The sequence below is a fragment of the Microbacterium schleiferi genome (genome assembly GCF_038150145.1).
In the GTDB taxonomy this organism is placed as follows: Bacteria; Actinomycetota; Actinomycetes; order Actinomycetales; family Microbacteriaceae; genus Microbacterium; species Microbacterium schleiferi_B.
Genome location: NZ_JBBWSA010000001.1, coordinates 287,331 through 402,673, shown reverse-complemented (window position 1 = coordinate 402,673; position 115,343 = coordinate 287,331). Strand labels below are relative to the sequence as shown.

The window sequence follows — 115,343 nt, the reverse complement described above, 5'->3', positions numbered from 1 at the left end:
GATCACCGGCTCGGGAAGCCCGTCGAGAGGAAGCGGCGCGGGAACGATCGTCGTGAACGCCTCGACGTTGGCGGCGTATCCCCCGGCGCTGCGGACGAACGTGTCTTCACCGACGGGTGTGGGGTGGAGGAACTCCTCACTGCGAGCGCCGCCCATCAGTCCGTTGTCGGCGTTGACGATCACGTACTCGAGCCCCAGCCGCTGGAAGATTCGCTCGTACGCGTCACGCTGGGCCTGGTAGGACGCGTCGAGCCCGGCATCCGTGTAATCGAAGGAGTAGGCATCCTTCATCGTGAACTCGCGGCCACGCAGCAGCCCCGCGCGGGGGCGCGCTTCGTCGCGGTACTTGTCCTGGATCTGGTAGATCGCCAGCGGCAGGTCCTTGTACGAGGAATAAAGGTCCTTCACCAGGAGCGTGAACATCTCCTCGTGGGTAGGCGCGAGAAGATAGTCGGCGCCCTTGCGGTCCTGGAGCCGGAAGATTCCGTCACCGTAGGACTCCCAGCGGCCTGACGCTTCGTACGGGTCACGGGGCAACAGCGCCGGGAAGTGCACTTCGTAGGCTCCCGCGGCCGCCATCTCGTCGCGGATGATCTGCTCGAGCTTCGCCTTCACGCGCAGGCCCAGCGGCAGCCAGGCGAAGATGCCGGGAGCCTGACGCCGAATGTAGCCGGCGCGCACCAGGAGCCTGTGGCTGGTGACCTCGGCATCGGCGGGGTCTTCGCGAAGCGTGCGGAGGAAGTAATGCGAGAGACGGGTGACCACGAGCGTCAAGTCTAGGCCGCGCTGCGACCCCGGCTCGGCGAACGGGGCGCCGAACCTGTCCGGGCCTCACACATCGGTGGGAGGGTTGTCGAGCAGGTCCGCGGTGGCGTGCTCGCGCCCGTCGGCGCGCGCCCAGCGCAGTTCGGCCTGGCCCCGGTCCAGCCGCGCCCGCAGCTCGGACCACCCGGATGCCGACTCCCATCGCGCCTGCAACCATCCGTCGTCGTCGAGCCGGGACTGGAACGTCCCGTCGAAACCGGGCGCGCTGGCTCGGAATCGGCACAGCTCCAACAGGGCCGAAACGACAGGACGCTGGAGGTCGCGCTCCAGGTCGGCGTCGCTGTAGATGTGACGATTGATGTCGCGTCCGACCCCGGTGCGCTCGAGCAGATCCATGTCATTGGTTCCGGCGAGGGCACCGACGTAGTAGATCTGATGGATGCCGGGCACGAACAGTTGCACCGCACGAGCTGCCAGGTACGCCCGATCGTCGCGCCGCATCGCGTCGTAGAACGTGCTGTTGACCTGGTAGATGTCGAGATTGGATGCCGCCGCACCCGTGGCTGCCCGGCTTTGCCCACCCGTAGCGTCATGGATCGCTTCGACCAATGCGTCGAGCTGGGCGGCATCCAGGAGCCCGGGCTCCCCCGTCGCGGGATCGGGCCCGACGTCTACGATGCCGATGCCATCGTGGGTGTCGAGCACGGTCACGGCGTTCTCGGGTCGCTCAGCGATCCAGCGCGCCAGCGGCGCGTGATCTCCCGTCGCGGCAGCGAACAGCACCAGGGGCGGGAGCGCGAAGTCGTACACACGGTCCACACGCAGGGCGATTTCGATCTGGCGCCGATAAAACGAGTGGACCTCGACGAGGACCTCGAGCCCGCGCTCGTGCGCCAGCGCAGTCAATTCATCGATGAAGGCGAAGGTTTCAGGAGTCATGAACGACGACGTTCCCGGCGTCTTCACTGCATAACCGACAGCGTCCAGGCGAATCATCCGTGTGCCGGCATCGCGCAGGGCATCAAGGATCGAGATGAGGTACGCCGATCCCGCGGTGCTGCGCACATCGATGTCGACCTGCGCGGCGGTGAAGGTGGTCCACACCAGCCGCGTGGACTCACCCCACGGGTACGGGGTGAAGGGGAGCCCGGGACGAGGTCGATAGATCCGCAGCAGATCGGCTTCTGTCGCGCCCCCCGGGAACACGGTGCCCATCGTCAGGAACATCTGGGCGTACGGCGACTGGTCACCGTTCTGGATGACGTCACGGAACTGCGGCGAGCGGGCAGACACGTGATTGACGATGACGTCCACCATCACATCGAGGTCACCAGAGAGGGCGCGCACGTCATCCCACGTGCCCAGCCGAGGGTCGACGGTCGTGTGATCGTCGGGATCGAACCCGGCGTCGGCGCCGTCGAAGGGCGTGAAGAAAGGCAGGATGTGGACGCCGCCGAAGGCTCCAGCGAATCGGTCACGCACGATCTCACCAAGAGCGGGAATCGTCCCTCCCAGGCGGTCGGCATAGGCGATGAGCTGGATCGGATGGGTCATGAGCAGCACTCCGGTTGCGTCTGCGGCTCGGTCCCGACGACCGTTTCCGCTTTGCTAAATCGTGTCAGCATATTCTACCGGCGTCGTCCCCGTAGCGTGAAGACATGACGACCGTGCTCCTGACCGGCTTCGAACCCTTCGCTGATGATCAGACGAACCCGTCAGGCGACGCGGTAGTTCGACTGGCCGCCGCGTGGACGGGGCCGGCTCGATTGGTCACGGCGATACTTCCCGTCGATTTCACGCGCGCGAGCGCGGAGCTGATCGAATTGGTGTCCACGCACCGACCGGATGTCGTCATTGCCACGGGCTTGGCCGGCGGTCGCGATGCCATCACGCCGGAGCGTTTCGCCGTGAATCTGCGCGACGCCCGCATTCCCGATAACGCGGGCTATCAACCCGTCGACACTGCCTGCGTCCCCGGGGCGCCCCTGGCGTACGTATCCTCGCTCCCCATCAAGGCGATCGCCCAGGAGATCGCGGCCAGCGGCATCCCCGCCTCCGTGTCCTTGTCAGCGGGTTCATTCGTCTGCAACGACGTCTTCTTCACGCTCGCACACCTGAGCGCGAGCACACCGGGGCTGCGAGCCGGCTTCATCCACGTGCCGTGGGATGCCGAGAGCGCGCCAGCAGGCGCGTCCTCGCTCCCCCAGGCCGACATCGCGCGCGCGCTCGAGATCGCCGTGAGGACGACGCTCACGCACACCAGCGACCTCGACATCCCGGGCGGCCACCTCGCCTGAGCCGCGCGGATCGAACTTGACAAGGAGTCCGCGATCCGTATGCAATATATTGCATGCCGGTTCCCTCGACAGCGGGCACTCACCGCCCCCTCCTGCGCGACGAGGTGCAGGCGCGGCTGCGAGCTGCCATCGTGGATGGCACTCTCGCGCCCGGCGAACAGGTCCGCGATGCTGATATCGCTCACTGGCTGGGGGTCAGCCGTACCCCCGTGCGTGAAGCGTTGCTCGACCTGGCGAACGCCGGGTTGGTGCATACGACCCCGGGGCGAGCGACGATCATCTCGCCGATCGAGCCTCGAGCGATCCGCGAGGCTCGCGATGTCGTGGCCGCCATGCACCGGTTAGCCGCGCTTGGCGCCGTGCCCCGCCTCGACCGGGACGCGATTGAACGGATGCGGGCAGCCAACCGCCTGTTCGGCGCCGCGGTCGACCGGGGGGACATCGATGGAGCAATCGCAGCGGATGAGCTGTTTCACGGCGTCCTCGTCGAGGTAGCCGACAGCGACGCGGTGCGAACAGTCCTGCGTCTCTACGAACCCGTCCTGCTCCGTGCCGAGCGGGCGCAGTTCTCGTCGGAGCACGCCGAACTCTCGACGCTGCGACATGAGCAGCTCATCGCCCGCTGTGCTCGCGGCGATGCTGCCGGAGCCGCCGAGATCGCCGAGTCGATCTGGACCCACCTCGTCACCGAGGTCGACACCGACCTGCCCGCCACCCACACCCCCGTGACGCACAGCCCCGCCACACACAGCCCCGCCACCGAGGAAAACGAGACCACCCCCGCATGAAGCTTCATGAGTTCCCCCGCCACCCGCTCACCTTCGGCCCGAGCCCGGTCCACCACCTCGCGCGCCTGAGCAGCCACCTCGGTGGCGCGCAGATCTGGGCCAAGCGGGAAGACGTCTCGAGCGGTCTCGCATACGGCGGCAACAAAGTCCGCAAGCTCGAGTACATCGTCCCGGACGTCATCGCATCCGGCGCCGACACTCTCGTTTCGATCGGCGGCTATCAGTCCAACCACACGCGACAGGTCGCCGCCGTTGCTGCCCATCTCGGACTGAAGGCCCGGCTCGTGCAGGAGAAGTGGGTGCCGTGGGAGGACCCGACCAACGACAAGGTCGGCAACATCCTCCTCTCCCGGATGATGGGAGCAGACTCCCGCCTCGACGACGCGGGGTTCGACATCGGCATCCGCGACTCGTGGAAGTCGGCGTTGCAGGAGGTCGAGGACGCCGGAGGTGTTCCGTACCCGATTCCGGCGGGCGCCTCGGAGCACCCCCTCGGCGGGCTGGGGTTCGCCAACTGGGCTTTCGAGGTTGCTGAGCAGGAGAAGCAGCTCGGGGTCTTCTTCGACACGATCATCGTCTGCACCGTGACCGGGTCGACCCACGCCGGGATGATCGCCGGTTTTGCAGCGCTTGAGGACCTGACCGGAGTGCGCCGCCGGGTCATCGGGATCGACGCGTCGGCGACGCTCGACAAGACCCGCGACCAGGTGGCCCGAATTGCCCGCAACACCGCGAGCCTCATCGAACTGGGTCGCGACCTGCGCGACGACGAGATCCAGGTGCTCGAAGGATGGGCTGGCGATCTGTACGGCATCCCGGTCGAATCGACGATGGCGGCCATGGCGTTGGGTGCACAGTTGGAGGCCATGATCACCGACCCGGTCTACGAAGGAAAGTCGCTGGCCGGACTCATCGACCTGGTACGCAGCCGCGACATTCCCCAGGACTCGACGGTGTTGTACGCCCATCTCGGCGGCCAGCCCGCGATCAACGCCTACTGGCGCCTATGGGACTGACCCGCCCGCGCGCAAGGGGATAGCGTCGTGCAGACACGTGTGGCAGGTTAGGCAGACGACCAGGCCACATACCCGCCGACATCCGGAACCACGGGAGGAACAGATGACCGCCGCGGAACCGACGACCAATACCGTTTCCATCCCGATCCTGACGCAGGAGCCGTTCCCCGATACTCCCGGAAGCGCGGAGCCTGAATGGTTCAAGACGGCGGTCTTCTACGAGGTCCTGGTTCGATCATTCAAGGACAGTGACGGCGATGGAACCGGCGACTTCCGGGGCCTCATCGACAAGCTCGACTACCTGGAATGGCTCGGCGTCGACTGCCTGTGGCTTCCCCCATTCTTCCCGTCGCCCCTGCGCGACGGGGGATACGACGTCGCCGACTACACCGGCATCCAGCCGGGCCTCGGAACCACCGAAGACTTCCAGGCGTTCCTGAACGCCGCGCACGAGCGGGGCATGAAGGTCATCATCGACTTCGTCATGAACCACACCAGCGACGAGCATCCGTGGTTCCAAGAGAGCCGCCGCGACCCGGCCGGACCCTACGGCGACTTCTACGTGTGGAGCGACACCGACGAGCTCTACGAGGATGCCCGCATCATCTTCGTCGACACGGAGCCGAGTAACTGGACCTGGGATCCGGTGCGGCAGCAGTACTTTTGGCACCGGTTCTTCTCACACCAGCCCGATCTGAACTTCGACAACCCGCGTGTCCACGACGCTGTCCTGGATGCGATGCGGTTCTGGCTTGACATGGGGCTCGATGGGTTCCGTCTGGATGCCGTCCCCTACCTCTACGAGCGCCCCGGTACCAACGGCGAGAACCTCCCCGAGACTCACGATTTCCTGAAGAAGGTGCGCCGCATCGTCGACCGCGAGTATCCGGGACGCGTGCTCCTCGCAGAAGCCAACCAGTGGCCTGCCGACGTCGTCGACTACTTCGGAGATCCGGATGTCGGCGGCGACGAGTGCCACATGTGCTTCCATTTCCCGGTCATGCCGCGCATCTTCATGGCAGTGCGTCGCGAGTCCCGGTACCCCATCAGCGACATCCTCGCCGAGACTCCCCCGATTCCAGCCGGATGCCAATGGGGAATCTTCCTGCGCAACCACGACGAGCTGACCCTCGAGATGGTCACCGACGAAGACCGCGACTACATGTGGAATGAGTACGCGCAAGATCCGCGCATGAAGGCGAACATCGGCATCCGTCGTCGCCTGGCGCCTCTGCTGGACAACGACATCGATCGCATCGAGCTGTTCACGGCGCTGCTTCTCTCCCTGCCTGGCGCACCGGTGCTGTACTACGGCGACGAGATCGGGATGGGCGACAACATCTGGCTCGGCGACCGCGACGGCGTGCGCACACCCATGCAGTGGACCTCGGACCGCAACGCCGGGTTCTCCACGGCGAACCCGGGCAAGCTCGCGCTGCCGATCGTGCAGGACCCGGTGCACGGATATCTCGCGGTGAACGTGGAAGCGCAGCAAGAGAATCGATCGTCACTGCTGCAGTGGACCCGGCAGATGATCCAGGCCCGAAAGCGCCATCCGGCGTTCGGGCTCGGCAGCTTCAACGACCTGGGCGGGTCGAATCCGTCGGTGCTGTCGTACACGCGTGAGCACACGAACGACGACGGAACCGTGGATGTCATCATCTGCGTCAACAATCTGTCGCAGTTCCCGCAGCCGGTCGAACTCGACCTTCGTCGCTTCGAGGGGCTCGTACCGGTCGAGCTCGTCGGCGGCGTTCCTTTCCCCCGGATCGGGGAGCTGCCCTACCTGCTGACACTGGGGGGCCATGGGTTCTTCTGGTTCCAGCTGCACGCACCGGCTGACGATGCCGAGGAGGTGGGGCTGCTGTGAGCGCGCCCGACGCCGCTCTCCTGGAGAGCTACCTGGTACGAACCCGCTGGTTCGGGGGCAAGGGGCGACCGTTCGACGTCGAACAGGTGCGCAGCGTCGCCGAGGTGCCGGCACAGCACGGCGGGCCGTCCCTGACCGTCTATCTCGTCACAGTGGTCTATCGAGATCAGGATGCCGGCAGCGAGGTGTATCAGGTTCCGCTAAGTGGATACGACGAAATGGAAGAGCGGATCGGCCACGCCTACGTCGGGGCGGTCGGCACGGAGTCCGGTCCGCTCCACCTCTACGACGCGGTGCACGACCGCGAGGCCATGCGCATCTGGCTGGACGGGTTCATCGCGGCAGAGGCCACGGGAACTGCGCAGGTCGATCGGCTCCGCTTCCACCGTGTCCCCGGCGGCGGACCTCTGGACAACTCGCTCGTCTCGGCGCCGATGACCGGCGAGCAGTCCAACTCGTCGGCACGGTTCGATGACACCGCGATCATGAAGCTCTTCCGCAAGCTGAGCCCGGGGATCAATCCCGATATCGAGATCCATGAGGAACTCACACGGGGCGGATCGGAGCACATCGCGCAGCTCTACGGCTGGGTAGAGATCGACGTCGACGGGCAGCTACTGCAGACGGCGATGTTGCAGGAGTTCTTGGCCACAGCCACCGACGGTTTCGAGCTCGCGGTGGCCAGCGTTCGCACGCTTCTCGCTGATCCGCAGCAGCGTGTCGAAGACTCCGGCGGCGACTTCGCCGGCGAGGCCGCGCGCCTCGGTGAAGCCCTTGCGAGTGTCCATGCACTGATGCGGTCGCGCTTTCCGGCCGGAACCCGTGGCGGCGACACAGCCGCCGACCTCGCACACGCCATGCGCGGTCGCCTCGAGGAGGCTCGCAGATCGGTGCCCGGACTTGAGACTCACGTACCGCAGCTGCTGCGTCTCTACGACGCGGTAGCGGCGTTGGAGGGTCTCGACGTCCAACGCGTGCACGGCGACCTGCACCTCGGCCAGACTCTGCGCACCTCGCACGGCTGGCGCATCGTCGACTTCGAGGGCGAGCCCGGCAGGCCCTTCGCGCAACGCTCTCTTCCCGACTCCCCCTGGCGGGATGTGGCCGGAATGCTGCGGTCGTTCGACTATGCCGCCGCGATGATCGAGATGTCGTGGGCGACGGATGCCGACACCGATGAAGGGCAGGCCCTGCGGGCAGAGCGGGCCCGCGAATGGTCTGCGCGCGCTCGCGAGTACTTCGTCGCGGCCTACGTCGCTGCCATTTCATCCGCGGACGGCAGCGAGGGCGACCCGGGCATCGACCTCACTGGGCCCGAGCGGGTACTGCTCGACGCCTATGTTGCCGACAAGGCGGTGTACGAGGTCATGTACGAGATTCGGAACCGGCCAACCTGGGTCTCGATCCCGCTCGAGGCCCTGGAACGGGTCGCGACGTCGTAGCGGGCGGATCAGCTTGTGACGACCTGCGCGGTTCCCAGGGGCGCGTCGGGCCCCATCTCGTCGGCGAGCCGGTTGGCTTCCTCGATGAGGGTGGCAACGATCTCTGACTCGGGAACGGTCTTGATGACCTCGCCCTTGACGAAGATCTGGCCCTTGCCGTTGCCCGACGCGACGCCGAGGTCGGCATCCCGGGCTTCACCGGGACCGTTGACGACACAGCCCATAACAGCCACGCGCAGCGGCACCGTCATGTCTTTGAGTCCCTCGGTGACGTTGTCTGCCAGTGAGTACACGTCGACCTGAGCTCGCCCGCATGAGGGGCACGACACGATCTCGAGCTTTCGCTCACGCAGATTCAGCGACTGCAGGATCTGGTGCCCGACCTTCACTTCTTCGGCGGGCGGAGCAGACAGCGAGACGCGGATGGTGTCGCCGATCCCCTCGCCGAGCAGGATGCCGAAGGCTGTGGCCGATTTGATCGTGCCCTGGAAGGCGGGGCCCGCCTCGGTCACGCCGAGGTGAAGCGGCCAGTCACCGCGCTCGGCGAGGAGCCGGTAAGCCTTCACCATCACGACAGGATCGTTGTGCTTGACCGAGATCTTGAAGTCGTGGAAGTCGTGTTCCTCGAACAGCGAGGCCTCCCAGACAGCACTCTCCATGAGCGCCTCGGGAGTGGCCTTGCCGTATTTCTCCAGCAGTCGTCGGTCAAGCGAACCCGCGTTGACGCCGATCCGGAGGGACACCCCAGCCGCCTGCGCGGCCTTCGCAATCGCTCCGACCTGGTCATCGAACTTGCGGATGTTGCCGGGATTGACGCGAACCGCCGCGCAACCCGCGTCGATCGCCTGGAAGACGTACTTCGGCTGGAAGTGGATGTCGGCAATGACCGGGATCTGACTCTTGGCCGCGATGATGTGCAGCACATCGGCGTCATCCTGGGACGGCACTGCCACCCGCACGATCTCGCATCCGGATGCCGTGAGCTCAGCGATCTGCTGCAGCGTCGCGTTGATGTTGGTCGTGGGCGTCGTCGTCATCGATTGGACGCTGACGGGCGCATCTCCGCCCACCAGAACCTTGCCCACCTTGATCTGACGGCTCTTGCGGCGCGGAGCGAGGGTTTCGGGGACCTTCGGCATTCCGATGTTCACAGCTGGCACGGGACCAGCCTACGCATTCCGGCTGGGTGGCAGGCCGAGGTCACCCAGGTGGGTCGGCGTTACTGCAGCCGACGCATCTCGTCTTGGATCTTGCTCTCGGTGAGGGCGCCGCGCGACGGTCCGTAGGCGCGGATGCCCGCGAAGGCCACACCGATAGCGATGCCGGCGATGGGCCACACGGGCCAGAAGCCACCCATTCCGGTGAGAGCCCAGATCAACACGAAGAACAGAGAGAGCACGACCCAAGTGGCCAAGCTGTACCAGAAACCTTGCTTAGCACGAAGGCTCGCAACAGCGCGCTGGCGCAGGTCGTCGGAGCTGGTGGGATCTTGAGAGTCCGTCATGTCCAGAATCTAGTGCCCGGGAGGTCACCACACTAGAGAGCGCCGCTGTCTGAAGCCCGCCTGTGGTAGTTTCGGCGCATGTTCGCGAGCACCGCATGGTGGCCCACCGTCTGAGGCGGTGTGCTCGTTGATCCTGAGACCGCCCCCGGGGCGGTCTTCTTTGTGAGGGTGGCCGCCCCACGACGAAAGACCGACCATGACCGGCACCGCCCTTCCCCCGCTCGCTGGGCTCGCAGCCAGCGACCTCCCGTTCGCCATTCTCGCCCGCGACGCTGACACCGTCGAGGTTCTCACCGGCGACGTGGTCGATGTCGAGCTGCTGCGCGACATCCCGCTCCTGTCAGCCGACGGGACCCCGCGGGAGGTACTCGCGCTCGTTCCCTTCCGGCAGGTGCGAGAGCGCGGATTCGCCTGCCACGATGACGACGCCCCGCTGCGGTGTCTGGTGATCACCGAGCGTGCCACGTATCCGCGCGACGAGGCGCTGGCCGTCCTTCCTCACGACGAGATTCCGCTCCGAAACGCCGGGTTCGACATCGACGACGAGGCGTATGCCGATATCGTGCGTCGGGTCATCGCCGATGAGATCGGGCGCGGCGAAGGGGCCAACTTCGTTATCCGTCGCGATTTCACGGCCGACGTCGACGCTGACCCACGGGTCGCGGCGCTCGCCTGGTTCCGCGCCCTGCTGGAGCACGAGCGCGGCGCCTACTGGACCTTCGCGGTGGTGACCGACGGCCACGTGGCGGTCGGAGCAAGTCCCGAGGCGCACGTCAGCGCCGAGGCTGGCGTCGTCACGATGAATCCGATCTCGGGAACCTTCCGCCACCCCGAGGGCGGAGCCACCGTCGACAACCTCAGCGAGTTCCTGCGCTCCACCAAGGAGACCGAGGAGCTGTTCATGGTCGTCGACGAAGAGCTCAAGATGATGAGCGCCGTGTGTACCGACGGCGGGCGCATCACCGGCCCTCACCTGAAAGAGATGTCGCGCCTCACGCACACCGAGTACATGCTGCGGGGGTCGAGCAAGCTGGACCCGCGCGACATCCTGCGCGAGACCATGTTCGCGCCTACGGTCACGGGCTCTCCCATGCAGAACGCGTGCACCGTGATCACCCGGCACGAGACGACTCCGCGCGGCTATTACTCCGGGGTCGCCGCCCTGTTCACGCCGCGCACGGATGCAGGAGTCGGCGCGATCGCAGAGACGGTCACCCACGACCTCGACGCCCCGATCCTCATCCGCACTGCCTACATCGAGAACGGACGCCTGCGAGTGCCCGTCGGCGCCACGCTCGTGCGCCACTCCGACCCGTACGGCGAAGTCAGCGAAACGCACGGCAAGGCGGCCGGTGTGCTGGGCGCGATCGGAGCGATCCCGCGCGAAGCCCAGCCCGCTGTCGTGACTCTCGACGAGGATGCCCCCACTGCTGCACCCAGGCGGCTGGCCGACGATCCGACGATCGCCGCGCTCCTGGAGTCCCGGAACGCCCGGCTCGCTCCGTTCTGGCTGAACCCTCAGGAGCCGCTGGGCTCGGGGCCGTTTGGGGGGCGCCGGGCGCTAGTCGTCGATGCCGAGGACCGTTTTACAACGATGCTCGCGCACCAGCTGAGCCACCTCGGCCTGGATGTCGCTATCGTCCCCTGGGATGCCGTGACCGATGACGAGGTAGACGCTGCAGAGCTGCTCGTCTCAGGCCCGGGTCCCGGTGATCCGCTGGATCCCTCGTCGCCACGGATGGCGAGACTGCGCGAGATCATCGCGCGGCGCCGCGCAGCATCCGCACCGCTTCTCGCGGTGTGCCTGAGCCATCAGATCCTCGCGAGCGAACTGGGCATCGAACTCGCTCCGCTGGCGCAGCCTCATCAGGGCTTGCAGCTGACCGTCGATGTCTTTGGCCAGCCCGCCTCGATCGGTTTCTACAACACGTTCACCGCGCGCTGCGCCCCGGGAACAACGATCGCCGGTCTCGAGATCGCGGCAGACCCTGCGACAGGCGATGTCTACGCCCTGCGCGGCACGGGATTCGCCTCCGTGCAGGGCCACCTGGAATCGATCCTCTCGCGCGACGGCATGTCGACCCTGCACCAGCTGATCGGATGGGCACTCGACCCGGAGTGACATCCGCGGCTGGCCCACGGCGCGACTCTCTTAGCCGAAGAGGGAGATCGGATTGACCAGGTCGGCGATGATCAGGATGCCGCCCATCACGATCAGGGCGATGACAACGACGAAGGTCAGCGGCACGAGTTTGGTCGCGTCAATCGGTGCGGGTTCGGCGCGACCGCGAACGCGCGCCCACCAGCTGCGGATGCCTCCCCACAGCGCGACGGCGATATGACCCCCGTCCAGCGGGAGCAACGGGATGAGGTTGAACACGAACAGCGCGATGTTCAGCGATGCCAGGAGCGAGAGGATCACCGCGACGCGGTTGACGACCGGCGCATCGGTTGCCGCAACCTCACCCGCGATCGCGCCAGCACCGACGATACTGAGTGGCCCATTCGGATCGCGCTCCGCGCCGGTCACCAGGGACGCAGCCGTTTCGTAGACCTTCACGGGAAGCTGCACGATGATCCCGGCGACTGCGCCGACGTTGTCGACCGCGGCGATGGGGCCGGACCAGATCGGCTGGCGCACGTAGTCGACAGTCCCGGTGACGCCGATGACTCCAACCTGGGTGTCGACGGTCTGACCGTCCTCATCGACCACCTGACGGGTCACGGTGTCGGGGGTCACCGTCAGGGACAGACGCTGGCCTCCGCGGTCGACCACGATCGGCACGCTCTGGCCGGGAGCGGCTTGGATGAGGGCAGCCGCCGCGGCGAAGTCAGAGACATCCTGTCCGCCGACCGACACGATGACATCGCCGGATTGGATGCCTGCCGCCGCCGCAGGTGAGGGCGGATCGCCGGCCTGGCACTCTTGGCCAGCCTCGGCGGGGACACACGTGCTCACCGTTGCGACGGTGTTCGTCACCGTCTGCACACCGATGCCGCTGAGCACGATGGTCATGAGGAAGATCGCGAACACGAGGTTCATGAGCGGACCACCGAGCATGATGATCACGCGCTTGTACACCGGCAGTCGATAGAAGACGCGGTCATCGTCTGCGCCGTTGAGCGTCTCGTCGTTCGCAGCGCGGGCATCCTGCACCATCGTCGCGAAGAAGCCGCCGCCGGCACGACCTTCGACTGCCGAACCCTCGGCTGCCGCAGCGCGGGCAGCCGGCGAGGGAGGGTACATACCGGCCATCGAGATGTAACCGCCGAGCGGAATCGCCTTCACTCCGTACTCGGTCTCACCTCGGCGACGGGACCACAGCGTGGGTCCGAAACCGACCATGTACTGACCGACCCGCACGCCGAATCGCTTTGCGGGAACGAGGTGACCGATCTCGTGCAGCGCGATCGAGATCGCCAGGCCCACCACGAGCACGACGACACCGACGATGAAGGCGACCACATCCACGCCGCCACGCTATCGGCTCTGCCTTTGAGTCAGCCCAGTGCGCGGGTGAGAAGATGGAGGCGCCATGACGACAGATCCCGCGAACCTGCCGCCCGTGCTCCGGCCGCAGAACCCGCCCGTGCACCGCCTCGCGGACCTCGCGGCATGCCTCGGAGCCTCGATCGAGCGCCGCAGAGGCGACGTCGGAGCTCCGGATGCGGCGGCCGACGCCTCGGCATCCGTCACCGGCCTCACCCTCGCGACAGCCGACCTCCGGCCCGGCGACCTGTTCGTCGCGGTCCAGGGCGGGACGCGCCACGGCGCGGAGTTCGCGGGCGACGCGGCAGCGCGAGGAGCTGTCGCTGTCGTCACGGATGCCGCCGGTCGCGAGCGTGCCCTGGGGAGCGGCCTGCCGACGATCGTCGTGCCCGACCCGCGCGGGATCCTCGGAGCCCTGTCGGCCTGGGTTTACGCGACCGGGGCTGACGACACACTTCCGATCCTGTTCGGCACGACCGGCACGAATGGCAAGACGAGCGTGTCGCATCTGCTGGAAGGCATCCTCACCCAGCTCGGCGTCACCTCGGGGCTTTCATCGACAGCCGAACGCCACATCGCCGGCGATGTCATCGTCTCCCGCCTCACGACTCCTGAGGCCTACGAGATGCATGCCCTCCTCGCCCTCATGCGCGAACGCGGCGTCGAGGCCGTCGCCATCGAAGTCAGTGCTCAGGCCCTCAGCCGGCAGCGGGTCGACGGCATCGTGTTCGACGTGGCCGGGTTCACCAACCTCTCGCATGACCACCTCGACGACTATGCCGACATGGCTGAGTACTTCCAGGCGAAGGTGCCGCTGTTTCGCCCCGACCGCTCGCGCCGCGCCGTGATCTGCCTCGACTCCGCGTTCGGTGCGGACGTCGTCGCAGCCTGCGAGGTACCGTACGTCACGATCGTCACCCCGGCGATCGCCGCCGATCCGGATGCCGCGACAGCCGCCGACTGGACGGTCGAGATCCTCGACGAGCTGCCCGACGGCACCCGATTCCGCCTCTCGGGGCCCGAGGGTCGTTCGCTCTCGACCACGGTCCCGGTGATCGGCCGCCACATGGCAGCCAACGCAGCCCAGGCGATCGTCATGATCTTCGAGGCAGGTTACGACTGGGCCCGCATAACCCAGACCCTCGACGACGGGGTCATCCGCGCCCACCTCCCCGGGCGAACTGAGCTCGTGTCGGGGCCGTCCGGGCCCGCCATCTACGTCGATTTCGGCCACTCTCCCGACGCCTTCGAGAAGACCCTCGCCGCTGTCCGCCGCGTCACGCCCGGCCGGGTCCTCATGCTCTTCGGCGCCGACGGCGATCGCGACAAGAGCAAACGCCACGACATGGGCCGCACCGCCGTCGAGGGCAGCGACATCCTGGTCATCACCGACCACCACCCGAGGTTCGAGGACCCCGATTCGATTCGGGCGACCTTGCTCGAGGGCGCGCGGCGAGCGCGACCGGATGCCGAGATCTACGAATACTCGCCCCCCGAGCGAGCGATCGTCGAGGCCGTGGCACTGGTCGGCGACGGCGACGCGATCCTGTGGGCAGGACCCGGCCACCAGGACTACCGCGACATCCGCGGCGTGCGAACCCCCTATTCGGCCCGGGAGCTGTCACGTCGGGCTCTCCGGGACGCCGGTTGGCCGGTTCCCGAGCCGCGCTGGCATGTCCCCTACCCCGACTGACCCCGACATCGCCCGATTCGAGAGGATCTCCCCGTGGGATTTTTCGCTTTCGCCATTCTCGGCATTCTGACGGGCATCATCGCCCGCATCATCCTTCCCGGAAAGCAGGTCGGCGGCTGGTTCGTCGCCATTCTGCTGGGCCTGCTCGGCGCCATGGTCGGCGGGTGGATCGCGGGGCTGTTCGGGCTGGACGTGTACACGACGTTCTGGAACTTTTCGGGCTGGGTCTTCGCACTGATCGGCTCGATCGTGGTGCTGCTGCTGTTCGGGCTGATCTTCGGTCGCAAGCGCAGCTGACCTCTTGTGGTCTGACCACAAACATCCGTGTGGTCAGACCACACAGATGTAGCGATTCGTGCATCTTTCGGACGGGTCTGCGACACAGGTCTAGCGTCGGTGTCAGAAGCACTCGCGCGGCGGCGTAACCCGTCGCCGAGACGAGTGACCCACACTTCGACACCCACGAAGGAGATGCGTCACCATGAGCACCGTCACCCCCACCCCCGTCGACCAGGCAGACGCGATCCCCGCAGCCTGGGACGGATTCGTCGCAGGCCCCTGGCAAGACGCCATTGACGTCCGCGACTTCATTCAGCGCAACTACACGCCCTACAGCGGCGACGCCTCGTTCCTGACGGGCGCGACCGAGCGGACGCAGCGAGTCTGGCAGACGCTGACCGCGATGTTCCCCGCCGAGCGCGAGCGCGGCGTATACGACGTCGACGCCACCACGCCCTCGACGATCACCGCGCACGCACCGGGCTACATCGCTCGTGACGACGAACTGATCGTGGGCCTGCAAACAGACGCCCCCCTCAAGCGCGCCATCATGCCCAATGGTGGATGGCGCATGGTCAAGGGAGCCCTGGAGACGTACGGCTACGACGTGCCGGCCGACCTCGAAAAGATCTTCACGACCTACCGCAAGACCCACAACGACGGCGTCTTCGACGTCTACCCGCCAGCTGTCCGGCGGGCACGCAGCAGCCACCTCATCACCGGACTCCCGGATGCCTATGGCCGCGGCCGCATCATCGGCGACTATCGCCGGGTCGCGCTCTACGGAACCGACGCCCTGATCGACGCCAAGAAGGCCGAGCACGCCGAGCTCGACATGCACTTCTCGACCGAGAGCATCATCCGTGATCGCGAAGAGAACGCCGAGCAGATTCGCGCCCTCCAGGAACTGACCCGGATGGCAGCAACGTACGGCTACGACATCGCGCGTCCCGCAGCGAATGCTCGCGAGGCCCTGCAGTGGCTCTACTTCGCCTACCTCGGTGCGGTGAAGGAGCAAAACGGCGCAGCGATGAGCTTCGGCCGTAACACCGGGTTCCTGGATGTCTACATTCAGCGCGACCTGGAGGCCGGCGTCCTCGACGAAACGGGAGCGCAGGAACTCATCGACGACCTCGTCATCAAGCTTCGGATCGTGCGGTTCCTGCGCACGCCCGAGTACGACGCCCTGTTCTCCGGCGACCCGACATGGGTGACCGAGTCGCTGGGGGGCACGGGCGTTGACGGGCGGACACTCGTCACCAAGACGGCGTTCCGCTTCCTGCAAACGCTCTACAACCTGGGCCCGGCGCCCGAGCCGAACCTGACGGTGCTGTGGTCGAACGACCTCCCCCGCGGGTTCAAGGAATTCTGCGCGAAGGTTTCGATCGACACGTCCTCCATCCAGTACGAATCGGATGCCCTCATCCGGGGCCTGTGCGGAGACGATGCGGCGATCGCTTGCTGCGTCTCGCCCATGAGCGTCGGCAAGCAGATGCAGTTCTTCGGCGCGCGGGTGAACCTCGCCAAGACCCTCCTCTACGCCATCAACGGCGGCCGCGACGAGGTCAGCGGCAAGCAGGTCGCTCCCGTGATGCCAGCCGTGGTCGGCGACGTGCTCGACTACGACGACGTGCGCGGCAAGTTCCGCACGCTCATGGAGTGGCTTGCCGCAACCTACGTCGACGCGCTGAACTGCATCCACTACATGCACGACAAGTACGCGTACGAGCGGCTCGAGATGGCGCTGCATGACCGGGAGGTCCTGCGCACGATGGCCTGCGGTATCGCGGGACTCTCGGTGGCGGCAGACTCCCTGTCGGCCATCAAGTTCGCTCGGGTGTCCCCCGTCCGCGACGAGACTGGCCTCGTGGTCGACTACGTCGTGGAGGGCGAGTTCCCCACCTACGGCAACGACGACGACCGTGTCGATGACATTGCGCGGGAGCTCGTGACCGAGTTCATGGAGATGCTGCGCTCGCACCCGACCTACCGAGACGCCGTCCATACCCAGTCCGTGCTGACGATCACCTCGAACGTCGTCTATGGCAAGGCCACCGGCAACACCCCCGACGGGCGCCGCGCCGGAGCCCCGTTTGCACCGGGTGCGAACCCGATGAACGGTCGCGACACGCACGGAATGCTGGCAGCTACCCTCTCGGTCGCCAAGATCCCCTTCGACCAGGCGCAGGACGGCATCTCGCTGACCACGACTGTGGTCCCCGCGGGCCTCGGCCGCACCGAGGATGAGCGCGTCGCGAACCTCGTCGGACTCCTGGATGCCCAGATGGCTGCAGGTGGTTACCACCTGAACGTCAACGTCCTCACGCGGGAAACGCTCGAAGACGCGATGGAGAACCCGGAGAACTACCCCCAGTTGACCATCCGGGTCTCGGGTTACGCCGTCAACTTCGTCCGGCTCACCCGCGAGCAGCAGCTCGACGTGATCAGCCGCACCTTCCACGCGGGGGTGTGACATGACCGCCGTCGCGCTTCCGCAGCCGACGGTCCACGCGGGCCGCCTTGAGACGCACCACGCGCGTCTTGAGGCGGCCCGCGCCGGCGAGGTGGGAAGCGTCCACTCCTGGGAGCTCGTCACCGCCGTCGACGGGCCGGGTACCCGAATGACGCTGTTCCTCTCCGGCTGCCCGCTGCGCTGCCAGTACTGCCAGAACCCCGACACGTGGCTCCAGAAGGATGGAACGCCCACGACGCTCGCCGAGATCGTCACCCGCATCCGCCGCTACGCCGGTGTCTTCCGGGCCACCGGCGGCGGATTGACGATCTCGGGCGGCGAACCACTGCAGCAGTCCGCGTTCGTTGCCCGCATCCTTCACGAAGCGGCTGCAGAAGGCATCCACACCGCCATCGACACCTCGGGCTACCTGGGCCGCAACGCGCCTGACGCGATGCTCGACGATGTCAGCCTCGTGCTGCTGGACGTGAAATCTGGCATCCCCGAGACCTACCGCACGGTCACCGGACGCGATCTGCAACCGACCATCGACTTCGGTGATCGGCTCGCCGCCCGGGGAATCCCCACGTGGATCCGCTTCGTTCTCGTGCCGGGACTCACGGATGCCGAAGACAACGTTGACGCCGTCGCTGAGATCGTCTCGCGGTGGTCGAACGTCGAGCGGGTCGAGGTTCTCCCGTTCCACCAGATGGGTGCCTCGAAGTGGGACCGCCTGGGGCGTGCATACAGCCTGGCTGAGACCCGCGCCCCGGAACCGGAGCTGATCGAACGCGTACGCCAGCAGTTCCGCTCGCGCGGCCTGACGACCTACTGACCTGAGCGCACGAGCTCGGCCGCCCTGCGCCAGGCCCACTGTTCGGCCTCCGCAAGGCTCTCGCGGGTGAGCGATGACGGCGCATCATGGGCATCGACGACCCGCTCGACGGTCACGAGGATGTCGAGGAATCCGATGTCCCCGTAGTGGAAGGCATCCACAGCTACCTCGTTTGCAGCATTGAACACCGCCGGGTATGTGCCTCCGGCGCGACCCACGCGCTTTGCCAATGCGACGGCAGGAAAGGCGGTCTCGTCCAGTGGCTCAAAACTCCAGGTCGTGGCGACGCTCCAGTCGATGGGCGCACCGACTCCGGCGATGCGATGCGGCCAGTCCAGGCCGAGCGAGATCGGGAGGCGCATATCGGGCGGGGATGCCTGGGCGATCGTGGAGCCATCAGTGAACTCCACCATCGAGTGGACAACCGACTGCGGGTGCACCACCACGTCGATGTGTGCGTAGGGCACGTCGAACAGCAGGTGCGCCTCGATCACCTCGAGGCCCTTGTTGACCAGGGTCGCCGAGTTCGTGGTGACGACCCGACCCATGTTCCAGGTCGGATGCGCGAGCGCTTCGGCGGGCGTCACCGACTCGAGCGCTTCGCGGGAGCGGCCACGGAACGGGCCGCCTGAGGCGGTCAGCACCAAGCGGCGGACCTCCGCCCGGTCGCCGGAGCGCAGCGCCTGCGCGATGGCCGAGTGCTCAGAGTCAACCGGCACGATCTGGCCCGGCTGCGCGAGCGCTGTCACCAGTTCGCCGCCGACGATGAGCGATTCCTTGTTCGCAAGCGCGAGCGTTCGACCCTCCTCGAGAGCCGCAATGGTCGGCCCGAGGCCGACCGATCCCGTGATGCCATTGAGAACGACGTCAGCCTCGACATCACGGACCAACTGCTCTGCCTCACGGATGCCGACAGCCGTGCTGTCAACACCGAACTCTCGGGCCTGCGCCTCGAGCACATCGCGCTGACTCCCGGTGGCAAGGCCCACGACCTCGAACCGGTCCCGGTTGCCCCGAATGACATCGAGCGCCTGTGTGCCGATCGACCCGCTGGAACCGAGAATGATGACGCGGCGCATGCGCTCAGCCTATCGAGGGCCTCGCGCTGCGCCGCGTCAGTGCAGTGCTCAGCCCGCAGCGGGCTCGGTCGAAATGATCTCCACGACGAAGACGAGAGTCTCGCCGGCCAGCGCGTTGGTGTTGGTCACTGACGCTTCGCCGTATCCGCACAGAGGCGACATCGACACGAGGACCGTCGAGCCGACCTTCTGTCCTTCAAGTGCTCGCTGGAAACCGGACACGACCTGCGTGGTCTGGAAGGTAGCGGGCGAGCCCTTCTCCCAACTGGAGTCGAAGACGGTGCCATCGCTCCACTTCACGCCGGTGTAGTTGACCGTGACGCTGTCACCGGGCTCGACGACGGCGCCGTCACCCTCGGTGAGGACGTCCACGACGACCCCGCTGGGCGGGTCGGATGCGGGGATCGCGATGGCGGGTGCACCGCTCTCGTCGAAAGCCACGGTGGGCATCGCGGCGTCTGCGTCCACAACCTGGCACCACTGATCAGCCGGCGTCACGTCAAGCACATCGAGAACGTAGACCTGCGCTGCAGTCTCGCCCTGGCCAGGAACTGCCAGAACGATCCGGGATCCATCCGTTGCACATCCGAAGAACTCATCGATACCCGTGCCGACCTCCACCGGAATCGGCGCGAGCGGCGCGGCCTCGTCATACCCCGCAGAATCCACCTGAGCTCCCGTGTCACCGTCGAAGACGGTGAGGGCGTACGAGACATACGCCCCGTCTGTCAAGGCAGTTCCATCGCCGGTGATGGCGACAGTCCGCTGCAGTGCATCAACAGCGATGGGGGTCGAGAACGAGGCGGTGGGGACCTGTCCGAACTCGCCCTCGACTGTCACGGACTCGGAAACGGGGCCCGACTCTGCAGCTGCCGCGCAGAGTCCACCGTTATTGACGGTTGTCGCCGTCGGGTCGCTTTCGGCAGCCGATGTACAACCAGCCAAAAGAAGTGCCGCGGTCGCGGCGACGGTCAGGGCAAGAAGGGAGCGTGAGCGCACAATGGTCCTCTGCTGTGGGCGGATCCCCCATCCTTTCGCACAATTCCTCTGTCTCTGCTGGGAATCACATTCTCCGCGCCATTCCGATCGGGGAATGAAAGCGGCGGTAGCCTCGACGGGTGACCGTCGACCCCATCGCCCCCGCAGCTGAGGAGCCCCCCAGCGACGGCACTCGGACCCGTCGTCGCATGGGTGTCGCTTATGTGCTCGGGCGTACGGTGATCACGCCGCTTGCCCGTCTGATCTATCGACCGCGAGTCGAAGGCAAGCATCTGGTACCCCGAAGCGGTCCCGTCATCTTCGCGAGCAACCATCTCTCTTTCATCGACTCGATCGCCATCCCGGTCGCTGCGCCGCGTCAGGTTCACTTCCTCGCGAAGTCCAGTTACTTCGAGGGTTCGGGGCTCTCAGGGTGGGCATCGCGACAGTTCTTCACGTCGATCGGGGCGATCCCTGTTCGCCGCGGTGCGGGCCAAGCCGCCCTCGATGCGCTCGACCAGCAACGTGCCCTCCTCGAGGCGGGGAGCGCCGTCGCGCTGTATCCGGAGGGCACACGCTCGGTCGACGGTCGCCTCTACAAGGGGCGCACGGGAGTCGCCTTCCTCGCGCTCCAGACCGGCGCACCCGTTGTTCCCGTAGGCCTCATCGGCACGGACAAGGTCATGCCGAAGGGTGCGACTCTGCCCTCCCCGAAGCACCGCATCACTGTCAAGTTCGGTGAGCCGCTGGATCTGTCCCACCATGGCCACGCCTCCTCGGGTCGCGCCCGCCGAGGCGCAACCGATGAGATCATGGCGGCGATCCATGCCCTGTCGGGTCAGGAACTCGCTGGCGCCTACAACGAGGTCCAGCCGCAGTCGCCCATCGAACGCATCAAGCAGGCACTCCCCCACGAGCGCCGCTGACCGGCGGGCTCAGGTGTCGACCCCTGCCACGAGTGTTGTGGGGCGATGGTGGACCGGAAAGTTCACCGAGTTCGCGATGAAGCACCACTGGGTGGCCTGGTGGTGGGCAGCCTCGGCGGCGGATCGCATGGACTCGTCAGCCACTGTCACGACGGGGTGTAGCGTCACCTCGCGGAAGCTGCCGCCGCCGCGACCGTCTTCCACCATGACTCCGGTCGCGGTATCGCGGTATGCGACGACCACGACCCCCGCTTGCACCGCGGCGTGCAAGTAAGACAGCAGGTGACACTCGCTCAGGGCCGCAACGAGGAGGTCCTCCGGGTTCCACCGCGAAGCATCCCCACGAAACGGCTTATCGCTCGAGGCCAGAAGCTCCGGCTTTCCCTCGATATGCAGCGTGACGTCCCGCGCATAGTCGCGGTAACCAGTGGTACCGACACCCCGGTTGCCGGTCCATTCGGCGCGAACGGCGTACTCGTGTTCACCCAGCATGGGCCCAGTCTGGCATCGCTGTGCGCACCGATGCCCCGGATAGGCTGTGGGAGTGCCTGAGACGTTCCGTGCTACCGCTGCCGTCGAGCTCGCGCGGGTGGAGCGAGGCGGATTCGTGGAGTCACGCCATGCCGGGGCGGCGATCGTCCTGAATCCCGATGGTCAGGTCATCGAGAGGCTTGGTGACACCGATGCGCCCATCCTTCCGCGGTCGTCCCTGAAGCCGATCCAGGCACTGGCATGTCTCGCGTCGGGGGCGCAGCTCGAAGGCGAGACGTTGGCGCTCGCGACTGCCAGCCACGCGGGAACCGACCGGCACGTCGCCGTCGTCCGCGACATCCTCGACGCCGCCCGGCTGGACGAGCGGAGCCTCCAGTGTCCGCCTGCCTGGCCGTCCGATACGACCACACGAGATGCCCTGGTCCGCGCCGGAGGAGAGCCCGAGAGGCTCCGCATGAATTGCTCGGGAAAGCACGCGGCAATGCTTGCGGCGTGCGTCGCCCAGGGGTGGGACCTTGCCACCTACCTCGACCCCGAGCATCCGCTGCAGGTTCAGATTCGCGAGCTCGTCGAGCGGCTGACCGGAGAGCGCGTGCAGGCATCCGTCGTCGATGGATGCGGCGCTCCCGTTTTCGCCCTCACCCTGTCGGGCCTTGCCAAGGCAGCGCACCGGATCGGCGGTTCCTCGGAGCGGTCGCCGTTCGCGCTCCATCGCAATGCGGCGGCGCTGGTCGCGGCAGTGCGCCGGCATCCCTGGACGATCGACGGCCCCGGCCGGGCCGACACGATCACGATCGAACAGACCGGGGTCTTCGCGAAGGGCGGTGCCGAAGGCGTGATGATCATGGTTGCGCCGGATGGGACCACCGCAGCCCTCAAGATGCTCGATGGCTCGGCCCGGGCCTCATCCATCGTCGCGCTGCGTCTTCTCGAGCGAGCTGGCGCGCTGAGCGCCGCCGAGGTTTCGCGCGCTCGGGACGAACTGCCACTGCGGGTCCGCGGCGGCGAGCGCGACGTCGGCGTCATCTCTCCTGCGTTCTGACCTCGATCATCCAAGGCGCACCCGCCTGACGTCGCGTCCGGGCTCGAGGAGCCATCCGCGCGGAGCCCCCGGCAGGCACAGCGGAGGAAGGTCTCGTCGTCCGGTGAGGATGCGGTACTCCCCCGAGCATGACGGATCGATCAAAAGCGGGCCTTGTGCGCGCAGGGTCGTGAGCGCGGCCCAGAATCGCTGCCACTGCTCGGGTTCAGCACGCACGACGAGCGAGCGTTCCGGCTCCATCGTCGGTGGGCTGCCCCCGGCGAGCGCGTCATCGGGGCTCATGACCACCACGTCACGAGCAAGCCATTGTTCCTGAGTGCGCTTAGCGCCGGAGGTGGCGCGCGTAACCCAACACGTCAGTCCAGCGGGCGGTAGCCAGGAGGGCGGATGCGGCGCTGCTCCGCTCCGCGCAGAAGTTTCAGCCCGGAACACCTGTACGAGCGTCCCGCCGAGCCGACCTCGACCCGGCGGAGCTGTGGGGTCGTGGTGGCTCGGCGCTCCGCCGGCGGCGAGGTAGTCGGTGCGTTGGGCGTGGCGAAGCAGGAGCCGGCGCGGCATCAGGTCGGCGATGCGAGCGAGCGGCGCCGTGAGGCGTTCCAGACCGAGTAGGAAGGGACGTCCCTCCCCAGAAGAGCGGACTATCGTTTCGAGGAGGCCGGCGGCTGCGTGGGCATAGTCCAGTGGAAGCGCCGCCAACAGGGCGTCGGCCTCATCCACCACGACGGCGCCGTGCCGTGAAACCGCAACGCGGTTCAGGGCGTCCCAGGCTGCTTCGAGATCACCCGCATCTATCCACGCATCCACCCGATCCAGCTGCGCCGCGAGGGTATGCAACGCCGTGGTCACTCCCGAGCCCGCGGTGCCGATGACGCACAGTCCCCTTTCGGACCGCGCCAGCCCAATAGGCTCCTGGCGCTGCAGGTGAGGTTCGTCAGCGATGCCGATAAGCAGCACCTCGTCGTCTCCATTGTGACGGGGAAGCGGGACTTCGGCCGGGAGGGGTTCGAGCCACGGCGCCTGCACCCGTGCACCGTGGGCGCGGGCAGCGAGCTCAGACACGAGCTCATCGTCTGCCAGCGCGACGCGAATCGGCACCGGACGCTCGTCTCCCGCCCGTCTCACGTGGGCTGTGCCTGCGCTACGCGCTCCTGCCGGCATCCGTTGGGTGGCGTCATCTCCGAGCATCAGACGGCAATCGGCGGTATCGGCGGCTCGCAGAACGACGCGCAGCAGACAGTTCGCCAGGAGTGCCTCTCGAAATACCCCGGTGGCGCGCTGCGTGCCGAGGATGACATGGATGCCCAGCGCCCGCCCCCGCGCCGTGAGGTCGATGAAGAGGTGGGCAAGCTCGCCGTGAGAGCTCAGCAGCGTGGCGAATTCGTCGACGACCACGACAAGTCGCGGCAGTTCGGTCGTCCCCTCGGCGATGTCACGGATGCCGGCTGCGGCGAGCACACCTTCACGGCGACGCACCTCCGCCCGCAGGCTTTCAAGACCGCGCGCTGCCGCAGTCGCATCGAGGTCGGTCAGCACACCGGTGACATGCGGGAGGCTCCGAAGGGACGAGAAGGCGGTGCCGCCCTTGAAATCGGCGAGGACGAACACGACATCCTCGGGCGTGTGATGCGCCGCAAGGGAGACGACCCAGGTTCGTAGCAGCTCGCTCTTGCCGCTGCCGGTGGTACCGACCACCAGCGCATGCGGCCCGTCGCTGACCAGATCGAGGCAGAACGGTCTCGCACCGGACGTGCCGATGACACCCGCGAGCGTTCGGGAGCCCGCGACAGGCGGTGCCACAGGGCGCGGGTCGAGCAGACCACCCAGCGCCAGCTGGCTATCATCCGGCGCCGTCGGCGCACTCTTCGCGCGCAGCGAGCGCGCCAGACGGCTCGCCTGGAACTCCGAGAGAACTTGCGGATAAACCTCGGTTGTGGCCCCGCCGGTGTCCAGGGTCGCGCGCGCTGCTCCGGTGGGCGTCTGCCCGACGAGCATCCGAACCGCGGCGCCACCCCCGTTCCCGACGAGGATCGCAGCGTCGGCAGCTCCCGCGGCGCCGTCCCATCCACTCGACAGCCCCAGCGCGACGCGGCACTGACCTGGGGTGACGCGGTGCGGAAGCTCCTCGACCCAGGCGAAGCCCTCCGGAACGTCGCCGACGATCTCGAGCCGACCCGGCGGATGGACCAGGCAGAGTTGTACGATCATCGCGCGCACGACACCGGCAACGAGCGGCTCCGGCCCGTCCACTCCGAGGCTGCCGTGCAGCGGCACCACGATCGGAGCATCCCGCATCGTCGGTCTTGCCGCGCCCAGCGCCGTCGTGGTGCTCTCGGGCGCGGACGCCTCGGCGCGGAGGCCCGTAACCTGCGCGGCAGTCAGTTCCATCGGCACGTCGCCGCTTCCGACCACCAGGTGCCCCTGGCGACCGAGGACTTCCCGCCAGACTTCTGCCGGTTCGTCAAGAAGACGGCGGATGTCGGGCGAGCTCCGCCACGCACGGTCGCGTTCATGAGACACCGCCTGCTCGATCGCCGCACGCAGCGAGGCCGAATCCGCCTCGGCTATAGCATCGTCCCGGCGCCCCGCACGCCGTGCCGCCCACATGCGGTCACCGAAGCCTGCTACTGCCATGAGTGGCGCAAGGGCGGCGAACCACAGACTCAGGACAGACCCGGTCACCGCCCACAGGGCCACTGCCCCAAGCACCGGCACCGCCGTCGCGAGAATCGGAAGGCCTGTCGCGCCGCGAGCGGGGCCGCGCGAGCGCTTCACGGATGACCGGCGAGGTGCGGTGCCAGACGATGAACGCATGACCCCAGCCCATCATTGGCTCCAGCGCGGCCACGGTACCGGGCCTGCCATCCTGCGCGACCGGAGAGAACGCCGTGTTGGGGAGGAGCGGAGCCTCAGGCGCCGGGGACGCGAGCGACGTTCACGACGACGATCGAGATGTTGTCTCGTCCGCCGTTCTCGAGCGCGGCATCAAGCATCGCTTCGACCGCCGCCGCCGGCTCGGGGTGCTCGACGAGGAAGTGCTGAATGCCGAAGTCGGTGAGCTCCTTGGTCAGTCCGTCGGAGCAGATGACGAATCTGTCACCGTCAACGACGTCGAGACGAACGTAATCGGGTGTGACGCTCTCGCTCGGCCCGAGAGCCCGAGTGATGACGTTGCCGTACGGGTGGTTCTCGGCCTCTTCCGGGCTCAACCGCCCCGAAGCGATGAGCTCCTGCACGACCGAGTGGTCTGTCGTGACCTGAACGATCGCGCCATCGCGCAGCAGGTAGACCCGCGAATCCCCGATGTTGAGGGCGACCCAGGATGCCTCAGCCCCCGACACATCCAGAAACAGCCCGGTCACTGTCGTGCCGGTAGCCTCGTCGGTTGCTTCCGGGCGAGCGGCGATGTCTTTCACCGCTCGAGCGAGGGCCTTCTCGATCGCTTTCGTGGAGACCGAGCCGGTGTCGGCAACCGCGTGAAGGCGTTCGACAGCGCTCGCGCTGGCGATCTCACCGCCGATGTGACCGCCCATTCCGTCGGCGACGACGAACAGCGGGTACTCCGCGAGGACGGCATCCTGATTGATCTCACGCCGACGGCCGGTATCTGTCACCGCGGCCCACGCGAGCTCGAGGCGATCGCGTGCCAGGTAAACGGTGCGGGAATGGGCGGAAACCTCGGCCACGCGACCCTTTCCTCGTCGTTGTCGGTATCGGTGCCAGGCACCGACCGTCACATCCTAATCGAACGTCACGTCCCGAGCGGGGACATACCCGACCGTGGATGCGTCATCACCCGTTCTCGGTGGTCTCGGCGCCCTCATCGGCGGGGGCCTCGAATTGTGCGTTGTAGAGCGCCCAGTAGGCCCCCCTCGCACGCAGCAGCTCCTCGTGCGTCCCCTGTTCGACGATCGCGCCGCTCTCCATCACCAGGATGAGGTCGGCATCCCGAATCGTGGACAGACGGTGTGCGATGACGAACGAGGTGCGGTCACGCCGCAGGCGAGACATCGCGCGCTGGATCAGCAGCTCGGTGCGGGTGTCGACCGACGAGGTCGCCTCATCGAGAATGAGGATGCGAGGATCCGCGAGAAACGCCCGCGCGATCGTGACGAGCTGGCGCTCCCCGACCGAGAGATTCGTCGCCTCGTCATCGAGCACCGTGTCGTACCCGTCCGGCAGGGCATGAACGAATCGGTCGACGTATGCCGCCGAGGCTGCCGCCACCAGCTCTTCCTCGGTCGCGTCCGGCCTCCCGTACGCGATGTTCTCTCGGATCGTGCCAGCGAACAGCCACGTGTCCTGCAGCACCATGCCGGTGCGCGCGCGGAGGTCATCACGCGTCATCCGTCGCGTATCGAGACCCCCGCCCGGAAGCCCCGCCGCAGTGTCGAGCAGAATGCCGCCCTCATCCACGTCGTAGAAGCGCATGACGAGGTTGACGAGAGTCGTCTTTCCCGCGCCCGTGGGTCCCACGATCGCGACAGTGCTTCCGGATGCCGCGCGCAGGCTCAGATCATCGATGAGCGGCGTGTCCGCGACATAGCGGAACGACACGTCGCGGAACTCGAGCGTGCTCGCGTCGGCCGGAACGGTCTCGGCGGGCTCCGGATCGTCGGTCTGCTCGGGCTCGTCCAGCAGCTCGAACACCCGCTCGGCGCTTGCCACCCCCGACTGCAGCAGGTTCGCCATCGATCCGAGTTGGCTCAGGGGCTGCGTGAACTGCCGCGAGTACTGGATGAAGGCCTGCACGTCTCCGATCGAGAGCATCCCCCCGGCAACCTGCAGCCCGCCGACCACCGCGATAGCGACGTAGACGAGGTTCCCGATGAACATCATCGCCGGCATGATGATCCCCGACAGGAACTGTGCCCCGAAGCTCGCGCGGTAGACCTCCTCGTTCTCGGCGGCGAAATCGGTTTCGGCCTCACGCTGGTGGCCGAAAACCTTCACCACCGAATGCCCCGAGAACGTCTCCTCGATGCGGGCGTTGAGAACGCCCGTCGCCCGCCACTGGGTGACGAACAGCGCTTGGGAGCGGCGTGCGACAAGAACCGTCACCACGATCGTGAGCGGAATCGTCACAAGTGCGATCACCGCCAGCAGCGGCGAGATCACGAACATCATGATCAAGACGCCGATCACGGTCAGGAGCGAAATGACGACCTGCGACAGAGTCTGCTGGAGGCTTTGACCGATGTTGTCGACGTCGTTGGTGACGCGGCTCAGCAGCTCCCCGCGCTGCACGCGGTCGAAATACGACAGCGGCAGGCGGTGGATCTTCTGCTCGACCTCGATGCGCAGCCGGTGCATCGCGCGCTGGACGACGCCGTTCAGGATGCGGGCCTGCAGCCATCCGAACAGGCTCGCGCCGACATACACGGCGAGCACGAGCAGCAGGAGTTGACCAAGGGCTGCGAAGTCGATACCCGCACCCGGGGTGAAGGTCATCGTCGAGAGCAGGTCAGCCTGCTCCTGTTGACCGTTCGCAATCAGCTGGTCCATGATCTGCTGTTGTGTGGTTCCCGGAGGAACATCCGAGAACTGGAGAGAGACGAACCCGGCGAAGACGAGGTTCGTCCCCTCCCCCAGGAGCTTCGGTCCGATCACCGACAGCGCGACCGAGAACACGCCCAACACGATGACCAGGATGAGGAGCGCGTTCTCTCGGCGCAGATGCGCGAGCAGTCGCTTCGCGCTCGCGCCGAAGTTCTGAGCTTTCTGGACGGGCATTCCCATCCCGCGCCCCATAGGGCCACCACCCATCGGACCGCGCGCGGGAGCCGCGCCTGCAGCGGGACGTGGCGCGCTCATGCTGCTGCCTCCGCCGAGAGCTGGGAATCAACGATCTCGCGGTAGGTCTCGCAGGTCTCCACGAGGTCCTCATGTGTCCCGATGCCGACGATCCGGCCGTGGTCGAGCACCACGATCTGGTCGGCGTGCTGAATCGTCGAGACTCGCTGGGCAACGACCAAGCGCGTAGCGTCGGGGAGCTCGGTGTCGAGCGCCCGGCGAAGCGCGGCATCCGTTCGCAGATCGAGGGCTGAGAACGAGTCGTCGAAGATGAAGATCGGCGGGTTCTTGACGAGGGCTCGCGCTATCGCGAGTCGCTGTCGCTGCCCGCCCGAGACATTCGTGCCTCCCTGCGCGATCGGCGCTTCGAGCCCGAGAGGGAAGGCCTCGACGAAGGAACGCGCCTGCGCAAGCTCGATGGCACGCCACAGGCTCGCGTCGTCGGCAGCGGCATCCCCGTACCGCAGGTTCGACGCGACAGTTCCCGAGAAAAGGAAAGCCCGCTGCGGAACCAGCCCGATCCGCGCCCAGAGGTCATCGGGATCATAGGCGCGCACGTCGACACCGTCGACGCGCACCTCCCCCGCCGTCACATCGAACAAGCGCGGCACGAGCCCGATGAGCGTCGACTTGCCCGACCCCGTCGATCCGATGATCGCTGTCGTCGTGCCTGGCTCGACGGTGAACGTGATGTCGTGAAGAACCGCATCCTGGGCGCCGGGGTACGCGAAGTCCACGTGCGAGAACTCGACCTTGCCGCGCGGCACCGGCGCGCTGGCGGCCTCTGCGGGAGGCTCGACCGAGGGCTCCGTGTCCAGGACCTCGCCGATCCGCTTCGCACAGACCGCGGCGCGCGGGATCATGACGAACATGAAGGTCGCCATCATGACACCCATGAGGATCTGCATGATGTAGGTGAGGAAGGCGAACAACGTTCCGATCTCGACACCGTCGTTTTGCACCTGGAAGGCGCCGAACCAGATCACCGCAACGCTCGAGATATTCAGCACGAGCATGACCACGGGAAACATCAGCGCCATGAGATTGCCCGCGCGAAGTCCCGTCGCCATGACGTCCCGGCTCGCGACGTCGAAGCGCTCGCGTTCGTGGTCTTCACGGACGAAGGCGCGGACGACACGGATGCCGGTGAGCTGCTCACGCATGATCTGATTGACGCGGTCGATCCGCTGCTGCATGACAGTGAACGCAGGAACCATCCGCACGACGATGAGTGAGACCAGGATCAGCAGCACCGGCACGGCTACGGCCATCAACCACGACAGACCCGGGTCTTGGCGGATCGCCATGATGACGCCGCCGATGGCGAGCATCGGAGCCGAGACCATCAGCGTCGCAGATACCTGCACCAGCATCTGCACCTGCTGCACATCGTTGGTGTTGCGGGTGATGAGCGAGGGGGCGCCGAAGTTCCCGACCTCGCGCTGCGAGAACGCGACCACACGGTGGAAGACATCGGCACGCAGGTTCTTGCCCATTCCCATGGCGAGCCGGGACCCGAAGTACACGGCGATGACTGCGCAGACGACCTGTACGAGTGAGATGACGAGCATGAGCCCGCCCGTCGACCAGATGTATCCGATGTCGCCGGTCACCACACCGTTATCGATGATGTCAGCGTTCAGGGTCGGTAGCAGGAGCGACGCGATCGACTGAGCGAGCTGAAAGACGATGACGGCGATGATCAGCGGCCATGCGGGTCGCAAGTATCGCACCAGGAGGGTCCAGAGCACGAGGAGTTCCTTCCACCGGAGAAGGACGGTCGGCTCCTCGCTGACACGTCCTCGCTGACGCTACGCCCGGCATCCCGCGACGGGCAAATGTCTCGGGTGCGCCGTCAGCGAACGCGAAGAACGCGGCCGCCGAACGCGTGAGAGGCCCCCACCGTGCGGTGGGGGCCTCTGGGTCAAGCCGGATTACGCCTTGGGCTCTTCCGGAGCCGCGGGCGGCTCGGGGCTTGCCGGCGGCTGCGCAGCGGGAGGAGCGTATCCCGTCGGCGGCGCCGGCGGTGCTGCATAGCCGGGAGCCGGGCTGGTCGCAGGGTTGGCCGGGTAGCCACCGGCAGGAACCTGCGAGGGGATGCCCTCCCAGTTCGTGCGGTCAGCCAGGAAACCGTTGCCTGCCCACGGGGCGGCGGGGATCGCCGTGTTCCAGCGCGACTTGTCAAAGGCGGCGATACCGAGCCACACGATCGAAAGGAAGAAGTAGAGGATGAGCCAGACGGCTTCCTTCTGCAGCTTCAGCCCCACGCGCCAAGCCGCCATCAGCGTCAGGATGAAGGTCGCCAGCATGATGATCTGGCCGATGACCGGGATCCAGCCGAGAAGAATCGACGCTCCGATGGCGTAGAGAAGCAGCCACGGGCTGAGGTCGCCGAGCTTCAGGAAGATCATGCCGTTGTAGATCGGCACCCACGCGCGCCATTTGCCCTGCACACCGGCCTTGTCGAACACCCGCATCAGGAAGAACGACGTGAGGACATACCCGGCAGCAGCGAAGATGATCCAGAAGAAGACGAGGAAGATCAGCAAGCCGATCCCCCCACCATCGTTGTAATAGACGACTGACGCGCCTACCTGTTCGAACATGAACGTTCCTCCCGAACGGTCAGGACCCGCACCTCGAGCTGGTGCGAGACGGGGCACTCGCCCGTTGCGTTCATGCTAGCGATCCTTGGGCGCCGCTGTCAGCAGATTCTCAGCATGAGGCACGATGAGCGTGACGACGTCGTCGACGCGGTGCGTCTCGAGTCCGGCGTCACTGGCCCACTCCACGAATTGCGCCGCATCCGACAGCGCGGCACCGGATTCCGCAAGAGCGCGGGTGAGTCGGCCCTTCGCATTCTTGTTGAAGTGATTGAGAGCCCGTGTCTCCCCGTTCGGGTCCCGCGTCAGGACTCGCACGTAGGCGCTCCGCTCGACGGGCGCAGCCCCGAGCGCAACGTATGCCTCGGACCTGAGATCGAGCACGAAACCGCGGGCGTGACGGTCGAGCGCTGCCCCGACGGACCCGGCCCAGAGGCTCCGCTGCGAGGTGAGGCCGGGAAGCCGGATGCCGGCGCCCAGCCGGTAGGACGGGATGAGGTCCAGAGCACCGACCGGGCCGAAGGGCGCGGAATGGATCATGACATGCTCGTCGAGCCACTGCCGCGCAGAGCCGTCCAGACTCGCGGCATCCAGAGCGTCGAACAGCACCCCCGTGTACCGGTCGATCGCTGGCATTGTCGGCGACGTACGCAGCGTCCGATTCACCTCGATCTCACCGCGCTGCTTCGGCCCGAGCTTCAAGACCTTGGTCGCGGCATCCGGATCCTCACTCAGCCGCACCAATGCATCGATGACCGATTCGCGGATCGGCGTGAGTTCAGAAAGTGCCAGGCGGGATGCATCCCACGGCGCACCGTCGCCGCGTGGTCGCTTCGTCTCCGACGGCGGCAGCAGAATCAGCACGGCGTCACCTCTCCGAGAAAGGCGAAATCGCCGAGGGAGGACGGATGACGATGCATTCGTCCTACCTCGGCGATTCTTCCTACCTCCGTGCGACGCGGCCGAGGCCGAGCGCTGGGGCGGATGCTGGTGTTAGGCGACGAGAGCGGCGTTGCCGGCGACGATCGTGACGACATCGCTCTCGATCGAGAGGAAGCCGTCCTGAGCGTTCGCGACGACCTTGCTGCCGTCATCCTTGGTGATGCGCACCTGGCCCTCGGCGAGGATCGCGAGCACCGGCTCGTGACCGGTCATGAAGCCGATCTCACCCTCGACGGTCTTGGCAACGACGAGGGATGCCTCCCCCGACCACACTTCGGCGTCGGCGGAGACGAGGCTGACGTGCAGCGGCATGATCAGCCGTTCTCCTTCTGGATCTGCGCCCAGCGCTCTTCGACGTCTGAGATGCCACCGACGTTGAAGAACGCCTGCTCGGCCACGTGGTCGAAGTCACCCTTGACGATCGCGTCGAACGACTCGATCGTCTCCTTGATCGGGACCGTGGAGCCCTCGACGCCGGTGAACTTCTTGGCCATGTAGGTGTTCTGCGAGAGGAACTGCTGGATGCGGCGCGCACGCGACACGACGACCTTGTCCTCTTCGGAGAGCTCGTCGACACCGAGGATCGCGATGATCTCCTGCAGTTCCTGGTTCTTCTGCAGGATCTGCTTCACGGCGGTCGCCACACGGTAGTGGTCTTCACCGACGTAACGCGGGTCAAGGATGCGGCTGGTCGAGGTCAACGGGTCGACCGCAGGGTACAGACCGCGCGAGGCGATCGCACGCGAAAGCTCGGTGGTCGCATCCAGATGGGCGAAGGTGGTGGCCGGCGCCGGGTCGGTGTAGTCATCGGCGGGCACGTAGATCGCCTGCAGCGAGGTGATCGAGTGACCACGCGTCGAGGTGATGCGCTCCTGGAGCACACCCATCTCGTCGGCGAGGTTCGGCTGGTAACCCACGGCGGAGGGCATGCGGCCGAGCAGCGTCGAGACCTCGGAACCGGCCTGCGTGAAGCGGAAGATGTTGTCGATGAACAGCAGCACGTCCTGCTTCTGCACGTCGCGGAAGTACTCGGCCATCGTCAGGGCCGACAGCGCGACGCGAAGACGGGTCCCCGGCGGCTCGTCCATCTGGCCGAACACGAGGGCGGTCTTGTCGAAGACTCCGGCATCTTCCATCTCGTGGATGAGGTCGTTGCCCTCACGGGTGCGCTCGCCGACACCGGCGAACACCGACACACCACCGTGGTCCTGAGCGACGCGCTGGATCATCTCCTGGATGAGGACGGTCTTGCCAACGCCTGCACCACCGAAGAGGCCGATCTTTCCACCCTGCACGTAAGGGGTCAGCAGGTCGATGACCTTGATGCCGGTCTCGAACATCGTCGTCTTGGACTCAAGCTGGTCGAAGGCCGGAGCCTTGCGGTGGATGCCCCACCGCTCGGTGATCTCGATCTTCTCGCCGGGCTCGGCGTTGAGGACCTCGCCGGTGACGTTGAACACGTGGCCCTTGGTCACGTCGCCCACGGGCACCGAGATCGGGCCGCCCGTGTCACGGACTTCCTGACCACGAACGACACCGTCGGTGGGCTTGAGCGCGATGGCGCGGATGAGGTCGTCACCCAGGTGCTGCGCGACCTCGAGGGTCAGTTCGCTGGACTCACCGTCGATCGTGATCGTGGTGGTCAGCGCGTTGTAGATGTCGGGGATCGAGTCATGCGGAAACTCGATGTCGACGACGGGGCCGGTGACGCGCGCGACGCGGCCGACGACCGCCGTCTTCTCGGCGGTTGCGGTGGGAGTCATGGTCATTCTCTTTCGTGTCAGGTCTACTTGCCCGACGCCAGAGCGTCGGCGCCGCCGACGATCTCGGCGATCTGCTGCGTGATCTCGGCCTGTCGCGCGTTGTTGCGCAGGCGGGTGTAGTCGGTGATGAGCTTGTCGGCGTTGTCGCTCGCGGACTTCATCGCCTTCTGCGTCGCGGCGTGCTTTGCGGCAGACGACTGCAGGAGTGCGTTGAAGACGCGGCTCTGGACGTACACCGGCAGCAGCTGGTTGAGCACCGTTTCGGCATCCGGCTCGAACTCGTACAACGGGTACACCTCAGCGGATGCCGACTCCTCGGCCTCGACGACCTCGAGCGGCAGCAGGCGGACCTGCTCCGGGCTCTGGGTCATCATGCTCACGAAGCGGTTGTAGACGAGGTGGATCTCATCGACACCGCCCTCGTTGCCGCCACGGTCGTACGCATCCAGCAGAGCTGCCGCGATCTCTTCCGCGGTGTGGAAGTGCGGCGTGTCGGTGTCGCCCGTCCACTGCCCGGCGCTTGCCATCTTGCGGAACTGGAAGTACCCGACAGCCTTGCGCCCGACGAGGTAGAACACCGGTTCCTTGCCCTGCTCACGCAGCAGCTGCGCGAGCTCGAGACCCTCACGGAGGATCTGCGAGTTGAACGCGCCGGCAAGTCCACGGTCGGAGGCGAAGATCACCACGGCCGAGCGCCGAATGACCTCACGCTCCGTCGTGAGCGGGTGATCAACGTTCGAGTGCGTGGCAACCGCCGACACCGCGCGGGTCACCGCGCGAGCAAACGGAGCTGACGCCCGCACGCGACCCATCGCCTTCTGAATGCGCGAAGCCGCGATGAGTTCCATCGCCTTCGTGATCTTCTTGGTCGTCTGGGCAGAAGAGATCTTCTGCTTGTAGACCCGGAGTTGTGCGCCCATGGTTTATCGCCCTCGCGCAGCCTTAGTGGCGGCCCTTGACGATCTTCTCCTGGTTGACGTCTTCAGCCTGTGCAGCGTCGACCTCTTCGTGGCCGGGCTTGGAGATCGCCTGACCCTTGCCAGAGCGGAACTCCAGCACAAAGTCATCGACGACCTTCTCGAGCTCGGCGACGGTGTCGTCATCCAGCACGTTGGTCTCGCGAAGACGGTCGAGGATCGTCGTGTTGCGGCGCAGGAAGTCCAGCAGCTCACGCTCGAACGGCAGCACGTCTTCGACCTCGATCGTGTCGAGCTTGCCGTTGGTGCCGGCCCAGATCGAGACGACCTGCTCCTCCACGGGATACGGCGAGTACTGCGGCTGCTTGAGCAGCTCGGTCAGGCGAGCACCGCGGGCGAGCTGGCGACGGGATGCCGCATCCAGGTCGCTCGCGAACATCGCGAAAGCCTCCAGCGAACGGTACTGGGCAAGCTCGAGCTTGAGGGTTCCCGAGACCTTCTTGATGGACTTCACCTGCGCGTCACCACCGACACGCGAAACCGAGATACCCACGTCGACCGCGGGACGCTGGTTGGCGTTGAAGAGGTCGGACTGCAGGAAGATCTGGCCGTCGGTGATCGAGATCACGTTGGTCGGGATGTACGCCGAGACGTCGTTGGCCTTGGTCTCGATGATGGGAAGACCCGTCATCGACCCTGCACCCAGCTCGTCGGAGAGCTTCGCGCAACGCTCAAGCAGACGCGAGTGCAGGTAGAAGACGTCGCCGGGGTACGCCTCACGGCCCGGCGGGCGGCGCAGCAGCAGCGACACGGCACGGTAGGCCTCGGCCTGCTTGGAGAGGTCGTCGAAGATGATCAGGACGTGCTTGCCGCCGTACATCCAGTGCTGACCGATGGCCGAGCCGGTGTAGGGGGCGAGGTACTTGAAGCCTGCGGGGTCGGATGCAGGAGCGGCGACGATTGTCGTGTACTCCATGGCGCCGGCGTCCTCGAGCGCACCCTTCACGGATGCGATCGTGGAACCCTTCTGACCGATGGCGACGTAGATGCAGCGGACCTGCTTGGTCGGGTCACCCGAAGCCCAGTTGTCCTTCTGGTTGATGATCGTGTCGATCGCAATCGCCGTCTTGCCGGTCTGGCGGTCGCCGATGATGAGCTGGCGCTGACCGCGGCCGACGGGGATCATCGCGTCGATAGCCTTGATGCCGGTCTGCATGGGCTCGTGCACGCTCTTACGCTGCATCACGCCCGGGGCCTGGAGCTCGAGAGCACGGCGGCCTTCCGTCGCGACCTCGCCGAGACCGTCGATCGGGTTGCCGAGCGGGTCGACAACGCGACCGAGGTAGCCGTCGCCAACGGGAACCGAGAGCACCTCGCCCGTGCGCGTGACCTGCTGACCTGCCTCAACGCCGGCGAAGTCGCCGAGGACGACGACACCGATCTCGTGCTCGTCGAGGTTCAGGGCCAAGCCCGCGGTGCCGTCAGCGAAGGTCACCAGCTCGTTGGCCATGACGCCGGGGAGACCCTCGACATGGGCGATGCCGTCGGCGGCGTCGATGACGGTGCCGACCTCGTTGGCCGCTGCCCCGGAGGGCTCGTAGGCCGCGACGAAGTCTTTCAGCGCGTCACGGATGACGTCGGGGCTGATGGAGAGTTCTGCCATGGTCTTCCTTCGTTAAGGTCCTTCTCGGGTTCCGTGCGTCGGGCCCGAAGTCTGCGCCTGTCGGCGGTGTCGTTAACCGGCCAGTCGCTGACGGAGGTCTGCGAGCCGGGAGGAAACGCTCATGTCGATGACGTCATCGGCGATCTGCACACGCAGGCCACCGACCATCGTCGGATCGATCACGGTGTTCAGAGAGATCGTGGTGCCGTAGCGGCGGCCGAGCAGCTCGGTCAGGCGGCTCGCCTGTTCCGCGCTGAGTGGGGCCGCTGCAGTGACCGTAGCGACGGCGCGGCCGCGTTCGTTGGCGACGATGCGGATCGCGCGCGACAACAGCTGTCGTACGCGGCGTTCGCGCGGCTGCTGCACGAGCGAGGATGCGACGAGCACCGTCGCCTCGCTCGCGCGTCCGGTCAGGAGCTTCGCAACCAGGTCGCCCTTCGCTGCAGCATCACCGAGCCGGCTTCCGAGCGCCAGCTCGAGCTCCGGGTTCGCCGCGACCGTGCGGGAGAACTCGAACAGCTCGGACTCGACGTCAGCATCCGACGCGATCGTGGCGGCGCGAACAGCGAGCTCTTCGATGCCATCGATGAGATCGGACGCCGACGACCACCGCTGCTGGACGGCGTTGGTGAGCAAGCCGACGGTCGCCGGCTCCATCGACGGGCCGAACACATCGGTGATCACCTTTGCGCGAGCCGCGGGGGCTGCTGCCGAGTCGGCCAGTGCACCGCTGAGCTGCGAGGTCTGGCCGAGCTCGCGCGCGGCCACGAACAGCTCGCGGGCGACGGTCAGGTCGACGCCACGTGCCGCAGCCAGCGCCGCGGTCGTTTCCGCGAGCGCCTGATTCGTCGCGCTACCCATTACTTCGCCGCCGTCTCGGATGCCTCGAGGTCGGCAAGGAACCGGTCGACCACGGCCTTGGCCTTGGCGTCGTCCGAGAGGGTCTCACCGATCACACCGCCGGCGAGGTCGAGGGCCAGTGTCCCCACTTCGCTCCGCAGCGAGACGAACGCGGTCTGGCGCTCGGCGTCGATCTGTGCGTGCGCGGCAGCCGTCAGGCGCGCAGCCTCGGCAGACGCGTTCTCCTTGGCTTCGGCGACGATCTTCTTGCCGTCCTCGCGGGCGGCGTCGCGGATCTCACCGGCCTCGCGGCGGGCGTCAGCCAGCTGCGCGGTGTACTCCTCAAGGGCGGCCTCGGCCTTGCGCTGGGCCTCATCGGCCTTCGCGATGTTGCCTTCGATCGCCGCCGAGCGCTCGTCGAGCAGCTTCTTCATCCGCGGCAGGGCATAAAGCCAGAACAGCACCAGGATGACGATGAAGCACACCGACGACCAGATGATGTCGTACCACGCCGGGATGAGGGGGTTATGCGCAGCCCCCTCTTCGGCGGCGTACGTGACAAGAGCCGTGAGCATCCTGTCTCCTTAAGGCTGGGTGAGTCGGATCAGACGAAGATGAAGTAAGTGGCGATGCCGATGAACGCCAGCGCCTCGGTGAAGGCGATACCGATCCACATCAGCACCTGCAGGCGACCGGCCAGCTCAGGCTGCCGGGCAACGCCCTCAATCGTCTTGCCGACGACGATGCCCACGCCGATAGCCGGGCCGATGGCGGCGAGGCCGTAGCCCATCGTCGCGACGTTGCCGGAGACCTGGGCGAGAACCGTAGTTGCGTCCACGGATTTTTCCTTTCGGTTGAGGGCGGCTTTCGAGCCGACCCGCTTAGTGCTCTTCCGCCACCGCGAGCTGGATGTAGACCGCGGTGAGGAGGGCGAAGACATAGGCCTGGAGGACTGCCACCAGGATTTCAAAGAGAGTGAAGACGAAGCCGAACGCGAGGCTGCCGGCTGCCAGAGCCGACCACCAGCCGCCGAGATCGAAGAGGAAGAACTGCGTCGCTGCGAAGAAGAGGACGAGCAGCAGGTGACCGACCATCATGTTCATGAGCAGTCGGAGGGTCAGCGTCACGGGACGGATGATGAAGGTCGAAATCAGCTCGATCGGCGTGACGATGATGTAGATCGGCCACGGAACGCCCGAGGGGAACAGCGAGTTCTTGAAGAAGTTCTTCGGGCTCTTGCGGATACCGGCGTAGATGAAGGTGACGTAGCTGATGATCGCGAGGACCAAGGGCACGGCGATGACGCTCGTGCCGGCGATGTTCATGAACGGGATGATTCCCGTGATGTTCATGAACAGGATCATGAAGAACATCGTCGTGAGGATCGGCAGGAACCGCTGGCCGTCCTTCTTGCCCAGGAGGTCTTCGGCGATGTTCACGCGGACGAAGTCCAGGCCCATCTCGACCAGGCTCTGGAAGCGGCCCGGAACGACCCGCATGCGGCGAGTGCCCAGCCAGAAGATCAGGACGATCGCGATCGTCGCAGCGAACTGGATGAGGGTGATCCGCGTAACCGCGAGCGCCTCGATCCCGAACAGATGGAAGATCGGCTCCGGGAAGAACTCATCGACGGATGGTCCGTGGAATCCCCCGCCATCTTCGGCAGTGGACACGATAAGGCTCGCAGCTTGAGTAAACAGCGCTGGCTCCAGCTTCGGGGCACCGGGGATAAGCCGTTGCGACGATGGGCGATGAGTTAGGCGATCCCGGCAGCGCTCGTCAGGCGAACGGGCGGGCGCAAGACCACATTAGCAAACCCGGAGGGCTCCCGGCGCCGCGTCACTCCCTTACGGAGGTGTCGTCCGGGTCTGTCGTGGGCAGCTTGGTGTCGCTGGCGTACGGCAACCGCATCCGGGTCAGCACGATGACATCGACGGCGAGCGATGCCAGAATCCCCGCCACGATGGCAAGGAAGAACACCAACTCGTTGACCCAGGGCTGGTCCCGAACGACGAACAGCACGACCAGGAACACGATGAACTTCAGCAGCCAGCCACCCAGCACGATGCCGAAGAAGATCGGAACGTACAGGTCAGTGCCGAACCACCGGTTGGCGATCAGGATGCTGACGCTGGTGATCCCGAGGAAGACAGCAGCCAGCAGCACACCGAGCAGTGCGCTCCACAGCCCTGACTCGGCGGCGACGAGGTAACCCACGACGGCACCGACCACGGCGAGTGCGCCGGTCACGATCGCCGACCAGATCACTGTCGTACGCAGGATCGGGGTGCTGGACACGGTGCTCACGATGCCTCCTGGGCGGTGGTGACGGGGGCGGGGCGAGGCCCCGGGGGCATGAGGGTGACGACGAGGCAGGCGATCGCGCCGATGACACCGAACCCGACGCCCAAGAGGTACTCCCCCGGCCAGTCGGATGCGGTTCCGATGTACATCAGCAGCATGGCCAGGCCGATGATCGCGGTCCAGGCATAGAAGATCAGGACGGCGGTGCGATCACTGTGACCCATGTCGAGCATCCGGTGGTGCAGATGCTTGCGGTCGGGTGAGAACGGCGATTTCCCGGCGCCGACACGCCGGATGATCGCCAGCCCGAAATCCAGCAGCGGCAGCAGCACGATCGTGATCGGCAGCAGGATCGGGATGAACGCACCGAGCAGCTGCGACCGACCGAAGTTGTCGGGATCGAGTTGCGACGGGGTGATCTGCCCGGTGATCGCGATCGCCGACACTGCCATCAGCAGGCCCAGCATAAGTGCTCCGCTGTCTCCCATGAAGAGCTTGGCCGGCGTCCAGTTCAGCGGAAGGAACCCGATACACGCCCCGATGAGGGCTGCCGCGATGAAGGATGCCAGGTTGAAGTACGTGGTCGCCCCGGCGTCGCGGACGAGCAGGTACGAGTAGGCGAAGAAGACGCCGTTGGCGATGAGGGCGACCCCCGCGACGAGCCCGTCAAGACCGTCGATGAAATTGACGGCGTTCATGACAACGACAATCGCGAGCACCGTCAGCACGAAGCTCATCCAGCTCGAGCCGACAGTCAGCCCGCCGATCGGGAGTGACAGGATCTGCAGCTTGCCGAACCACGCGATGATCCCGGCGGCAGCGAACTGCGCGCCGAGTTTGATCATCCAGTCGAGGTCCCAGATGTCGTCGGCCACGCCGACGAGGACGATGAGCGTCGTTGCGCCGAGGATCGCCCACACCGCAGCGGGGTCTGCCCAGAAGATCGAGAAGAACGGATGCTGCGACGACGCCAGAAACGCCGCGACGATGCCGAGATACATGGCGACGCCACCCAGGCGCGGCGTGGGAGTCTTGTGGACGTCCCGCTCGCGGATGCCGGGGTAGAGCTTGTAGCGCATGCTCAACTGCCACACCGCCCACGCCAACACGAGTGTGATGGTCGCGGTCAGGATGACGACGAAGAGGTACTGCTTCACGCGGATCCGGCGTCGTCGGCATCCGTCTCGACCGGTGCGGCGGGGTCCTCGAGCAGATCGCCGATCACCTCGCGGATCTCATCGGCGCTCACGGCGCCGATCCGAAGGATTCGCGCGGTTCCCGGCTCGCGTCGCGCGAGTCCCGTGGCGTCGAGGATCGTCGAGGGGACTCCCGTGGCGACGGGGCCCGAATCCAGGTATACGTCGATCCGGTCACCGAGCATCTGGTGTGCGCTCAGCACGTCGACGGCAGCCGCCTCGCCGGTCAGATTCGCACTAGAGACCGCGAGCGGACCGGTCTCTTCGATGAGCTCGAGAGCGATGCGGTGATCGGGCATCCGAACCGCAACGGTGCCGCGGGTCTCCCCCAGGTCCCAGGTCAACGAAGGCTGAGCGGGCAGCACGATCGTGAGCCCTCCCGGCCAGAACTTCTCGATGAGTCGCTCCACCGGCTCTGGCAGGTCGGCAACGAGTGCGCGCACCATGGCGGTTCCCGCAACGAGCACGGGCGGTGGCGATTCTCGGGTGCGGCCCTTGGCGTCCAGCAGCCGCTGCACAGCGGCAGCATTGAAGGCGTCGGCGGCCACGCCGTAGACGGTGTCGGTGGGGATGACGACGAGGGCGCCCCTGCCGATCGCTTGGCGCGCCTGTCTCATGCCGGGCAAGAGCTGGGCGTCGTCGCGGCAGTCGAAGATGTCGGACATGGCTTGCTCAGTCTACGGAAGCGGCGGGCGATTCCGGGAAGCGCGGACGCTGGGGAAGCGCGGGGCGCGGCGGGAAGCGCGGGCGGTTACGGATGCAGCGCGGTGGTGACTCGGTCGCGGCGCGTGAGATCCATGTGGGTGGCGGGCGCGCGCCAGCCGTCGGCGCTCAGCAGCTCGCGGATCTCAGCGCCCTGGCTCTCGCCGTGCTCGATCGCGACGATTCCGCCCGGGTGAGCAAGGCGAAGCGCCGTCGCACTGACCTGCCGGACGATGCCCAAGCCATCTGGTCCCCCATAGAGGGCGGTCGGCGGATCGAACCACCGCACTTCGGGATCGCGGGGCACCGCGGCATCCGGCACGTACGGCGGGTTACTCACGACCACTGACGCCATCCCGTCGAGGTCGGGAAAGGCGCGCGCGAGATCGATGAAGGCGAGGGTGGCGTTCTCGGCACCGACGTCGGCGAAGTTCTCCTTGGCCCAGACGAAGGCATCGACGGCGTTCTCGGCGGCGAAGACTCGGGAGTGCGGAGCCTCCGTCGCAAGCGCGAGGGCTATGGCCCCCGAGCCGGTGCCGAGGTCGACGGCGATCGGTGACGGTGACGCCGCCGCGAGCAGCGCATCCAGCGCGATCTGCACGAGGGTCTCGGTCTCCGGACGCGGCACGAACACTCCCGGCCCGACCCGCAGCTCGAGATGGCGGAACGGGGCAGTTCCGGTGATGTGCTGCAGCGGCTCCCGGCTCGCACGCCGCGCCACCAGGCCGTGGAAGTGCGCGTCGGATGCCGCATCCAGCGTGTCGCCGCGAAGGGCCGCTGCCTGCAACTCACCGCGACCTACGCGCAGAACGTGCGCCAGCAGCAACTCGGCATCCACGCGAGCATCGCCGATGCCAGCTGCGGTCAGAGCGTCGGTCGCGGCGGACAGGGCACCGGCGATCGTCTCGGTGGGGCGGATGTCATCGGGGGCACTGTGGGCAGGCATAGGCGCCCCAAGCATAGAACCCCGGGACGTTCTTCGTCACAATCGGGCCCCCGCCGGTGAGGCTCGCCTAAGCTGAATGGCTGTCACCCACGTCGCCCGAAAGGCCCCGCAATGACCGGTATCCACAACGACATCACGAGCGCGTTCGGCAACACCCCCCTCGTCCGGTTGAACCGGGTCGCCGAGGGTGTGGAGGGAACCGTGCTGGCCAAGCTCGAGTTCTACAACCCCGCCTCCAGCGTCAAGGACCGCCTCGGCATCGCAATCGTGGATGCTGCGGAAGCATCCGGCGAGCTCCCCCCGGGCGGCACGATCGTCGAGGCAACCAGCGGTAACACCGGTATCGCACTGGCCATGGTCGGTGCGGCACGCGGCTACAAGGTCATCCTCGCTATGCCCTCCTCGATGTCGACCGAGCGCAAGCTTCTGCTCAAGGGCTACGGAGCCGAGCTCGTGCTGACCGACCCGGCCCTGGGTATGAAGGGTGCGGTCGCGAAGGCCGAGGAGATCGCCGCCGAGACCCCCGGCGCGGTCTTGGCCAAGCAGTTCGCTAACGAGGCAAACCCCGCCATTCACCGCAAGACCACCGCTGAAGAGATCTTGCGCGACACCGACGGCAAGGTCGACTATTTCGTTGCCGGTATCGGCACGGGCGGCACAATCACAGGCGTCGGCCAGGTCCTCAAGGAGCGCGTGCCCGGCGTGAAGGTCGTCGCCGTCGAGCCCAAGGACTCCCCGCTGCTGACCGAGGGTCGCCCCGGTCCCCACAAGATCCAGGGCATCGGCCCGAACTTCATCCCCGAGATCCTCGATCAGGGCGTCATCGACGAGGTCATCGACGTCGAGTTCGACGACGCGATCACCACCGCCCGCGCCGTGGGCACGAAGGATGGCATCCTCGTCGGCATCTCCAGCGGTGCCGCCGTGTGGGCTGCCGTGCAGGTCGCGGCGCGGCCGGAGGCGGCGGGCAAGAACATCGTGGTGGTCATCCCCTCCAACGGCGAGCGCTACCTCTCGACGCCGCTGTTCGAGCACCTGCGCGAGGACTGAGCGTGGGGGTGCTCCACGTCGTCGGCCGCGTCCGTGAGGACATCGCAGCGGCCAAGCTCCGAGACCCTGCGGCCCGCAGCGGTCTCGAGATCGCCGTGCTCTATTCCGGCCTGCATGCGATCTGGGCACACCGCGTCAACCACTGGCTGTGGACTCACAACGCACGCTTCCTCGCGCGGGCAGGATCGCAGCTGACCCGCTGGCTCACCGATATCGAGATCCATCCCGGAGCGCAGATCGGTCGGCGCTTTTTCATCGACCACGGCATGGGTGTCGTGATCGGCGAGACCGTCGAGATCGGCGATGACGTTCTGCTCTACCATCAGGTGACCCTGGGCGGACGCCAGCGTGAGGGCGGCAAGCGTCACCCCACGATCGGTAACGAGGTGGCAGTCGGTGCCGGGGCGAAGATCCTGGGCCCGATCACGATCGGCGACCGATCGGTCGTGGGGGCCAACGCCGTGGTCACCCGCGATGCGCCAGCCGACAGCGTCCTCACCGGCATCCCGGCGAAAGCGCGCCGGCGCAAGGACGGCATGGACACCCGCGCCATCCTGACCATGCCCGACTACCAGATCTGAGGGCGCCGATAGCGCGGCACGGCGCTGATCAGGCGCGGGCGGCGCGCGGTCGTTCGGGTGGTACCGCCGCCAACAGTTCGCGGGTGTACTCCTCGCGAGGGTCGGCGAAGAGGGATGCCGCGGGACCCGCCTCCTGGACCCTGCCCTCGCGCAGCACGACAACGTCGTGACTCATCTCCTGAACAATCGCCAGGTCGTGGGCGATGAACAGGTAGGTCAGTCCGAGATCTCTTTGCAGCGCACGGAGCATCTCCAAGACACGCGCCTGCACCGACACATCCAGCGACGCTGTCGCCTCATCGAGAATGATCATCTCGGGTTCAAGCGCGAGGGCACGGGCGATCGATACCCGCTGGCGTTGCCCGCCGGAGAGCTCGTGCGGGTAGCGGAAGCGGAACGCCGGGTCAAGATCCACCAGCTCCAACAACTCGCAGACCCGGCGCTCGCGATCGCGCGTGCCGCGTCCCGCCAAGCGATGCACGCGGAGCGGCTCCGCGATGGCATCAGCTACCGATCGTCGCGGGTCCAGCGACGCGAACGGATCCTGGAACACCATCGCGATCCGCCGACGGTCCTGCCGCCGAGTAGCCAGAACGTCGCGTCCCGAGAGTGTGGCGGACCCGGCATCCGGTGATACCAAGCCGGTCAAGGCCTTCGCGATCGTGGACTTTCCCGACCCCGACTCCCCCACGAGGGCAAGTGTCGTTGCCCGGTGCACAGTGAAGCTGACGTCGTCCACCGCGTGGATCTCGCGTTTGCCGACCGGTGTCGGGATGGTGAACCGCACATCCAGGTCCGTTACTTCCAGCAAAGCAGGAGCGTCAGGGGCGGGCACGGGTCCCTTCCCCGCGGTGACACGCGGCCTGGCACGAAGGAGCTCGACCGTGTACGGATCGGAGGGACGGTCATACACCTCGAGCACCGACCGGTGTTCGAGCGCTTGCCCCTCACGCATCACGATCACATCGTCGGCAACCTGCCCGATCACGCCGAGATCGTGGCTGATCCAGACCACCGCAGTTCCCCGTTCCTGCTGCAGTGCGCTCACCAGATCGATGATCTGCGCTTGCGTCGTCACGTCCAACGCAGTGGTGGGTTCGTCGGCGATCAGCAGAGCGGGATCGCACGCGATCGCGATGGCGATCATGGCGCGCTGACATTGCCCGCCCGACAACTGATGGGCGTAGGCATCCACCCGCTCCTCCGGGTGAGGCAGCCCGACAGCGTCGAGGAGCTCGATCGCGCGGGCACGCGCGCGACGGCGTGTCAGGCCGCGGTGAGCCTCGAGCGACTCGGCGATCTGATGGCCGATCGTGAGATAGGGATTGAGCGAACTAGACGGGTCTTGGAAGACGAACCCGATGGCGTCACCGTGCACCCGACGCAGATCTCGGGCCGACGCGGTCACCAGGTCCACTTGCTCCCCCGCCCGGGAAAGCACGCTCGATCCGCTCACCCGCCTGCCCGGCACATCGATCAGACCCGTCGCCGCGAGAACCGTCATCGACTTTCCTGATCCGGACTCACCGACGATGCCCACGGTCTGCTCACGTGCGACGTCGAAACTCACACCCCGTACGATGGTCGCGGCGCCAACCGATACGCGCAGGTCCTGCACACGCAGAATGGGTTCGCTCATCGGGATCTCCTCGCTTCGATCCGCGTGCGCTGCCGAGGATCGAGGACGTCGCGAAGCCCGTCACCGAACAGGTTGAACGCGAGTGCCGTGATGAAGATGGCAGCTCCCGGGAAGACGCTCATCCACCAGGCCTGGCCGAGGAAGCCCTGCGCGGTGAAGAGCATCCCACCCCAGGACGGTGATGGCGGCTGCACCCCGAGGCCGAGGAACGACAGCGCTGCCTCTGACAGAATCGCAAATGCCAACGACAGAGATGTCTGGACGACCAGGGGCCCCGCGATGTTGGGCAGCACATGCCGCGCGACGATGACGGGCCCGGGGGTGCCCATTGTCTGCGATACCTGAACGAAGGGCGAGGTGCGCACAGCGAGCGTGCTGGCGCGGGCCACGCGGGCAAAGATCGGCGTGTAGACGATGCCGATCGCAAGCGTCGTGGTCAAGACCCCCGGCTGGAAAATCGCGACGATCGCCAGCGCGAGAAGGAGGACCGGAAACGCGAACATGACATCGACGATCCGCATGAGCACCAGGTCTACCCATCCGCCGCGGTAACCGCCGGTGACGCCGACCAGGACGCCCACCACGACGGCGAACGCGACAGCCGCTACCGCAATGGACAGAGAGGTGCCGGTCGCGATGATGACACGGCTGAAGACGTCTCGGCCCAGTTCGTCGGTGCCGAACCAGTGGGCTGCGCTCGGCGGCTGCAGCTGGCTGGCAACGTCGATGTCGTTAATGCCATACGGCGCGATCCACGGGCCTGCCACGGCCACAATCGCGACGATCGCGAGGATGACCGCACTGATGACCGTAAGCGGGTTGGACGCGAGTAGGCGCCACGCTGACAGGCGGGCGGATGCAGCCGAGACGGGGGCGACAGGAGCACTCATGAGACGCGGATCCGGGGGTCGACCACGGCATACAGGATGTCGACGAGAAGGTTGACGAGGATGAACATCACGGCGATCAACAGGATGGCGCCCTGGATCAATGGGTAATCCCGGGCGGCTACGGCATCGTAGACGAGGCGGCCAAGACCCGGCCACGCGAAGACAACCTCCACGACGACGACCCCACCGAGGATGGTGGCAAGTTGAATTCCCGCGATCGTGAGCACGGGAACCAGGGCTCCGCGGACGATATGTCCGAACGTGATCGTTCGCGGAGCCAACCCCTTGCTCACCGCAGTGCGCACATAGCCTGAGGATGCGATCTCGAGGACGGCGGCGCGAATGTAGCGGGTCATGATGGCACCGGCAACCAGGCCGACCGTCAGACCCGGGAGCGCGACGTGACGCAGCCAGTCCAGCGGGTCTTCTGTCAGCGGGGTGTACCCGCTCGCCGGCAGAAGGCCGAGCGTGACTGAGAACACGGAGATGAGGATCATGCCGAGCCAAAAGTCTGGGATCGATACGCCGAACTGGCTCGACGTGCGAACGATGATGTCGCTGACCCGCCCTTCCCGTAGCGCCGACCAGATACCGGCGGGGACGGCGATCACGAGCGCGACAACAACGCCGAACAACGCGAGGGATACGGTGGCCGGCAGCCGCGACATCAGCGTCGCGGTCACGGGTTCGCCGTTACGGAAGCTGACCCCGAGATTGCCGGTAATCGCGTTCAGGAGATAGGTGCCGAACTGTTCGTACAGTGGGCGGTCGAGCCCGGATGCCGCTCGCAGAGCTTCGTAGGCTTCGGGTGTGTAGCGGGTGCCCAGTGCCAAACGCACCGGGTCGCCGGGCACCAGGTGGACGAGCGTGAAGACAACCACCAGAACGCCCAGCAAGACGACCGCGGACGAGAGGAGGCGCGTGGCGACGAACCGCGTTACACGGCGGGGCTGCACACTCGTCATCTCGGCCTCCTCTCGTCCTGGGTCGTTCGATCGCGCGGGGAACTCAGCCCGCGAGCGCAGTGTCCCGGAACCGGATGGCCCTGTCAGCGCGTGTCTCGTATCCGGTGACGGACAGAGACCAGACCTGGATCACGGAGGGGTTGTACAGATAGATGTAGCTGGCGTCATCGGCGATAATCCGCGCCGCCTGAGCGTACAGGTCCTTGCGGGCGTCCCGGTCGGTTTCGACCCGAGCACGATCGAGCAGGTCGTCGACCGTGGGGTTGGAGTACTTCTGTGCGTTGCTGGCACCGTCGGTGTGGTGCTGAGCGTAGTAGAAGTCATCCGGGTCGATGTTGCCGAGCCAGCCCATCATCAGCATGTCGAAGCTGCCGCTGTTCTGTTCGTCGAGCCACGTCGAGAAGTCGGGTTGACGGATCTCAACGGTGATCCCGAGCGGCTCCAGCGACGCAGCGATGATCTGCGCCGCGGTGACCGTTTCGGGGTAGTCGCTGGTGGCGAGCATATCGAGGGTGCCGCCCTCGAACCCCGCCTCGTCGAGCAGCGCTTGCGCCGTGTCGAGGTCGGTGGAGTACTCGTCGTAGTTGGTATACCAGAAGCTCTGCTCAGGAATCGCGAGCTGGTTGACCGCCGCCGTTCCGTAGCTGACCGCCTGCACAATGGCGTCTCGATCGATCGCGTACGCGATTGCTTGACGCACGCGCGGATCGTTCCACGGCGAGCGCGCCTCGTTCAACGCCAGATACCAGTAGTCGCTGGAGGGAGTGAGACCCAGGGTGACCTCGCTATCCGTTGCCAGCGCGTCGACCTGCTGCGGGGGAACCACGTCGGTCCAGTCGATGTCGCCGGCGCGGAGAGCAGCAAGGGCGGTCGCGGGCTCCGAGATGAAGCGGTACTCGACGCCGCCGAGCTTGGGCGCCCCGCCCCAGTAGTCCGAGTTGGCCGTCAGGCTGATGTGGTCGCCTGACACATAGTCGGATACGGAGAAGGGCCCGGTTCCGACGGGGGCTGTGGTGATGTCTCCCGATTCGACGTTCTGCTGCTCGACGATTGCCATGCCCTTGAATCCACCGAGGTTCGAGAGCAGGTTGGGCGTCGGTTGCGAGACCGTGATCACGACAGTGTCCTCGTCCGGCGCGCTGACGTCGGTGACGGTGGCGAACTTCCACGCGTTCGCAAGCTCCTCGTCAATGATCCGGCGATAGGAGTAGACGACATCCTCACTGGTGAACGGCGAACCATCGTGGAACGTGACGCCGTCGCGGAGATCGAACGTCCACGTGAGCTGGTCGTCGCTCACTTCCCAGCTTTCGGCGAGAGCCGGCTGCATCTGAAGGTTCTCGTCGGGTTCGACAAGGGTGTCGAAGACGTTCTCCAGCACTTCGAACGAGAAGTACGAACTGGTCCGCTGGGGATCGAGCTGGTCGGGTTCACCCCCGATTGCCGCGACGAGAACGCTGTCGCTCGAGCCGGAATCGCCGAGATCCACGGGCTCGCCGGCGGAGCAGCCGACGAGCGCGATCGCGGCGACACTGAGGCCTGCGACGCCGGAGAGAATGCGCGTGTTCATGGTGAGCCAATCGGTCGGGATCGGGTTTCATCATTTTGATGATGTTTTGATCAGTATGGGCGAGTATTGTCGGCAGAACAAGCACGCGTCGGAGATGAAACACGATCTTCACAAAGCCGCGCAGCCCCGTCGGGAGATTCTGTGACCTACACCGCCCTCATTCGCGACACCACCGCAGGCACGATCGGCGCCGCCACAGCAAGCTGCTCTCTTGCCTGCGGCAATGCCGTCATCCTGGTCGATCCGCGAGTGGGCGCCGTCGCGAGCCAAGCATGGACGAATCCGTCGTTACGCGCGAAGATGCTCAGCGCCATGAGCGCCGGAGCCAGCGCCGCCGACGCTGTCGCACGTGTCCCGGAGTGGGACGAAGGGTTCCCCTGGCGCCAAGTCGCTGCCCTCGGGCACAGCGGTGCGGGGGCTGCCCTGACGGGCTCCGACGTGAGTTCTTGGGCGGGACATCGAATCGGAGCCGACGCCGTGATCGCGGGGAACCTCCTCACCGGCAAGGGTGTGCTCGAAGCGATGGCAACTGCCGACGAGGACGATCGATCTGACGCACGCAAAGCCGGCGACGCCCGTCTTGCCTACCGCCTTCTGGCGATGTTGGAAGCGGGCGAGCGTGCCGGAGGCGATGCCCGCGGGCGCCAGAGCGCGGCGATCGTCGTCGGACGCATCGGTGGCGAGGTCACTTATGATCTGCGCGTGGACGACGCCGAAGATCCGCTCCGCGAACTACGACGGCTGATCGACCTCCGGGCTGCCGAGCGCGGAGTTGAGGCTGCGCCACTCAGCGCTCGAACGGAGTGACCGCGCCGAGCACGACCGTGACCTCGTCGTGCCCGTTCTCCCACCAGTGCGCCTCGGAGCATCCGTAGGTAACAGTGTCACCCTCGCCGAGCTCCACGCGACGGTCTCCGAGAGTGACGACGAGGACTCCGCGCTCCACCGTGACGCACTCGGTGCCGATGTGTCGGAACGGCCGCTCGCGATTGCTGAATCCGGGCGGAAGGGTCGAGCGGATCAGCTGCAGCATGGACTCGCCCCGTGGAGTCAGCAGCTCTCGTACGGCGCGTTCAGGCTCCGGAACGTCTGCTTCTGGCGGCATCCGGTGACGCCGACTGGCCGGGACCACCGCAAGCGTGCCCGCGGGTTCGTCCATCAGCTGACCGGCGGGGACACCGAGGGCCGCCGCCAGGCGCTGGATGGATACCAGCGAAGGATTGCCCAGGCCTCGCTCGAGCTGACTGACGAGACCGAAACTCACCCCCGCCTTCTCAGCGAGCGCCTGCACACTCAGTCCGAGACGGCGTCGAGCGTCGCGCACCGCGGCACCCAGGATCTCGACCGCCCGCGATTCGTCGTGATCGGCGGTTCGGGTCATGTGGGCAACGATACCGGGCGGCTTCAGATCGGCTACCGCGCACGCGTCACGCCACGGCAGCCGGCTCGTGCCCGCGGCCGCGATGTTCCCGGCCGCGAAGCGCCGGAGAGCGATCACGGTCAGCAGCGAGAGCACTCCAACGATCGCGGCGGTGACCACCATTGTCGTGACGAAGGCGACCTCATACGATGCGGCAGCCCCCTGGAGCAGCGCTGTCCCGTTGCTTCCCGAGGGAATCGTGCCGTTTTGCGTGTAGGCGTAGATCGCATCGAGCGCCTCGCCGTAGCGGGCGGGGGTGACTCCGGCATCCTTCAGCCGGTGAATGACGCCGTCGCGCGTGAGCGCATCCACGAGGACCATGCTTCCTGACAGCCCGACGGCATACCCGAACTGCCCGATCGTCGTTCGCGATGACGTGACCGCGCCGAACTGCGCGGCGGGCGCGAGCCGCAGCACGAGCGCGCCGTAGGGCACGAGACCGCTCATCCCGAAGCCGATCAACAGCATGCCCGGGAGGAAGAACCAGAACTCGTGCGAGATCAGGATGAGGGCGAACGCCAGAAAGCCCAGGAGCGATGCTCCCCCACTGATCATGATCGCCGTCGCTGGCGAAAGACCGGCGCTGAGCCTGCGACCGATGTATAACGAGGCGGCCACCGAGATGATCGTGACCGGCAGCTGCCCGAGAGACACCTCGACGGTTGAGAAGCCGTAGGCGTATTGCCAGATGTTGGCCAGCTGCAGGATGCCGACAGCCTGCGCGAGATTGAACGCGACGCCCATTCCGACAGCCGCGACAAACCCGGGGTTTCGGAACAGCTCGATCGGGAAGAACGGATGGGCTCCGCGCTTTTCGACCACGACGAAGATCCCGAGGAACAGCAGACCCGCCAGCAGGGGCGCCCATGTCAGCGGCGAGGTCATGCCCGCGCCGGCATGTGAGATTCCGTACAGCACACCGATGATGCCGAGCGCGAGCAGGATCTGCCCCAGAACGTCCGCGGGTCCGCGCGCCGTCCGCGGCTGCGAGGGAGAACCAGGAGCACGGCAGGGATGGAGATCAGGCTCACCAACGGGACGATGAGGAACGCGAGGCGCCAATCGACCGACGCCAGCGAGCCACCGATGAAGCTGACGATGATCATCGACACGGCATTGAAGGCGGCAAACGACCCCATGGCCGCTGCGATTTTTCCCTGCGGAACTACCGCACGAATGTAGGCGACCGAGGCGCCATAGACCGCGCCCAGGCCGATACCCGCCAACGCGCGTCCCGTCAGAAACAGCGCGGGATCGAAGGCCACGGCGACGATCAGATCTCCCAGCGCCGATAGTGCTAACGCAAGCACCAACAGCAGTCGCCTGCCGATGCGGTCGGCGAGCAGGCCCGTCGTGATGACGGTTGCCGCCAACATGAGGGTCGAGATGCTCGCGGCGATCGCCTGCAATCCGGCATCCATCTGCAGCGCGCGAGCGGACTCGACCAGCGCTGTGCTCGCGATCGTGGGGTCAGCGGTCTGGACACCACCCATGATTCCCAGCAACGGGATCGCCAGAGCCGCCTGTCTGCGGGAGGTTCCCGCACCGACAGGCGAGGCAGCGCTCACGCGTGATCCCCGGGAAGGTGGCAGCAGGCCGGCACGCCGTAGGTGCGCAGCTGCGCGAACGCGGCGTCGTCGACCTGGTGGGATGCCGCCGCGAACTCCCCGAGGTCGACCCGAGAGCCGCCGAGCCATGTGCCGAGCACCCCGATGGCACCGATCTTGTCGGGGACTACGGCGTACGGATCTGCGTCGAGCTCGACGAAGTCCGCGAACTTGCCGACTTCGATCGAGCCGATCTCGTGCTCACGCCCCAGCGCGAACGCGGCGTTGACCGTGTGAGCACGAAGCGCCTCATCGAGGGTTGCGGCTTGTTCGGGGGCATGCATGGTACCCCCCACTGTCTGCCGCCTCCATCGGCGGCTCTCGCTACTTCTCGGAGCGGCGCTCCTCGACCTTCTTCTTGATGAAGACCATCGGCAGCAGCCACGTCGCGAGGGCAGTGACAAGCCACACGATCACCGGCGCCAGGATCCATGTCAGTACGAAGGGCTCCCCGATACTGATGCCGCCGCGCGGGATCAGTACGACGATCACGAGCGCGACGAGGGTGGAGATGATCCCGATCCCCCCGAGCAGGGCTGGCGCATTGCGCTTGGCAACTGTCGCGATCCAGGGCGAGAGCACGCTCTGAAGCACGGCGAAGATCACCACCGCGAGAACGAAGCCCCACCAATCCGCCCAGTTGATGCGGAACCCCGGAAGCAGGAGGTCGGCGGCGATCAGCCCGACGGCAGCGGAAAGGATGAAGATCAGGGCGCGGATGAGGAACATGACCACGCCCTGACAGTAGCGCGTCGACCCGCTCCGCGACAGGATGCCGTGCTGCGCCGCTCCGGCAAAGTCAAGGCCTGCGGCCCTTGCCGGTCCCTCTTGCTACCGTGTGTGGCTGCGAATCGCGCGAGGGGGGCGCCGTGGATGGAACGTGGGGACTGTGGCAGAGCGCGGTTGCGCTCACCGCTTCTATCATCGTGCTCTGGTTCGCTGGAACCCGCCTGGCTCGCACTGCCGACGAGTTGGCGGGCAGAACCGGCATGGGCCGCGCACTAGCGGGCGCTGTGTTCCTCGGCGCTGTGACCTCGCTGACCGGCATCATCACCACGATGACCGGAGCCCTCGCCGGGGACGCCGGGTTCGCGCTTGCCAACCCGGTCGGCGGGGTGGCTATTCAGACAGTCTGGCTGGCGGTGGCCGACCTTCTCTACCGGCGCGCGAACCTCGAGCACGCCGCCGCATCCCTGGAGAATCTCGGCCAGTCGCTGAGCCTCGTCGCACTGCTGACGATTCCGGTGATCGCCTATGCCACTCCGTCCCTCGCGTGGGGGTGGGTGCATCCGCTCTCGCTGCTGATCCCGGTCATCTACGTCTACAGCCTGTTTCTGCTGCGGCGGATGCGGGCAGACGAGATGTGGAGCCCGCGCCGCACCGCGCAGACCGTTGACGACGATGACACGACACAGCCGACGACCTCCCTCCCCCGCCTGTGGGTCACGTTCGCGGGGCTAGCCCTCGTCACGGCCGGGACCGGATGGGTCATCGGTCGTGCGGGACTGGGTGTTGCAGCAGCGACGGGCTGGCCGAGCGATGTGACCGGGTTCACGGCGACGACCGCGATCAGTTCCCTGCCCGAGCTGATCACCCTCATCGTGGCAGTACGGATGGGTGCATTGACTCTCGGCGTCGGGAACATCATCGGCGGGAACGTGTTCGACACCCTCATGATCTCGATAGCCGATGTGTCGTACCGAGACGGCACAATCTACGAGGCCGCCGGGCCATCGAGCCTCGTGCTGCTGGCGGGAACGGCGTTCATGTCAGCGGTTCTCGCGATCGGGCTTCTCGTGCGCGATCGCCGCGGCATCGGGTTTGAGGGGGTCGCGATCCCCGGGATCTACCTGGCTACTGTCGGGCTCGCGATCCTCGCGAGATAGCAGCAGGATCAGCCCGCGTCGGCCCCGAGAGCGGCGAGCCGCTCCTCCTCATCGGCGGCGATACACGACGCGATGATCGGCTCGAGCGCGCCGTCCATGACCTGGTCGAGGTTGTAGGACTTGTATCCGGTCCGGTGATCGGCGATGCGGTTCTCGGGGAAGTTGTACGTGCGAATGCGCTCCGAGCGATCCATCCCGCGGATCTGCGAGCGACGGGCATCGGATGCCGCGGCGTCCCGCTCTTCCTGCTGCTTGGCCAGCAGCCGGGCGCGCAACACTCGCATCCCCGCCTCGCGGTTCTGCAGCTGCGACTTCTCGTTCTGCATCGACACCACGATTCCGGTTGGCAGGTGCGTGATCCGCACCGCGGAGTCCGTCGTGTTCACCGACTGGCCGCCGGGGCCCGACGAACGGAAGACATCGATCTTCAGGTCGTTCTGATCGATGTGGATCTCTTCGGGCTCGTCGACTTCGGGAAAGACCAGCACACCGGTCGTCGAGGTGTGGATCCGCCCTTGCGACTCCGTGGCGGGCACGCGCTGCACGCGATGCACACCGCCCTCGTACTTCAGATGGGCCCACACTCCCTGCGCCGGATCGCTTGAGGAACCCTTGATCGCGACCTGGACGTCCTTGAACCCGCCGAGGTCTGACTCGTTGCGTTCGAGGAGCTCGGTCTTCCATCCCTTCGAGGCGGCGTACTGCAGGTACATCCGCAGCAGGTCTGCCGCGAAAAGGGCGCTTTCTGCCCCACCCTCGCCCTGCTTGATCTCCATGATCACGTCGCGTGCGTCATCCGGATCCCGCGGAATCAGAAGACGACGCAGTCGTTCCTGGGTGTCGGCCAGTCGCTCCTCGAGGGCCGGAACCTCTTCGGCGAAGGCGTCGTCTTCGCGCGCGAGGTCGCGGGCAGCGGCCAGGTCATCGGATGCCGCCACCCACGCGTCGTGGGCAGCGACGATCCGACTCAACTCGGCATACCGCCTGTTCACCCGCTTCGCGCGGGCGGGGTCCGCGTGCACCGCCGGGTCAGACAGTTCGATCTGCACCTCGCGGTGCTCGTCGATCAGCGCACGGACGGAGTCGAACATCGCCGGCTCGGCCATCTCGATGCCGCCGGGTCAGCGGATGCTGTTCTCGTGACCGTGGCCGTGTCCGCCAGCACCGTGACCGTTGGAGGTCGGTGCCGGAATCGACTTCTGCATCTGCACGAGGAACTCGACGTTGGACTGCGTTTCCTTGAGCTTTCCGAGCACGACCTCGAGCGCCTGCTGGGGGTCCAGGCCCGCGAGAGCGCGACGGAGCTTCCAGGTGATCTTGACCTCGTCGGGCGAGAGCAGCATCTCTTCGCGACGAGTACTCGACGCGTTGACATCCACAGCAGGGAAGATGCGCTTGTCAGCGAGCTGGCGGTTCAGGCGCAGTTCGCTGTTGCCGGTGCCCTTGAACTCTTCGAAGATCACCTCGTCCATCTTGGAGCCGGTCTCGACCAGCGCCGTCGCGAGGATCGTGAGCGATCCACCGTTTTCGATGTTACGTGCGGCACCGAAGAAGCGCTTGGGCGGGTAGAGCGCTGAGGCGTCGACACCGCCGGTGAGCACGCGCCCCGAGGTCGGTGCCGAGATGTTGTAGGCGCGGCCGAGCCGGGTGATCGAATCCAGCAGCACGACAACGTCGCGGCCGAGCTCGACCAGACGCTTGGCCCGCTCGATGGCAAGCTCCGCGACCGTCGTGTGGTCTTCAGCGGGGCGATCGAAGGTCGAGGCGATGACCTCGCCCTTGACGGTCCGCTGCATGTCGGTGACCTCTTCGGGCCGCTCGTCGACGAGCACAACCATGAGGTGGACCTCGGGGTTGTTCGTCGCGATCGCGTTCGCGATCTGCTGCAACACGATCGTCTTACCGGCCTTCGGGGGCGCGACGATCAGGCCGCGCTGGCCCTTACCGATCGGGGCGACCAGGTCGATGATCCGCTGCGTGAGCTTCTCGGGAGCCGTCTCCAGGCGCAGGCGCTCCTGCGGGTAGAGCGGCGTGAGCTTGCCGAACTCGACGCGGTTGGCCGCGTCCTCGACGGACAGGCCGTTGACGGCATCCACCTTCACCAGCGCGTTGTACTTCTGGCGGCCGGTCTGCTCGCCTTCGCGCGGCTGCTTGATGGCACCGACGACGGCGTCACCCTTGCGCAGGTTGTACTTCTTGACCTGGCCGAGCGAGACGTACACGTCACTCTGGCCCGGGAGGTAGCCGGTGGTGCGGACGAAAGCGTAGTTGTCGAGCACGTCGAGGATGCCGGCGATCGGAATCAGAACGTCGTCTTCGCCGACCTCGGGCTCGAACTCGTCATTCTGATTCGGACCGCGGCGCTTGTTGCGCTGGCGACCGCGACCGCTGGTCGAGCCGCTGTCGTCGTCGGCATCCGTGGACTTGGACTGCTCGGAACCGGCCGAGGCACCGCCATTGCCGTTTCCGTTGCCTCCGTTGCCCGAGGCGTTGCCGCTGGTGCCGGATGCGCGGTTGCGGCTGCGACTGCGGCTGCGGCTGCGGCTACGGCTCGGCGTGGACTCCTCACCGGCATCGTCACCGGAGTCGGTGCTGGTCGAGGACTCGCCAGAATCGGCGCTCGTCGAGGACTCATCTGTCGCTGCCGCCTCGGCGGCAGCGCCGTCGGCCGCGTCGCTCTTGTCCGCAGCCTTGTTGTCATCCGCGGGCTTGTCGTTCGATGCTTCGGCGGGCTTTTCGGCCGGCGCCTCAGTGGCGGGCTGGTCGGCCGGGGGCTCGTCAGCCGGAGTCTGGGCGGGAACGTCGGTGCTCTTGGCACGGCGAGGTGCGCGCTTGCGCGCCGGCTTGGTGGGCGCTTCGGCGGACTTCTCCTCGGCCGGAGCTGCTTCGCTTGCTGCCTGTGCCGGAGCCTCGGCTGCCGGCTGGTCGGCGGGCTCGGCCGCGGGGGCTGCCTCAGCGGCTTCGGCGGGCTCGGCCGCGGGGGCCGCATCAGCGACGTCAGCGGCTGGAGCAGCGTCGGCCGCTTCAGCTCCCTCGGTGGCGGCGGCTTCACCATCAGGCGCCTCGGCTGCCGCAGGCTCCGCTGCCTCGGTTTCCGTCACCGGAGCGTCTGCGTCGGCATCCGAAGCCTCGGCGTCGGCTGCCGGCGCCTCGGTGGACTCCGAAGCTGCGGTTTCGGTCTGGGTGGCGGCCTCGTCGGCCGCGGGGGTGGTCTGCTCGACAGCGTCGCTCTCGGACGCGTCGGTCTGGACCTCGGAGATGGACTCCACGAGTACTCCCTTGTGTACCTAATGTGCGGTGAATCGAATGATGTGCGGATCCGCACGGATGAAGAAGCCGCCGCGACGGGCTCGAGGTGCTGAGCGGGACTCAGTGTCTCGTGCTCATCGGCCTCTCCTCGATTCCATCCGGGCAGAGATGTCCGGATTCGGGAGATCGAGGGAATTGCGGAGGCTTCGCAGATATGCGGCGGGGGCCAGATTCACGAGTTACGTGGAACCCCCCGCGTGCTCCTTCACTGTACCACCCTTGACGTCCACGGCCAGCATGTGCGCCTGCCACGGGGTGTCCGTGACCCGTTCGGCGACGGCCGCCGCCTCGAGGCGACGACCGGGCCCGTCGGCGAGCACCAGCACACTCGGGCCTGCTCCCGAGACGACAGCCGCGAAGCCGTGTTCGCGCAGCGTCCGGACCAGCCGGTCGGTTTCGGGCATCGCCTGCGCGCGGTAGTTCTGGTGCAGCTTGTCTTCCGTGGCGGCAAGCAGCAACTCCGGGCTCTGTGTGAGCGCCGCGATCAGCAGCGCCGACCGAGAAAGATTGAAGACCGCATCCTCGCGGGGTACCTGCAGCGGCTGGAGACTCCGTGCGACGCTCGTCGACATCGTGAAGCTCGGGACGAAGACGACCGGCGAGACTCCCCGGTGCACCAGCAGCTTCTTGTGCTGCGGCATCGCCTCATCCATCCACGCGATGGTGAGACCGCCGAACAGCGCTGGGGCGACGTTGTCGGGATGCCCCTCGAGCTCTGTTGCCAGGCGCAGCATCGTGTCGGGGCCGATCTCGACATCCCCCTCGAGCAGTCCCTTGACGGCCAGGATGCCGGCAACGACCGCAGCGCCCGAAGACCCGAGTCCGCGTCCGTGCGGAATCATGTTGCGAGCCCGCAGACGTAGGCCCGGCATAGGGCGGTCGACGGCTTCGAAGGCGTACGCCATGGCCCGCACGAGCAGGTTCGACTCGTCGCGCGGGATCTCGTCGGCACCCTCGCCCTCGGCCTCGATGTCGAGCCCGGGGTCCGGGAGGGAGGTCACGACGAGATCGTCGTAGATGCTGAGCGCGAGCCCCAGCGTGTCGAATCCGGGACCCAGGTTCGCGCTGGTCGCGGGCACGCGCACCGCGACCGAGCGCTCAGCAACCCGGGCTGCGTTCACGCGGTTGCCTCCGCGCGCGCGAGCCCCAGCACCGACGCCACTTCGGAGGTTGTCGCGTCAACGACGGTCGGCCGGGCTTCCGAGCCGTCGGCGTTGCGCAGGGCCCACTGCGGGTCCTTGAGCCCGTGACCGGTCACAGTGAGCACGACCGTGGAACCTGCCGGGACCACGCCCGCCTCTGCCCGGTCGAGAAGACCTGCGACGCTGATTGCCGACGCCGGCTCGACGAAGACGCCCACCTCACCGGCAAGGATCTTCTGGGCGGCCAGGATCCGCTCGTCATCGATCGCGCCGAACCAGCCGTCAGTTGCGGCGCGCGCCTCGAGTGCGAGCTCCCAGGAAGCCGGGTTGCCGATGCGGATGGCGGTGGCGATCGTCTCGGGGTTCTTCACGACCTCGCCGCGCACGAGCGGGGCACTTCCCTCTGCCTGGAACCCGAACATCCGCGGAACACGGGTGGCGACACCGCGCTCGGCCTCCTCGCGGTAACCGCGGGAGTAGGCCGTGTAGTTGCCGGCGTTACCGACCGGGATGAAGTGGAAATCGGGGGCGTCGCCGAGGACCTCGACGATCTCGTAGGCCGCGGTCTTCTGACCCTCGATACGGTCAGGGTTCACGGAGTTCACGAGGTGGACCGGATAGTTATCGGCAAGCTCGCGGGCGATCTCGAGGCAGTCATCGAAGTTGCCGCGGATCTGGATGAGCTGACCGTTGTGCGCGACCGCCTGGCTGAGCTTGCCCATGGCGATTTTGCCCTCGGGAACGAGCACCGCCGCCGTAATCCCGGCGTGGGCGGCGTAGGCCGCGGCGGATGCCGAGGTGTTGCCCGTCGAGGCGCAGATGACAGCCTTCGCGCCGTGCTCGACAGCCCGCGACAAGGCTACGGTCATGCCGCGGTCCTTGAAAGAACCCGTCGGGTTCATACCCTCGAACTTCACCCAGACCTGGGCTCCGGTGCGCTTGGACAGCGCCGGGGCCGGCACGAGGGGTGTGCCACCCTCGCCGAGCGAGACAACGGTCGATTCCGCCGTCACCCCCAGACGGTCGGCGTACTCGTTCATGACTCCGCGCCACACGTGTGCCACGTCAATCTCCTTCTACTCGCAGGACCGAAACGACCCGGTCCACGACGTCACTGTCAGCGAGGCGATCGACCGTCTCGCTGAGATCCTGCTCCAAAGCCTTGTGGGTGCCGATCACCAGACGCGCAACACCCGTCGGGTCGGCCGAGACCCGCGCGAGCGGGTCAGTGGATGCCTCGGCAACCGTCTGCTCGACGGTTGCGATCGAGACCCGTCCCTCACTGAGGATGCCCGCCACGGTCGCGAGGACCCCGGGCTCGTCCGTGACCTCGAGGGTGATCTGGTACTGGGTCGTCACGTGACCGATCGGCAGGATCGGCAGGTTCGCGCGGGTCGACTCACCCACTCCGACGCCGCCGGCGATGTGACGGCGCGCTGCCGAAACGACATCGCCGAGAACCGCGGATGCCGTCTGCACACCGCCCGCTCCGGCCCCATAGAACATGAGGTTGCCGGCAGCCTCTGCCTGCACGAACACGGCGTTATTGGCCCCGTGGACGCTCGCAAGTGGGTGTTCGCGAGGCACGAGAGCGGGGTAGACGCGCACGGAGATGGCATCGCCCGAGCCGTTCGACACACGCTCGCACACCGCGAGGAGCTTGATGACATAACCCGCCTTGCGCGCGGCATCCATCATCGGCTTGTCGATCGCGGTGATTCCCTCGCGGTGAACCGCTTCCAGCGGCACCGACGTATGGAAGGCGAGGCTCGCGAGGATCGCGGCTTTCTGCGCCGCGTCGTATCCCTCGATATCGGCCGTGGGGTCGGCCTCGGCGTAGCCCAGGGCCTGCGCCTGCGCGAGCACCTCGCCGAAGTCGGCACCCTCAGTGTCCATCCGGTCGAGGATGTAGTTGGTGGTGCCGTTGACGATGCCCATGATGCGCTGCACCCGGTCGCCGGCGAGCGAGTCGCGAAGGGGACGGATGATGGGGATCGCGCCGGCGGCTGCAGCCTCGTAATACACCTGTGCGCCGACCTGGTCGGCTGCCTCGAAGATCTCTGGCCCGTGCGTGGCAAGGAGCGCCTTGTTGGCCGTGACGACGTCAGCACCCGAACCGATCGCCTGGAGCAGGCTCGTGCGGGCAGGCTCGATGCCGCCCATCAGCTCGATGACGATGTCGGCGCCGAGAATGAGGGTTTCGGCATCGGTCGTGAACAGCTCGCGCGGCAGGTCAGCATCGCGGGGTGCATCAGGGTTGCGTACGGCGATGCCTACGAGTTCGAGGCGGGCTCCGGCGCGGTCTGCCAGTTCATCGGCGTGCTGACGCAGCAGCGCGGCGACCTGGGAGCCGACGGCTCCAGCGCCCAGCAGCGCCACGCGGAGGCGGCGGTAGTCGGTCATGCCGTCCTTTCGGTCGGGAGGATGCCGGCGTCACGCGCCAGCAGGTCATCGATGGTTTCACCGCGCACGATCACGCGCGAGCGCCCGTCCCGGACGGCCACGACGGCCGGACGCGGGAGAAAGTTGTAGTTGCTGGCAAGCGAGAAGCAGTACGCACCGGTCGCGGGGACGGCCAGGATGTCCCCCGGCGCCACATCGGCGGGAAGGTACTCGGCATCCACGACGATGTCGCCGGACTCGCAGTGCTTGCCGACGACGCGGACCAGGTGTGGGCCCGCATCGCTGACCCGGGAGGCCAGGCGTGCGCTGTACTGGGCGCCGTACAGCGCCGGTCTTGCGTTGTCGCTCATGCCGCCGTCCACGCTCACGTACAGGCGCTCGAGGCCGTGTTCAAGAGCAACGGCCTTCGTGGTGCCCACCGTGTAGAGGGTGACGCCAGCCTGCCCGACAATCGAGCGGCCGGGTTCGAAGGCGAGATTCGGCATCCGGATGCCACGCGCGGCGCACTCGGCAGCTACCGCGTCGACGATCCCATCAGCGAGAACCTCGATCGCGGTCGGGGTGTCGGCACGCGTGTAGGCGATACCGAATCCGCCGCCGAGGTTCAGGACCTGGAGGTCTTCAGCAGCATCCGTGCCGCCCTGCAGGTCTGCGTAGAGACCCACGATCCGGGCTGCCGACTCGGCGAACCCGGCGGTGCCGAAGATCTGCGAACCGATGTGGCAGTGGAGTCCGACCAGTCGTAGGCCCACGGCTTCGCGCACTCGGGTGGCAGCCAGGACGGCATCCGCGAGCGTGAAACCGAACTTCTGATCCTCGTGTGCTGTCGCGAGGAAGTCGTGGGTTTCCGCGTGCACACCGCTATTGACGCGAATGAGCACGGGTTGCACGGCGCCGGCAGCTTCCGCGACGGCAGCGAGACGCTCGATCTCCTGGAAGCTGTCGACGACGATGGAGCCGACACCGACGGCGACGGCTCGTTCGAGTTCGGCGACGCTCTTGTTGTTGCCATGCACCCCGACCCGGGCCGGATCGACACCCGCCGCCAGGGCGACGGCGAGTTCACCGCCGCTGGCGACATCGACGGCGAGCCCGGCATCCGTCACCCAGCGCACCACCTCGGTGCTGAGAAAAGCCTTGCCCGCGTAGTACACCCGCGCCGCAACGCCGTGCCGCGCCGCCGCGGATGTGAAAGCTTCGCGGGCGCGGGAAGCGTGGGAACGCACGTCGTCTTCGTCTAGGACGTACAGCGGCGTGCCGTAGTCCCGAGCGAGCGCGGATGCCGCGACTCCCCCGATGACCAGTTCGCCGTCAGCATCGCGCGCGGCATCCGTCGGCCACACACCATCGACCAGGTCGTTGGGATCCGACGGCACGTCCAGCCACGCCGGAACGGGCGGGGTGGAAGTCGGGTGGGCGGACACGCGGAGCCAATCGGTGAAGTCTTCGGCGCCGAACAAGCGGCGCGAGCAGATCCCGGGCGGTCAGCGCACGCGCCGAGACACTCCGGTCAGTCTAGGGCACCGGGTATCCTCGCCCAGGAATCCGCCAGCCTGCACTCCCCGCGCCCGCGCGGGGTTACGAGCCGCTCTCGAGTCGGCTCCGCCAGTCCTGTCGCACACCGTCTGCGACGAACGCCGCATCCACGCTGTGCCGTGCCAGCGCCGCGATCATCGCGTCATCGAACTCGAGGTCGTTGCGCAGCACAGCCACCTCGTTCGAGAGCAGCGAGCCGGTCTGACGTGGGTTGTCATCGCCGAGGACGACCCGGGCACCGGCGCGGGCGAACCGCGCCGCCGGGTGATCATCCATCGACGTCACAGCACCCGTGTAGACGTTCGAGGTCGGACACACTTCGATCGCAATGTCACGCTCGACGAACCAGCCAATGAGGTCCGGCTCCTCCGCAATGCGTGCGCCATGGCCGATGCGGGTCGCGCCGAGAAGCTCCACGGCCTGCTGAGCCGCGCGCCCGGATGCCGCCTCGGCGGCATGGCACGTGATACCCAGGCCCGCACTGCGCGCGATGGCGAAAGCGTCGCGGTAGCGCTCGAGGTCGGGGAAGAGCAGTTCGTCACCTGCGAGATCGAATCCGACAACACCGGTCCCGGCCGCACGCGCCGCAGCACGGGCCACCGCCTCGTTCACCCCGGTCGGGTCACTGCGCAGAGCCGCGACGACCACGCCAGCAGAGATCCCGGTGCCCGCGATGCCTGCCGCAATGCCCGAACACATCGCGGCGATCACGGCATCCAGTTCGGCGAGGGTTGCCGCATGCGAGGCGGGACCGAACCGCAGTTCGAGGTGATCCTCACCGTCGGCTGCAGCATCCTCGACGGCTTCGCGCGTGATCCGCTCGAGCAGATCGAGCCGCGAGAAGAACGGAAACGTCGCAACGACTTTCACGAGGTACGTGGTGAGATCTGCCGGCCCATCCAACTGCAGCGCCGCCGTCCAGTCGCGGTCGGCATCGGGCATCCCGAGCTCTCGCGCGATCTGGGCCGCCGTACTCGGACGCACCCGCCCTTCGAGGTGCGAGTGCAGATTGATCAGCAGGGGCGCGCCCGCCATCATGCGCTCTGCAGGAGTGAGATGGTGCCCGCCGCCGACAGAATGACATCCTTGGCATAGAGCACTGTCACGCCGCGATACAAAACACGTTGCGTGAGAATGAGCGCGCTCGTGTCGGGCTCGGCGCCAAGAGCTGTGGCGCGGTGGTCACCGAGAACACCCACGGAGATGTCGCAGGTACTCGATACGTGGGACGAGTCGACGGATGCGAGGAGCCGAGTCAACGCGGTGGCTTCGGGCATGGTGTCAGTTGCGGGATCAAGGAACGCGGAACCTGCTGCGGGAACCGCCTCGAATGTGAGTGCCAGCTCAGTTCCCGCGCGTCGCAGCACCGACTCCCACGTCCATACCGCAGCGGAAGGTTCGAGCCCGAGGGCCTGAGAAAGCAAATCAGACGCCGGCTGAACTTCATGGCTGAGCCGATCCACCGAGATCGAACCGACGGATTCGCCGAGAAGAAGCTCGAGTCCGCGCACGCGCTCGAGGCCGATCCGGGGAATCGCATCGCTGACGAAGCGACCGATACCGCGACGTGTCGATATCAAGCGGTCCTCTTCGAGCAGCAACATCGCCTCGCGTACGACCGGTCGACTTACACCGAGAGTCGTGCAGAACTCCGCGTCGCTGGGCAGCACCGATCCGAGGGGGTAGGTCCCGTTGCGGATAGCGCGGGAAATGCTGTTGTAGACCGCGACCCGAAGCGGTTGACCGACGGTGAGGGACAACGGCTCGAGCGGCATACGGCGATCTCTCCTCGCTAGCGTTTGGGTGATCACAATCCTCCTCCCCGCACGGGCCGAACGCTCACGAGAGGACGCCAAGCATGGTCTGGAAGAAAAGATCTTCGTCGATCTCCTCGATCACGCGCGCATTTGGCTCGCGACCAGATCGACGCACCGAGTCGACCAGGCAGAAGCCGGTGGCGATGCCGTGTGCGGTCTCGACGTCCACATAGTAGTCGCTCGCCTTCGTAACGATCCGCGGCTCCACGGCGATAGCAACCGCAATGGAGTCTGGGTGAGTACTGCCATCCATCCCATGAGCTTTTTTGTTGTACGCGAGAGTGCCGCGGTTTGCTGAAACGAAAAACCGGGATGCCTGCGTATCCAAGCTCTCGATGCGCTGCAGCTTGTCCGGACCAAACACTCCCTGGCGCATGACCAGATCCCAGGGGACGAGCGTCGTGCGGAAGCCCGCACGCAGCACAATCGCGGCAGCCTCAGGGTCGTGGAAGAAATTGGCCTCAGCCGCTGCCGTGATGTTGCCGGCCGCGTTGTTCGTTCCCCCCATGATGACGAGGTCTTTCACGTTCCCGGCGAAGGATCGGTCCGCCGCGGCGGCCAACGCGAGGTTTGTCAGCGGCGCCTGGGCGATGATCGTGAATTCGCCCGGGTTGTCGGCGACGAGACGCAGCAAAGCACTGACGCCGTTCTCGGGTTCGGGACGCTGCTGTGCTCGGGGAAAGTTCGCACCGCCGAATCCGTCGGCACCGTGAACGTAGGACGAGTCATCGAAGGGTGCCAGCAAGGGCAACCGCGCCCCCTCGTAGACGGGCACATCTCCCCCGCGGCCCGCTACCTCAATCGTGTAGAGCGCGTTCTCGACCATCTGATCGAAGTCGACGTTGCCGTAGTTGATCGTGACGGCCTCCAGCTGCGCGCGCGGGTCGCGCAGTCCGATCAGCAGTGCGAAGGCATCATCCTGTGCGGTATCGGTGTCGATGATCATGCGAACTGTCATTGACGGTCCCTTTCTGCGTGGTTGTCATCTGCTGATGGGCTGCGCGTCACGGCGCAGCCCATCAGCAGGGTCAGGAGCCAAGCTCGATGAGCTCGGGGAACTCGGCGTAGACCTCGGCGAGCAGAGTCAGATCGAACAGATCGTCTGCCGCGACCTCGATCCCTGCGGCGGACAGGCTCGCGAGAGTACGCTCCTGGAGCTCTGGGCTGATGGTGAACAAGCCATTGGCAACGGTCTCGTCCGAGACGACGAGCGTGTTCTGCTCCTCGGCACCGGCGCGCACGGCGACGGGATCGAGATCAAGATCAGCACCGAATTGCTCCGTCACCAGACGCACGGTCTCGTCGATATTTTCCAGCGCATCCGCCCACCCCTGAATCTCGGCACGAAGGAAGGACTTGAGCATTTCGCGGTTCTCGGCGATTGTCTCGTCGGAGGCAGTGATGGTCTTCGCAACGAACGGCAGCCCGTTGGTCGCGAAGGGGAGGGTGGTCGTGGCGATCCCCCGCGCCTCGAGCACGAGCGGTTCGTTCGTGAGATAGGCGACGAATCCTTCGACCTCACCGTTCACGAGCGGAGCCGGATCGAACTGCACCGGCACGACCGTGACCTCGTCAGCACCAATTCCGTTCGCCGCGAGCAGTGCTGAGAACAGTGCGGAGTTGCCATCCTGAACGCCGATGCGCTTGCCGATCATGTCTTGCGGCGTTGCGATGTCTGCGCCCCCCGCCAGCGAGAGCACCGCGAATGGGTTCTGTTGGAACACGGCACCGAGGATCTTCAAGGGAGCCTGCTCCCGAGCCACCGCGGCACCGATGGTCACGGCATCGCTGAACGCGACGTCGGCCGTCCCGCTGATGAGCTCGGGCACCCCGGCGGAAGGCCCAGGAACAAGCTGGACGGGGCCGAGCCCCGCATCGGCGTAGTAGCCGGCGGTTTCGGCGAAGTATTCTCCGGCGAACTCTTCGTTGAAGATCCAGCTGAGCTGGATCGTTGCCGGAACAGTCTGGGAGTTCGGATCTGCGGATGCCGAGGCCGGTATCTCTGAGGCCTCGGAGGAGCAGGCGGCAAGCGCGAGAAGGCCTGTGAGCAGTGCCGCCAATCCGGTGGCGGCACGGACACGGCGGGGCGAGAACGGGGTGGTCATAGCGAGCAGACTCCGGGATCGAGGGGACCGACACGGACGTGCCGACACCACGAAGCTAGGGAGCCAGCGTTTCGCGTCGACATCCGCAACGTTTCCATCTGATTTCAGATATCGGTTGTCTGACATCTGCTAGCAGTCAGGCAGATCTGGCACAACGGGCGGAGCTCGTTAGCAGGTGCCGTTCTGCTGCAAGGCGGCGTCATCCAGCATCCGGCCATCGATGTCGAACGTGCCGACAAGTTCCTCGCCCGTGACGGAGGCCGCCGTGAGCGTCGCTCCGGCAGGCAGGTACTGCGCAACGCAGATCTGCCAGTCCTGCAGGATGGGGTCGGCAAGAGACCCGAACTGGTCCCGCACGCCGTCAGCAGTCACCGCGAGTCCACTGACCTGCAGGCTTTCGGGCCGAAGCACGAGCTCGCCAGCCTCGGCACTGGGCACCAGCGAAAGTGACACCGGGATGCCGAACCCGAACAATGAGAGCTCAGTTCCGACGACGATCGCAGGGTCCTCGAGCGTGAGATCGACGATGTCGATCTGGGCGACGCTGTCGGTGAGGGCTGCCACCTGAGTCTGGTCGAGAGTCACCGTGGCAACTCCCGCACCCACGGTGTACGGCGCTGTCGTGCTCACCCCCTGCAGGGTGACGTCGATATCCGCCGTCGTCGGACCGAGCGGCACGTCGTCGGATGAGAGCCGCAGGTCGTCGAGGCTGCCGGTGAGTAGCTGGAGAGTGAGCGGGCCCTGGATCGACACGTCGACGGACTGATCGGCGGGCAGGTCGAGACCCGTCCGCGCCTGGCTGGCGATACCCGCCTCGATCGTTGATCGCACCACGGTCTCGACACTGACGACGACCACGACGAGGATGACGATCACCACGGCCGCAGCTGCAACAAGCCACGGCCACACCCGGCGACGCTTCTTCGGCTCCTCCGGAACCGCGAGCACCCAGCCCGCGCGCAGGTCCGGCAGCGGGTCAGTCGGGTGTTCGGCATCCGTCATGGGGCTACATCCGTTCGGGAGCTCCGACGCCCAGCAGCGTCAGCCCGTTGCGAAGCACCTGACCGGTGGCGTCGTTGAGCCATAGCCGCGTCTGGTGAACCGGCTCGATGGGGTCATCGCCGAGCGGAATCACGCGGCAGTTGTCGTACCACCGGTGGTACAGGCCAGCGAGCTCTTCGAGGTAGCGGGCGATGCGGTGCGGCTCGCGCACCTCCGCGGCGAACGCGACAGTCCGAGGGAACTCCTGCAGCGCGCCCAGGAGGGCAGACTCGGTCTCGTGCGTGAGCGTCTCGGGTGCGAACACGCTGCGGTCGACACCTGCCGCTGCGGCATTGCGCCCGACGTTGTGGGTTCGGGCGTGCGCGTACTGCACGTAGAAGACCGGGTTGTCGTTCGTACGCTTTTGCAGGATGTCGAGATCGATGTCGAGGTTCGAATCCGTGGAACTACGCGTGAGGGCGTAGCGGGCGGCATCCACCCCGACCGTCTCGACGAGGTCTTCGAGGGTCACAACGGTGCCGGCACGCTTGGACATCCGCACCGGCTGGCCCTCGCGCAGCAGATTCACCATCTGGCCGATGAGGATCTGCAGGTTCACATAGGGCTCGTCGCCGAAAGCCGCACACATCGCCATGAGTCGCTTGACGTAACCGTGGTGGTCGGCCCCGAGCATGATGATGCAACGGTTGAACCCGCGCTCGCGCTTGTCGAGGTAGTAGGCGAGGTCACCCGAGATGTACGCGGGCTGGCCATCGCTCTTGATCACAACGCGGTCTTTGTCATCGCCGAAGTCGGTCGAGCGCAGCCAGATCGCACCGTCGGCTTCGTAGATGTGGCCGAGATCGCGCAGCCGATCCACAGCCCGGGTCACGGCCCCGGATGCGTGCAGATCGTTCTCGTGGAAGTACACGTCGAAGTCGACGCCGAACTCGTGCAGGCTCTGCTTGATCTCGTCGAACATGAATCCGACACCGAGTTCGCGGAACGCTTCTTGCTTGGCTTCGGCATCCAGGGCGGCGAGGTCGCCGGCGTAGGCATCCGTCACCCTCGCCGCAATATCGGCGATGTAGGCCCCGCCGTATCCGTCCTCGGGCGCCGGCCGACCCTCGGCCGCAGCGACGAGGCTGCGCGCGAAGCGATCGATCTGGGCACCGTGGTCGTTGAAGTAGTACTCCCGCGTGACGCTCGCACCTTGCGAGGCGAGGATGCGGGCGAGGGCATCGCCCACCGCAGCCCACCGGGTGCCGCCGATGTGGATCGGACCCGTGGGGTTGGCCGAGACGAACTCGAGGTTGATGACCTGGTCAGCGAGCACCGTCGACGTACCGAACGCCGCCCCGGCGTCGACGATCGTCTTGGCGAGGGAGCCGGCGGCAGCCGCATCCAGCCGAATGTTGATGAACCCGGGACCCGCTACCTCGACACTCGCGATGCCGTCAACCTGCTCGAGCCCCGCCGCGATCTCGGCGGCGAACTCGCGCGGGTTCACGCCGAGGTTCTTCGCGAGCTTGAGCGCCGCGTTGGAGGCCCAGTCGCCGTGGTCGCGATTCTTGGGTCGCTCGAGCGGCAGGTCTGTGGCGGTCAGATCGGATGCCGCACCGTCGCGTCGAGCCTCGGCAAGAGGCGTGATCACGGCGAGGAGTGCGGCGGAGAGTGCTTCGGGGTTCATGGCCGATCCAGTCTAGGCGCGCGGCGCACCCTCCCCTCCCGCGTCGATGCGCACAGGTGAGAATCCGATCCGGCGCCGAGAATCCGCTCGGGGACTTGTGTCAGCGGCGCCCTATCGGATTCTCGGCGCGTTCGTGGCTACTTCGCTGCTAGGCCAGCTGCACGAGCGAGGCGAAGTCGTCGACGGCGTCGGGGGCGGATGCCTCGGGTGCGGCATCCGGGTCGGGTGACGCGATTCGCGCATCCACACGCATCCGATCGAGGCTGAGGTTTCCGCCGTGGTAGCTGAGGAAGGCGCAATCCGCGGCATCCCGGCCGGTCGCGATCCGCACGAGGGATCGCCGGTCAGCCAGCCGCGTGGCGTCGATGACGTACCAGGCACCCTCGAGGTAGGCCTCGGCGACGGCGTGGAAGTCCATCGGTTCAAGACCCGGCGCATAGCACGCGGTGTAACGGGCTGGCACGTCCATCGCACGAAGAAGTGCGATGACCAGGTGGGCGTAGTCGCGGCACACACCCTGCCCGGTCATCAGCGTCGTGACCGCTGAGTCGGTGCCGAGGCTCAGTCCCGGGGTGTACGTCACCGTCTCGGATACGAACTCCGAGACGGCGAGCAGAAGCTCCTCGCCGACGAGGCCTTTGAACTGCCGCCGGGCCTGCGAGAACACCTCGTCGGATTGGGCGTATCGGCTCGGACGCAGGTAGGTGATCGCTTCGAGGTCGCTCGTCGGCCGGGATGTCACCTGCTCGTCGACGACGGCGTCATATCGAACCTCAAGGGCCCCCGGCTCGCCGCAAAAGCGGTGCAAGCGACTGCCGGTCTGGTCGATGATCTCGATCGGCGTGTAGACACGGTCCCCCTGCGTGAAGGTGAGATTTTCGCTCAGAACCGGTGCATGCTGGGCGACGGCGATCTGGAAGATGAGGTCGATGGATGCCCGGAGCTCCAGGTCCAGTTCAGCGGTCACGATGCGATGCACCGGAGTATCCTCGCACGCCGCGAAGACGGGCGGATGACGCATCCCGTCACCCCGTGGTCGGGGCGGTCAGGGCGGGGCCGGCGGGCGATGGTAATCTCGATCGGTACGCCTCCGTAGCTCAGGGGATAGAGCGTTGGTTTCCGGTACCAAAGGTCGCAGGTTCGATTCCTGTCGGGGGCACGTTACGGCGAGAGGATCGTCCCGAAGGGCGGTCCTCTCGCCGTTTCTACACCCACCGTCAGGCGGGCCCCTGCCGCCGGAGGCTCCGCGGGCCGCGCAGCGGCGCGTGGAGCGGCGGTAGGGCGCGGGGGCACGTTACGGCGAGAGGATCGTCCCGAAGGGGCGGTCCTCTCGCCGTTTCTACACCCACCGTCAGGCGGGCCCCTGCCGCCGGAGGCTCCGCGGGCCGCGCAGCGGCGCGTGGAGCGGCGGTAGGGCGCGGGGGCACACCACTTTCGCCGCCGCGAGCGCCCCGATAGCCTGCCCCCGACGACACTCGGGGAGAGATGATGGCGAATCTATTCAGCAGGCACGCGCACGACGTGTTCGAAACGGGTTTCTACAGCGAGGACTTCGACTTCGAAGTGCGCATCCAGCTCGGACAAGCCCCCTACGGTGGCTCGGATGTCGGCGAAGTGCTGCGAACCATCGCGGAGGTGAAAGACGGTGACCACGAAGGCTGGTATCAGGCGTGGAGCGCGCTCGGCGAGCGCCTTGCGTCGCAGGCGGCGGCATCAGCGGATGCCGGACACCAGACCAGTGCCGCGGCGGCATACCTTCGTGCGGCGAACGCCTACGCCCCCGCGGTGAACGCAGCGGCCTCCCTGGGCGACGCCGACAAGCTGCAGCACACCTTCCGCGCCCACCGGGCAGCATGGGATGCGTTCGTCGATCGCGCACCGTACCCCGCAGAGCGCCTCGCTATCCCGTACGAGAACACGACGATGCCGGGCTACTTCTTCAGAGCGAGCACGGATGGCGCAAAGGCACCGACCCTCATCCTGGTCAACGGCAGCGACGGGTCCATCAGCAGCATGTGGGCGACCGGCGGGCTTGGAGGGCTGCACCGCGGGTACAACGTGCTCATGTTCGACGGCCCCGGTCAGCAGTCCATGCTCTTCGACAAGGGCATTCCGTTCCGCTACGACTGGGAAGCGGTCATGACGCCCGTCGTTGATGTGCTCGTTGGTCGGGACGACGTGGATGCCGAGCGTATCGCCGCGTACGGCATCAGCCAGGCCGGGTACTGGCTCCCCCGGGCCCTCACGTTCGAGCACCGGATCGCCGCGGCAGTGGCAGACCCCGGAGTCGTCGACGTATCGCAGTCCTGGCGCGCCGGCATCCCGAAATCCGAGATGGAACTCGTCGAGAAGGGCGAGAAAGAGAAGTTCGACCGCGGGATGGAGATGGCCCTGCGCTACTCGAAGTCCGTCTCGCGTCTGTGGAACTTCCGCGCCAAGCCGTTCGGCAAAGACAGCCCGTACGACACCATGGTCGAGATGCTGCGCTACCGGCTCGAGCCCGAGGATGCCGCTAAGATCTCCACGCCGCTGCTGATCACCTCACCCGAGAAAGAGCAGTTCTGGCCGGGCCAGTCCGAGCAGCTCGCTGCGATGGTGCCGGATGCCACGCTTCAGCCCTTCACTGCAGACGAAGGCGCCGACTACCACTGTCAGCCGCTCGGGCGCCTACTCACCGACGAGCGCATGTTCGACTGGCTCGACAAGCGTCTCGGGCGCTGACAAGCCCGCGGCGAGGCATCCTGGTGGTCAGGGAAGGACGATCTCGAAGTTGGGGTCTCCGGGTTCGAGCACGGCGGCGAGCTGTTCGAACACCCGCATGTCGCCCTCGGCCTCGATACCCGGACTCGTGCGGTCTCCGCCGAGCAGCGCGAGCAGACGCAGCTTCGGCATCCGCAGCACCAGTGGGCCGGCGGCTGCATCCGACCGCACGACCAGACGAGCACCCCGTTGCGAAGCGTCACGCGGTAGGTGACGTCCAGATCGGTGAAGACGAGATCCAGCGCGAGATCCAGGTCCCATGCCGCAGAGCCGTTCATCGAAATGGCGATCGAATCCAGCAGCTGCTCGGGCGAGAGCTGCGCAACGATCGAGGGGGCGTTCGGACGTGTCGGCGTTCCGAGGTTTCCCTCACGGAGCTGGGTGGCACCGGAGAGGAAGAAGTTGCGCCAGGTGCCGCTCTCGGAGCCGTACCCGAGCTGACGAAGCGTCGCACCATAGAGGTCGCGCACGCCGCCGTGCTTGGCATCCACGAAGACAGCATGGTCGAGGAGGGTCGCCGCCCAGCGGAAGTCTCCCTCGTCGTACGCAGCTTGCGCGGGCTCGATGACCCGGTCGATCCCACCCAGCGCCGCTACGTACCGCTCCGCCAGAGCAGCCGGCGGGTGCGGCCACAGGCGCGCCGGGTTGCCGTCGAACCAGCCCATGTAGCGCTGGTAGATCGCCTTGACGTTGTGACTGACCGATCCGTCGTAGCCGCGGGCGTTCCAGGCGTTCTCGAGCGCGGGCGGAAGCTGGATGACCTCGGCGATCTCGGCTCCGGTCATGCCCTGGTTCAGCATCCGCAGTGTCTGGTCGTGGAGGTAGGCATAGAGGTCACGCTGCGTCGAGAGGAACTCGACGATCTCGTCACGTCCCCACGTCGGCCAGTGGTGGGAGGCGAACACGGCATCGGATGCCTCGCCCCACCGTTCGATGGCTTCGGTCAGGTACTGCGACCACACGTGCGGGTCGCGCACGCGCGCACCGCGGAGGGTGAGGATGTTGTGCAGGTTGTGGGTCGCGTTCTCGGCCATGCACAGCGCGCGAAACGCGGGGAAGTAGAAGTGCATTTCGGCCGGCGCCTCGGTGCGGGGCGCCATCTGGAACTCGATCTCCACTCCATCGATCGTGTGTCGCTCGCCTGTCTCGCGGATGTCGAGGGTGGGCACGATGAGGCCGATCGAGCCCGTGGACGTCGTCTGTCCGAGGCCCGTGCCGACCTGGCCGCGCGGCCCTCGGGGAAGCGCGGCACCGTACATGTACCCGGCGCGGCGTCCCATCGCCGTTCCGGCATAGACGTTCTCTGCCACAGCGTGAGCGACGAAGCCCTCGGGCGCGATCACCTGCACCGTACCGGAGTCGATCTCCTCCTGGGACGTCACGCCGAAGACCCCGGCGAAGTGGTCGGCGTGGCTGTGGGTGTAGATGACGGCAACGACGGGCCGCTCACCCCGATGCTCGCGGTACAACGCGAGGGCGCTGCGGCGGTCTCGCTGGAGATGAGCGGATCGATGACGATGACCCCGGTCTCGCCCTCCACGAATGTGATGTTGGACAGGTCGAAGCCGCGCAGCTGATAGACCCCGGGAACGACCTCGAACAGGCCGTGCCGCGCTGCCAGCTGGGACTGACGCCACAGGCTCGGGTGCACGGATGCCGGGGGCTCGCCCTGCAGGAAGTTGTAGCTCTCGCCGTCTCGGACGACCTCGCCTGCGGCATCCGTGATCACGAGGGGGTCAAGAGTTCCGAGGAAGCCGCGCTCGGCGGCGACGAGGTCACGATCATCGCGAAACGGAAGCGTGTTCAGGGCGAGGGCGTGGGCGTCGATAATGGCCACAGCGGGGTCGAGCGATTCACTCGTGGCATCAGCGTGGCTGAAGCTCGGTCGGCACGCAAGAGCCGAAGGACCCGGTCGCCGTCACGGGCTGCTCAGACGAGAAAGAACCCATCCAGCAACCCCGGATTGTGCGCGTGGACCAGCACCGCGAAGACCACCGCGTCGAAGAGCAGATGCACGGTGACGACGTATGCGAGCGAGCGCGTGACGAGGAAGATGTAGCCCTGCAGGAGCGCGAACGGGATCGTCAGGAGCGGGCCCCACGCCTGGTAGCCGAGCTCCCATAGGAACGAGACGAAAACGACGGCCTGCAGCAGGTTCGCGGTGACCGGATGCATGTGCCGCAGCAGCAGGACGAAGACCGTGCAGATGAAGAACAGCTCATCCCAGATGCCCACGGCACCGACCCCGACGAACAAGCGTGCGATGAGATCGGGAGTGTCAACGACCGGCCAGTTCAGGTACACGCCTGAGGTGATGAAGTAGAACGGCAGGATGAGCCACCCCAGCACGAGCACACCCACAAGCCAGGCCCACTGAAACCAGTTCCAGCGCCCACCGCCCCGCCAGGGGAATCCGATCGCCCGATCCCGGTAGACGAACCGCGAGACGAGATAGGGAACTGCCACCGCTCCCCCGAGTGCCACCCCGAACCGAAGGATGGCGAGGTTGTCGAGCTCGGCCTTGAGCGGGATGGCGCTGACGATCAGCATCCCTATGGCGATGAGCGAGAGATCCCGCACGATCGAGGGGTCGCGAGAGACGACGCGGGCGGTATCCTGCCGGGTCCCCGCCCGGACGCTCGGGCGGCCAGCAGCGGGCGCAAACCGCTCCACCAGCACCGCCGCGATCATGCCCGCCGCCAGGAGCGTCCATCCGAGCCAGGGCATCAGGGCGACGAAGAACGCGGGAGCTGCCAGCACGACCAGCAGGGCCGGCACGACGCGCCATGAGATCGCGGGGAGCCGGTGCGGAGCGCCGTGCGCGGCATCCGCGTGGCTGCTCACGCAGACCGCCGGTAGGTCAGGTCACGGATCTCGCGCCCGGCACGAGTGCCTTTGCGTTCGAACGCCGTAAGCACGCGACCGTCGAAGCGTGGCGCCCAGTCGCCGTCGAAGGCGCGCGTGAACCCCGGCGCGGCATCCAGCACCGAAACCATCTGGTCGGCGTAGTCCTGCCAGTCCGTGGCAAGTCGAAGCAGGCCGTCGGGCCGGAGCACGGATGCCGCGAGCGCCGCAAACTCGGCAGTAACTAGCCGCCTCTTGGTGTGCTTCTTCTTGTGCCAGGGATCGGGGAAGAAGATCCACAGTTCATCGACGGATGCCGAGGGCAGGAGATGCTCGAGAACCTCGGGAGCGTTGCCCTCGACGAGTCGGATGTTGCCGAGGTTCGCCTGGTCGGCATCCAGCATCGTGCGCGCAAGCCCCGCCCGAAAGACCTCGACAGCAAGGAAGTTCGCGCCCGGCTGGGTGGTTGCCGCATGGACGATCGCGTGGCCCTGGCCCGATCCGATCTCGACGATCAGGGGCGCAGTGCGTCCCCACACCGCCGCCGGGTCGATGGTCGAACCCTTTCGGATACTCGTGGAGGCAGCGTCCCGCTCGACGGGGATCAGCATCCGGGGACTGACGTCGTTCCACGCGCGCTGCTGCGCCTCCGACATCCGGCCGCTACGGCGGACGAACGAGACGGGGTGCTGACGAAAACCCGTCGGGGCTTCGTCGGAAGATGTCACACCGGGAGCGCGACCGCTCACGGATACCCGATGGTCCACAGCAGGAACACTGCCACCACCTGCAGTCCGAGGCAGCCCAGCAGGAGCCACTGCCTGCGATGCTGCGTCGACGAGAACCGTTCGTCGCCAAGAAGGGGCGAAAGCGGCATCATGATGCGGAAGGTCGACTGCTGGGGCAGGAAGACACCGAACAGGTACAGCCCGTAGCTTGCCGCGTACGCGACGATCACGAGACCGAGCTTGCGCGTGGGCTTGGAGAACATCCACCACGCGAAAGCCGCCATGATCGCCAGCACGAGCAGGATGCCGAACACGTTCAGATACGTGCCGAAGAACCGGAACCAGGGCGTCATGGGCACGAAGTCACCGGTGCCGACGAGCGGAATCCACCAGGCGGTCTCAGTACGAACGTAAGCGTGCGGGATGCCGGTGACGGCATCGGCGATATAGGTCCACGACAGGCCAGCGGCCGCGATCGCGATCCCGCTCGCGGCAAGGCTCAGGCGCTGGCTCCAGGGGAACGGGTCGGTGCGGTGCTGCACCCAGCGCACGAGGAAGACGATACCGAGGCCCAGCGCGAGAGCGAGGACGCCGGGCCGGGTATAGGCCGCGAGTACACCCACCGGCAGGATGAGGAGGTACTGGCGCTTTATCGCGAGGAGCAGCGCTGTGAAAACGAGCAGCAGGAACAGCGACTCGGCGTACGCGAGCACGTAGACGAACGACAGGGGCGCGAAGGTGAACAGGACGATGCCCCACCAGGATGCCTGCGGAGTTGTGACGCGCCGAAGCAAGAGGAAAAGCACGAGGGTAGCGCCGAGGCTCGCCGCGATGCTGACGATGATCCCGATGATTCCCTCGTTCACACCGGTCAGGTCATGGCCCACCCGTTCAAGGAATGGCAGGACCGGCAGGAACGCCCAGTCGTTGGTCTGGACGATCCCCTCCTCCATAGGAAGCCGGATCGGATAGCCGGTGCGCGCGATGTTGAGGTAATGGTCGGCGTCCCACCCCGTGAGGAAGGTGAGGAACGTGCGCACGTGGATGCCGAACGGGCCGAAGCCGAGGTCAGCGAGCCGCGAGATTTCGAAGAACATCCACAGCAGCCCGAGGTTGACTGCGCGGCCGATCGCCCAGATCCCGACGACCTTGGTCAGCGTCCCGGAGGCGATCGGTTCAACTCCGACGCGCGCCGAGGTGAGGTCTGAGAGCCATTCGCTCAGAGCGCGAGGAAGACCTCGCCATCCCCGGGAGGAGGGGGCTCTCCGAGGGGAGAGCGCGACATCCTGTCGAGAGGTGGGAACCACTGCTGACCTTCCGCGCACACAAAAGGAGGCGAGAACGCCTCCGTCTAGTATGCCAGTCTCTGCGGCCGGACCAATTCGACGGTCAATGCCACTCCCTCAGTCCGAGGCAGTCACGTAGTCGATCAGCTCCTCGACGCGGCCGAGAAGGGACGGTTCGAGGTCGCGATAACTGCCGACCGCGCCCAATATCCGGCGCCAGGCGCGCGCGAGGTCTGCGGGAGTCTCGCTCGGCCAGCCCAGGGCGCGGCACGTCCCGACCTTGATGTCAACCCCGCGCGGCACGGTCGGCCATGCGCGAAGCCCGAGGGCAGCGGGGCGCACGCACTGCCACACATCGATCTCGGGATGACCGACGATCAGAAGGTTCTGCCCATGCCTGCCGCGCATGATCTCCGCGGCGATACGGGCCTCTTTCGATCCGGCGACCAGATGGTCGACGAGAATGCCGTACCGGCGGCGCGCCGACGGGGGCTCCTCATCGAGCATGGCGGCGAGGCGGTCGACTCCTTCGAGGTACTCGACCACAACGCCCTCGGCGCGCAGATCATCTCCCCAGACCTTCTCCACGAGCTCGGCATCGTGGCGCCCCTCGACCAGGATGCGGCTTGCTCGCGCGACGCGCGCCCGCTGTTCGGGAGCCGCGAACGAGCCGGATGCCGTGCGCACGGGCTTCTGCGATGCAGCAGGCCGGTGCGCCACGAGCACGATGTGCGAGCCATCCAGGAGGAAGCCGGGACCAAGCGGAAAGCGGCGCCGAGCACCAAAGCGGTCTTCGAGTTCGACCGTTGCCGCGTCAGACTCGGTCACAGCGCCACAGAACCCGTCGGCCTGCACCTCGATGACCAGGCCTCGCTCCGCCGGCACGCGAGCACTGTCAGTCTTCCCGTGGCCGCGCCAGCCGCTTGCGAGTACGTCAGTACCGTACCGATCGTCCACCACCGCACCTGCCTCTCGGGCACTCACCCTACGACGCACGCTGTGAGGATCCGGTGCGCCTCGCGGAGCACTTCCCGGGGCCCGGCGCCATCAATAGGATCGAAGGACGCGGGCTTTCGCGCGCCGGGAGGGGAATCGATGCCGACTCGATGGTCGTTCGGGGCGGTCCTGAGCGCGGTGGCCGTAGCGGCACTGGTCTCGCTCACCGCGGCGCCGGCGAGCGCCACCGATCCGGTCACACTCGACGCCGCCTACGTCCTCGACGAGGTCGACGCGCTCAGCGCTGCCGACGAAGCAGCCGCCGATGCCAGGCTCACCGAGCTATACGAGTCGACTGGCGTCGACCTCTATGCCGTCTTCGTCGACGACTTCACCAATCCGTCGAACAGCCAGGAGTGGGCGGATGCGGTAGCGGAAGACAACGGGCTCGGACCGAACCAGTACCTGCTTGCGGTGGCCACCGAGTCGCGCCAGTTCTACACCTCGGCCGACTCCTCCGGCCCGCTGAGCGAAGACCAGCTGCTGGCCATCGAGGATGAGATCAAGCCGTATCTGAGCGCCGGCGACTACCTCGGTGCGATCACAACTGCAGCCGATGGGTTTGAGGAAGCCCTGTCTGGCGGATCCGGGGGCGGCGGGTTCTTCACGGTCGTGCTGCTCGTCGTGGTGGTTGCAGCTCTTGCTGGTCTGGTCTTGTGGATCGTCATCCGTTCGCGCCGAAAGCGGGAAGCTGATCCGCAGGCGGTGAGTCTCGATGAGCTCGCTCGACGTGCCGCATCGGCACTGGTCGCAACCGACGATGCCATCACGACCAGCACGCAGGAACTCGGGTTCGCCCGCGCGCAGTTCGGCGACGCTGCGGCCGCCGAGTTCGAGAAGACCCTTGCCGCGGCGAGGGCGAGCCTCACGGAGGCATTCTCGCTGCAGCAGCGGCTGGATGATGCCGAACCCGACACTGAGGCTCAGATCCGCGAGTGGAACCTCGCGATTCTCGACCTGTGCGAGAAGGCGAACACGGCGCTCGACGAGAAGGCGGCGGAGTTCGAGTCCCTGCGCGAGCTGGAGCGCACTGCGCCACAGGCCCTCGATCGCGTTGCCAAGGACCACGAAAAGGCCTCAGCCGGCGTAGCGGACGCCGAACGGGCACTCTCTGAGCTTGAGGCGTCGTTCCACCCTGATGCTCTTGCGACAGTCGCCGACAACCCGGAGCAGGTCCGTGAGCGCCTCGCGTTCGCTGATGCTGTGCTATCCCAGGCCCGGCTGGACCTCGCTGCCGGCAAGACAGCCGAGGCCGCGGTGGCTCTTCGCGGCGCCGAGGATGCCGTTACCCAGGCACTGCAGTTGGAGCGAGCGATCGACACGCTGGCCCGCGACCTGCAGCAGGCGGCAACGACCGCGCAGAGCGTCATCGCCGGCCTCGAGGCCGACATCGCTACCGCCCGCGCACTTCCCGATCCCGATGGGCGCCTGGCTGGTGTCGCGGCGAGCACGGCGCAACAGGTCGCAGCTGCTCGAGCTCTCCTGGATGCCCCACAGCAGCGTCCGCTTGCCGCGCTGCACGCGCTCCAGGTGGCAGACCGGCAGATCGACGAGGTCCTGCAAGCAGCGCGGGACGCGCAGGCGAAGGCGCAGCGGGCCCAGCAGGCACTCGCGCAGATCTCGACGCAGGCGAGCGCTCAGATCTCCGCCGCCGACGATTTCATCGCCGCTCGGCGCGGAGCCGTCGGCGCCGAAGCCCGGACGCGACTGGCCGAGGCCCGCGCGAGCCTCGCCACCGCGCAGCAGATACAGGTCTCCGACCCCGCGCAAGCCCTCCCTCACGCACAGCGCGCGGAGCAGCTCGCGTCTCAGGCGATTCAGGCAGCTCAGCGCGACGTCGGCGCCTTCGACGTCAGCGGCTACGGCGGATCCCGCGGCGGCGGATCGAACGGCATGATGGGCGCAGTCCTCGGCGGCATCGTGCTCAATTCGATCCTGTCGGGGGGCGGCGGATCACGCCGCGGCGGGTTCGGCGGGGGCATGGGCGGCGGATTCGGCGGCGGAGGCTCCCGCGGTGGCGGGTTCGGCGGCGGAGGCTCTCGGGGCCGCCGCGGCGGAGGCCGCTTCTAGGCACTATCGATCACCACTCACACACCCAGACGGAAGGACACACCGATGGCAAAGCAGTCAATCTTCGGACGCATCTCAACCCTCATGAAGGCGAACATCAACGCGATGCTCGACCAGGCCGAGGACCCGCAGAAGATGCTCGACCAGCTCGTGCGCGACTACACGAACAACATCGCGGATGCCGAGGCTGCCATTGCCGAGACGATCGGCAATCTGCGCCTGCTCGAGCGCGACCACCAGGAGGACCTCCAGTCGGCATCCGACTGGGGAAACAAAGCGCTTGCCGCCAGCCGCAAGGCCGACGAGTTCCGCGCTGCAGGCGACGCGGTGGATGCCGACAAGTTCGACAACCTCGCCAAAGTCGCGCTGCAGCGTCAGATCGCGGCCGAGAACTCGGCGAAGGCTGCTGCCCCGCAGATCGCGTCGCAGACCGAGGTCGTGAACAAGCTCAAGGACGGCCTCAACGGAATGAAGCAGAAGCTCGAGCAGCTCAAGGCCAAGTCGGCCGAGCTGGTCGCGCGTCAGAAGACCGCTGAAGCCCAGACGAAGGTCGTGGATGCCGTCAAGTCGATCGACGTTCTCGACCCGACCAGCGAGCTCGGCCGCTTCGAAGAGAAGGTGCGTCGCCAGGAAGCGATTGCGCAGGGCAAGACCGAGCTGGCGGCGTCGAGCCTGGATGCCCAGTTCGAGAGCCTCGAGGATCTCGGTGAGCTCACGGAGGTCGAAGCTCGTCTTGCCGCGCTGAAGTCAGGCGGCGCACCCAAGCCTGCCATCGAGGGCTGATCGAACCGGCCGATGGCTCACTTCGTCATCGCCCCGCAGTGGCAAGGCTCCGGGTCGGCTCGCGCGATGCAGCTGATCGACGGCGCCGAAGCCATCGCGGGCGACCTTCCGGCTTCGGCCTGCACCCGTCTGGAGGTGCCGGTCGAAGCCGGTGAGAGCCTGGACACCGGCATCCGTCGCGCCAGCTCACTCCTGCGCATCCGAGACCTGGTCCGGGATGCTGTCGCCGCTCGGTCGGAACCGGTGATGGTGATCGGCGGGGATTGCGGGGTAACCCTCGGCGCGCTGGATGCAGTCGCTGCTCCCGACGTCGCGATTGTCTGGTTCGATGCGCACGCCGACCTGAACACCCCGGAATCCTCGCCCAGCGGAGCATTCTGCGGCATGGTGCTGCGCGCCGCTCTCGGAGACGGTGCCGATCGGCTCCGTCTGGCCCGCGGCATCCTGACCCCTGATCGGGTCGTGCTGGCCGGCACCCGAGAACTGGACGACGCCGAACAGCAGTACGTCGATGAACACAGCATCCGCCGGGTGCTGCCCGGGGACCTGGCCGATCCCGAGGCGCTCGTCGCCGCAGTAGCAGCGACCGGCGCTGCACGGGTATACGTGCACATCGACATCGACGTCTTGGATCCGTCCGTCGTTACCGGAGTGTCCTTGCCCGTGCCGTTCGGTCCGGATGCCGGCGAGGTGATCGCCGCGGTCCGAGCCCTGCGTGATCGCTTCCCGCTCGTGGGGGCGACGATCGCCGGGTTCTCTCCCGCCGCTGCGGACGCCGCGATCGAGGACATGCCGACGATCCTGCGCCTTCTCGGGGCCTTGGCGTGAGCCCGATTCCGGCGCCCCCACCGGGCTGGGAGGCTGCCGCGGATCGGGCCGTCGCGCGAGGTCGGATGCTGGATCACTGGCTCCCGCTGCTGGACTCCCCGGTCTCCCGCGCAGGGTCCGTCGTCGGAAGCGCCATCGGCTTCGTCTGGGGGTTCGTCTGGAGCACCGGCAGGGTGCGACGGCACCGCGGCGCAGACGGCACGGTGTTGTATGTCTTTTCCGGCATGCCCTCGTGGACGTTCCCTCGCGGCGGCGCATGCGTCGGCGCCTGTTACCTGACGGCAGACAATGACGGCCCGCGGGTGCTGCAGCATGAGCTCGTCCACGCGCGGCAATGGCGCCGGTACGGGATGCTGATGCCCCTGCTTTACCAGCTCTCGGGTCGCAATCCGCTGCGCAACCGGTTCGAAATCGAGGCGGGTCTCGCTGACGGCAACTACATCCCGAGGCAGCAGCCACGGCGGACTGTCAGCCGATGAGCGTCTCGTCCAGCGCGACGAGCTCGTCATCGCTCATACCGTGGGCACGCAGGTAGTCGCGCGGCGAGCCATAGGCCTCATCCAGGCTCTTCAGAAGCCCCGCAATCGCCGCGGCTGGCGATTTCGTCGCCAGTTCCTCGAGGTTGACCGAGTCCGGGTGGAACTGGCGGATGCGTGCCACGACGTCGCGGTTACGCGAGGGTGGCAAGAGCGACTCTGTCCGCGCATAATCGGCGATGACGGCATCCCTGTCGACTCCCGCGGCGGCCAGCGTAATGGCCACGGTGACACCCGTGCGATCTTTGCCGACCGTGCAGTGCACCAGGACCGGCTGATCGGCCAGCACTCCTCGCACGACCTCGACCACACGCCCCGCTGAGTCATCGACGAGCCGGCGATACATCTCCGTGAGCGGAACGTCCTCGACGAAGAACGAGGCCACCGAGCCCAGAAACAGCGGAACCCGCTGCACCACGAGCTCACGGTCATCGAATCGGCTGGGTGCACCGGCGACTTCGGCGTCGTCGCGAAGGTCGATGACCCGACGGATGCCGAGTCCCGAGAAAGCACGGATGCCGTCCTCGTCGAGGCGTGCGAGGTTCCCCGACCGGTATAGCACGCCCGCCCGGCTCCGCGAGGCGCCGGCGCGCAGACCACCGGTGTCCCGGAAGTTGATCGCGCCGGAAATGTCGAGTGTGCTCACGGCCTTCGACCCTATCGGGGTCGCATGATGCCTGCCTGTGCGCTGGTGGTCTTCGGGGTCACGAGAGCAGGGCCACAATGGTGTGGTCACTCCCTGCGACCGAGGACGGACGGCGATGACCACCTCTGACGATGAATTCCGGTTCCTGCCAACAGACGCCGCCAGCGTCGGAGTGGGAGACGCTCTCCCACCGGTCGAGCGCGTGTCGCTCACCCTTGATGATGGACGCCTCCTGAGTGCCCTTCGATTCGGGGACACACCGCCGGTGGTCACCTTCATCCACGGCGCAGGTCTCAACGCACACACGTGGGACTCGACGATCCTGGCGCTGGGCCTGCCTGCCCTCGCGATCGACCTTCCGGGGCACGGCGACTCGTCCTGGCGGCCGGACGCCGCCTATAGCGCGGCTCACCTCGCCCCCGATGTGGCGACGGGCATTCGGGCGTGGACCTCAGCGCCGCAGCTTGTCATCGGACACTCGCTGGGGGGACTGACGAGCGCAGCGCTGGCGGCATCCGCTCCCGAGCTTGTGACGCAGCTGATCATCATCGACATCACCCCCGGGATCGATCCGAACGCGGGCGCAGCCCAGATCCGGGCGTTCTTCGCGGGACCGACTGACTGGGCCAGCCGCGACGAGTTGGTCGATCATGCGATGGCGTTCGGGCTGGGTGGGGGGACTCGAGAGAAGGTCGAACGCGGGGTGTTCCTGAACTCGCGCGTGCGCGAAGACGGACGCGTCGAGTGGAAGCACCATTTCGCTCACCTGGCCTCCGCCCTCGCGGCAGCGCCCGAGCTTGCCGCCCAGGTGGACGCACAGCAGAGTGCGCTCTCCGAGATCCTGTCGGCGACAGGATGGAACGACATTGCCGCCGTGACAGCACCGCTGTCGCTGATCCGCGGGGAGCGAGGCTTCGTGACCGTCGACGATGCGGCAGAGTTCACGCGGCGCCGGCCCGATGCCGCTGTCGCCACCCTCCCGACGGGCCACAACGTGCACGAGGAAGCACCGACACCACTGGCTCAGACCATCACGGAGCTGCGGAGCGCCGAACAACGATGACGTCACGTTCGCCGCTCGATGAGGGGAACACAGCAACCGGACCCTAGAGTTGTCTACCGCAGATCCCCTTTGTGCTCCGCGTACCCACCAGCTTCGTCGCGGATGCCCCCCGGAAAGGACTCCCATGTTCCGCCGCACCGCTCTGGCCGCGTCGGCTTTACTCGCCGCGAGCGCCCTCGTTCTGACAGCCTGCACCGGAAGCAGCGACCCCGCATCGACGGCTTCGGGGGCCCTCGACCCTGACGCGTCGGTCGCTGTCCGTCTCGTTCTGGAGCCCGGGAACCTCGACATCCGGCAGACGGCGGGCGCCGCCCTCGACCAGATCCTCATCGACAACGTCTACCAGGGGCTCGTCGGTCGCACCCCGGAGCAAGACATCGTCCCCGTTCTCGCGGAAGACTACGACGTGTCGGCTGACGGCCTGACCTACACGTTCACCCTGCGCGAGGGAGTTACCTTCGGTGATGGCCAGGCGCTGACGCCGCAGGATGTCGTGTGGTCGCTGACGACCAGGCGCGACACCCCGGAATGGGCGGACTCCGCTCGGCTTGCGAACATCGCATCCATCACCGCCGAGGGCCAGGACATCACGCTCACCCTCTCTGCACCTGACTCGAGCCTGCTGTGGAACCTGACCGGTCGCGCAGGGCTGATCCTCAAAGAGGGCGACACCGTCGACTACGCCACCGCCGCCAACGGCACCGGCCCGTTCCTGCTCGACTCGTGGCGGCAGGGCGACTCCATCACGTTCGTCCGCAACGACGCGTATTGGGGCGAGAAGGCCAAGGTCGCCGAGGTGGTCTTCGACTACATCACCGAGACACAGGCAGCCCTCAACGCCGCTTCAGCTGGCGAGGTGGATGTCGTAACCGGGTTCGACGCGAATTTCACCGATCAGATCGAGGCAGATGGCGGTTTCGAGGTTGTCCTCGGGCAGTCGACCGACAAAGGGACGCTGGCGATGAACCAGTCTGCCGGTAGCCCGCTGGCCGATCAGCGCGTCCGCCAGGCAATCCGCCAAGCAATCGACCATTCCGCATTCACTGATGCGTTCGGCGCAGGCCAGACGCTGTACGGCCCGATCCCCGAGCTCGACCCCGGATACGAGGACCTCTCCGACGTGGCCCCCTACGACCCGGATGCCGCACGCCAACTGCTCGCGGATGCAGGGGCGGAAGACCTCGACCTCACGCTCACGATCCCGTCGTTCTACCCGACCACGATCCCCCAGATCCTTGTCTCCGACCTCAACGACGTCGGCATCACCCTCACGGTCAACAGTGTCGACTTCCCCACGTGGATCAACGACGTCTACGTCAATCAGGACTACGACCTGAGCTTCGTGCTACACACCGAGGCCCGCGACTTCGAGAACTGGGCGAACCCGGACTACTACTTCACGTACGACAACCCCGAGGTGCAGGAGCTGTACCAGCAGTCCCTGGCCGCAACGGACGAGGCCGAGGCTGCAGCGCTGCTTGCTCAAGCTGCTCGGATCGTGTCCGAAGACGCCGCCGCGGACTGGCTCTACAACGGAGCCTCGGTCGTCGCCGTCGGAACGAACGTCACCGGCATGCCGTCCATCAACGTCAACGAACGACTCAACCTCGCCGACCTCGCCAAGGTCGCGGGCTGAGGCGAGACTGACGGGGTCATCATGATGCGTCGACCCGCGCCCGCCCCGGCTGCGCGGGCGGTGGGGCTGGTCGGGAGAGACAGGTGACCACGTACGTCGTTACCCGGCTGGGGCTGCTCGTGCTGGGGCTCGCCGTGGCAAGCGCGATCATTTTCGTGACCCTTCGCATCCTTCCCGGTGACGTGGCTCAGCTGATCGCGGGAACCAACGGTACGCCCGAGCAGATCGAGGCCATCCGCGAGCAACTGGGGTTGAACCAGCCGCTGATCTCGCAGTACTTCGACTGGTTGGGCGGGGTTCTTCGAGGCGACCTCGGCACGTCTCTTCTCACCGGCACGCCGGTTGCCGAAGAGCTCGCTGAGAAGGCGCAGGTCACGGTGCCGCTCGGCATCCTGTCGCTGACCATCGCAGTGCTCTTCAGCGTTCCGCTCGGCGTCGCCTCCGCGACCTGGCGCGGCCACCGTCGCGGCACGATCATGAGTGTGAGCGCGCAGACCGTCGCTGCGGTTCCCGTGGTCTGGGCCGGCATGATGCTTGTCGTCGTGTTCGCCGTATGGCTGGGGTGGCTCCCTGCGCAGGGGTTCCCGCGCAGCGGATGGGAGGACCCGGCCACGGCGATCCGCTCGCTCGTCCTTCCCGCCGTCACCATCGGGATCGTGGAAGGCGCAATGCTCCTGCGCTTCGTACGCAGTGCGACGCTCCAGGCCATCGGACAGGATTACGTCCGCACCGCAGCCGCCAAGGGACTGACCCGCACAACGGCACTCATCCGGCATGGGTTGCCCAACGTCGGACTGTCGGTCATCACAGTCCTCGGCCTCCAGGTCGCGGGCGTCATCGTGGGGGCCGTCATCATCGAGCAGCTCTTCTCTCTGCCCGGCATCGGCCGGATGCTCGTGGCAGATGTGGGAGCGCGGGACCTTCCCAAGGTCCAGGGCGAGCTGCTCGCCCTCACGGGCTTCGTGCTGATCGTCGGCTTCTTCGTCGACCTGCTCCACAGGATCCTCGATCCCCGGCAACGGGAGGCGTCATGACTCTCCCCCGACCTGGCGCACGCGACACGCGCCCGGCGCGAACGCGGGCACGGTGGCTACGGCGCTTGTGGGCGGTGCCGACGGGACGCTTCGGGATCTGCGTTGTCATGGCCATCGTGCTGGTCGCGCTGATCGCCTGGATCTGGACACCGTTCGACCCGCAACAGGTCAACGTGCAAGACCGGTGGCTCCCCCCGAGCTGGCCCCATCTGCTCGGCACGGATGGCGCGGGGCGCGACATCCTGAGCCTCGTCATGGCAGGGGCTGGCACGACCCTGTGGGTGGCAGCCGGCTCGGCGGTCGTCGCCACGGTGCTCGGCATCGCGTTGGCAAGCCTCGGTGCCCTGACGACGCGGTGGGTTCGCGAATCGGTGGCGGTCCTGATCGACATCCTCGTGGCGTTCCCGGTGCTGCTCGTAGCAATGATGATCTCGGCGGTGTGGGGCGGGTCGCTGTGGGTTGTGATCTGGTCAGTGGGGATCGGCTTCGGCGTCAACATCGCTCGCGTCACACGGCCCGAGCTGCGGCGCGTGCTGCACAGCGACTTCGTGCTCGCGGGAACCGCGGCAGGCCTCACCCCGACACAGAATCTCTGGCGCCACCTCCTCCCCAACGTCGCGCCCGTGTTCATCGTGCAGCTGTCGTGGGCGATGGCTGTCGCGGTTCTTGCGGAAGCCGGGCTGTCCTACCTCGGCTTCGGTGCGCCAGTGACCGAGCCCTCCTGGGGAGTCCTGCTCCAGGATCTGCAGCAGTACCTGACCGTCTACCCGTTGGCGGTGCTCTGGCCAGGGTTGGCGATCACGGTGACAGTGCTCGGGCTGAACCTGCTCGGCGACGGCATCCGGGAAGCGTCCGACCCCACCTTGGCCGCAGCAACCGGGGCCGCGCGCACCTCGCGGACACACGTGCCGGAGGTCGTCTCGTGAGCCTGGAGGTGCAGGAACTCACGATCGAGTTCGGCGGCGACCGCGTCGTCGACGGTGTCTCGTTCGAGGTCCCGGACGGTGGGACCGTCGGACTCATCGGCGAATCAGGATCCGGCAAGTCCCTGACGGCGCTGGCGATCATGGGGCTTCTGCCCGAGGGTGCGCAGGCATCGGGCAGCATCCGCTGGGACGGACGGGAGATTCTGGGCCTTCACGAGCGTGCTTTCGCCGAGCTCCGCGGTGACGAGATCGGCATCGTGTTCCAAGATCCGCTCACCGCGCTGAACCCGATCCGGACCGTCGGACGTCAGATCGGGGAGTCGGTGCGGATTCACGAACGCCTGCGAGGTCGCGAGCTGGGGGCTCGTGTCATTGCCGAAGCCGCCCGCGTCGCGTTGCCCGATCCGGAGGGGATCGTCCGCCGCTATCCGCACCAGCTCTCCGGGGGCCAGCGCCAACGCGTCGCCATCGCCATGGCGCTCGCGTGCCGGCCACGTCTACTCATCGCCGACGAACCGACGACAGCGCTCGATGCGACGGTGCAAGCCGGGATCCTCGACCTGTTGCGCGGCCTCACTTCCGACGAAGACATGTCCCTGCTGTTCATCACCCACGACCTCGCGGTGCTCGCCCAGGTCGCGACACACGCCGTGGTCCTCGAACGCGGTCGCGTCGTCGAGGCCGGTGAGGTTCCCCGCCTGCTGAGCGAGCCTCGCGCAGCTGTCACACAGGGACTCCTGCGTGATGCGACGGCGACGCTGTGGCGCGGCCAGACCTCAGGTGAGGGCGCATGAGCACGGAGTTCGTCCGCGCCGAGGGGCTCACCCGGCGTCACCGCACCCCGCCCACGCGACTGTTCGCGAAGCCCGCCGTCACAACCGCGCTTGACGCGGTGGATCTCGCGCTCGAGGAGGGCCACGCCCTCGGAGTGATCGGCGAGTCCGGGTCAGGCAAGTCCACTCTCGTCCGCCTCCTTCTGGGCCTGGACAAACCGACCTCCGGTTCGGTGCACATCGACGGTCGCGAGGTCGACGCGTCGGCATCTGCCAGGTCGCTCCGGTGGCTGCGGCGCGAGACCGGCATCGTGTTCCAGGATCCCTATGCTTCGCTGGATCCCCGCATGAGCGTGGGGCGTATTGTCGGTGAGCCGATGTGGGCGCTGGGCATCGCCGGCGACCGGCGAGCGCGGGTGCGGGAGGTGCTCACCCAGGTGGGCCTGGACGCTGCGGCAGCCGACAGGTTCCCGCACGAATTCTCCGGCGGTCAGCGGCAGCGGATCGCACTCGCGCGGGCGATCGCGCACCGACCGCGCATCCTCGTCGGGGACGAGCCGCTGTCGGCGCTCGACGTCACGGTGAGGGCGCAGATCCTTGGTCTGTTCGACCAGCTCCGGCAGGACGAGGGGATGACGATCATCATGGTCTCCCACGACATCGGCGTGGTTCAGAACCTCTGCGACCGGGTGGTGGTCATGAAGGACGGACGGATCGTCGAGCGGGGCGAGACCTCCAGCGTCCTGCGTGCGCCGGAGGCCGACTACACCCGAGCGCTTCTGGCCGCGATCCCCTCGATCACTCCCCCGCGCGAGGCTCCCGCGGACCCGCGCCGCGACGGAAGAACCCCTTCTTCACCGGTTTGAGCGACTTCTGCAGGTAGATCGTTCCGAGCCACCGCCCGAACTTGAAGCCGACGCGACCCATCCGCCCGACTTCGGTGAAGCCCAGCCGCTCGTGAAGAGCAATCGAGGCCTCCGCGCCCTTGTCGCTGATCACGGCGACGATCTCGCGGATGCCCTTCTGCTGACAAGCCTCGATGAGTGCCTCGAGCAGGGCGCGACCGAGGCCCTTGCCGGCCGCTGCCTGGCCGAGGTAGATCGAGTTCTCGACGGTGTAGCGGTACGCGGACTTTCCTGCCCACGGCTGCACGAGCGCATAGCCCAGGATCTGACCGGTCGGTGACTGAGCGACCAGGAAAGGCAGGTCGAGCTTCGCCAGGAATGCGAACTTCTCGCGCCACTGCGCAATCGACCAGGTCTTCTCGTCGAAGGTCACAACGGAGTTGCGCACGTAGTAGTTGTAGATCTCCCGAATGTCGGGGATGTCACGTTCCTCAGCAGCCCGGATGACGTAGCTGAACGGACCTTCAGGCTCGAGCCGGCGTCGCAGATGGAAGGGAAGCCGCCGCTTCTTCTCGTATTCCTCTTCCAGCATGAGATCAGCCTACGCCGACAGTTCGACGCGCCAGTCGATCGGCTCCGCGCCCTGCTGCTCCAGCAGCTCGTTGGCACGAGAGAACGGGCGGGAGCCGAAAAACCCACGGCTCGCCGACAGGGGTGACGGATGCGGCGACTCGATGATCGGAACCGACCCAAGCAGGGGCCGGAGACCCGCGGCATCCCGGCCCCACAGGATGGCGACAAGCGGCTGGTCGCGTGCCGCCAGCGTGCGTATGGCGTGCTCGGTGACAGCCTCCCAGCCCCAGCCGCGGTGCGAGCCGGGGGCGCCCGGTGACACCGTGAGCACGCGGTTCAAAAGCATGACGCCCTGATCGCTCCACGCCGACAGGTCGCCGTGCGAGGCGGGCGGGATGCCGAGGTCGTCGTTGAGTTCCCGGTAGATGTTCGCAAGGCTTCGCGGCAGGGGCCTCACGTGGGCGTCGACGGCAAATGAGAGCCCGATCGGATGCCCGGGGGTCGGATACGGATCCTGACCGACGATGAGAACCCGCACGCCCGCCAGCGGACGCGCGAAGGCGCGGAGGACCCGGTCTCCCGCCGGCAGATACCGCCGCCCAGCCGCGACCTCAGCCCGCAAACGCTCCCCGATCCCCGCGATCCGGTCGGCGACCGGCGAGAGAGCACCGGCCCACCCGCTGTCGATCAGACCGGCGTCGGCGAGCTCTGACAGGGACATTGCCATGAGTCAGGCCGAGCCCGCGACCGCGGCATCCTGCTCGATGACCGACCCCTGCCACGACCACGGGAAATCGATCCAGAGGTCGGTGTCTTTCCACGACCAGTCGGGACGGATGATCGTCGTCGGCTTCGTGTAGATGACGACACTGCGCACGATCGCGCCACGATCGGTCAGCAGACGCACAGCCAGATCGAGCGTGCGCCCGCTGTCGGCGACATCGTCCACGAGCAGGACACGACGACCGTCGAGGTAGGCCATGTCCATCTCCGGGGGCAGGAGCTCGGGATCGGGAAGCACAGTGCCGATGCCGGTGTAGAACTCGACGTTGATCGCCCCACAGTTCTTCACACCGAGCCCGTAGGCAATCGCGCCGGCGGGCAGGAGCCCGCCACGGGCGATCGCGACGACCACATCGGGCATGAAGCCGTCAGCCACGATGGTGCGGGAGAGCTCACGTGTCGCATCTCCGAACCCTTGCCAGGTCAACGTTTCCCGCTCGGTCGTCACCGGTTCTCCTCTCCGTTGCCCCCGCACCAGACTAGGTGGGGCCGCGGTGCTATTCTCGCGGGCATGCCCGCCGCATCCGCCCTCGACCGGTTGCGCGGAACGGGCCTGGGAATCACTGCAGGGCTGATCGGCTGGTTCATCCTCGTCGAATTCGTCAGCGGCATCATCCAGGGCTACTACGTTCCGCTCTTCAGCGACATCGTCATCGACCTCGGCATCCACGACTCGGATGTGAACTGGTTCGAGGCTGCCCAGCTCCTGCTGTCTGCGATCGTCGTTCCGATTCTCGCGAAGCTCGGCGACATGTACGGGCACAAGCGCATTCTGCTGATCTCGTCGATCCTGACTGCCGCAGCCAGCTGGTGGCTCGTGTTCGCCGGAGACTTCTGGACCTTCCTGTTCGCGTGGGCCCTGCAGGGGTTCTACGTCGTCTGGCTGCCATTGGAGGTCGCGCTCATCTTCGAGCGCGGTCGCCGTCAGAACCGCGGAGTTTCCTCCACCCGACGCGCCGCCGGGCTCCTCGTGGTCGGACTGCAGGCCGGTGCGATCGCGGGTGCCCTCGCGGCAGGCGCGATCTTCGAAGCGACCGATGACCTCACCGTCACGATGATGATTCCTGCGATAGCGGTCACGCTCGTCGCCGGTGTCATCTGGCTCGGCGTTCCCGAGTCTGAGCCGACGCCCGGCCGACGACTCGACACGTGGGGCTTCGTGCTGCTGACGTGGGGGCTGCTGCTGGTGACGGGTGCCCTGGTCTACATGCGCATGATTCCGCAGCTCGATCTCGGCGAGAACGCGTGGTGGTGGGTTGTCGCGCTCTTTGCCGCCGGCCTCGCCGTCTTCGTGTGGTTCGTCCGTTTCGAACTGCGCCAGGACGACCCCGCGATCGACATCCGGGTGCTGCGCCGCCCCGAGATGTGGCCCGTGCAGACCACCGCGTTCCTCGTAGGGATCAGCCTGCTGGGCGCCCAGGGGCCGCTGTCGACCTACGCGGGGACGGATTCGTCTCTCGGCTACGGGCTCGGCCTGTCGGCGTCGCAGCGCTCGTATGTGATCGGCGTGTATCTGCTCTCCCTCATCATCGGCGCGATCATCTTCGCCGTCCTGTCGCGGCGCGCCAATCCCCGACTCATCCTGATCGGCGCATCCCTTCTGGTCGGCATCGGTTACACCCTGTTCCTCCCCTTCCACCTGGAGCTCTGGCAGGTGCTGCTGAACCTCATGATCGCGGGCCTCGGCTCCGGCGCCCTCGTCGGGGCGCTGCCTGCGGCAGCCGCTGCTGCCGCACCACGCGGACAGACGGGCATAGCGTCGGCGCTCACCAACACCACCAAGACCGTCGGCGGCGCCTTCGCGTCAGCCGTATTCGGCGTGCTCCTGGCAGCCGGCGCGGGGGCCGTCGCGAGCGAGACCGCGGCATCCCTCGGCGGCTACCTCGCCGTCTGGGCGGTGTGCGCCGGCGGCGGGTTCCTCGCAGCCCTGCTGCTGCTCTTCGTACCGAAGGTCGCGTTCGCCGACACCGACACGAGCCAGCTCGACGCCACCCAGGGCAGCGGGCAGTTGACCTGAGCGCGACCTCCCCCGGTGTGGCCGGGCGAGCGGTCGGGCTACGGCAGGCGCGGGACGAGCGGGCCGCGGGCCAGCAGATGCTGCGCCGACTGGGCGACGGGACGCATCGTCACGAGATCGAGGTTCACGTGGCCCGGCGCCTCCAGGGCGTAGCCGATCACATCGGCCACATCCTCGGCGGCCAGCGGATGCTGTACGCCCTCGTACACCGCCGCAGCTCGCTCGCGGTCACCGCCGACGCGGTTGAGAGTGAACTCCTCGGTGTAGACCATCCCCGGGGCGATCTCGATGACGCGCAGCGGCTCCCCGTTCAGCTCGAGGCGAAGAGCATTCACGAGCATCGACTCGGCGGCCTTGGCTGCGTTGTACCCGCCGCCACCCGGGTAGGCAACCTGCGCGGCGGTCGAGGTCACGAACAGCAAGTCGGCATGACCGTCGGATGCTGCACTTTGCCGCAGCTGCGGGAGCAGCGCCTGCGTCAGCCGCTGCACGGCGAGGACATTGACGTCGTACATCCATTGCCAGTCCGACACGCGGCCGTCCTCGACGCGGTCAGTGCCGCGAGCCCCGCCGGCGATGTGCGCGACGGCGTGCACGGCTCCGGAGCCGGCAAGAAACTGCGTCAGCGCATCGATGTCGGCATCGGTCGTGAGATCAGCGGCGAACGCGACTGCTCCGGTCTCGTCCTCCAGCGCCGCGAGGCGGTCGGCGCGCCGTGCGACGGCCACGACCTCCCACCCGCTCGAGCGCAGTCGGCGCACCGTCGCCGCACCGATTCCCGAACTGGCTCCCGTCACCACAGCGCGTCTGGTCATGTGTCAACGCTAGCTGCCACAGGGCACGCGGAGTGTTACGTCACATTTCCGTGCTGTTGTTGACAACGGCTCGTCTTCGTACGCTCGGTGATGGCCGGTCGACCCGCCGACCGACCCCGAAGACTCAAGGAGCACATCATGTCCGCACCCGAGAACTGGAAGTTCGAGACCAAGCAGATCCACTCCGGCGCCGCCCCCGACCCGACCACGAAGTCGCGCGCGACCCCGATCTACCAGACCACTTCGTACGTGTTCGACAACGCCGACCACGCCCAGAACCTGTTCGCTCTGGCTGAGTTCGGCAACATCTACACCCGCATCATGAACCCGACGCAGGATGTCGTGGAGCAGCGTGTCGCGGCGCTCGAGGGCGGCAGCGGTGCCCTCCTCGTCTCGTCCGGTCAGGCTGCCGAGACCTTCGCTGTGCTGAACATCGCCCAGGCCGGCGACCACATCGTCTCGTCGAGCTCGATCTACGGCGGCACCTACAACCTCTTCAAGTACACGCTCGCCAAGCTCGGCATCGAGACGACGTTCGTCGAGAACCAGGACGACCCCGAGGAATGGCGTCGCGCCGTCCGCCCGAACACGAAGCTCTTCTTCGCCGAGACCATCGGCAACCCGAAGATCAACGTGCTCGACATCCGTTCGGTCTCGGCGGTCGCACACGAGAACGGCGTACCGCTGATCGTGGACAACACGATCGCCACCCCGTTCCTCATCCGTCCCCTCGAGCACGGCGCCGACATCGTCATCCACTCGGCGACGAAGTTCCTCGGCGGCCACGGCACAACCATCGGCGGCATCATCGTCGACGGTGGAAAGTTCGCATGGTCGCAGAACGTCGAGAAGTTCCCCGGCCTGACCGAGCCCGACCCCTCGTACCACGGCGCGTCCTACACGACCGCTGTCGGCGACGGCATCGCCTACATCATCAAGGCCCGCGTGCAGCTGCTGCGCGACCTGGGTTCGTCCATCTCACCGATCAATGCCTGGCTGCTGCTGCAGGGCATCGAGACGCTCTCCCTGCGTATCGAGCGTCACGTGCAGAACGCGCAGGAGATCGCGGAGTGGCTCGAGAACCAGGATGACGTCGCGTCGGTGAACTACTCGGGCCTGCCGACCTCGCCGTGGTACTCCGCCGCGAACACCTACGCACCCAAGGGTGTCGGTGCCGTGCTCTCGTTCGAGCTCAAGGGCGGTGTCGACGCCGGTCGCGCGTTCGTCGACTCGCTCGAGCTGTTCAGCCACCTGGCCAACATCGGTGACGTGCGCTCGCTCGTGATCCACCCGGCATCCACGACCCACTCGCAGCTCACGCCCGAGCAGCAGCTCACCGCGGGCGTTACGCCGGGCCTCGTTCGCCTCTCGGTCGGTCTCGAGAACATCGAGGACCTGAAGGCTGACCTCGCCCAGGCCCTCGCTGCAGCCCGCAGCGTCGGAGCGGCAGCGAACGCCTGACACGCATCTCGCACCTGAAGGGTCGCAACACGCCGCACGGATCACTGATCCAGCGGCGAGTTGCGGCCCTTCGGCGTTCGAGTCCGGACGCGGGAAACGTCATATTGCGACGGATGCCGCCGCAGACCCGGGAGAATGGGCGAATGGACTGGCAGACCTCGGAAGACACGGTGCCCTCATCGCCCGTGACCGAGGCCGACGCGCGCCTGCTCCTAGGGAGACCCCCCGCGACAGGCGCCTGGCGTGATGGCGACCCCGCCGGTGACCGCCGCTTCGCTGCATTCGGCACCTTCCGGACGGAGGGCGGTGCCGAGCTTCCTGCCTACCGCCTCGCCTTCGAGACGTGGGGTGAGCTCTCTCCCACGCGGGACAACGCGATCCTCGTTCTCCATGCATTGACCGGCGACTCGCACGTGCGCGGGCCAGCCGGCCCAGGGCATCCCACCGACGGCTGGTGGGACGGGATCGTCGGACCCGGGAGCGCCATCGACACCGACCGCTGGTTCGTGGTGGCGCCGAACATGCTGGGCGGATGCCAGGGGTCGACGGGCCCCGCAACGATAGCGCCCGACGGGTATGAGTGGGCAGCGCGGTTCCCGTACCTCACGATCCGCGACCAGGTCCACGCGCAACGGCAGCTCGCTGATGCTCTCGGCATCGACGTCTGGGCGGCGGTGGTCGGCGGGTCGATGGGCGGGATGCACGCGCTCGAGTGGGCGATCGAATACCCCGACCGACTCCAGCGGGTCGCTGTCCTGTCGGCTCCCCCGGCCAACACCGCCGACCAGATCGCCCTCAATTCGGTGCAGCTCGATGCGATCCGGGTCGACCCGCGCTTCCAGGGCGGCGAGTACTACGACGCGGCCGACGGCGACGGCCCGCACCGCGGGCTTGCGTTGGCGCGACGCATGGCCCTGTTGAACTACCGGTCCCCCACCGAACTGAACCAGCGATTCCAGCGCTCGTGGCAGTCAGAGGTCAGCCCGCTCGGCAACGGCGGGCGGTTCGCGGTCGAGTCGTACCTCGATTTCCACGGCAACCGCTTCACGCGCCGCTTCGACGCGAACACCTACATCACGCTCGTGGAGGCGATGAACTCCCACGATGTCGGCCGGGATCGCGGCGGCATCGAAGATGCCCTGGCTCGCGTGAGCGCCACAGCGCTCGTTGTCGGCATCGACAGCGACAGACTCTTTCCCATCGAGGGGCAGCACCGCATCGCGCGCGGCATCCGTACCACCCTCGACGGCGATCAGGCGGCGGTCATCTCCAGCGACTTCGGCCACGACGGCTTCCTCATCGAGACGCCGACCGTCAGCGCCCATCTGCGCCGGCTCCTGGAGAGCTGATCGCGGAGTCTGGCGGTGTCAGTCCTCGTCGCTGAGTGCGCGCTCGAGGCGCTCGAGCTTTCCGTCGAGTTCGCCGGTATAGCCCGGGCGGATGTCGGCCTTGAGCACGAGCGAGACCCGTGAACCGTACGCGCCGACTGCCTCGGTGGCAGCCTTCACGACCGCGAACACCTCGTCCCATTCCCCCTCGATCTCGGTGAACATCGACGACGTGCGGTGCGGCAGACCCGATTCCCGAACGATCCGCACCGCCGCGGCCACGGCATCGTGAACCGAACCGTCGGCGCGACCTGTGCCACTCGGGGCGACGGAGAAGGCAACGATCATGAGGCAGACCTTTCGCTGACGGATGCAGGGCGCGTGCGCAGTGCCGGGGCCGAAGCAGACCCGCCCTCGCGGGCAACGCGCACCAGGTGGATGACCGACCACGCGAACATCACCACGAGAGCGAGGTTTCGCGCCGTGAGCAAGGCGACGACCCCGGGAGCAGGGTGGTCCGTCATGAGGAAGTTGTAGTAGATCGGATAGACGATCTGCGTCAGAAGTCCGGCCGCTACCGCGAAGGCGGCGGGCCGCAGCCAGGTCGCACGGTCGACAACGAGGCCGTAGACCAGAGGCGCCACGATCCAGGTCATGTACTGGGGCGAGCCGACCTTGTTGACGACGATGAAGGCGAGGACCAGGGCGAACGCCAGCGCGGGATACAGCCGCACGATGTGCGCTCCACGGCGCACTCCCCACAGCCCGAGCAGCAACAGCGCCAACACGGATGCCGCCAGTAGCGGCGTCATGACGGCGATCACGGCGTCGACACCGGGGCCGGCGACCTGGAACGTGAGCAGGTCGCTGGAGTAGTACACCTGGGAACCGAAGACGTCCAACGCCGAGAACCACATGTACACGGCGGACACGGGAGCCTCGATCTGCAGGCCCCTGCCGGTCTGGTCGCTGATGAAGCCGAACAGATACCGTCCGCCGCCGAGCGCGAGCACCACCGCGATGGTGGCAGCCGATACGACGACGGCACCGCCGACGATGGCAAGGCGACGTCGCACCGCGACAAAGGCTGCCGCCAACAGGGCTGCGGGCCACACCTTGATCCAGGTGCCGGCGGCAAGCAAGGCTGATCCGAGCCACGGCCGGCGAACGAGCCACAGGCATCCCATGATCGCCAGCGGAACCGCGATCCCTTCGAGGCGATACATACCGACGGGCCCGAGAGCGACCATGTAGGTGAGCCAGAACGCGGCAGCCAGCGCCCGCCCGCGAGATCGCGCGTCGCCGAGCAGCACGGCGAACGCGACGGCGTCCACGAGAGTCACAAGGATCGCCCAGGCCGGTGTGTACGACACTGCAGCCTCGAACAGCCACGCCGCGAGCATGGGCACGAGGGCGAGAGCTGGATAAACCCACGGCTCCGTGATCCCGACGATCTGCCGTCCGGATGTCCCGCAATAGTCCATGATGCCCAGCGCACAGCCCGACCACGGCTCGTAGACCAGGTACACATCGCCCATCGGTGCGTTCGGGAGCTGATAGCCCGCTACCGCAACGAAACCGTGAACCAGGGCGAACGCCACCCACATCCAACCCCGCCGTGCCACCCAACCATCCTACGGAAGCGGTGAGGTGCGCCTCGTCAGAACGCTGGTGGCGCCGATCACGATTCGATGAGCATTGGCGTCGTCTCGGGGCCCGCGAGAAGGCGGCCCACGACGGGCGGGAGATGCTCGGCGACATCCAGCGCCGTGATCGGTCCGCCAGCGACCGCCTCTGACGCAGCCAAGGCGGCCTGACCGTGGAGCCATGCCGCGGTCGCCGCACACGCGGCAAGGGATACCGACGCGCCTCGCGCAGCCGCCCCGGCTGTGACAGCCCCGAGGATCCCTGCCAGGACGTCGCCGGTCCCGGCAGTTGCGAGCCACGACGTCGGGGCATCGATCGCGCATTCCCACTCCTCCGGGGATGCCACGATCGTCGTGGCGCCCTTCAGCAGCACAACAGCTCCGAGTGCCGCTGCGGTCTCTGCTGCACCCGCCGCGCTGCGGGCATCATCCGGATCGAGTCCGAGCGCAGAGCGCAGCTTGGCATGCTCGCCGGCGTGCGGTGTGATGACAACCGGCGCCGTGGCGGATGCCGCAAGATCGAGCGCGCCGGCATCGACAACGACCGGATCAGGCCCGTCGAGAACCTCGCGCAACACGCGTGTCTCGGCATCCGTCCGGTCCTCGGCGCTCGTACCCGAACCGATGACCCACGCCTGCACACGGCCGTCGGCGGTGACGGTCTCGGGACGCCGCGCCAGCACGAGCCGTGTCGGTCGCGCCGGTCCGAGGTAGCGCACCATGCCGATACCGGTGCGCCAGGCACCTTCGACCCCGAGCACAGCGGCGCCGGGGAACTGCCGTGACCCGGTCCGCAAGCCGACGACGCCGCGGGAATACTTGTCGTCGTGGGCGGTTGGTCTTCCCAGGACGCGTCGCGCGTCATCCGCCGCCCATGACCGCAACATGCGAGCAACCCTACCTCTGGAGAATCGATGAGTCTGCTGTTCACCCCCGTCGAGATCGGTTCTCTGCAGGCGCGCAACCGCCTGTGGGTTGCCCCCATGTGTCAGTACAGCTCGGTAGACGGGATGCCGAACACATGGCATCTCACCCACCTCAGCGCGTTCGCGACCGGCGGCGCGGGCCTGGTCATGACCGAGGCGACCGCGGTCAGCCCTGAGGGCCGGATCAGCCCTGAGGACACGGGTATCTGGAACGACCAGCAGCGCGACGCCTGGGCACCGATCGCTGCAGAGATTCGTGCGCGCGGCGCCCTCGCGGCGATCCAGCTCGCGCACGCGGGTCGCAAGGCGTCGACGTGGTCCCCGCTGAAAGCAGGTCGCGGGACTGTGCCGGCAGACGACGGCGGGTGGCAGCCGCTCGCGCCGTCGCCGATCGCCTACGACGGCTACGCCGTTCCCGAGGAGATGGATGATGCCGCAATCGCAAAGGTCGTCGAGGACTTCGGGGCAGCCGCCCGTCGCAGCGTCGAGGCCGGATTCGACGTGCTGGAAGTGCACGCCGCGCACGGCTACCTGCTCCACGAGTTCCTGTCACCACTGTCGAATCAGCGGACGGATTCCTACGGCGGCTCGCTCGAGAACCGAGCCCGACTGCTCCTCGAGGTGATCGACGCCGTTCGCGCTGCCGCACCGACCACCCCCGTCATGGTGCGGTTCTCGGCTACGGACTGGGCTGAGGGAGGCTGGGATGTCGCAGAGACCACGACGGTAGCCGCCTGGACGGCTGAGCACGGCGCCGTGTTCATCGATATCTCCAGCGGCGGTCTCGTCGCGCACCAGCGGGTCATCGCGGGTCCGGGCTACCAAGTGCCGTTCGCCCGTGAAGTGCGAGAGCGCGCGGGAGTTCCCGTGAGTGCGGTGGGGATGATCACCACGGGCACACAGGCCGAGGAGGTTCTCGCCTCGGGCGCCGCGGATGCCGTCATGGCAGCGCGCGAGTGGCTGCGCGATCCGCACTTCGCCCTGCGCGCCGCAGCAGAGCTAGGCGTCGATATCGACTACTGGCCCGCGCAGTACGAGCGTGCCCGGCCGACACGGACGGCGTGAGCGCGGACCCTACCGTTCGTTTCTCCAGCCTCGACGGGTGGCATCCTGCACCTCACCGACGAGTTCTTCGATGACATCCTCGAGGAACAGAACACCGGTGATGGTGCCGCTCGCGTCGCGTACCTGAGCCAGGTGGCGTCCCTGCTCCCGCATGAGAGCAAGAGCATCTTCGAGGTCGGTGTTCTCGGTCACGGGCACCATGTGGTGGATGCGAGCGGGGTCGATCGGCCGCACGACATCGGTCGCGGCGTCCTCTCCCTCGGCAGCTCGCAGGATGTCTTTGAGGTGGACGTAGCCGAGCGGAATACCCGCAGGGTCCACGATGACGTATCGCGAGAATCCGTTCTTGGCCACGGCGCGCTCGATCTGCTTGGGCGTCGTGTTCTGCGGCAGTGTCAGCAGATCCGCGAGCGGAACCGCGATGTCGCGGGCCTTTTTCTCGGTGAACTCGACGACTGCCGCGACCGTGCCCGCGGTGTCCTCGAGCACGCCCTCCATCCGCGACTGCGCCACGATCGTCGCGACTTCTTCGAGGGTGTAGGTCGAGGTCGCTTCGTTCTTGGGCTCGACCCGGAACAACCGCACGATGTGATTCGCGATCCAGTTGAGCGTCACGATGACCGGATGGAAGACCTTCGATACCCACACGAGCGGCGGCGCGAGCATCAGCACGGCACGATCGGGCACCGAGAACGCGAGGTTCTTGGGCACCATCTCGCCGAAGACGACATGCAGGTACGACACCACGACGAGGGCGATGACGAACGCGATGACATCGACTGCCGCGTAGCTCAGCCCCGTGAGTTCGAGCGGCACCGCCAAGAGGTGGTGGATCGCCGGCTCTGAGACGTTCAGGATCAACAGCGAACAAATGGTGATACCCAGCTGCGAGGTGGCCAGCATGAGCGTCGCGTGCTCCATGGCGTAGAGCGACGTCTTGGCGGCACGCGAGCCGCGCTCAGCCAACGGCTCGATCTGCGACCTCCGTGCGGAGATGACAGCGAACTCAGCACCAACGAAGAAGGCGTTGGCCACCAACAGCACGACCAACCATGCGAGGCCCGCCCAGTCACTCACGAGGACACCTCCTCGTGAGCATCCTCACCGGGAAGAGCTACGGGGACGAACCTCACCCGATCCACCCGCCTGCCGGCCATCCGCTCCACCGACAGGGTTCCCTCCTCGAGCTCGACGGTGTCTCCCACGGCGGGGATCCGTTCGAGTTCGCTCATGAGGTAGCCCCCGACGGTGTCGTACACGTCGCCGACGGGGATGCGGATGCCGATCCGGTCCAGCACCTCATCAGGCCGAAGCTCCCCGGGGAATACGACATCCCGATCGATACGGACGATGTCGGTGCGGCGCCGATCGTGCTCGTCGAGGACTTCACCGACGATCTCTTCGACCAGGTCCTCGAGGGTGACGACTCCGGCGGTGCCGCCGTATTCGTCGACGACGATCGCCATCTGGTACCCGCGGGAACGGAGCTCAGCCAGCAGCGCGTCCAGGTGCACGGCTTCGGGCACGCGCAGCGGCTCGGTCGCGATCGCGCCCACCGGAACCGTTCCGCGTCTGCCACGGGGAACACCGACTGCAGCCTTGAGGTGCGCGATCCCGACGATGTCATCCATCGATTCCTCGTACACCGGAAAGCGGCTGTGACCCGTGGATCGCGCGAGCTGGATGACGTCTTCGACCGAGTCATCGGATGCGAGCGCGTGAACGCTCGGGCGCGGCGTCATGACATCGGCAGCGGTCAGGCGAGCGAAGGTGAGGGAGCGGTCGAGCAGTGACGCGGTGTCCTGTTCCAGGACACCGGCGCTCGCCGAACGGCGCACGAGGCTTGAGAGCTCCTCTGCCGAGCGCGCACCCGAGAGCTCTTCCTTGGGCTCGATTCCCACTGCGCGAAGGAACGCGTTGGCACTTCCGTTGAGCACGACGATCGCAGGGCGAAAGACGGAAGTGAAGGCAGTCTGAAACGGCACGACAAGTTTCGCCGTCTGTCTCGGGACCGCGAGCGCGAAGTTCTTCGGCACGAGCTCGCCGATCACCATCGAGAAGATCGTGGCGATCGCCACACCGATGATCGCAGCGAGCGGGCTGACGACGGCATCCGGCCAGCCCCACCCTGTGAACACCGGGCGCAACAGGCTCGAAATCGCCGGCTCCATCGTGTAACCGGTGAGCAGGGTCGTCAGCGTGATGCCCAGTTGCGCACTGGAGAGGTGCGTCGAGGTGATCTTGAGCGCGCTGATCGTCAGCGACAAGCGTGTCTCTCCCGCAGCCTGGCGCGCTTCGAGATCGGCGCGATCGAGGTTCACCAGCGCGAACTCGCTCGCAACGAACAGTCCCGTCCCGATCGTGAGCAGGAGCCCCACCCCCAGCATGATGAACTCCATCACGCATCACCCCCGGTCTGCGGGGCGGGTCGGTGGGGCGATCGTCGGCAACTCGGAGGGTCGTCCATCGTGAGACGAGTCTACCCGGCGAGATGCCGACCCCGGACGGCGACCATCACCAGCTGACGGGGAGCGCCTTGCCTTCCTCGTAGCCGGCGGCCGACTGCAGACCGACGAGCGCGCGCTCGTGAAACTCGGGGACCGAGGCCGCGCCAGCGTACGTGAACGATGAGCGCACACCCGAGGTGATCATGTCGATGAGGTCTTCGAGGCCGGGGCGCTGCGGGTCGAGGTAGATCTTCGACGACGAGATCCCCTCGGCGAACAATTCCTTGCGCGCTCGTTCATACGCGTCAAGGCGACCGAATCGCGCTTGCACTGCCTTGGTCGATGCCATCCCCCACGACTCCTTGTAGAGGTTGCCGGCAGCGTCACGCTGCAGCGATCCAGGAGCCTCGATCGTGCCGGCAAACCACGAACCGATCATGACGGATGCCGCGCCCGCCGCCAGCGCGAGGGCAACGTCGCGCGGGTAACGCACACCACCGTCAGCCCACACATGAGCACCAGCAGCGCGGGCAGCAAGCGCCGTCTCATGGACAGCCGAGAACTGCGGTCGCCCCACAGCGGTCATCATGCGGGTCGTGCACATCGCACCCGGCCCGACGCCGACCTTGATGATGCTCGCGCCGGCCGAAACGAGATCACCGACGCCGGCGCTGGTGACCACGTTCCCGGCCACAAGCGGCACACCCAGGTCAAGGGCCGACACGGTTCGCAGCGCGCCCAGCATCCCCTCTTGATGACCATGCGCGGTGTCGAGCACCAGGACATCAACACCGGCAGCCACGAGCGCTCGTGCCTTACCTGCCACATCGCCATTGATACCCACGGCTGCTGCGACGATGAGGCGACCGTCTCGGTCAACGGCGGGCTGATACAGCGTCGCGCGCAGGGCACTTCGGCGAGACAGCGTGCCGACAACCTGTCCGTGGTGGACGACGCAGACGATCTCGGCATCGGCCGCGACGATGACATCGAACGCATGCCGAGCCGACTCGATGTCATCGGCATCCACTGACGCGGGTCGTCCGCGCGCGAGATCGCCGAGGCGAGCGTCGGGGAGGGCAGATCCCAGTCGGACCGCGGTCACGATGCCTTGAACAGCCTCGATCATGAGACGGTCGGTGGGCTGCGCGACGATCACGCCGTAGCCCTCCGTCGGAGGCAGCAGGGTCGTTGCATCGGCGACTGTGGCGTCAGGGGGAAGAACCAGTGGCGTGTCCCAGGCGACGGGCTGGTCCTTGACCCAGCGGATCGCGGCATCCATTTCCTGCAGCGGAAGGTCCTGCGGAAGAACTCCGAGCCCGCCCCGGCGCGCGAGCGTAGCGGCAAGGCGCGCGCCCGTGACCGAGTTCATGTTCGCTGAAACCAGCGGGATGGTGGCTGCAGTCCCATCGCGCGGGGAGAGGTCGACCTCGAGTCTGCTCCCCACGCCCGATCGGCGGGGAACGAGAAAGACGTCCGAGTAGGTCAGGTCGAAGGCCGGCGCGTCACCGTAGAACTCCATGTGCGCCAAGCGTACCCGTCAATGCACTCAGCGGAATCGTGACCAACTCGCGGCGCAGCTCAGGGTTCGGATGGCCTGCCGGGCTGTTCAGACGGACTACGCTGGTGTGTTGAACGACGCGGGCGCGACGACGATAGTCCGCGACGACAATCGTGACGAAAGCGGGCGATCTAACGTGTCGAGTCAGGTGACCGGCGTCGGAGTGTCGAACGAAAGCGAGTTCGGCGCCAACGAGTGGCTCGTTGAAGAGCTATACGAGCAATTTCGACAAGACCGCAACTCCGTAGACAAGGCCTGGTGGCCGGTGCTCGAGGCCTACCACTCCGCCACCGAGAACGGCGTGAAGCCCGCTGGCGAGAACAGCGCGAAGCCCTCGGGAGAGAATGCGGCAGCGAAGCCCGCGTCGAACGACGCGCATCCGGTCACCGCACCCACGCCAGTGATCGGCTCGCAGCCCGTTGCGCGCACGACAGCGCGTCCCGCCTCCGCCCAGCCGATTCCGGCGCAGGCCCCCGACACCGCACGCGCCGCATCCGATGCCCCGCCGTCCGAAGACACGGTGACGGTCCTCAAGGGGATGCCGAAGACTCTCGCTGCGAACATGGACGAGTCGCTCACCGTTCCTACCGCGACGAGTGTGCGCACCGTTCCCGCCAAGCTCATGATCGACAACCGGATCGTGATCAACAACCACATGGCGCGCACCCGCGGCGGGAAGGTGAGCTTCACGCACCTCATCGGGTGGGCCATCATTCGTGCCCTCACCGAGTTCCCGAGCCAGAACGTGTTCTACGCCGAGATCGACGGGAAGCCGTCGGTTGTGGCGCCAGCACACGTGAACCTCGGGATCGCGATCGATCTCCCGAAGCCCGACGGCACGCGTGCGCTCTTGGTGCCCAGCATCAAGCACGCCGACACCCTCACCTTCGCCGAGTATCTGTCGGCTTACGAAGACCTGGTCTCCCGCGCGCGCAAGAACAAGCTCACCGCGGCAGACTTCCAGAACACCACGATCTCGCTCACCAACCCCGGCGGGATCGGCACGGTGCACTCGGTTCCCCGTCTCATGAAGGGGCAGGGATGCATCGTCGGCGCCGGCGCGCTCGAGTACCCTGCCGAGTTCCAGGGCGCGAGCGAGAAGACGCTCAACGAGTTGGCGATCGGCAAGACGATCACCCTCACGAGCACGTACGACCACCGCGTCATCCAGGGCGCCGGCTCGGGAGAGTTCCTCAAGAAGATCCACGAGCTGCTCATCGGCGAGCGCCGCTTCTACGAAGACATCTTCGCGGAGCTGCGCATCCCGTACGCACCCATTCACTGGAATGCCGACATCAACGTCGACATCGCCGAGCGGATCGATAAGACGGCTCGCGTTCAGGAGCTCATCAACAGCTTCCGCGTTCGCGGTCACCTGATGGCCGACATCGACCCGCTCGAATACAAGCAGCGCACCCACCCCGACCTTGAGATCGAGTCGCACGGGCTGACGTTCTGGGATCTCGACCGCGAGTTCGTCACGGGCGGCTTTGGCGGCAAGCGCACGATGAAGCTGCGCGAGGTCCTCGGGGTGCTCCGCGACTCGTACTGCCGCACGATCGGCATCGAGTACATGCACATCCAGGACCCCGAGCAGCGGGCCTGGTTCCAGCAGAACCTCGAGGTCAAGTACACCAAGCCGGGGCACGACGAGCAGCTGCGCATCCTCAGCAAGCTGAACGAGGCCGAGGCCTTCGAAACGTTCCTGCAGACGAAGTACGTCGGTCAGAAGCGATTCAGCCTCGAAGGCGGTGAATCCCTCATCCCTCTGCTGGATGAGATCCTGCAGGGGGCCGCAGAGACCGGGCTCGACGGAGCCACGATCGGGATGGCTCACCGCGGGCGGCTGAACGTCCTGACCAACGTTGCGGGCAAGACCTACGGACAGGTCTTCCGCGAGTTCGAGGGACGCGTCGCGATCGGCTCCAAGCGCGGCTCCGGCGACGTGAAGTACCACCTCGGGACAGAGGGCACGTTCGTCGCTGACGGCGGTGAAGAGCTTCCGGTGTACCTGGCGGCGAACCCGTCGCACCTCGAGACCGTCGACGGCGTCCTCGAGGGAATCACCCGGGCAAAGCAAGACCGCCTGCCGATCGGAACCTTCTCGTGGCTGCCGATTCTCATTCACGGCGACGCGGCCTTTGCCGGCCAGGGCGTCGTCGTCGAGACCCTGCAGATGTCTCAGCTGCGCGCCTACCGGACTGGCGGCACTGTGCATGTCGTCGTCAACAACCAGGTCGGATTCACGACGCTGCCGCAGGACGGGCGCACATCTGTCTACGCGACGGATGTCGCAAAGACGATCCAAGCGCCGATCCTTCACGTCAACGGCGATGACCCCGAGGCGGTCGTCCGGGTCGCCCAAGTAGCCTTCGCCTACCGCGAGCGGTTCCATCGCGATGTCGTCATCGACCTGGTCGTCTACCGCCGACGCGGACACAACGAGGGCGATGACCCTTCGATGACCCAGCCGCTGATGACGAACCTCATCGAGGCGAAGCGGTCGGTGCGCCGCCTGTACACCGAGTCGCTCGTGGGTCGCGGCGACATCACGGAAGAGCAGTACGAGCAGGCCAAGAAGGACTTCCAGGATCGCCTGGAGCAGGCCTTCGCCGAGACGCACGCTGCCGAGACCGGTTCTTCCCCGGTGGCGAGTGGCCCGATGACCGGCTCGATCGACACCATCGGCGAGCCCGAAACGACGGGCGTATCGCGCGATGTCGTCCAGCTCATCGGAGACGCATTCGTCAACAAGCCCAATGGCTTCACTGTCCATCAGAAGCTGCAGCAGCTGCTCGACAAGCGCCAGGACATGAGCCGCAACGGCAGCATCGACTGGGCGTTCGGCGAGCTCCTCGCGTTCGGCTCTCTCCTCGTGGAGGGAACCAACGTCCGCATGGTCGGACAGGACTCGCGACGGGGGACCTTCGTGCAGCGTCACGCCGTGTTCCATGACCGCGCCAACGGCCAGGAATGGCTGCCGCTGGTGAACCTCTCCCAGTCGCAGGGACGCTTCTGGATCTACGACTCGCTCCTCAGCGAGTACGCAGCGATGGGCTTCGAGTACGGATACTCCGTCGAACGCTCCGACACGCTCGTGCTGTGGGAGGCGCAGTTCGGCGACTTCGCGAACGGCGCGCAGTCCGTCATCGACGAGTTCATCTCGTCCGCTGACCAGAAGTGGGGTCAGCAGTCGAGTGTCGTGCTGCTGCTGCCGCACGGTTACGAGGGACAGGGCCCCGACCACTCGTCGGCTCGCATCGAGCGCTACCTGCAGATGTGCGCTCAGGACAACATGATCGTGGCGCGGCCGTCCACGCCGGCGTCCTACTTCCACCTGCTCCGCCGTCAGGCCTACGCACGTCCGAGACGACCTCTCGTCGTGTTCACCCCGAAGGCGATGTTGCGTCTTCGCGGTGCGACGAGCCCCGTCGAAGACTTCGTGGGCGGCAGGTTCGAGCCGGTGCTCGACGACGATCGTGGGATCGACAAGAACGCCGTCAAGCGCGTCCTGCTGCATGCCGGCAAGATTCACTGGGATCTGAAGTCGGAGCTCGAAAAGAACCCGAACCCCGAGATCGCACTGGTGCGCCTCGAGCAGTTCTACCCCGCACCGATTGAAGACCTCAATCGCGTGATCGACGAGTATCCGAACGCCGAGCTGGTGTGGGTGCAGGACGAGCCCGAGAACCAAGGGGCCTGGCCTTTCATCGCCCTCGAAGTGGTCAAGTACCTGCACGGCCGCACGATCCGTCGTGTCTCCCGTGCCGCCGCGGCATCCACCGCAACCGGGTCCCCCAAGGTGCATGCCGCTGAGCAGGCGGAGATCATGCAGAAGGCGCTCACCCTCTGAACGTCACCGTGCTGGTCAATCCGGCGGCTCGCGCCGGAACGGGTGGCACGATTGCGCATCGAGCTGCCGAGCGGCTGCGCGAGCACGGCATCCGCGCGACCCTGATCAGCGGTGGTAGCGCCGCCGAGTCGACGGAGTTGCTGAAAGAGACGGTGCGGCGGGGCACGGATGCCGTGGCCGTTGTCGGCGGCGACGGAACGGTGTCTCTGGCAATGCAGGTGCTGGCCGACGGCGCGACGCCGCTGGGCATCATCCCGGCGGGAACGGGGAACGACCTTGCCGAGATGCTTGGCCTCCGCGAGATGCGCGCTGACGAGGCCGCCGACGCGATCGCCCGGGGAGTGACCCGCGAGATCGACCTCGCGCGCATCCGTCGCCACGGCCAGCCTGACGTCTACTTTGGTTCGGTCCTGGCGAGCGGCTTCGACTCGCGGGTGAACGACCGCGCGAACCGGATGCGGTGGCCGCGCGGCTCGTCGCGATACACCATCGCCATTCTGCGAGAGCTAGTCGCGCTGCGCAGCTTCGCGTACGAGGTCGAGTTGAGGGATGCCGAAGGCACCGTAACGCGCCACGATGGCCCTCTTCTAATGGCGGCGGTGGCCAATGGGACCAGCTACGGCGGGGGCGTGCAGATCGCGCCCCGCGCGAACCCTGCCGATGGGGAACTGGATGTCATCCTGGTTCGCCCCACAAGGCGCGCGCGCTTTCTGCGCCTCCTCCCCCGCGTCTACCGGGGAGCCCACGGAGATGTTGCCGAGGTGAGCATGCACCGAGCTCAGACGGTCCGCCTTCTCGCACCAGGCGTTACTGCCTACGCGGACGGCGACCCGATCGGGCAGCTGCCGCTGGAGATCGATGTTGCGCCGCGGGCGCTTCGCGTCTTCGTGCCGTAGCGGCATCGACTGGCGGGGTCGTCGCTGCCAAGTACTCAGCTGGCCGGCGGAGCAAGGCCCAGGCGGGGTGCGAAAGAGTCAAGCGCGAAGTCCAGGCCTGCGTCAAGGGCTTCACCACCGTGTCCTGCACCGGCGATGGTGTCGGAGAAAACCGTGAACCGGGCATCCGAAGCCAGGGCTGCGTTCGAGACCTGACCTGGTCCGAACACGGTGTCCTGATCGCCGTGCGTGAACACGGCGATATGCCCGGCGTACTGGCCTGCGTGAGCAGCAAGAGCCGCGCTGGGCGACGCAGCCTGGAATGCAGCGGCATCCCCAGCAAAGACCTCATCGATGGTCTCCTGGACGTGCTCCGATCCCGGATACTCATTGCCCGAGATGTCCATCACGTTTCCCCAGATCTGCGGGTTCTGCGCCGCCCATGTGAAGGCACAGGACCCGCCATTCGAATAGCCTCCGATGACCCAGAAAGACCGATCGGCGGTGACGTTGAGGTGCGCTACTGCCCACGCGGGGATGTCGGTGGTGAAGTACGTCGAGACCGCGCCGTATGTCGCGGAGTCATGACACGCGGGGTCTCGATCGATGGCACCCAGTTGGTCGGCGACGATGGCGATGGGCGCGAGCCCGTTGTGAGCTGCAGCAAACCTGTCGAGCGCAGCAGCGATACTCGTCGGGTCGGGGGTGCCCGGCTGACCCATCATGAAGACGATGAGGGGAAGCCTCGGCGGGTTGGCGACAAGAGCCGCAGGCGGCAGGTAGAGGGCGGCATCCCTCGGCGAGTACCCCTCGGCGGGGATGCGGTCCTCGCCCGAGAGGGCGCTCACCCGACCGGTCACCGGCATGTCGGCGGGCGCCGTCCACGTGGAGTAGAGCGTCGCGGGATCATCGTCCGACGTGGTGGGCGCGGGAAGCGGCAGGTCATCCAAGGCCTGGATGCCCAAGATTGCCGCCGGTGTGTGTGTCAGCCCGTAGGACGCGTTCACCCCGAGCGCGGCGGCCAGCAGCGCCGCCACAGCCATGACCACGGCAAGCAGACGCCGCCACCAGGGACGGGTGAAAGCGACGACGAGGCCGGCTACCGCGAACCCGGAACCTCCGCCAATCCACAGCGCCGCGTGATCGGGTAACGGTCCGTCAAAGGCGCCGAGAGCCTCGGCAGCCAGGGCGAGGAGAAAGCCGCCAACGAGGCCAGCGACCATAGCGATCAGCCAGCGCCACGGATGTCTCGGAGCAGGCCACGCGATCACAACCGCCATCGTGAGGACGATCGCGCACAGGACACCGAGGATCGGGCTATCGATCAGTTCGAGCGTCAGGAACCACTGTCTCATCGAGCACCGCCGTATCCGGCGCGGGCCACTGCGACGATCTCGCGAGCCGACGGCTCCGACAGGTAGGCGCGCAAGACTGCCATTCCGATGCTCGGAAGTTCCACGGAGTCGCTGTACGCGAGGTACAGCGTGCGATATTCCGGGCGGAACTTGCTCTTGAAACGGAAAAGAGACGCGAAACCGTACGCCGGTTCGAGGGCGGCGGCCACCTGTTCGAGAAGGGATGCGAGGAGCGTGCGGTCACTTTCAGCGGCGCTGCCCGGCTTACTCGCCAGCGGAGCACCAGACAGGCTCACCACCTCCAGACCGTCATCCTTGGCTCGAAGAGCGGTCTTGACGATGACGAACTCCATGAGGCCGTTGGGTCCGTCGACGCGGCGGCGCATGTAGTCGAGAGTCCACCCCACGCGTCGACCCGATCGCCACGACGGCATCCAGCTCGCTCGGCAGGAACTCGTCATGGATGCTGTAGAAGGCCGGCGACCATCCCCGATCTGCGCAGTAGTCAACAAATCCCCGCACCGTCTGATCGCGCTTACCGGGCGCGCACAGTGGGTCTGCGATAGCGAGGGCAACATCGCCCACCCGCCGAAACGCCACCGCTCCTGTGCCGTCGGCGGTGTACCAGTGGTCGTTGCCGCGCCAGGTTCCCATGAACCCGAGGGTCCCACCGCCACGGCGGAGCAACCAGTGATAGTGCTCGTCGTCTGCGACGACAGCGTGCTGCGGGAACCGGTACATCCGCAGCATCGCGACGATGAAGACCGCCCAGAACAGGACGCCCACCCACTGGTAGATCAGCAGCGCGGCGCCGTGCGTGGGGTACGGCGGCTGCCCGAGATTGCGCAGGAACGATGGCGGAACGAACCGGCGCAGTGTTTCGACGAGAAGGTCGGTGACGCTGACACGCTGAACGTAGGTCTGCCGGAAGATCGATTCGGCGACGAGGTGGGTTGCGGCACACGCAGCAAGAGTGGCGCTGACCGTTCCGGTGAACCACACCACCGCGCGACGATCTGCCCGGATGGGGAAGAATCGCCGCAGCGCGACCAGCACGACGACCGTGGTCAGTGACACCCCGATTGCGGCGATAGCCCACAGCCCGTACTCCAGCCAGGTGGGATCGGCCCAGGGACCGACGGAGACGGTTCCCGCAATGACGGACCAGATCGCTACGACACCGATCAGAGCCTCGACCACAACCGCCAGGACGAGCGCAGAACGCCGACCACGGCGTAGGCCGAGGGCGGCGACCAACAGCAGGGCGACCGGCACGAGCGCCATCAAACCCGGGCCGACGCCGCGCGTCACCACGACAGCTAGCTGATGGTCACAAAGCGGGCTGTACCGTGTCGCGCACAGATCGACGAGGTTCTCGTCGTACTGGGTGAAGAACGACTCGGCGAACGACAACGGCCCACGTCCGCCGCCGGCCAGCACCGCCGCGAGGGGACCGAGGCCCGTCACCGCGACGACCAGTGCCGTTACGGAGCGCGTCTCGCGGTGGATGATCGGTGCCAGGAACGTCGTGGGGTTCCGCGAACGAGCCACAGCCCCACCAGGAGCCCGAGCACTGCGGCCACGAGGCGGTACCACGCGTCGGTGTCGCCGGCGTAGAGGGCGAACATGGCCAACACGGCGAAACCGACGACCCGGATGCGGCGACGCCAGAGGGCGGAGGCCAGTGCCGAGGCAGCCATGAGTGCACCGACCATCGCGGTTGCCGGGTCAAGCACCGGTGTTTCTGCCGCCTCGACGGGACGCAGATCTGACACCGTCCACAGGAGGGCGTGGATGGCGGTGGCTACGAGGTTGCCGGCGAGGGCAACAACAAGCGTCACCCCGAGCAGCCGGAGGCGGCCCAGCAGCCTCTCGGCGTAGGCGAAGCCCGTCACCGCAAGCAGAATCGTGAGGGTCGTGTCAACAGCGGAGTCTGGAACGAAGATCGCCGTCAGCGGCGTCCACCAGCGGCCCTGGGAGAGGACCGCAACTGGTCCCACGCCCCAAAGCGATCCGTCGTCGCCCCACAATGTTCCGGTGAAAGCCGCGCACGCCAGGACGAGGCCCGCGGCTGACACCGCGACGACGTGTTCCATGATGTAGCGTCTGACGACGTTCACGCGTCGTGACGCAGCGAGATCGGGCTGTGCATGCTCGACAGCGGCCACCGGCGCACCTCCCGTTCACACGGTCGCGCCGAAACGCTACAGCGAGGCGCTCGACGTGAAGAGGGCGATCCTGTGGATCAGTGATGAGCCGCCTGTGCGGCGCGCAGCGTTGAAATTACCTGGTCGCGCAGCTCCTCCGGAGCTGTCTCCTTGCACGCTCGTGCGACAGCCTCGGTCAGAGTTGTTGCTACGAGCGCCTCCTCGCGGCAGTCCGGGCAGTGCTCGAGATGCTCTCGAATGTCGGCATGCTCGGTCTTGCATACCTCGTTTCGCAGGTACTCCTCCAAGTCCCGCGTGGCCTTAGCGCAGCCGCAGTCAGTCATGTGTCGCTCCTCGAGGCGGCGACCGAGATGCCCCGCTCGGTCGCATATTCGGCCAGCAGCTCCCGCAGCATCCGCCTGCCACGATGCAGACGGCTCATCACGGTGCCGATGGGGGTTTTCATGATGTCGGCGATCTCCTGATACGCGAAGTCTTCGACGTCGGCGAGGTACACCGCGAGACGGAAGTCCTCGGGAATCGACTGCAGCGCGTCCTTCACAATGGATGCCGGCATGTGGTCGATCGCTTCGGCTTCCGCCGACCGCGTACGCGTTGAGGTCGTGGACTCTGCCCCGCCGAGTTGCCAGTCTTCGAGATCCTCGATAGCGCTCTGGTACGGTTCCCGCTGCTTCTTGCGGTACGTGTTGATGTACGCGTTGGTCAGGATGCGGTAGAGCCAGGCCTTCAGGTTCGTGCCCTGTGTGAAGCTCGACCATGAGGCGTAGGCCTTGACGAAGGTCTCCTGCACGAGATCTGCGGCATCGGCCGGGTTGCGCGTCATTCGCATCGCAGCCGCATAGAGCTGGTCCATGAACGGCAGGGCCTGCTCTTCAAACTGCCTGCGCGGGTCGGCCGGCGCCTCGGCCTGATCAGTCATCACGCGCCAGTCTACGTCCGGCGCCATAGCGATCGTCATCGGGCTCCTTCCGTCCCTCATTAGGCTAGGAACCGATGAGCGGCGAGAGATATTCCACCCCGACCGGTTCCGGAGAATCCGGCTGGTCAGCTCCGCGCGCCGGGGAAGCGGTCGCCGCCCGTCTGGCGGTCCCCGGATCCAAGTCGCTGACAAATCGCGAACTGATCCTGTCGGCGATTGCCGATGCTCCGAGCACGCTCCACGCCCCGCTGCACTCCGACGACTCGGTGCGCATGGTGGCAGCCCTCCAGGCGCTCGGCGTCCAGATCGACGCCGTCGAGGGCGACAGCCCGTTCGGCCCCGACCTGATCGTGACTCCTCCTGGCAGCGCAGGCTCTGTCGGAGCGTCGCCTTCGGGAATGCACAGCGCAACAGTCGACTGTGGGCAGGCAGGGACCGTGATGAGATTCATCGCGGGTATTGCGGGGCTGGCCGACGGTGATGTCGCCATTACAGCCCATGAGAGCGCCCTCCACCGTCCCATGGGTGCGATGATCACGGCCCTTCGCGACGTGGGCGTGGACGTCGATGATGAGGGTCGCTGGGCACTCCCCTTCCGCGTGCGCGGGCACGGTCACATCCGCGGCGGCGAAGTCGTGATCGACGCGAGCGCCTCGAGCCAGTTCGTGTCCGGGATGCTGCTCGCGGCGCCCCGTTTCGACACCGGCCTCCACCTCATCCATTCCGGGTCGCGGCTGCCGAGCATGCCCCATATCGACATGACCATCGAATGCCTCGCGCATCGCGGTGTGCACGTCGAGAGGCCCTCCCCGCGCGAATGGATCGTGCCTCCGCAGCCGCCCCGCGGCAAGACCGTCGCCATCGAGCCCGATTTGTCCAACGCGGCCCCGTTCCTGGCAGCTGCCATGGTCACCGGCGGCACCGTCACGATCACCGGTTGGCCCGCGCACTCCACACAGCCAGGCGCGATGCTCGGGTCGATCCTGCACGACATGGGTGCCCGCGTCACGCGTCGTGGTGGGGCCCTCACCGTCGCCGCGGGCCGCGGCATCCGGGGTATCGAGATCGACTTGTCGGCAGCGAGCGAACTGACGCCCACGATCGTCGGGCTTGCCGCCTTCGCCGCGGAACCGACGACGATCACGGGAGTCGGACACATCCGCGGACACGAAACCGACCGCATCGCTGCGCTCGTCGGAAACCTGCGCGCGCTCGGTGGTACCGCTGAAGAGCTCGAGGACGGTCTGCGCGTTCTGCCCGGGCGGCTCCGCGGCGGTGTCTGGCGGGCATTCCACGATCACCGCATTGCCACAACCGGCGCCCTGATCGGCCTCGCCGTCGATGACGTCGTGGTCGACGACATCGGAACTACCGCGAAGACCATGCCCCAGTTCCCCGACCTGTGGACTTCGATGCTCGAAGGGAACGGCGCGGAGTGAGCTGGCTCGGGGACGTCGATGACGACGATGAGCTCGGCATGGACGAGAGCGATATCCGCGTCAGGCCGAACACCAAAGCCAACCGGCCGCGCACGAAACGCCGGCCCAGCCACGCGGATGCCGAGATCGCACGAGTCCTGGGGGTAGACCGCGGCCGTTACACGGTGCTCGTCGGCGAAGACACGGATGACGAACGCGAGGTGACAGCCGCCCGGGCACGCGAGCTACACCGCACCGCGATCGTCACCGGTGACCGCGTCCGGGTTGTGGGAGACACCTCGGGAGACGAGGGAACGCTCGGCAGGATCGTCGGAATCGAGCCGCGGACGTCGCTTCTGCGACGAAGCGCCGACGACACCGATCAGGTGGAGCGCGTCATCGTCGCCAACGCCGATCAGATGCTCATCGTCATCGCCGCCGCCGATCCGGAGCCGCGCCCTCGCCTGGTCGACCGCTACCTTGTCGCCGCGCTCGATGCCGGCATCCGCCCCCTGATGGTCATCACGAAGACCGATCTGTCCGACCCGACGGAGTTCCTGTCGCATTTCGCGGGACTCGACCTCGACGTCTTCACCAGTGCACGCGCTGACATGCCGCTGGATCGAATCGGTGCCGCCCTGGTCGGCCACAGCACCGTTTTCGTGGGACACTCCGGTGTCGGTAAATCGACTCTCGTCAACGCTCTGGTTCCGAGCGCCGATCGCGCGACGGGGCATGTCAATGAGGTCACCGGCCGGGGACGACACACATCGAGTTCCACGGTCTCGCTGCGCTACGAGGCTCCCTCGGGCACGGGATGGGTCGTCGACACCCCCGGCGTACGCTCCTTCGGGCTCGGTCACGTCGATCCCGACAACATCCTGCGGGCATTCACCGATCTTGCCGAGGTCGCGAGGGAGTGTCCGCGTGGATGCACTCACCTGCCGGACGCGCCCGATTGCGCCATCGCGGAGGCTGTCGCAGCGGGACGCCTCGGGCCCGGGGCTGCAGCCCGGCTGGATTCACTGCAGCGTCTGCTCACGACGTTCGCCGATCGCCCCTGAGCGCTGAGGGCCCTGTCGAGAGCGCGGCGACGAACGCGCGGCTTTAGGGTGGACGTATGACAGTGCGTCTTGAACCCGGTACCGCTGCACCCGATTTCACCCTCGTGAAC

The 115,343-nt window shown here is 66.7% G+C and carries 106 protein-coding genes and 1 tRNA gene (2 of these 107 cut by a window edge); 37 read left to right on the top strand and 70 right to left on the bottom strand.

Annotated features, from left to right (window positions below; all coding sequences use genetic code 11):
* Positions 1–765, bottom strand: partial view of a proline--tRNA ligase gene (locus AADH62_RS01775; protein WP_341578003.1) — the beginning only. Its footprint begins 1,032 nt before the window's first position; the window shows 765 of its 1,797 coding nt (coding positions 1–765); the start codon lies at positions 763–765; the stop codon falls past the left edge of the window.
* Between the two features lie 66 nt (positions 766–831).
* Complete coding sequence (gene gtfA / locus AADH62_RS01770; protein WP_341578002.1) at positions 832–2,319, bottom strand: sucrose phosphorylase; 1,488 nt, start codon at positions 2,317–2,319, stop codon at positions 832–834.
* A 104-nt stretch (positions 2,320–2,423) separates the two neighbouring features.
* Here gtfA and pcp point away from each other — a divergent pair, with 104 nt between their 5' ends.
* The 5 genes from pcp to AADH62_RS01745 all read left to right on the top strand — a co-directional run bounded on the left by pcp (position 2,424) and on the right by AADH62_RS01745 (position 8,178).
* Positions 2,424–3,062, top strand: coding sequence for a pyroglutamyl-peptidase I (gene pcp / locus AADH62_RS01765; RefSeq protein ID WP_341578001.1), 639 nt, complete (start codon positions 2,424–2,426; stop codon positions 3,060–3,062).
* A 53-nt stretch (positions 3,063–3,115) separates the two neighbouring features.
* Complete coding sequence (locus tag AADH62_RS01760) at positions 3,116–3,850, top strand: GntR family transcriptional regulator (protein ID WP_341578000.1); 735 nt, start codon at positions 3,116–3,118, stop codon at positions 3,848–3,850.
* Positions 3,847–4,866: a 1-aminocyclopropane-1-carboxylate deaminase gene (locus AADH62_RS01755; protein ID WP_341577999.1), complete on the top strand. Its 1,020-nt coding sequence runs from the start codon at positions 3,847–3,849 to the stop codon at positions 4,864–4,866. Before AADH62_RS01760 ends, AADH62_RS01755 begins: the two co-directional genes overlap by 4 nt.
* A 103-nt stretch (positions 4,867–4,969) precedes the next feature.
* Positions 4,970–6,736: a maltose alpha-D-glucosyltransferase gene (gene treS, locus AADH62_RS01750; protein WP_341577998.1), complete on the top strand. Its 1,767-nt coding sequence runs from the start codon at positions 4,970–4,972 to the stop codon at positions 6,734–6,736.
* Entirely contained in the window at positions 6,733–8,178 is a 1,446-nt protein-coding gene (locus AADH62_RS01745; protein ID WP_341577997.1) for a maltokinase N-terminal cap-like domain-containing protein, read from the top strand. Before treS ends, AADH62_RS01745 begins: the two co-directional genes overlap by 4 nt.
* Positions 8,179–8,186: 8 nt before the next feature.
* Here AADH62_RS01745 and ispG read toward each other — a convergent pair whose 3' ends face one another.
* Both ispG and AADH62_RS01735 read right to left on the bottom strand, forming a co-directional pair.
* Positions 8,187–9,317: a flavodoxin-dependent (E)-4-hydroxy-3-methylbut-2-enyl-diphosphate synthase gene (gene ispG / locus AADH62_RS01740; protein WP_292712156.1), complete on the bottom strand. Its 1,131-nt coding sequence runs from the start codon at positions 9,315–9,317 to the stop codon at positions 8,187–8,189.
* Between the two features lie 80 nt (positions 9,318–9,397).
* Positions 9,398–9,682: a 2TM domain-containing protein gene (locus tag AADH62_RS01735; RefSeq protein WP_341577996.1), complete on the bottom strand. Its 285-nt coding sequence runs from the start codon at positions 9,680–9,682 to the stop codon at positions 9,398–9,400.
* Positions 9,683–9,878: 196 nt separating this feature from the next.
* Here AADH62_RS01735 and AADH62_RS01730 point away from each other — a divergent pair, with 196 nt between their 5' ends.
* Positions 9,879–11,804, top strand: a complete 1,926-nt coding sequence (locus AADH62_RS01730) for an anthranilate synthase family protein (RefSeq protein WP_341577995.1) — start codon at positions 9,879–9,881, stop codon at positions 11,802–11,804.
* 30 nt (positions 11,805–11,834) lie between these two features.
* Here AADH62_RS01730 and AADH62_RS01725 read toward each other — a convergent pair whose 3' ends face one another.
* On the bottom strand, positions 11,835–13,154 hold the full coding sequence (locus AADH62_RS01725) for a M50 family metallopeptidase (RefSeq protein ID WP_341577994.1): 1,320 nt from the start codon (positions 13,152–13,154) through the stop codon (positions 11,835–11,837).
* A 64-nt stretch (positions 13,155–13,218) separates the two neighbouring features.
* Here AADH62_RS01725 and AADH62_RS01720 point away from each other — a divergent pair, with 64 nt between their 5' ends.
* From AADH62_RS01720 to pflA, 4 genes are all read left to right on the top strand, one after another.
* Positions 13,219–14,865, top strand: a complete 1,647-nt coding sequence (locus tag AADH62_RS01720; protein WP_341577993.1) for a UDP-N-acetylmuramoyl-L-alanyl-D-glutamate--2,6-diaminopimelate ligase — start codon at positions 13,219–13,221, stop codon at positions 14,863–14,865.
* A 33-nt stretch (positions 14,866–14,898) separates the two neighbouring features.
* Entirely contained in the window at positions 14,899–15,162 is a 264-nt protein-coding gene (locus AADH62_RS01715; protein ID WP_228177678.1) for a GlsB/YeaQ/YmgE family stress response membrane protein, read from the top strand.
* Between the two features lie 184 nt (positions 15,163–15,346).
* Positions 15,347–17,617: a formate C-acetyltransferase gene (gene pflB / locus AADH62_RS01710; protein ID WP_341577992.1), complete on the top strand. Its 2,271-nt coding sequence runs from the start codon at positions 15,347–15,349 to the stop codon at positions 17,615–17,617.
* A 1-nt stretch (position 17,618) separates the two neighbouring features.
* Entirely contained in the window at positions 17,619–18,431 is an 813-nt protein-coding gene (pflA, locus tag AADH62_RS01705; RefSeq protein ID WP_341577991.1) for a pyruvate formate-lyase-activating protein, read from the top strand.
* Here the strand turns inward: pflA and dxr are convergent.
* Entirely contained in the window at positions 18,425–19,510 is a 1,086-nt protein-coding gene (gene dxr / locus AADH62_RS01700; RefSeq protein WP_341577990.1) for a 1-deoxy-D-xylulose-5-phosphate reductoisomerase, read from the bottom strand. The genes pflA and dxr overlap by 7 nt on opposite strands.
* A gap of 48 nt (positions 19,511–19,558) precedes the next feature.
* Positions 19,559–20,509 carry an FKBP-type peptidyl-prolyl cis-trans isomerase gene (locus AADH62_RS01695; RefSeq protein ID WP_341577989.1) on the bottom strand — a complete coding sequence of 317 codons (951 nt, stop codon included), beginning with the start codon at positions 20,507–20,509 and terminating at the stop codon, positions 19,559–19,561.
* Between the two features lie 188 nt (positions 20,510–20,697).
* On the opposite strand from AADH62_RS01695, the gene AADH62_RS01690 reads away from it, so the two are divergent.
* Positions 20,698–21,414: a lysophospholipid acyltransferase family protein gene (locus AADH62_RS01690; protein WP_341578024.1), complete on the top strand. Its 717-nt coding sequence runs from the start codon at positions 20,698–20,700 to the stop codon at positions 21,412–21,414.
* Between the two features lie 9 nt (positions 21,415–21,423).
* On the opposite strand, the gene AADH62_RS01685 is transcribed toward AADH62_RS01690, so the two are convergent.
* On the bottom strand, positions 21,424–21,906 hold the full coding sequence (locus AADH62_RS01685; RefSeq protein ID WP_341577988.1) for an OsmC family protein: 483 nt from the start codon (positions 21,904–21,906) through the stop codon (positions 21,424–21,426).
* Between the two features lie 52 nt (positions 21,907–21,958).
* Here AADH62_RS01685 and AADH62_RS01680 point away from each other — a divergent pair, with 52 nt between their 5' ends.
* Entirely contained in the window at positions 21,959–22,948 is a 990-nt protein-coding gene (locus AADH62_RS01680) for an asparaginase (RefSeq protein WP_341577987.1), read from the top strand.
* Positions 22,949–22,954: 6 nt separating this feature from the next.
* Here AADH62_RS01680 and AADH62_RS01675 read toward each other — a convergent pair whose 3' ends face one another.
* From AADH62_RS01675 to prmC, 18 genes are all read right to left on the bottom strand, one after another.
* Complete coding sequence (locus AADH62_RS01675) at positions 22,955–25,759, bottom strand: FtsK/SpoIIIE domain-containing protein (RefSeq protein WP_341577986.1); 2,805 nt, start codon at positions 25,757–25,759, stop codon at positions 22,955–22,957.
* Between the two features lie 95 nt (positions 25,760–25,854).
* Positions 25,855–26,631, bottom strand: coding sequence for a PP2C family protein-serine/threonine phosphatase (locus tag AADH62_RS01670; protein WP_341577985.1), 777 nt, complete (start codon positions 26,629–26,631; stop codon positions 25,855–25,857).
* A gap of 106 nt (positions 26,632–26,737) precedes the next feature.
* Positions 26,738–28,759 carry an ABC transporter ATP-binding protein gene (locus AADH62_RS01665; RefSeq protein WP_341577984.1) on the bottom strand — a complete coding sequence of 674 codons (2,022 nt, stop codon included), beginning with the start codon at positions 28,757–28,759 and terminating at the stop codon, positions 26,738–26,740.
* Entirely contained in the window at positions 28,756–30,489 is a 1,734-nt protein-coding gene (locus tag AADH62_RS01660) for an ABC transporter ATP-binding protein (protein ID WP_341577983.1), read from the bottom strand. Before AADH62_RS01660 ends, AADH62_RS01665 begins: the two co-directional genes overlap by 4 nt.
* A gap of 183 nt (positions 30,490–30,672) precedes the next feature.
* Positions 30,673–31,344 carry a large exoprotein gene (locus tag AADH62_RS01655; RefSeq protein WP_341577982.1) on the bottom strand — a complete coding sequence of 224 codons (672 nt, stop codon included), beginning with the start codon at positions 31,342–31,344 and terminating at the stop codon, positions 30,673–30,675.
* A 75-nt stretch (positions 31,345–31,419) separates the two neighbouring features.
* A complete protein-coding gene (locus AADH62_RS01650; RefSeq protein WP_341577981.1) occupies positions 31,420–32,205 on the bottom strand; it encodes a peroxide stress protein YaaA in 786 nt (261 codons plus the stop codon).
* 129 nt (positions 32,206–32,334) lie between these two features.
* Positions 32,335–32,595, bottom strand: a complete 261-nt coding sequence (locus tag AADH62_RS01645; protein ID WP_341577980.1) for a F0F1 ATP synthase subunit epsilon — start codon at positions 32,593–32,595, stop codon at positions 32,335–32,337.
* A 2-nt stretch (positions 32,596–32,597) separates the two neighbouring features.
* Complete coding sequence (gene atpD / locus AADH62_RS01640; RefSeq protein WP_292711935.1) at positions 32,598–34,046, bottom strand: F0F1 ATP synthase subunit beta; 1,449 nt, start codon at positions 34,044–34,046, stop codon at positions 32,598–32,600.
* A gap of 23 nt (positions 34,047–34,069) precedes the next feature.
* Complete coding sequence (locus tag AADH62_RS01635) at positions 34,070–34,966, bottom strand: F0F1 ATP synthase subunit gamma (protein WP_341577979.1); 897 nt, start codon at positions 34,964–34,966, stop codon at positions 34,070–34,072.
* Between the two features lie 22 nt (positions 34,967–34,988).
* The gene (atpA, locus tag AADH62_RS01630; RefSeq protein WP_341577978.1) at positions 34,989–36,626 is read right to left on the bottom strand and encodes a F0F1 ATP synthase subunit alpha; all 1,638 of its coding nucleotides are present in this window, start codon (positions 36,624–36,626) and stop codon (positions 34,989–34,991) included.
* A 72-nt stretch (positions 36,627–36,698) separates the two neighbouring features.
* Positions 36,699–37,487, bottom strand: coding sequence for a F0F1 ATP synthase subunit delta (locus AADH62_RS01625; protein WP_341577977.1), 789 nt, complete (start codon positions 37,485–37,487; stop codon positions 36,699–36,701).
* A complete protein-coding gene (locus tag AADH62_RS01620) occupies positions 37,487–38,041 on the bottom strand; it encodes a F0F1 ATP synthase subunit B (RefSeq protein WP_341577976.1) in 555 nt (184 codons plus the stop codon). The genes AADH62_RS01625 and AADH62_RS01620 overlap by 1 nt, the downstream gene beginning before the upstream one ends.
* A 29-nt stretch (positions 38,042–38,070) precedes the next feature.
* Positions 38,071–38,304 carry an ATP synthase F0 subunit C gene (gene atpE, locus AADH62_RS01615; RefSeq protein WP_292711925.1) on the bottom strand — a complete coding sequence of 78 codons (234 nt, stop codon included), beginning with the start codon at positions 38,302–38,304 and terminating at the stop codon, positions 38,071–38,073.
* Positions 38,305–38,347: 43 nt separating this feature from the next.
* Complete coding sequence (gene atpB, locus AADH62_RS01610) at positions 38,348–39,139, bottom strand: F0F1 ATP synthase subunit A (protein WP_292711923.1); 792 nt, start codon at positions 39,137–39,139, stop codon at positions 38,348–38,350.
* A gap of 166 nt (positions 39,140–39,305) precedes the next feature.
* Positions 39,306–39,773: a hypothetical protein gene (locus AADH62_RS01605; protein ID WP_341577975.1), complete on the bottom strand. Its 468-nt coding sequence runs from the start codon at positions 39,771–39,773 to the stop codon at positions 39,306–39,308.
* Entirely contained in the window at positions 39,770–40,927 is a 1,158-nt protein-coding gene (locus tag AADH62_RS01600) for an MraY family glycosyltransferase (protein ID WP_341577974.1), read from the bottom strand. Before AADH62_RS01600 ends, AADH62_RS01605 begins: the two co-directional genes overlap by 4 nt.
* On the bottom strand, positions 40,924–41,631 hold the full coding sequence (locus AADH62_RS01595; RefSeq protein WP_292728380.1) for an L-threonylcarbamoyladenylate synthase: 708 nt from the start codon (positions 41,629–41,631) through the stop codon (positions 40,924–40,926). Before AADH62_RS01595 ends, AADH62_RS01600 begins: the two co-directional genes overlap by 4 nt.
* 86 nt (positions 41,632–41,717) lie before the next feature.
* Complete coding sequence (gene prmC / locus AADH62_RS01590; RefSeq protein WP_341577973.1) at positions 41,718–42,614, bottom strand: peptide chain release factor N(5)-glutamine methyltransferase; 897 nt, start codon at positions 42,612–42,614, stop codon at positions 41,718–41,720.
* Positions 42,615–42,725: 111 nt separating this feature from the next.
* On the opposite strand from prmC, the gene cysK reads away from it, so the two are divergent.
* Positions 42,726–43,664, top strand: coding sequence for a cysteine synthase A (gene cysK / locus AADH62_RS01585; protein ID WP_341577972.1), 939 nt, complete (start codon positions 42,726–42,728; stop codon positions 43,662–43,664).
* A 2-nt stretch (positions 43,665–43,666) separates the two neighbouring features.
* Positions 43,667–44,245, top strand: a complete 579-nt coding sequence (epsC, locus tag AADH62_RS01580) for a serine O-acetyltransferase EpsC (protein ID WP_341577971.1) — start codon at positions 43,667–43,669, stop codon at positions 44,243–44,245.
* 28 nt (positions 44,246–44,273) lie between these two features.
* Here epsC and AADH62_RS01575 read toward each other — a convergent pair whose 3' ends face one another.
* Genes AADH62_RS01575 through AADH62_RS01560 form a run of 4 tightly spaced genes read right to left on the bottom strand, consistent with a single transcriptional unit; the run spans position 44,274 to position 49,309 of the window.
* Complete coding sequence (locus AADH62_RS01575; RefSeq protein WP_341577970.1) at positions 44,274–45,884, bottom strand: ABC transporter ATP-binding protein; 1,611 nt, start codon at positions 45,882–45,884, stop codon at positions 44,274–44,276.
* Positions 45,881–46,774, bottom strand: coding sequence for an ABC transporter permease (locus tag AADH62_RS01570; RefSeq protein ID WP_292728388.1), 894 nt, complete (start codon positions 46,772–46,774; stop codon positions 45,881–45,883). The genes AADH62_RS01575 and AADH62_RS01570 overlap by 4 nt, the downstream gene beginning before the upstream one ends.
* Positions 46,771–47,739 carry an ABC transporter permease gene (locus tag AADH62_RS01565; RefSeq protein WP_292728390.1) on the bottom strand — a complete coding sequence of 323 codons (969 nt, stop codon included), beginning with the start codon at positions 47,737–47,739 and terminating at the stop codon, positions 46,771–46,773. Before AADH62_RS01565 ends, AADH62_RS01570 begins: the two co-directional genes overlap by 4 nt.
* Before the next feature lie 43 nt (positions 47,740–47,782).
* Positions 47,783–49,309 carry an ABC transporter substrate-binding protein gene (locus AADH62_RS01560; protein WP_341577969.1) on the bottom strand — a complete coding sequence of 509 codons (1,527 nt, stop codon included), beginning with the start codon at positions 49,307–49,309 and terminating at the stop codon, positions 47,783–47,785.
* A 141-nt stretch (positions 49,310–49,450) separates the two neighbouring features.
* On the opposite strand from AADH62_RS01560, the gene AADH62_RS01555 reads away from it, so the two are divergent.
* On the top strand, positions 49,451–50,116 hold the full coding sequence (locus AADH62_RS01555) for a DUF1028 domain-containing protein (RefSeq protein ID WP_341577968.1): 666 nt from the start codon (positions 49,451–49,453) through the stop codon (positions 50,114–50,116).
* On the opposite strand, the gene AADH62_RS01550 is transcribed toward AADH62_RS01555, so the two are convergent.
* Genes AADH62_RS01550 through AADH62_RS01535 form a run of 4 tightly spaced genes read right to left on the bottom strand, consistent with a single transcriptional unit; the run spans position 50,097 to position 53,065 of the window.
* Positions 50,097–51,614 (bottom strand): helix-turn-helix domain-containing protein, encoded by a 1,518-nt coding sequence (locus AADH62_RS01550; RefSeq protein ID WP_341577967.1) that lies wholly within the window; start codon positions 51,612–51,614, stop codon positions 50,097–50,099. The genes AADH62_RS01555 and AADH62_RS01550 overlap by 20 nt on opposite strands.
* A complete protein-coding gene (locus AADH62_RS01545) occupies positions 51,611–52,297 on the bottom strand; it encodes an MFS transporter (RefSeq protein WP_292728398.1) in 687 nt (228 codons plus the stop codon). The genes AADH62_RS01550 and AADH62_RS01545 overlap by 4 nt, the downstream gene beginning before the upstream one ends.
* Positions 52,294–52,632: an amidohydrolase family protein gene (locus AADH62_RS01540; protein WP_341577966.1), complete on the bottom strand. Its 339-nt coding sequence runs from the start codon at positions 52,630–52,632 to the stop codon at positions 52,294–52,296. The genes AADH62_RS01545 and AADH62_RS01540 overlap by 4 nt, the downstream gene beginning before the upstream one ends.
* A 28-nt stretch (positions 52,633–52,660) precedes the next feature.
* Positions 52,661–53,065 carry a hypothetical protein gene (locus AADH62_RS01535; RefSeq protein WP_341578022.1) on the bottom strand — a complete coding sequence of 135 codons (405 nt, stop codon included), beginning with the start codon at positions 53,063–53,065 and terminating at the stop codon, positions 52,661–52,663.
* Positions 53,066–53,205: 140 nt separating this feature from the next.
* On the opposite strand from AADH62_RS01535, the gene AADH62_RS01530 reads away from it, so the two are divergent.
* Positions 53,206–54,222, top strand: coding sequence for a hypothetical protein (locus AADH62_RS01530; RefSeq protein WP_341577965.1), 1,017 nt, complete (start codon positions 53,206–53,208; stop codon positions 54,220–54,222).
* Between the two features lie 8 nt (positions 54,223–54,230).
* Here the strand turns inward: AADH62_RS01530 and prfA are convergent, their stop codons facing one another.
* From prfA to AADH62_RS01465, 13 genes are all read right to left on the bottom strand, one after another.
* A complete protein-coding gene (gene prfA, locus AADH62_RS01525; RefSeq protein ID WP_341577964.1) occupies positions 54,231–55,313 on the bottom strand; it encodes a peptide chain release factor 1 in 1,083 nt (360 codons plus the stop codon).
* Positions 55,314–55,343: 30 nt separating this feature from the next.
* Positions 55,344–57,491 carry a transcription termination factor Rho gene (rho, locus tag AADH62_RS01520; RefSeq protein ID WP_341577963.1) on the bottom strand — a complete coding sequence of 716 codons (2,148 nt, stop codon included), beginning with the start codon at positions 57,489–57,491 and terminating at the stop codon, positions 55,344–55,346.
* 219 nt (positions 57,492–57,710) lie between these two features.
* On the bottom strand, positions 57,711–58,652 hold the full coding sequence (gene thrB / locus AADH62_RS01515; RefSeq protein WP_341577962.1) for a homoserine kinase: 942 nt from the start codon (positions 58,650–58,652) through the stop codon (positions 57,711–57,713).
* Entirely contained in the window at positions 58,649–59,737 is a 1,089-nt protein-coding gene (gene thrC / locus AADH62_RS01510) for a threonine synthase (protein ID WP_341577961.1), read from the bottom strand. Before thrC ends, thrB begins: the two co-directional genes overlap by 4 nt.
* A 1-nt stretch (position 59,738) precedes the next feature.
* A complete protein-coding gene (locus AADH62_RS01505) occupies positions 59,739–61,076 on the bottom strand; it encodes a homoserine dehydrogenase (RefSeq protein ID WP_341577960.1) in 1,338 nt (445 codons plus the stop codon).
* A complete protein-coding gene (gene lysA, locus AADH62_RS01500; protein WP_341577959.1) occupies positions 61,073–62,500 on the bottom strand; it encodes a diaminopimelate decarboxylase in 1,428 nt (475 codons plus the stop codon). Before lysA ends, AADH62_RS01505 begins: the two co-directional genes overlap by 4 nt.
* Positions 62,501–62,654: 154 nt before the next feature.
* A complete protein-coding gene (gene add, locus AADH62_RS01495) occupies positions 62,655–63,647 on the bottom strand; it encodes an adenosine deaminase (RefSeq protein ID WP_341577958.1) in 993 nt (330 codons plus the stop codon).
* Positions 63,647–64,387: a GntR family transcriptional regulator gene (locus AADH62_RS01490; RefSeq protein ID WP_341577957.1), complete on the bottom strand. Its 741-nt coding sequence runs from the start codon at positions 64,385–64,387 to the stop codon at positions 63,647–63,649. The genes add and AADH62_RS01490 overlap by 1 nt, the downstream gene beginning before the upstream one ends.
* Before the next feature lie 64 nt (positions 64,388–64,451).
* Positions 64,452–65,387 (bottom strand): nucleoside hydrolase, encoded by a 936-nt coding sequence (locus AADH62_RS01485; protein WP_341577956.1) that lies wholly within the window; start codon positions 65,385–65,387, stop codon positions 64,452–64,454.
* A 70-nt stretch (positions 65,388–65,457) separates the two neighbouring features.
* Entirely contained in the window at positions 65,458–66,534 is a 1,077-nt protein-coding gene (locus AADH62_RS01480; protein ID WP_341577955.1) for an ABC transporter substrate-binding protein, read from the bottom strand.
* Between the two features lie 168 nt (positions 66,535–66,702).
* On the bottom strand, positions 66,703–67,536 hold the full coding sequence (locus tag AADH62_RS01475) for a DUF2993 domain-containing protein (RefSeq protein WP_341577954.1): 834 nt from the start codon (positions 67,534–67,536) through the stop codon (positions 66,703–66,705).
* 4 nt (positions 67,537–67,540) lie between these two features.
* On the bottom strand, positions 67,541–69,205 hold the full coding sequence (argS, locus tag AADH62_RS01470) for an arginine--tRNA ligase (protein ID WP_341577953.1): 1,665 nt from the start codon (positions 69,203–69,205) through the stop codon (positions 67,541–67,543).
* A gap of 148 nt (positions 69,206–69,353) precedes the next feature.
* A complete protein-coding gene (locus tag AADH62_RS01465) occupies positions 69,354–70,226 on the bottom strand; it encodes a transglutaminase family protein (protein WP_341577952.1) in 873 nt (290 codons plus the stop codon).
* A 65-nt stretch (positions 70,227–70,291) separates the two neighbouring features.
* Between AADH62_RS01465 and AADH62_RS01460 the strand changes: the two genes are divergently transcribed.
* Positions 70,292–70,364: transfer RNA gene (locus AADH62_RS01460), tRNA-Arg, on the top strand.
* A 329-nt stretch (positions 70,365–70,693) separates the two neighbouring features.
* Complete coding sequence (locus AADH62_RS01455) at positions 70,694–71,926, top strand: dipeptidyl aminopeptidase (protein WP_341577951.1); 1,233 nt, start codon at positions 70,694–70,696, stop codon at positions 71,924–71,926.
* Here the strand turns inward: AADH62_RS01455 and AADH62_RS01445 are convergent.
* The 6 genes from AADH62_RS01445 to AADH62_RS01420 form a co-directional block, all read right to left on the bottom strand.
* The gene (locus tag AADH62_RS01445; RefSeq protein ID WP_425355631.1) at positions 71,857–73,434 is read right to left on the bottom strand and encodes an alkyl/aryl-sulfatase; all 1,578 of its coding nucleotides are present in this window, start codon (positions 73,432–73,434) and stop codon (positions 71,857–71,859) included. The genes AADH62_RS01455 and AADH62_RS01445 overlap by 70 nt on opposite strands.
* Positions 73,344–73,802, bottom strand: coding sequence for a hypothetical protein (locus AADH62_RS01440; RefSeq protein WP_341577950.1), 459 nt, complete (start codon positions 73,800–73,802; stop codon positions 73,344–73,346). The genes AADH62_RS01445 and AADH62_RS01440 overlap by 91 nt, the downstream gene beginning before the upstream one ends.
* Positions 73,803–73,894: 92 nt before the next feature.
* On the bottom strand, positions 73,895–74,692 hold the full coding sequence (locus AADH62_RS01435; RefSeq protein ID WP_341578020.1) for a CPBP family intramembrane glutamic endopeptidase: 798 nt from the start codon (positions 74,690–74,692) through the stop codon (positions 73,895–73,897).
* A 113-nt stretch (positions 74,693–74,805) separates the two neighbouring features.
* Positions 74,806–75,537, bottom strand: coding sequence for a tRNA (guanosine(46)-N7)-methyltransferase TrmB (gene trmB, locus AADH62_RS01430; RefSeq protein ID WP_425355630.1), 732 nt, complete (start codon positions 75,535–75,537; stop codon positions 74,806–74,808).
* A gap of 17 nt (positions 75,538–75,554) precedes the next feature.
* Positions 75,555–76,844 carry a hypothetical protein gene (locus tag AADH62_RS01425; protein WP_341577949.1) on the bottom strand — a complete coding sequence of 430 codons (1,290 nt, stop codon included), beginning with the start codon at positions 76,842–76,844 and terminating at the stop codon, positions 75,555–75,557.
* A 96-nt stretch (positions 76,845–76,940) separates the two neighbouring features.
* Positions 76,941–77,780 (bottom strand): DUF3097 domain-containing protein, encoded by an 840-nt coding sequence (locus AADH62_RS01420; protein ID WP_341577948.1) that lies wholly within the window; start codon positions 77,778–77,780, stop codon positions 76,941–76,943.
* 138 nt (positions 77,781–77,918) lie between these two features.
* On the opposite strand from AADH62_RS01420, the gene AADH62_RS01415 reads away from it, so the two are divergent.
* From AADH62_RS01415 to AADH62_RS01400, 4 genes are all read left to right on the top strand, one after another.
* Entirely contained in the window at positions 77,919–79,889 is a 1,971-nt protein-coding gene (locus AADH62_RS01415; RefSeq protein ID WP_341577947.1) for a TPM domain-containing protein, read from the top strand.
* Between the two features lie 45 nt (positions 79,890–79,934).
* A complete protein-coding gene (locus AADH62_RS01410) occupies positions 79,935–80,672 on the top strand; it encodes a PspA/IM30 family protein (RefSeq protein WP_300594171.1) in 738 nt (245 codons plus the stop codon).
* 12 nt (positions 80,673–80,684) lie between these two features.
* Positions 80,685–81,500 carry an arginase family protein gene (locus AADH62_RS01405; RefSeq protein WP_341577946.1) on the top strand — a complete coding sequence of 272 codons (816 nt, stop codon included), beginning with the start codon at positions 80,685–80,687 and terminating at the stop codon, positions 81,498–81,500.
* A 65-nt stretch (positions 81,501–81,565) separates the two neighbouring features.
* Positions 81,566–81,979, top strand: a complete 414-nt coding sequence (locus tag AADH62_RS01400; RefSeq protein ID WP_341577945.1) for a Fe-S oxidoreductase — start codon at positions 81,566–81,568, stop codon at positions 81,977–81,979.
* Here the strand turns inward: AADH62_RS01400 and AADH62_RS01395 are convergent.
* Positions 81,969–82,682 carry a tyrosine-protein phosphatase gene (locus AADH62_RS01395; protein WP_341577944.1) on the bottom strand — a complete coding sequence of 238 codons (714 nt, stop codon included), beginning with the start codon at positions 82,680–82,682 and terminating at the stop codon, positions 81,969–81,971. The two genes, AADH62_RS01400 and AADH62_RS01395, sit on opposite strands and share 11 nt — an antisense overlap.
* 115 nt (positions 82,683–82,797) lie before the next feature.
* On the opposite strand from AADH62_RS01395, the gene AADH62_RS01390 reads away from it, so the two are divergent.
* The 6 genes from AADH62_RS01390 to AADH62_RS01365 all read left to right on the top strand — a co-directional run bounded on the left by AADH62_RS01390 (position 82,798) and on the right by AADH62_RS01365 (position 88,980).
* Positions 82,798–83,745, top strand: coding sequence for an alpha/beta hydrolase (locus AADH62_RS01390; RefSeq protein WP_341577943.1), 948 nt, complete (start codon positions 82,798–82,800; stop codon positions 83,743–83,745).
* 124 nt (positions 83,746–83,869) lie between these two features.
* Positions 83,870–85,381: an ABC transporter substrate-binding protein gene (locus AADH62_RS01385; RefSeq protein WP_341577942.1), complete on the top strand. Its 1,512-nt coding sequence runs from the start codon at positions 83,870–83,872 to the stop codon at positions 85,379–85,381.
* 83 nt (positions 85,382–85,464) lie between these two features.
* On the top strand, positions 85,465–86,415 hold the full coding sequence (locus AADH62_RS01380; protein ID WP_341577940.1) for an ABC transporter permease: 951 nt from the start codon (positions 85,465–85,467) through the stop codon (positions 86,413–86,415).
* The gene (locus tag AADH62_RS01375) at positions 86,412–87,341 is read left to right on the top strand and encodes an ABC transporter permease (protein WP_341577939.1); all 930 of its coding nucleotides are present in this window, start codon (positions 86,412–86,414) and stop codon (positions 87,339–87,341) included. Before AADH62_RS01380 ends, AADH62_RS01375 begins: the two co-directional genes overlap by 4 nt.
* The gene (locus AADH62_RS01370) at positions 87,338–88,135 is read left to right on the top strand and encodes an ABC transporter ATP-binding protein (RefSeq protein WP_341577938.1); all 798 of its coding nucleotides are present in this window, start codon (positions 87,338–87,340) and stop codon (positions 88,133–88,135) included. Before AADH62_RS01375 ends, AADH62_RS01370 begins: the two co-directional genes overlap by 4 nt.
* Positions 88,132–88,980, top strand: a complete 849-nt coding sequence (locus AADH62_RS01365; protein ID WP_341577937.1) for an ABC transporter ATP-binding protein — start codon at positions 88,132–88,134, stop codon at positions 88,978–88,980. The genes AADH62_RS01370 and AADH62_RS01365 overlap by 4 nt, the downstream gene beginning before the upstream one ends.
* On the opposite strand, the gene AADH62_RS01360 is transcribed toward AADH62_RS01365, so the two are convergent.
* The 3 genes from AADH62_RS01360 to AADH62_RS01350 are packed head-to-tail and all read right to left on the bottom strand — an operon-like array spanning position 88,913 to position 90,763.
* Positions 88,913–89,551: an N-acetyltransferase family protein gene (locus AADH62_RS01360; protein WP_341577936.1), complete on the bottom strand. Its 639-nt coding sequence runs from the start codon at positions 89,549–89,551 to the stop codon at positions 88,913–88,915. The genes AADH62_RS01365 and AADH62_RS01360 overlap by 68 nt on opposite strands.
* Before the next feature lie 9 nt (positions 89,552–89,560).
* On the bottom strand, positions 89,561–90,259 hold the full coding sequence (locus AADH62_RS01355) for a uracil-DNA glycosylase (RefSeq protein WP_341577935.1): 699 nt from the start codon (positions 90,257–90,259) through the stop codon (positions 89,561–89,563).
* A 3-nt stretch (positions 90,260–90,262) separates the two neighbouring features.
* Positions 90,263–90,763, bottom strand: coding sequence for a phosphoribosyltransferase (locus AADH62_RS01350; protein WP_341577934.1), 501 nt, complete (start codon positions 90,761–90,763; stop codon positions 90,263–90,265).
* A gap of 63 nt (positions 90,764–90,826) precedes the next feature.
* Between AADH62_RS01350 and AADH62_RS01345 the strand changes: the two genes are divergently transcribed.
* Positions 90,827–92,332: an MFS transporter gene (locus AADH62_RS01345; protein ID WP_341577933.1), complete on the top strand. Its 1,506-nt coding sequence runs from the start codon at positions 90,827–90,829 to the stop codon at positions 92,330–92,332.
* 38 nt (positions 92,333–92,370) lie between these two features.
* Here AADH62_RS01345 and AADH62_RS01340 read toward each other — a convergent pair whose 3' ends face one another.
* Positions 92,371–93,147 (bottom strand): SDR family oxidoreductase, encoded by a 777-nt coding sequence (locus tag AADH62_RS01340; protein ID WP_341577932.1) that lies wholly within the window; start codon positions 93,145–93,147, stop codon positions 92,371–92,373.
* 138 nt (positions 93,148–93,285) lie between these two features.
* Between AADH62_RS01340 and AADH62_RS01335 the strand changes: the two genes are divergently transcribed.
* Together AADH62_RS01335 and metX are read left to right on the top strand one after the other, a co-directional pair.
* Positions 93,286–94,608, top strand: a complete 1,323-nt coding sequence (locus tag AADH62_RS01335; RefSeq protein ID WP_341577931.1) for a bifunctional o-acetylhomoserine/o-acetylserine sulfhydrylase — start codon at positions 93,286–93,288, stop codon at positions 94,606–94,608.
* Between the two features lie 143 nt (positions 94,609–94,751).
* Positions 94,752–95,957 carry a homoserine O-acetyltransferase MetX gene (gene metX, locus AADH62_RS01330; RefSeq protein ID WP_341577930.1) on the top strand — a complete coding sequence of 402 codons (1,206 nt, stop codon included), beginning with the start codon at positions 94,752–94,754 and terminating at the stop codon, positions 95,955–95,957.
* Positions 95,958–95,975: 18 nt separating this feature from the next.
* Here metX and AADH62_RS01325 read toward each other — a convergent pair whose 3' ends face one another.
* The 3 genes from AADH62_RS01325 to AADH62_RS01315 are packed head-to-tail and all read right to left on the bottom strand — an operon-like array spanning position 95,976 to position 98,469.
* Positions 95,976–96,284: a thiamine-binding protein gene (locus AADH62_RS01325; RefSeq protein ID WP_341577929.1), complete on the bottom strand. Its 309-nt coding sequence runs from the start codon at positions 96,282–96,284 to the stop codon at positions 95,976–95,978.
* Positions 96,281–97,561 carry a hypothetical protein gene (locus AADH62_RS01320; protein ID WP_341577928.1) on the bottom strand — a complete coding sequence of 427 codons (1,281 nt, stop codon included), beginning with the start codon at positions 97,559–97,561 and terminating at the stop codon, positions 96,281–96,283. The genes AADH62_RS01325 and AADH62_RS01320 overlap by 4 nt, the downstream gene beginning before the upstream one ends.
* 56 nt (positions 97,562–97,617) lie before the next feature.
* Entirely contained in the window at positions 97,618–98,469 is an 852-nt protein-coding gene (locus tag AADH62_RS01315) for an ADP/ATP-dependent (S)-NAD(P)H-hydrate dehydratase (RefSeq protein ID WP_341577927.1), read from the bottom strand.
* A 27-nt stretch (positions 98,470–98,496) separates the two neighbouring features.
* Here AADH62_RS01315 and AADH62_RS01310 point away from each other — a divergent pair, with 27 nt between their 5' ends.
* Positions 98,497–99,573, top strand: a complete 1,077-nt coding sequence (locus tag AADH62_RS01310; protein ID WP_341577926.1) for an NADH:flavin oxidoreductase/NADH oxidase — start codon at positions 98,497–98,499, stop codon at positions 99,571–99,573.
* 9 nt (positions 99,574–99,582) lie between these two features.
* Here the strand turns inward: AADH62_RS01310 and AADH62_RS01305 are convergent, their stop codons facing one another.
* The 3 genes from AADH62_RS01305 to AADH62_RS01295 all read right to left on the bottom strand — a co-directional run bounded on the left by AADH62_RS01305 (position 99,583) and on the right by AADH62_RS01295 (position 103,542).
* On the bottom strand, positions 99,583–100,650 hold the full coding sequence (locus tag AADH62_RS01305; RefSeq protein WP_341577925.1) for a hemolysin family protein: 1,068 nt from the start codon (positions 100,648–100,650) through the stop codon (positions 99,583–99,585).
* Entirely contained in the window at positions 100,647–101,972 is a 1,326-nt protein-coding gene (locus AADH62_RS01300; protein WP_341578018.1) for a hemolysin family protein, read from the bottom strand. Before AADH62_RS01300 ends, AADH62_RS01305 begins: the two co-directional genes overlap by 4 nt.
* 115 nt (positions 101,973–102,087) lie before the next feature.
* Complete coding sequence (locus AADH62_RS01295) at positions 102,088–103,542, bottom strand: GuaB1 family IMP dehydrogenase-related protein (protein WP_341577924.1); 1,455 nt, start codon at positions 103,540–103,542, stop codon at positions 102,088–102,090.
* A 175-nt stretch (positions 103,543–103,717) separates the two neighbouring features.
* Between AADH62_RS01295 and AADH62_RS01290 the strand changes: the two genes are divergently transcribed.
* Positions 103,718–107,434: a multifunctional oxoglutarate decarboxylase/oxoglutarate dehydrogenase thiamine pyrophosphate-binding subunit/dihydrolipoyllysine-residue succinyltransferase subunit gene (locus AADH62_RS01290; protein WP_341577923.1), complete on the top strand. Its 3,717-nt coding sequence runs from the start codon at positions 103,718–103,720 to the stop codon at positions 107,432–107,434.
* Between the two features lie 8 nt (positions 107,435–107,442).
* Positions 107,443–108,330 carry a diacylglycerol kinase gene (locus AADH62_RS01285; protein ID WP_341577922.1) on the top strand — a complete coding sequence of 296 codons (888 nt, stop codon included), beginning with the start codon at positions 107,443–107,445 and terminating at the stop codon, positions 108,328–108,330.
* A 35-nt stretch (positions 108,331–108,365) separates the two neighbouring features.
* Here AADH62_RS01285 and AADH62_RS01280 read toward each other — a convergent pair whose 3' ends face one another.
* From AADH62_RS01280 to AADH62_RS01255, 6 genes are all read right to left on the bottom strand, one after another.
* Entirely contained in the window at positions 108,366–109,664 is a 1,299-nt protein-coding gene (locus AADH62_RS01280) for an alpha/beta hydrolase-fold protein (protein ID WP_341577921.1), read from the bottom strand.
* Complete coding sequence (locus AADH62_RS01275) at positions 109,661–110,050, bottom strand: phosphatidylglycerol lysyltransferase domain-containing protein (protein ID WP_341577920.1); 390 nt, start codon at positions 110,048–110,050, stop codon at positions 109,661–109,663. Before AADH62_RS01275 ends, AADH62_RS01280 begins: the two co-directional genes overlap by 4 nt.
* Positions 109,974–111,215: a phosphatidylglycerol lysyltransferase domain-containing protein gene (locus AADH62_RS01270; RefSeq protein ID WP_341577919.1), complete on the bottom strand. Its 1,242-nt coding sequence runs from the start codon at positions 111,213–111,215 to the stop codon at positions 109,974–109,976. The genes AADH62_RS01275 and AADH62_RS01270 overlap by 77 nt, the downstream gene beginning before the upstream one ends.
* Entirely contained in the window at positions 111,149–111,832 is a 684-nt protein-coding gene (locus AADH62_RS01265; RefSeq protein WP_341577918.1) for a hypothetical protein, read from the bottom strand. The genes AADH62_RS01270 and AADH62_RS01265 overlap by 67 nt, the downstream gene beginning before the upstream one ends.
* A gap of 77 nt (positions 111,833–111,909) precedes the next feature.
* Complete coding sequence (locus tag AADH62_RS01260; RefSeq protein ID WP_341577917.1) at positions 111,910–112,155, bottom strand: zf-HC2 domain-containing protein; 246 nt, start codon at positions 112,153–112,155, stop codon at positions 111,910–111,912.
* Positions 112,152–112,790 carry a sigma-70 family RNA polymerase sigma factor gene (locus AADH62_RS01255; protein WP_425355629.1) on the bottom strand — a complete coding sequence of 213 codons (639 nt, stop codon included), beginning with the start codon at positions 112,788–112,790 and terminating at the stop codon, positions 112,152–112,154. The genes AADH62_RS01260 and AADH62_RS01255 overlap by 4 nt, the downstream gene beginning before the upstream one ends.
* 35 nt (positions 112,791–112,825) lie before the next feature.
* Between AADH62_RS01255 and aroA the strand changes: the two genes are divergently transcribed.
* The 3 genes in view from aroA to bcp are tightly spaced (at most 56 nt apart) and all read left to right on the top strand, a layout consistent with a single transcriptional unit that may run on beyond the window.
* Entirely contained in the window at positions 112,826–114,190 is a 1,365-nt protein-coding gene (gene aroA, locus AADH62_RS01250; RefSeq protein WP_341577915.1) for a 3-phosphoshikimate 1-carboxyvinyltransferase, read from the top strand.
* Positions 114,187–115,233, top strand: coding sequence for a ribosome small subunit-dependent GTPase A (rsgA, locus tag AADH62_RS01245; protein WP_341577914.1), 1,047 nt, complete (start codon positions 114,187–114,189; stop codon positions 115,231–115,233). The genes aroA and rsgA overlap by 4 nt, the downstream gene beginning before the upstream one ends.
* A gap of 56 nt (positions 115,234–115,289) precedes the next feature.
* Positions 115,290–115,343, top strand: the 5' portion of a protein-coding gene (gene bcp, locus AADH62_RS01240) for a thioredoxin-dependent thiol peroxidase (protein WP_341577913.1). 414 nt of this gene lie beyond the right edge of the window; only the first 54 of its 468 coding nucleotides appear in the window; the start codon lies at positions 115,290–115,292; its stop codon lies off the right edge, out of view.

Bases quoted from the DNA above. Each gene is read 5' to 3' on its own strand.
- pflB (WP_341577992.1), top strand. From the start codon at position 15,347: ATGAGCACCGTCACCCCCACCCCCGTCGACCAGGCAGACGCGATCCCC.
- prmC (WP_341577973.1), bottom strand. From the start codon at position 42,614: ATGCCTGCCCACAGTGCCCCCGATGACATCCGCCCCACCGAGACGATC.
- AADH62_RS01620 (WP_341577976.1), bottom strand. From the start codon at position 38,041: ATGCTCACGGCTCTTGTCACGTACGCCGCCGAAGAGGGGGCTGCGCAT.
- AADH62_RS01280 (WP_341577921.1), bottom strand. From the start codon at position 109,664: ATGAGACAGTGGTTCCTGACGCTCGAACTGATCGATAGCCCGATCCTC.
- AADH62_RS01760 (WP_341578000.1), top strand. From the start codon at position 3,116: ATGCCGGTTCCCTCGACAGCGGGCACTCACCGCCCCCTCCTGCGCGAC.
- AADH62_RS01400 (WP_341577945.1), top strand. From the start codon at position 81,566: ATGCTGGATCACTGGCTCCCGCTGCTGGACTCCCCGGTCTCCCGCGCA.
- AADH62_RS01575 (WP_341577970.1), bottom strand. From the start codon at position 45,884: ATGAGCGAACCCATTCTGCGTGTGCAGGACCTGCGCGTATCGGTTGGC.
- AADH62_RS01730 (WP_341577995.1), top strand. From the start codon at position 9,879: ATGACCGGCACCGCCCTTCCCCCGCTCGCTGGGCTCGCAGCCAGCGAC.
- AADH62_RS01405 (WP_341577946.1), top strand. From the start codon at position 80,685: ATGGCTCACTTCGTCATCGCCCCGCAGTGGCAAGGCTCCGGGTCGGCT.
- prfA (WP_341577964.1), bottom strand. From the start codon at position 55,313: ATGTTCGACTCCGTCCGTGCGCTGATCGACGAGCACCGCGAGGTGCAG.
- AADH62_RS01755 (WP_341577999.1), top strand. From the start codon at position 3,847: ATGAAGCTTCATGAGTTCCCCCGCCACCCGCTCACCTTCGGCCCGAGC.
- AADH62_RS01475 (WP_341577954.1), bottom strand. From the start codon at position 67,536: ATGACGGATGCCGAACACCCGACTGACCCGCTGCCGGACCTGCGCGCG.
- AADH62_RS01490 (WP_341577957.1), bottom strand. From the start codon at position 64,387: ATGCCGCTCGAGCCGTTGTCCCTCACCGTCGGTCAACCGCTTCGGGTC.
- AADH62_RS01455 (WP_341577951.1), top strand. From the start codon at position 70,694: ATGGCGAATCTATTCAGCAGGCACGCGCACGACGTGTTCGAAACGGGT.
- AADH62_RS01355 (WP_341577935.1), bottom strand. From the start codon at position 90,259: ATGGCAATGTCCCTGTCAGAGCTCGCCGACGCCGGTCTGATCGACAGC.
- gtfA (WP_341578002.1), bottom strand. From the start codon at position 2,319: ATGACCCATCCGATCCAGCTCATCGCCTATGCCGACCGCCTGGGAGGG.
- AADH62_RS01345 (WP_341577933.1), top strand. From the start codon at position 90,827: ATGCCCGCCGCATCCGCCCTCGACCGGTTGCGCGGAACGGGCCTGGGA.
- AADH62_RS01685 (WP_341577988.1), bottom strand. From the start codon at position 21,906: ATGCTGGGTGAACACGAGTACGCCGTTCGCGCCGAATGGACCGGCAAC.
- AADH62_RS01255 (WP_425355629.1), bottom strand. From the start codon at position 112,790: ATGACGATCGCTATGGCGCCGGACGTAGACTGGCGCGTGATGACTGAT.
- AADH62_RS01645 (WP_341577980.1), bottom strand. From the start codon at position 32,595: ATGCCGCTGCACGTCAGCCTCGTCTCCGCCGACGCCGAAGTGTGGTCG.
- AADH62_RS01675 (WP_341577986.1), bottom strand. From the start codon at position 25,759: ATGCGTTCATCGTCTGGCACCGCACCTCGCCGGTCATCCGTGAAGCGC.
- AADH62_RS01335 (WP_341577931.1), top strand. From the start codon at position 93,286: ATGTCCGCACCCGAGAACTGGAAGTTCGAGACCAAGCAGATCCACTCC.
- AADH62_RS01295 (WP_341577924.1), bottom strand. From the start codon at position 103,542: ATGGAGTTCTACGGTGACGCGCCGGCCTTCGACCTGACCTACTCGGAC.
- AADH62_RS01735 (WP_341577996.1), bottom strand. From the start codon at position 9,682: ATGACGGACTCTCAAGATCCCACCAGCTCCGACGACCTGCGCCAGCGC.
- AADH62_RS01300 (WP_341578018.1), bottom strand. From the start codon at position 101,972: ATGGAGTTCATCATGCTGGGGGTGGGGCTCCTGCTCACGATCGGGACG.
- AADH62_RS01340 (WP_341577932.1), bottom strand. From the start codon at position 93,147: ATGACCAGACGCGCTGTGGTGACGGGAGCCAGTTCGGGAATCGGTGCG.
- AADH62_RS01570 (WP_292728388.1), bottom strand. From the start codon at position 46,774: ATGAGTGCTCCTGTCGCCCCCGTCTCGGCTGCATCCGCCCGCCTGTCA.
- AADH62_RS01625 (WP_341577977.1), bottom strand. From the start codon at position 37,487: ATGGGTAGCGCGACGAATCAGGCGCTCGCGGAAACGACCGCGGCGCTG.
- ispG (WP_292712156.1), bottom strand. From the start codon at position 9,317: ATGCCGAAGGTCCCCGAAACCCTCGCTCCGCGCCGCAAGAGCCGTCAG.
- AADH62_RS01325 (WP_341577929.1), bottom strand. From the start codon at position 96,284: ATGATCGTTGCCTTCTCCGTCGCCCCGAGTGGCACAGGTCGCGCCGAC.
- add (WP_341577958.1), bottom strand. From the start codon at position 63,647: ATGGCGGGCGCGCCCCTGCTGATCAATCTGCACTCGCACCTCGAAGGG.
- AADH62_RS01275 (WP_341577920.1), bottom strand. From the start codon at position 110,050: ATGCGCCGCCGCGTCGACGGACCCAACGGCCTCATGGAGTTCGTCATC.
- dxr (WP_341577990.1), bottom strand. From the start codon at position 19,510: ATGCGCCGCGTCATCATTCTCGGTTCCAGCGGGTCGATCGGCACACAG.
- pcp (WP_341578001.1), top strand. From the start codon at position 2,424: ATGACGACCGTGCTCCTGACCGGCTTCGAACCCTTCGCTGATGATCAG.
- AADH62_RS01485 (WP_341577956.1), bottom strand. From the start codon at position 65,387: ATGACAGTTCGCATGATCATCGACACCGATACCGCACAGGATGATGCC.
- AADH62_RS01505 (WP_341577960.1), bottom strand. From the start codon at position 61,076: ATGACCGACTACCGCCGCCTCCGCGTGGCGCTGCTGGGCGCTGGAGCC.
- AADH62_RS01480 (WP_341577955.1), bottom strand. From the start codon at position 66,534: ATGACCACCCCGTTCTCGCCCCGCCGTGTCCGTGCCGCCACCGGATTG.
- AADH62_RS01655 (WP_341577982.1), bottom strand. From the start codon at position 31,344: ATGTTCGAACAGGTAGGCGCGTCAGTCGTCTATTACAACGATGGTGGG.
- AADH62_RS01260 (WP_341577917.1), bottom strand. From the start codon at position 112,155: ATGACTGACTGCGGCTGCGCTAAGGCCACGCGGGACTTGGAGGAGTAC.
- AADH62_RS01310 (WP_341577926.1), top strand. From the start codon at position 98,497: ATGAGTCTGCTGTTCACCCCCGTCGAGATCGGTTCTCTGCAGGCGCGC.
- AADH62_RS01560 (WP_341577969.1), bottom strand. From the start codon at position 49,309: ATGAACACGCGCATTCTCTCCGGCGTCGCAGGCCTCAGTGTCGCCGCG.
- AADH62_RS01365 (WP_341577937.1), top strand. From the start codon at position 88,132: ATGAGCACGGAGTTCGTCCGCGCCGAGGGGCTCACCCGGCGTCACCGC.
- cysK (WP_341577972.1), top strand. From the start codon at position 42,726: ATGACCGGTATCCACAACGACATCACGAGCGCGTTCGGCAACACCCCC.
- AADH62_RS01595 (WP_292728380.1), bottom strand. From the start codon at position 41,631: ATGTCCGACATCTTCGACTGCCGCGACGACGCCCAGCTCTTGCCCGGC.
- argS (WP_341577953.1), bottom strand. From the start codon at position 69,205: ATGAACCCCGAAGCACTCTCCGCCGCACTCCTCGCCGTGATCACGCCT.
- AADH62_RS01410 (WP_300594171.1), top strand. From the start codon at position 79,935: ATGGCAAAGCAGTCAATCTTCGGACGCATCTCAACCCTCATGAAGGCG.
- metX (WP_341577930.1), top strand. From the start codon at position 94,752: ATGGACTGGCAGACCTCGGAAGACACGGTGCCCTCATCGCCCGTGACC.
- aroA (WP_341577915.1), top strand. From the start codon at position 112,826: ATGAGCGGCGAGAGATATTCCACCCCGACCGGTTCCGGAGAATCCGGC.
- AADH62_RS01465 (WP_341577952.1), bottom strand. From the start codon at position 70,226: ATGCGTCATCCGCCCGTCTTCGCGGCGTGCGAGGATACTCCGGTGCAT.
- AADH62_RS01550 (WP_341577967.1), bottom strand. From the start codon at position 51,614: ATGACCTCGCCGCTGACATGGGCGCCCCTGCTGGCGGGTCTGCTGTTC.
- treS (WP_341577998.1), top strand. From the start codon at position 4,970: ATGACCGCCGCGGAACCGACGACCAATACCGTTTCCATCCCGATCCTG.
- AADH62_RS01415 (WP_341577947.1), top strand. From the start codon at position 77,919: ATGCCGACTCGATGGTCGTTCGGGGCGGTCCTGAGCGCGGTGGCCGTA.
- AADH62_RS01535 (WP_341578022.1), bottom strand. From the start codon at position 53,065: ATGTTCCTCATCCGCGCCCTGATCTTCATCCTTTCCGCTGCCGTCGGG.
- atpA (WP_341577978.1), bottom strand. From the start codon at position 36,626: ATGGCAGAACTCTCCATCAGCCCCGACGTCATCCGTGACGCGCTGAAA.
- AADH62_RS01375 (WP_341577939.1), top strand. From the start codon at position 86,412: ATGACTCTCCCCCGACCTGGCGCACGCGACACGCGCCCGGCGCGAACG.
- AADH62_RS01390 (WP_341577943.1), top strand. From the start codon at position 82,798: ATGACCACCTCTGACGATGAATTCCGGTTCCTGCCAACAGACGCCGCC.
- AADH62_RS01360 (WP_341577936.1), bottom strand. From the start codon at position 89,551: ATGCTGGAAGAGGAATACGAGAAGAAGCGGCGGCTTCCCTTCCATCTG.
- pflA (WP_341577991.1), top strand. From the start codon at position 17,619: ATGACCGCCGTCGCGCTTCCGCAGCCGACGGTCCACGCGGGCCGCCTT.
- atpD (WP_292711935.1), bottom strand. From the start codon at position 34,046: ATGACTCCCACCGCAACCGCCGAGAAGACGGCGGTCGTCGGCCGCGTC.
- AADH62_RS01315 (WP_341577927.1), bottom strand. From the start codon at position 98,469: ATGTTGCGGTCATGGGCGGCGGATGACGCGCGACGCGTCCTGGGAAGA.
- AADH62_RS01435 (WP_341578020.1), bottom strand. From the start codon at position 74,692: ATGCCCTGGCTCGGATGGACGCTCCTGGCGGCGGGCATGATCGCGGCG.
- AADH62_RS01635 (WP_341577979.1), bottom strand. From the start codon at position 34,966: ATGGGCGCACAACTCCGGGTCTACAAGCAGAAGATCTCTTCTGCCCAG.
- AADH62_RS01720 (WP_341577993.1), top strand. From the start codon at position 13,219: ATGACGACAGATCCCGCGAACCTGCCGCCCGTGCTCCGGCCGCAGAAC.
- AADH62_RS01690 (WP_341578024.1), top strand. From the start codon at position 20,698: ATGGGTGTCGCTTATGTGCTCGGGCGTACGGTGATCACGCCGCTTGCC.
- AADH62_RS01565 (WP_292728390.1), bottom strand. From the start codon at position 47,739: ATGACGAGTGTGCAGCCCCGCCGTGTAACGCGGTTCGTCGCCACGCGC.
- AADH62_RS01385 (WP_341577942.1), top strand. From the start codon at position 83,870: ATGTTCCGCCGCACCGCTCTGGCCGCGTCGGCTTTACTCGCCGCGAGC.
- AADH62_RS01665 (WP_341577984.1), bottom strand. From the start codon at position 28,759: ATGAGCGCGCCACGTCCCGCTGCAGGCGCGGCTCCCGCGCGCGGTCCG.